A 115,343-nucleotide genomic window follows, 5' to 3' on the forward strand; every position below is an offset into this window, starting at 1 on the left:
CGAGCTTTGGGAATCCTGCTGGCGCACAGCTTTTATTGAACAATACTGGAGCATCGCCGCTGACAGCGACCACCCCGGTGCTAAAGTTCTAAATCAAGACTTTTTCCAACAACTCACCAGCAATTGGCAACGCAACTGTGCCCTACGCAGCGATTACGCTCGCCGGCAAGCCCTAGTGGAAATTGACGTCCTCGTCGCCCAAGCCCTTGGACTCACCCTTGATGAGCTGCTCACCATCTACCGCGTCCAGTTCCCTGTAATGCGCCAATACGAAGCGGATACTTGGTATGACCAAAATGGCCGTATTGTCTTTACGCCAAGTAAAGGTCTAGTCGATGTGGGTCTACCACGCACCGCCCGGAAAGCAGACCTCGATAATGGCATAAGTTATGGCGTGACTGAATATGAAAATACCGATACCGAAATGGACGAAGGTGCAAATAAAGCTAAACGCCAAGAAGCAGGTGTTATTTTAGGCTGGAATGACATCCAAGATCTAAAAGCTGGCGATACCGTTAGCAAGACCTATATGGATGACACTCAACCTGGCGGCCCAGCAGAGCGCACCATTGTGTACGAAGCGCCCTTCTTTAAGCCTGATCGTGAAGAAGACTATGCGATTGCATGGACGTTTTTTGAAGGAGAAGAGAATAATGTCAGAGAATGGAATTAATATTTTAGTCTTAGGTAAGTCAGGAGTAGGTAAGAGTAGCTTTTGTAACTACATATTTGATGAAGGGGTTTTTCTTACAGGCAAAGGCAAGCCAGTAACGGGATGGAATGAACATCTTAAACACTACTCAGTTGATTACGAACACTATAATTTAAATGTTTACGATAGTGTGGGGATTGAAACAGATAATTATAAAGAGTGGAAAAGTAAACTCTATCAGTTTCTAAATAACAGAAGTCATTACTCGAATAAAAATCCTATGGAATGGGTACATGGTGCTTTTTATTTGATTAATGCTGCTTCAGCGCGTATAGAGAATATCGAGGCAGAGCTTATAAAAGATATTTCTTCTAAGCATAGTGTACCCCTTGTAGTTGTACTTACTAACGTAGATGCAGCAAGTCCAATCGAAATTAAAAGTATTAAGGATGAGCTGAATAAATTATGCACTAAAGATTCTATTAATATTGAAATAACTGAAGTTTGTTCTGTTTCAATTAAAACAAGAGCTGGTGTTAAAAATAGATATGGAAAAGAAGAGACCCTTAATTTATTTTTAACAAGTTTAGATGAAAAGTTACGAGTCTCTTTGATAAATTATTTTGCTGACGTCTATATTTCTTTTCTTGAGAATCTGAGAGATAGTATGAAAAGTAAAATTAATGAGTCAGATTTAGGTATTTTTAATCTTATTAAATCTGCCATTGAGGATACTGATCTCGAAGATATTATAAACTTTGATACGGATTCTTTAGAGCAGTTAATGAATGAAAGGTCTGAATCGGTAGAGCAGTTGGATGGCTTTCTAGATAGATTGGGTTTTTCTTATGATAGTTCTACGAGAACTAGTTGGGATGAATTGGAGTCTGAAATAGAGGAAAGCTTAGAGGAAGGTAGCAATGTGATGGATGCTTTTATTGAATCTGTTGAAAGTGCATTTGAAAGTGGTGGTTTTCTAGATAAGTTAAAAGCATCTTATGAAGTTTTGAAGCTGATAGCAGATTTAAAAGGTTCTGTTAACAGCTTTATTGATGATGTCGTTAACCCAGCTATCTCTAAACTTTATAAATATAAGGTTTGATTTTTATTTTAAGATAACGTTTTTATATTAAGGGTATATATATGGTTGCTTCAAATGTTGAAAAAGAGTTTGATACGCAGTTAAATGATTTCACCAAAGCTAATGTAATGATCGTGGGTGGCACAGGTGTTGGCAAAAGTAGCCTTGTCAACTGTATTTTTGGTAAAGAGGTTGCTAAGGTTGGAAGTGGTAAACCGCAAACTAAAGGCATCAATATTTTTGATAATAAAGGGTCTCCAGTAGTTATCTTTGACACAGAAGGATATGAAATATTTGATGGAGAGATTAACAATAGTAACTTTAAGACAGTTGTTTTAGCCGAAGTGAATAGACGTAGTAAACTTGATTTAAAAGATCAGATACATCTGTTTTGGTATTGCTTATCGGTAGGCAATCATAGAATTACAGAGTACGATCTTGAAAATATTAAAGCTCTGAAAAGATTGGGAGTGGATTTAGCTATTGTACTTACTAAATGTGATACGGAAGAAATAGATGATAATGATGAAGGTGTAACCTCAAAAGTATTCAAAGAGATTTTAAGTAAGGAAGGAGTTGATTTAAACAATATTTTTGAGACTATTGCCGATGGTGATGAAAATTTAGAAATAGATAAGCTGATAGAGTGGAGTGTAGACAGGTTAACTGATGATGATTTGAGAGCTGCTTTTGTTGGTGCTCAGAAGAAAAGTCTTACTCTTAAAAATAGAGAAGCGAATAAAATTATTAATTTAGCTTCTATAGCTGCAGCAGGTGCCGCAGGACTTAATCCACTTCCTTTAGCTGATTCGTTTGTCTTAGTACCTATTCAAACTGGCCTAGCCATTAAACTGGCAAGTATTTATGGATTCACTTCGCTAGGTGAAAAAGTGATGGATTTACTTAAAGCACAAGTGGTGTCTTTAATCGGTAAACAGATTGCTACAAGTTTGACAAAGTTTATTCCTGTAATCGGCCAACTCATTAATGCTGGTGTAGCAGGAAGCTTGACTTTAGCAATAGGACATGGTCTTAGAACTATATATACCATAGCTTATACTGAATATTTAGAGACAGGTAAAGAGCCTGATTGGGCTTACTTATTTAACGGTATAAATTTGGATGCCTTGTTTTCTGAAGCTATGAAGAACAAAGAAGAATAATCAGTTTAGTTTACTTCTATTAAAATAATTAAATTAAATGAGTCAGTAGTTTTTGCCTAGTGCAGCTACTGAGTACATTTTAATAAAAGGACCATGCATGCTTCCTTCGTTAATCGCCCGTGAAATAAAATCTGAGCTAGAGAACTTTTTATCCAGTAGTTTTCCAATGACCACTGCGGGTTTTCAGGGGCAGGAGGAGCAGGGATTGATGGAGCGATTTTTACGAGATCCCCATCGCCCAAACAACCTATTAAAAGGCCCTTGGCTTGAGGTGAAGCTGCCGTTTCGAACAGCCAGACACTCAGCTGAGTCGCCATTGACCCAAGTCAAGCTTGGTTTTGCACCTTATATGCATCAGCAGCGTGCTTTTGAACGCTTGGCTACTCTGCAGCCGCAGTCGACACTAGTAGCAACCGGTACTGGCTCTGGTAAGACAGAGTGCTTTTTATATCCCATTTTAGATTATTGTTTGCAAGAACGCCGCAAGGGCATCAAGGCTATTATTATCTATCCTATGAATGCCTTGGCTACCGACCAGGCGCGTCGTTTTGCCAAAGAAGTATCGAGTCTGACTCCAAAGCTTACAGTTGGCCTGTTTACTGGTGATGGTGGCTCTGACTCTAGAGTTATGAGCCCTGATCAAGTCATTACCAATCAAGATGCCTTGCGTGATAATCCGCCAGACATCTTATTGACCAACTATAAAATGTTGGACTTCTTATTAATGCGTCCCAAGGACCAAAGGCTGTGGAAGCATAACCTCAAGACTCAGGATTTACTGCGCTACCTCGTAGTGGATGAGCTGCACACTTTTGATGGGGCACAAGGGACAGACCTTGCCTGTCTGATTAGACGGCTGCGTGACAAGCTGCATCTACAAGATAACTTGGCCTGTGTAGGTACTTCAGCGACTATTGGTGGGGAAAGTGCACGTAAGCAGCTAGCTGAATATGCCAGTGAGGTTTTTGCTACTAGCTTTGGCTTAGACAGTATCATCCTTGAAGACAGGATTACGGTTGAAGAGTATGTTGAGCAGTTTCGCGAAAACTCTTTACTTAATGCAGAGCAAAAACCAGAGCTTATTGTCGATTGGCCAAAAGCACTTGAAAAAGAGCTGCTCCCGGGCGCACTGACACAAGGGGTTTATTTACGTCGCCAAGCCAATTTATGGTTCAGTGTCGATCTTGCTTTGGATGTTGATGACCATGATTCCCATGAGTACAAAGCGGCCTGCGTTGCTTTGGGTGAGTATTTGCATCAGCACACGGCCTTTTTGAGCCTATTACGAGCATCAAACCAGATAGCAGACTTACGTCAACTGGCTGAGCAGTGGCAACAAGACTTTAATCTAAGCAGCACTGATTATACGCTGGCTTTATTAGACAGCTTAACGGCATTGGTTTCTACAGCACGTATCTGGGCAGATGATTCACAGCAAAAAGTCCGTCCATTTTTACAAGTAAGGGTACAGCTATGGTTGCGTGAGTTAAGGCGTATGTTGGCCAGTGTTAGCCCTGAGCCAAGACTGGTACACTCAGATGACTTGATTGACTCTACATCACCACTGCATTTACCTATCTTACATTGCCGTGAATGTCATTCTGCCGCTTGGGGTGCCATGTTACCTCAGGGAGAGCATGCGATTAACCCAGAATTACAACGATTTTATGCGGGCTGGTTCTCCCAATCACCAGACTCAGTCTTACTTTATCCCATTGCTGATAATGAAGAAACTCTAGATCAGCAGCAAGCTCGCGAAGTGTTCAAATTATGTACCGAATGCTGCGAATTGAATACGGTGCAACATAATCAATGCCAAAACTGTGAACAGCCCTTGCTCAAAGTATGGATCCCTAATCTGGTCAAACAAGTTGATCGCGATGGTCAAACCAAAAATATCCGCACGGATGACTGCCCGCGTTGTGCCGCTAGTGGCAGCTTGATGATATTGGGTTCACGAGCAGCAAGTTTGGCCAGTGTAGCTATTAGTCAAATCTATGGCTCTCACTGCAATGATGACCATAAATTAATTGCCTTCTCTGATTCAGTACAGGATGCAGCGCATCGTGCTGGTTTCTTTGGTGCACGCACTTATATGCAGACGGTTCGTCAGGCACTGGCTCATGTGGCTCGCAATGAAGGTGACAACATGGCGTTGTCACGATTTATTGATGAGGTGCCAAAATACTGGCAACGAGAGTTCAATAATGATGCAGGCTTTATTGGTACCTTTATAGCCCCCAATATGCAGTGGCTGTCTGGTTATCAGAATTTAATAGAGTCTAAAGGTACAGTCGTTAGTAAACCTTTACTTGAATTGGTTGCTCAGAGGCTTCGCTGGGAGGCTTTAACTGAATTTGGGTTGCGCTCAAGAATAGGACGTACATTAGAGCGCTCCTCGGTGGCTGTAATTCAGCCTGATCCAGATGCGTTAGAAGATTGTATAAATCAGATATTGCGCTACTGGCAGGAGGAGTTAGAGCAGTTTCGTTATTTAACGGTAGAGCAAGTTCGAACTTTCTTATTGGGTTTTCTAAATCGATTGCGTCAACAAGGCGCCTTTTATGATCCAATCTTAGACAGTTATGTAAGAGAGGGTGGCACAACCTATCTGTTGTCTCGTATTCCTTGGTTACCAGGCTTTGGTTTTTCATCAAAACCGCCTGCAGCACTAACCTTTACATCCATTAATAACAGCACACCCGTTAATAACAACTTTCAAAACCTAGTAGGTAGAGGTTCTCAGTGGTATCAAGATTGGTTCAATAAGACGATAGCTTTCGACAATATATTAGCCTCTGCTGAGTATGAACAAGCGGCACGTATTTTAATTAATACGCTTAATCATCATGACTGGTTGATAGAGAAAGACACAATCAAAGGGGAGGGTGCTTGGTTATTAAATACCGAATATTGGCAAGTAGTAACCTCGGTTGCAACGATTGCTTGTAATCGCTGTGGTAGCCGTCAAACAATCTCACTACAGCATCAAGCTAACTGGAATGGCATGCCTTGCCTACAAAGTGACTGTAAAGGCTTTTATGTACCCGTGAATAGCGGTCAGATAGGGCAGTTGGCTTATCGCACTTCACCCAAGCGTTTGGTAACCAGTGAACATACAGGACTGCTAGAAGGTAAGGATCGTTTGGCCATTGAGCAATCCTTTATTTATGGAGAAAACGCTTGGGACGTTAACCTACTATCGGCAACACCCACCTTAGAGATGGGTATTGATATTGGTGATTTATCCGCTGTATTGCTATGCTCTGTGCCCCCTGCGCAAGCCAACTACTTACAGCGCATTGGTCGTGCTGGTCGTAGTAATGGCAATGCGTTAGCACTCACTATAGCCAGTGGTAGTAATCATGATAACTACTTTTATGAAGACCCATTAGAGATGATTCAGGGGGATGTTGCTACTCCTGGTATCTTCTTAAATGCAATGGCAGTCTTGGAACGTCAACTCATTGCCTATTGTTTTGATAGATGGGTCGCAACAGGAGTCAGTGAAGATGCGATCGCTCCAACGATGGGCTCGGTATTAAACAGTTTGCAAGGCAAAGGAAAAAATACAAGCAATGGATTGGCCATCCAGAGATTTCCTAATAATCTGCTTAGTTTTATCGATGAGCATCAAGAGCAGATTTATAGTAGATTTATTCAGTTATTTAAAGAGCTGGATGAAGAGGGGCAAGCACACTTAAAGGATTTCATTGGCTTGCAATGCTCAGGCAATGGGCAGGGAAGAAAATCGCTATCTGGAGAACAAGCAGAGCATACGCCGCTAAGCTGGCGTATCGTTAATAGGCTAAAAGAGTTATTAGACAGCCGTGAGAGCCATAGAAAGCGCGCTGCAGATCTGAAGAAGAACTTTGAAGTGCTATCAAATCAGCCGGCAGATGATGCACGAGATCAGACGCTTGGGGACTTAAAACGAGAACGCGATGCATTGCTATCATTAATGGGCAGTATTAATAAACAGCCAACGCTCAGCTTCTTTACAGATGAAGGGTTGTTACCGAACTATGCGTTCCCTGAAGAGGGTGTTACCTTAAACTCAGTCATTGTGCGTAAAGTCGACCAAAAAGACAGGACTGGCTCTGATAAGTCTTCTGAGAAAAACAGTTATGAGCAAGTCTCTTTAAAATTCCAGCGCTCAGCACAAGCTGCGCTCAATGAGTTGGTCCCCGAAAATGTCTTCTATGTATCTGAACATAAGATTAGTATTGAGCAGATCGATCTGCGGTTGTCTGAGCCTAGTGAATGGCGGATGTGTCCTAGTTGCCACTACACTGAAGATATAACTTTATCGGGTGATAAGCACAGTGCATGTCCGCGTTGTGGTGATCCTTATTGGGCGGATATCCAGCAAAAGCACAATCTGCTTAAGTTACGCCAAGTTTATGCACGTGCTAACTCTCGCTATGACCGTATTAGTGATGACAGTGATCAGAGAGAGCCTAAGTTTTTTCAGCGTCAGTTATTGATTGATATAGATCCCATAAACTGTCGCAATGCCATGCGTATTGATAACCCTGAGCTACCTTTTGGTTTTGAATACGTCAGCACAGCTACTTTTAGGGAAGTAAACTTTGGCGAGCAGTTTGGAGAGTTTAATAGCTTCTCTGTCGCTGGCAAGAGCAGCTCAAGAAAAGGTTTTCAGATATGTAAGTATTGTGGCATGGTGCGTCGTAAAAAGCTTAAGAAAGGGCAGTTTGCTCATGCTTTAGATTGTAGGCTGGCACGTCCTGGTGCTATTGAGTCTGAAAATGACTGGTTTGAAAGCCTTTATTTATATCGTGAGCTTAAGTCAGAAGCCATCCGCATTTTATTACCTTTAGCTGACGTAGCTGAATCAGAACAGGCAAGATTGTCTTTCATTGCTGCTATTAATTTAGGGTTAAAAGAGTATTTCCATGGCGCGGTACAGCATCTTGAAGTCACTGAAATGCGAGAATCGAGTTTATCTGGTAGCAAACAGTACTTGGTGATTTATGATCGTATCCCTGGCGGTACAGGGTACTTAAAGCAGTTAATGGTATCTCCCACAGCTTTATTTACAATGTTGGAAAAAGCGCTGAACCATCTAAGTACTTGTAAGTGTGTGAATGATGAGAATAAAGATGGCTGTTATAGCTGTATTTTGGCTTATCGCAATAGTCATCATAGACAGGATATCTCACGACAGGCTGCGGTTAAGCTACTGACACAGATTCTGTATAACAAAGATAAGTTAGTGCCTATTGATGCTTTAAATGAGGTGCCGACCAATCATATCTTAGAGAGTGCTTTGGAAGAGAGGTTTGTTCAGGCGCTGGGCAAGCAGTTTAAAGTGATAAAAGAGCGTATCAATAATAAGCCTGGATATCTTATTGATACGGGATCAAGTATGTGGCAACTAGAGCCACAGGTTGAGTTTGGTAAAGATGATGGGGTGTTAGAAACCCGTGCAGACTTCGTGTTGCGTCCGCTCAAAGAAGCGGAACGTACTCAAGATAACGAGCTGATTATTTATACCGATGGTTATGAATATCACAGAGATATTGTGACAGATGACTTGCGGAAAAGACTCAGCTTATTACGCTCTGGTCGAAAAGTCTGGGTGCTTACTTGGGATGATTTGGATAATGAAAGTACGACCAAAACAGCCAGCCAGCCACATCTACTATTAGATTGTACAAAGGAGTCTAGCCCAGGTTGTCGATTATGGAATACGATTGCTCCGATGCACTCATGGAGAAACTTAAAAGAAATCCGTGGCTTATTAGAGCAAGGAAATTTTGAATGGCTGAAAGCATGGCTCACAAACTCGAAACAAACATGGCAAGAGCTGACCGAGTCTGCATTATGCTTGTCTTTCCTACAGCTGGTACCACGTCGACCACAGTTGGATGAGTTTGTTGCGAATCAGATAGCAAACAATACCAATTGGTATGAGGCAGTTGTCGACAGCTTACCGAGTGATCCTAGTAACTGGGGCGTTGTTGCAGATAAAGATAACCATTCTAATGCTTGGCATCTGCTCAGTTATATTGAAAAGGATCATATAGAGTCGTTAAAGACCGACCAGCCAATGATACACATTTTTATGAGTATCAATGATGCTGTATTCAATAGTCAGCGTTCTAAAGAAGTAAAAGAAACGTGGCGACGAATTTGGCAGGCTTATAACGTCTTACAGTTTGTGCCAAGATTTCATCCAGTCACAGAATCAGGTCTGCAAGTTGGCTTATTTACGGATTTACTGGAAATGGGTACGGAGCATCAAGAATCTATTGGAAGTACTACCGAAAACTATGATGTAAATAGAAATGCTTTAGATAAAGAGTGGGTTGATGTTCGTGAGCTCAGCGAATTAACGAATGATGAGATTACGTCTTTACAAAACCTTATAACAGTAGCGCCTGAAGTGGGAATTGACGTAACGAATGAAGAGGGTGCCACAATAGGTACCGCTGAGTTAGCATGGTTTGATCGTAATATTGCTGTATTTATTGAACCAGCCAATGAATTGCCAGAGTTAAAAGGTTGGTTACTTATTTCATTAGAGTCTGAAAACTGGTTAGAGCATTTAGAAACGGCGCTAGGCGCTAATTAAGGAGTAGAGTATGGCTAAGGTACAGCCCAAAGTAGCATTAGGGGACGGCTTTCTTCAGTCTTTTGCGAGCATTCCTCGTAAAAAGCAAAAAGCAGTAATGAACTTTGTCAGTAAGTTTCGTGCTGATCCTCGAGCATCAGGTATTAATTATGAAGTGATACGAAATGCTCGAGATCCCAACTTTCGGTCCGTACGTATTGATAGAGACTATCGCGGCATTGTACTTAGCCCAGAGCAGGGAAATGTTTATATCTTACTATGGGTAGATAATCATGACGATGCTTATACCTGGGCGGTGCGCCATCGTTGTCAAATTCATCCAAAAACAGGATCTCTACAATTATTTGAGGTGGAACATGAATTAGAGAATGTTGAGGAAGATGCACAATCCCCTGTTGTAGAAGCGAATGCCCTACAAAACCAGGCTGAAAAGGTGAGTGCACCTGTTGACTCAGCACCATTGTTTGATTTAGAAGACGATGTGTTATTAAGGATAGGTGTCCCGCAGGAGCGCTTAGCACTAGTACATTCTTTGACTAGCGAAGTGGAGCTAGAGAGAGTAGAGCGCCGATTGCCTATCGAAGCATTTGAGGCACTATATCTATTAGCAGCAGGGACGCCCTTAGAGGATATTGTTCAAGAATACTCGGTCTTAAAGTCCAAAGAGCCTGTAGACACGGAAGATTTTGAGAGAGCATTAGATAACCCAGCGACACAGCGTCGATTCCATGTTCCTGAAGATGAGCAAGAGCTAGGTCGTATGCTTAATGCACCTTTAGAGCGCTGGAGAGTATTCTTACACCCTTCACAGCGTCAGCTGGTAGAGCGAGACTGGAATGGTCCAGTACGAGTTCTAGGGGGTGCTGGTACAGGTAAAACGGTTGTTGCTATGCACCGTGCACGCTGGTTAGTTTCTCAGCCAGATTGGCCAAAAGATGCTCGTCTGCTGTTTACTACATTTACGAGTAATTTAGCTTTAGATATTGCAGATAATTTACGCAAGATATGCACGCCTGAGCAAGCCCAGCGCATTGAGGTAGTTAATCTTGATGCATGGGTCAGTCAGTTTGTTAAGCGTAATGGTTATCAATCTACCATTATTTACCCTGGTGGCAGAGATAGACACTATGAAAACTGCTGGAGCAAGGCAATTGCTTTAGTTCCTGGCGAGCTTGACTATCCTGATAGCTTTTATAAAGAAGAGTGGCAGCGGGTTATTTTGTCTCAGCAAGTGCGTAGTCGTCGAGAGTATTTTAATGCTAGTCGCATTGGTCGAGGTGTTGCGCTAAATAGGCGACAGCGAGCAGATATTTGGCCTGTTTTTGAGGAGATGCGAGAGCAGCTGGCGAGAGGTGGGTTTGTAACTGTAGAAGATGCAATGCACCATGCCCTAGATTTAATGCAAAGTGGTGGTGATAAACGTAGTTATCGTGCTGTCGTCGTAGATGAAGGGCAGGACTTTACATCTGAGTCATTAAAACTGTTACGCGCACTGGTTCTAGAGAATCAGAATGATATGTTCATCGTTGGGGATGCGCATCAACGTATCTATAAACGTAAAACAAGCTTTAGTCAGTGTGGTATTAATATCATAGGGCGTGGTCGTAAGTTGAAAATTAACTATCGTACTACAGAACTAATTCGTCGTTATGCGACTGCTTTATTAGAAAATGTAGATATCGATGATCTAGATGGTGGTATCGATAGTACAAATGACTACCGCTCATTGGTATTAGGCCAAGAGCCTGTTGTTCAAAATTTCACAGATATTGATAGTGAGATACAGTGGTTAGTACAGCAGATTGAACAGTTAAAAAATGAAGACGTTTCTCTTTCAGAGATATGTTTTGTTGCACGTACGAATCAATTATGCAAATCGTATGCAAATATTTTGCAAAGTCACGGAGTGCCTACTCATACACTTTCTCGCCAAAAGTCAGACGATCGATCTAAAGAAGGGGTACGTCTAGCTACCATGCATCGTATTAAAGGGTTGGAGTTTAGATGCGTCATGATGGTGGGTATTAATAAGGGAGTAGTGCCATTAAACATTGCAATAAATGCATCGGAAGATGTAGTAGAGCAGCGTCTATCAGATATTAATGAAAGGGCTTTATTTCATGTTGCAGCAACTCGTGCCGTTCGATATTTATATATTTCTAGCCATGGTACGCCGAGTGAGTATTTAGGCGGTTGAAGTCTAAGATAGGTTATCTTAGGGTTAAACCCCATTATTAATCGAGTCACCTGAATAATTTTGAGAATAAGAGATTGTCGATAAGCTATAACAAACGACGATTAGTAATAACTTTATATTCAGGATCTTATCTCATCGTGCTGTTGATGTTATTTGTTGTTGACAATGTTATACACCAAAATTCGTGGCTTTGTCGCCTAGTAAGTAAAAGTATTATTATCAGGAAATTGCTCGTTAATAAAAAATTTTCAGAATATCTACATTTGGTTAAAACCATTAAATTACCTAGCCTATTAAAAAGTAGTGATTAACGCACTATATATAAATCATAAAGACGAGAATTATATGAAATCAAAGATTAAGAGTGGTTTAAGCAATGCTCGAAATCTGACGTTACTTACATCTGTTATGTGTATCAGTCTAATCGGTACTGGTTGCGCTGATAAAGAAGTGGTGGCACAGGAAGTAGATGAGAGTACTGTCGATACAGTATTGGTAGTTGATGAAGCACCAGAGATTGTTGAGGTTATAGAAGTTGATACCAGTATCACCGATGAAGTTGATGATAAATCTAAAGTAGAGGCAGCGCCAGCCAAAGATTCAGATAAATTCAGCGATGATGCTGGAAAAAAGTTTTTGGTTACTGATATCAAAGTGATTGATGGTGATACATTTACAGCAACCAGAGAAAATGGTGCGAAAATCACAGTAAGAATGGCTGGGCTAGATGCGCCTGAAATTGGGCAAGATTTGGCAGAGGAGAGCGCTGAACAATTACGTGGCTGTCTCGCAAGCGGCAATGCGCTTATAACTGTGCAAGCAACCAATTCAATAGATGATAAAGGTAAAACTTTAGCAAAGGTTGAGTCTGCTGAGCTAAATTGCAATCAGCAGCAGATTGAAACAGGTATGGCTTGGATGTATGACAAGCATGATGAGGACTTAGCTTTGGAGGACTACCAGCTTTACGTATTCGCAAATAGAGCTGCACTAGATAATAAGGAAGGTCTTTGGGGTAATGCTGATGCAGAGAGACCGTGGGCATACCGTGAGCGTCTAGGTAAATAATATAAGAGCTAAAACCCTTTTTCTATTCATAGTTAATTTGGTGCTTACGCACTAAGATGGCTTCAAACCCCAATATGAATCACGCCGCCTGAATCTTACTAAAAATAGTAAGAATACGATAAGCCGTATCAGCAAATACCTAATTAGCTTTTTATAAATAATATAGGATAACGTGCGTATCCATAGTGACTTCAACGAGTCGTTCTTTAATGAGGAAGGTTCTGCAAAAGATGCCCTTAATAAAGAGTACCACCTATTATATGTGGCCATGACTCGCGCTAAGAAGAAGCTGTATGCCACTAATATCGCTAAAGTAATCGAAATCATACAGTAAGGGTAACGAGATGGCGTTTGTTTGCTTAAAAGACAATCAGACTATTTATAGTTTTCATTACGCCTTAAAGGACTGGATTGCTTTGAAAGAGGATAAGCACTCTTCTTTCAAAATGTCTTGTTGCAACACGCCCGCCATCCTTAAAACAAGTAAGCTTGGCACACAGTTCTGTTCTCATAAAGCCAAGCCTACCGATACGGATTGCTCAAGCGGTGGTGAAACGGCTGAGCACATACATATCAAGTACCTGGTAAGTAAAACTCTGTTCGAATGTGGTTGGGATGTGCAAGTCGAAAAACGCGGTGTATCAAGCAAGGGCGAGGAATGGATAGCGGATATCTATGCCATCAAAGGCAAGGCTAAGATCGCCATTGAGGTGCAGTGGAGCCCGCAAGCTTTTATTGAAACCAAACGTCGTCAACAGGTTTATAAAGACTCAGGTGTGAGAGGCTTATGGCTACTTAGAAGTGGCTCAATCAAAGATAGAAATGCCATTACCGGTGATTACTTGTACAAAACCAAGGATGTGCCAGTATTTTCGGTCTACAAAAACAAAAAAGAGCCTGGTAGCTCCTATAAGGTTTTCAATATCAATCAGGAAGATACCGAAGAGGGTTTGATTTATGATCGTTTTGAGCCGATTGCGCTGGATTTAGGGGATTTCATCTCTATGATGATGTCATCACAGATAAAGTTTTATGCAAAATACAGCCGTAGCACAGAATTGTTTTTAAAAATCATTAAGCAAAAATGTTGGGCTTGTAAGAGAAGCATGAATAGCGTGGCCGAGGTTGTTTATAGAAACACCAATTATGGGGTGCCTTATGAGGATCGTAGTTATAGCGGTCATATAACAGATTGTGACAGTGACACCATTCAGGTTATCAATAATAATCTTGCTCAGACCTATGGGTTTGCGCCTCTAAAAAGCATGTATAGCAAAACAATGGGCGGCAGCTTCATGTCTAACTCATGCCCGCATTGTGGTGTTTTGATGGGTAACTTCTTTACTGAGCGAGCATTCATTGAGGCCCGCTACCATAACCGCGTCATACAAACAGATAGTATCAATATTTCTAGAACACCAGTCATCGTACATGGCAAAGAAATGGAAGTCGACTTTGAGCGCGGTGAGTGGGTACTACTTAACACCTTACCTAAACAACCCCAATTTTCGCAAAGCCACCTGAGTATTCCGTAAAATATTAAAAATTCTGCTGAGTCATGTCAGGAGGCGTTTAGCAGCACTTTCATGTGTTAGGTTGCGTTGAATACACGGTTCTGTATTTTATTGAAGTTGATAATAGCATACCCAAGAAAATGCTGATATTGTCATCTGAGCAGTAGAGTTTACTTGATCTATGATTATAGACAAAAGTAAATCATTTCGTTATTTATTATATAACATACATACACCTATAGTTTTCGTAAAATAACCCGCAACATTAGGCGTCTAGCTTAATTCAAGTATTGAATAGAGAGTATGTAGGGCTAAATGGTGGATTCGACAACCAAAAAACTTATCAAGAAATTGTCAAACAATCACTGTCAGACTTTAAGCGCTTAAATCAATTCACTCGATTTTTTCTTAATTCTAAGATGAGGGCGTAAGATAGCAATAGTGTTATAAACAAATAGAAGTTGATTATGCCAAATAACAATATTAATTTACATAAGACTAAAGCTGAAGAGCAACGGTATATTATCGGTATGCTACCGACTCAGTTATTAATAAAACGTACACCGGAAGGTAAGGACTTAGTTAAAAAGCTAACTAAAAAACTCTCTAAGATACCAAAAAAACGACAAGCTCAAGTAGCGAGTGTTTTTGATGATTTAGCTACTACACAGGAAAAAGGTAGTATTACTAAAGAAGATATAAAACTTGTAGAGGGTGAGTCGCTCAGTCACCCTTATGAGTCCTTATTACGTTCTTTTGGCGCTGAGACCGCTAACGATTTACTTGAACACACCAAGGTCATAGATTTATGTTTAAGCCAACCACTCAATGCTCAGCTTATTATTAATTTCAAGAACTACCTGTCTGATACATTCAATTATGAGGATGACGCGCTCAGCGCTGAAATGCCAGCAGACGAGTTCTATCTACACTTAGTTCTGAGCTTTATCGCTCATCTTGATGCTTGTATTCACCATGCTGCCTATTCAAAAGATGTTGCACCTATTAGTTTGGGCTGGCTGTTTATGCAAAAGCTGAATCCAGATAAATGGCGTTATGATTCAGCCAAAAAAAAGTATAGTTTAATTAACAAGAATGGCAGCCCTTTTACTTGTACGTCGCGCTCTTTTATTCACTTATTACTGACTGTTTTCTACTTTCAAAAGCATAAGAAAATGCCTACCAGTTTGTATGGCATTCGGAATGAAATCGATTGGAAGGTAGAAGATGAAGAAGGCAGGCTAGATGAGTTTATTTATAAAAAAAGCGAGCGCGACAGTAAAAGAAATTGGCTCAGTCTTGAAGATGTTTTTTGGCTAGTTGGTATGGAGAATTCTGCAAAGGACGAACCCAATGAGGTATTGATAAATTGGCAGCAATCATTTGTTAAGTATATGAAGACTGAGGATATTAATGATCTTAACGGTCTACCGCCCAGTGCTGAATCTATCATCTGGTTCATCTATGCTTTTTTTCAAAATATATATGAGCAAACAGATAAGCAAAATAAAATAAATAAAAAACAAAGCTGCATTATTTATGACGATTATTATAATTTATGGAAATTTATGACCGCTTACTATGAATCTAATATAAATGAGGATGTAAAAGCTGTACGTGTCGAGTGGCCAGAATATTTAAAAAAACAAGCCACACGTACTGAACGTATGGCCTGATATTATCTAACATCGATTAATTCTAGTATTTACTTGGATGGGTTATTGTCACGACCACCACCTGAAGGATTGCCAGTTGTACTTGGCCAGCCTGCGCCTTGTCCACCGTTATTCATATATATTTGCATAGTAGTACTCCGTTAAAATATTAATATAGCAGTTGTAGTCAGCAGCTCACTGTCTACAACTGCTATATTAATACCTAGTCTTTGATGAATCTCCCCCGAAACTACATATTTTTTTAAAAAGATAAGTAATGTAAGATTGCTTGATTAATAGCTTGGAACCTCATTTGCTAATAAAGTCACTTCTCCACATAGCATGCTCACATACTGCACAAAACCAACTCTCTTTTGCCCGCATATAGGCGATATCAGCAGGTACTTCAATTGGACAGGCGCTACCACAATATTCACAACAAACATCATCTAAGCAAGCATAGCATTGGCTTATAGTTTCAAATAATGTTTGAGAGCTAATATTATATTTTTGACAAAGCATACGTACATAATCTATATAGCTGATTTTATGATTATAGGCCCAATAATCTTCACAGACCCGTTTGTCCCAAGCATTTTGTGTCATGCTCCATTCAATCCTGATGCCCACAATATACTCCTTTTTAATGGCAGAATGACTATGATTAGTGTCACATTTTTATAGTCACTATATCTATCGAACAAGTCGCCCCCATCATAGTTAGCCAGCTATTGAGCAGCAAGATGAGTCTATGACATAATAAAGCGTTAGTCAGCACAAAATAGTTTTTGACGGAAACTTATTCATTGCCAACGAGTATTATTTTAACAGAAAAGTAGTCACTGGCAAGTATTTTTTACTTACCAATAAGGATTTTATTGTGATTTCATGTAATCTACCAGTGCTTTTAGCGGAAAGAAGATTGCGAGTTGCAGATTTAGTAAGAATGACAGACATCAGCAAGTCAACGCTTCATAGAATTTATAATGATGAGACAACTCGCATAGAATTCGATACCCTGAGTAAGTTGTGCCAAGTATTAAAAGTCACCCCAGGGGATGTTTTAAAGTATGTTCCCGATGAGAATGAAGGAAACTAAGCTTGATAGGAAGGTCGACTAATATAAGACGTTAACCTCCTCACCCAACTAAAATTGAAATTTCAAAATACTCTTCAGCCTTTATTTATCAAAGGCTGAAGAGTATTTTTTTTATCTAAAAAATGGTTATGAATCAGTATTTGAGTTATCCAAAGATAAAAATATAGCAGCACTATTAAAGGCTTTACAATCTATAAGTTATAACATATCATAATTAGTATTATTCACTATAAACGATATTAAAATGAATATTATTCATCTAAAGCCTACTCAGAAGTTTATAACTTTTTAGGCCAAGAATAGCTAGTATAAATATGGCTAGCTTGGATGATTATTATCGACCACCACTACGCTTGGTAAATGATAAAAACGAAACTTATTATTTTTTTAATGAGTTTAGAAGGTTTGATGAAATTCTAATAGAAGAGATCAATTCACGTCAGCCTTGCTTAGTTGCCGCTGAAAGCCTGAGAGATATTAAGCGCTTAGCTTGGAGTGAGGTTGTCGAGCTGGCCTTCTCAAGGGGAATTAATCATCCTGAATTTCTAAAGGCTTTAAGCTCTAGTGCACCAAAAAGTATTATTTGCGAGCTCATGAATATTGAGCGTCTGACGGTAGATAATTATTGTAGGTTCGCTGGTATCAGCCAAAGTGCTTATGAGTATCAGCAGTGTAAATTAGCCAATGATGAGGTGATGCTGGGGCTGCCCAAAAACCTGAATTGGATGGATGCATCTTATGGGGCACACTAAATTATTTAATGATGTGACCGACAGGCGAGTGTTGGATAAGCTTATCCCAATAGATTCACCACATCACATACAAATGTCTCAGCTTATGATTGATGTGATAAGTTTAGTGCCAGATGATGATATTGATTCATTACAATCAACACCAGAATCTAATTCTGCAGACTTTACTGGGATAGACTGTGTAGGTGTGATGAATCAAATCACTCGGCAAGGCAAAACAGGCGTGTGGGCGGTTACCTATATGCTGATAGTCTTTTATCAGGCGTATGGTGCAATAGACGTTAAGAGTAATGCTTGGCGGTTTATGAGTGGCTACTTAAAGGTGATATTTATGATCACAGCACGCCATGACAAGCACTTTGCCAAAATAGATAAGCTTGGCGTACGGGTTCGAATGGCGCTAAGACCTTCTGATCCGCAGTGTGAGATTCTCGACCAGTTAATCAGTATTCACGATCAGTGCGATAGCTTGTCCTCATGCTTATCTTATATCAGACAATATGAAGCAAGCGTTAAACAGAAAGAGGCAACAGGTAAAACAGCGAACCAATATCTTGGTAGTAAAATAGGTCAAATCAGGCTGGCTTATGAGGTGGTAATTAATAATAAAACCTTTGTTGGCAAAACTTATACTGAGAGTACTAAACGCGTAAAGTCGGCTCAAACCGTCATCAAGACATTAGTGGATACTGACAATGAGCCACTACAAAGTATAGTGTTTGGTACGAAACAATTAAAAAAGCACAGTAACGTGGCAATCGCTGAAAATATTGCTGATGACAACGAAGTACCTTTGCTAGACAATGACTTTAAGCCCGTCACACAAATTGCTAAATCCTCTGAGCTGCAGCAATGGCGATTGAAAAATAACCATCAACATGCCCGCCGTAATCAATTTCATTTCCCAACCAATTATCGTCAGCTAAGCATTACCGGATACCAAATGTTATTTAACAACGCATTTAACAACGCATTTAACAACATTTTAGAGGTGCTAGTAGGTAATGGCAAGTGTTTAATAAAGACTAAAAACTAGGTATGATAGGTATTTAAAGGGATTGAGGTAATGCGAGGTTATGTCTAAAAACAATGATTGGTGCGCCCACCAAGAGTAAGCTATAGGCCTAATAGCCTTTGATATCAAGCTATACAACATTTTAATAAATAATTTTAACAACAAATTTAACAACAATTCTATGTCGTTAGAATAATGGCTCTAATATAAAAATAGGCAAATATCGTTACAAGAAAAATTGTTTATATGAAATTAATCTCTACCAACGACACCTGCCAAGCCTGTAACTCACCTGTAGACCTGATATAATTCTAAATATCATACTGAACATTTATTTGTTCTAGATTTTTATAACATTATTCAACCTTGCCCAACAAACAATAAGACCAACCCATGACCAAAAACTTCTCTCAAACAGCGGCTTTCATCTGGTCTGTCGCTGATCTATTGCGCGGTGACTTTAAGCAATCTCAATACGGCCGCATCATCCTGCCATTCACACTACTACGCCGCTTAGAGTGCGTATTAGAAGAGACTAAAGCAGCTGTGGTGGCTGAGAGCCAACGTATCGCTGAGAAAGGTTTACCAGAGGAAGCGCAAGAGAAGTTCATCATTCGTGCCAGCAAGCGACCTTTTTACAATATCTCGCCGATGGACTTAAGCAAGATGGGTCAAAGCGATATCAAGGATAACCTCAACACTTACGTGCAATCTTTCTCTAAAGACGCGCGCGAGATATTTGAGCACTTCAAATTTGAAGAGTTTGTCGGGCAACTGGCCGATGCCAACTTACTGTATAAAGTGGTGCAGAAGTTCGCCAATACGGATCTTAGCCCTGAGGCTATCTCTAATCATGAAATGGGCTTTGTGTTTGAAGAGCTGATTCGCCGCTTTGCTGAGAGCTCGAACGAAACCGCAGGGGAGCATTTTACCCCTCGCGATATCGTGCGCCTGACGACTTCACTGGTATTCATGGAAGATGACGACGCACTGACCAAAGACGGCATCATTCGCACCATTTATGACCCCACGGCAGGTACGGGCGGTTTCCTATCCTCTGGTATGGAATACGTGCTAGAGCTGAACCCTGATGCGGTCATGCGTACTTACGGGCAAGAGCTAAACCCTGAGTCTTATGCTATCTGTAAAGCCGATATGCTGATCAAAGGGCAAGAGGTGAATAACATTAAGCTGGGCAACACCTTGTCTAGTGATCAGCTGGTCGCTGAGAAGTTTGACTACATGCTGTCGAATCCACCGTTTGGGGTAGATTGGAAAAAGATATCAGGTGAGATCAAAGACGAGCACGAGCAAAAAGGCTTTGATGGTCGCTTTGGGGCGGGCTTGCCGCGCGTGTCTGATGGCTCGCTATTGTTCCTGATGCATCTGATTAGCAAAATGCGTCCGATCACTGATAATACTAAAGATGCGGATAGCAGCAGCAACCAAGGCAGCCGTATCGGCATTATCTTAAATGGGTCACCGCTATTCACGGGCGGCGCAGGGAGTGGCGAGAGTGAGATTCGCCGTTATATCCTTGAGGCTGATTTGCTAGAGGCCATCATCGCCTTACCAACTGATATGTTCTATAACACGGGTATCGCTACCTATGTATGGGTATTAAGCAATAAGAAAGCGCCTGAGCGTAAAGGTTATGTGCAATTGATCGACGGTAGTAACCTATACGGCAAGATGCGTAAATCTCTTGGCTCTAAGCGTAATGAGATGAGCGATGATGATATCAAGACCATTATCCGTAGCTTTGGTGACTTTGAGGTGGTTGATGCGCGTGTGCTAGATAAGCCTGGAGAGGTGAAGTCTAACCGTGGCCGTCAGTCTGCCAATCCTAAAGCTGAGCCTGCTAAGACCTTTGCCAGTAAGATATTTGCCACTCATGAGTTTGGCTATCGCCGTATCACGATTGAGCGTCCGCTACGTCTATCCGCTCAGCTGTCTGATGAAGCTATCGAAACCTTACGTTATGCCTCTAAACCGTTTGATATGGTCATGCCAGCGTTGTATGAGGCATTTGGTAGTAATTGGACAGCTGATAGCTATGGCGACTTATCAGCGGTCACCTTAGAAGCCCGTGCAATGATTAAGGCGGACTTTAGCGAGCTGAAAGAAAAGCAAATTAAAGATGTGCTTGATGCCAAGCTTTGGCAGGATCAGCTTGAGATCATGAATAAAGCCAAAGCCTTACAAGCGGATATCGGTGAAAACCAGTTCGATGATTTCAATGAGTTTGAAAAAGTGTTCAAACAAGCGTTAAAAGATGCTGATGTGAATTTGGATGCTAAAGAAAAGAAACAGCTGTTAGATGCGATCACTTGGAAAAATCCTGAAGCAGAACCCGTCATCAAAAAAGCGGTCAAGGTTACCAATCCGCTCTATGGTGCATTTAGCTACAAAGCTGCCAATGCGAACAAGCCAGCCAAAATTGTAGAGTTCCAAACCGATAGCGATTTACGCGATTATGAAAACGTGCCGCTGAGTCCTGAAGTCACCACCACTGAGCTGATTGAAAGCTACTTCGCCCGTGAAGTGCAGCCGCATGTGCCTGATGCGTGGATCAATAGCGACAAGACCGATGCGATTGATGAAGAGGTTGGTATTGTCGGCTTTGAGATACCGTTTAACCGTCACTTCTATGTGTATGAGCCACCGCGCGCGCTAGCTGAGATTGATGCGGACTTGGATGCGGTGAGCACTGAGATTATGCAGTTATTGGGTGAGGTGCATTCGTAATGGCGAAGTATCAGCAATATGCAGAATATAAGGATTCTGGGGTTGAGTGGTTGGGAGAGATTCCTAAAGATTGGGAAATGTGGAAGATAGCACATGCTTATTTGGAAATAGGTTCTGGTACTACGCCGCCTTCCAGTAACGAAGAATGGTATGTTGGTGATATTCCGTGGATAACAACGGGAGAGCTAAGAGAGAAAATAATCTTAGATACCAAAAAGAAAGTCTCTAAAAAAACTATTAAAGCATTTCCGACTTTAAGAATATATCCAGTCGGTTCAATTGCTATCGCGATGTACGGTGCAACTATTGGTAGATTAGGTATATTAGGTATTGAGGCAACAACAAATCAAGCTTGTTGTGTTATGTCTCAGTCAAAAGTAATTTTTAATAAGTTTCTCTACTATTGGATGCAGGCTTTTAAAGATGACATCGTCCGTTTATCTTCTGGTGGCGGGCAACCTAACATTAATCAAGAGACAGTAGCTTCTTTAAAGGTTTCAACGCCTAGATACAAAGAGCAAGTTCATATTACTAACTTCCTCGACCACGAAACCGCCCAAATCGATATCTTAATCGAAAAGCAGCAAACCCTTATCCAACTGTTAAAAGAAAAGCGCCAAGCTGTCATCAGTCATGCCGTCACCAAAGGCTTAAACCCTGATGCGCCGATGAAAGAGTCGGGCGTTGAATGGTTGGGAGATGTGCCTGAGCATTGGGATGTTGTAAAGCTCTCGTATCGCTATGAAGTCCTCTTAGGTAAGATGTTAGACGATAAGAAAATTACTGGCGCTTATCTTGGTGGGTATATAAGAAATACTGATGTGCAGTGGAATGGAATTAATACTGAAAACCTTCCTCAAATGGATTTTAGACCTGAAGAACGCGAGCGATATTCCGTCAAAAAAGGTGATTTAGTTGTCTGTGAAGGGGGAGATATTGGTAGAAGTGCTATTTGGGATAAAGAGGAAGACTGTTTCTACCAAAAGGCGTTACACCGTCTCAGACCACATGATTCTACTCGTGATAATGCAAAGTTCATGCTTTATGTAATGTTCGATGCTGTACATCAAGAGCGTTTTAGTGGTGGCCTAGCTAAGGCAACAATTGCTCACTTACCAGCTGAAAAATTCCGACAATATAAGTTTGTATATCCCCCTTATGCTGAACAGATTAAAATTTCTGCCTACTTAGACGAGATGAGTAGTAAGTTTGAATCAATTGAGACGTCAGCTCAAAGGCAAGTTGAGTTGCTTCAAGAACGCCGCACCGCTTTAATATCTGCTGCGGTTACGGGCAAGATTGATGTGAGGGGTTGGCGGGCGTCTGATGTTGATAAAGTTCATGCTCTTCGCACTTCAGAGGCTTTGTAGAACTTACACCAAACGCACTATATTATTTTTGCATATGCAAATAAAAAATTTAAACTACGTTAACATTGAAGTGAAAGATATGATAATTAAACGTGAAGAGTCTATAAAGTCTATAACTGAAATGTTGACAAGGTTCGTTATTGACTTGTCATTACTAAATGGAGCAGGACTTTATGACATCAATACTACTTCTGAACATTTCTTTATTAAAATACTAGATATAACTTATGGTTTATCCTTAAAAAATCTAAATATAGAAAAATCAAATTTTCCAGCTATAGATTTAGGAGATTCCAACAAGAAGGTATGCTTCCAAGTTACGTCAGAAACCAGTACCGATAAATTAAGATCAACAATATCAAAATTTAAAAAATACCAATTGGATAATGATTATGATCATTTAATATTCCTTATCATCTCACATACCAAAACTGGTAATCCATCTGATAAAGACATTAAGGTAGAGGTAAAAAACTTTAAGGTATTAGCAAAAGATATTAGCAATCTTACTGATGACGAAAATATTTATAAGATTGAAAATTATCTCAAAGGAAATGTCAGATATTCAAATATAACTGAAAATTACAGTATTCTTCCGGAAAGAAAAGAAATGTCTCCAATCGAAATTGATGTTACAAATTTGATTAAAGATATTGATTTAAGAAGAGATGATCAGTTTAAGCCTTATCTGATATACGATTTAGGTAATATTTCAGTTTTGCTTAGCAAGCTTACTTATAACCAAAGAGAAGTTCTATTTTATACTATTGCTAATAGTAGTTTTTCCAATGTGAATAGATTCGAAGATAGGAACTCTATTATTATATATTGGGAAGAGCTTAAACAAGCTATACCAAATGTTCATGAAATTATACAAGTACTAGAGAGCAAAGGATTATTGCATATCAATCGTGATTACACGCCTTATGATTCATATAATTCGGTAGTTGTCGTTGAGCCATATTTCATAGGCAAGCTAGATTTAAATATTTTCGCAATGTTGAAAGATACCTTTGGTTCTGATGAAACAAAGCTGAAGGATATTTTAATAAATTGTAATTTTTCAAACTTGTAGGCGTATGACATGTGTACATCAACTATTAAAGGACGGTACTTTCATTAGCTGAGATTTTAAGTTAAATAATTTTATTAGAGTTATATCATGACCCATACCAGCACCTATACTAATGCGCACAACATCACCTACGAATCCGTCTTTCAAGCCGATATCATCGCTTAGATGCAGGCGCAAGGCTGGTAGTTAGGTCAAGCCAGCAGTTATCAGTCAGAGACGGCACTATATGAGCAAGACGTGTTGGACTTTGTATAGAGTAACTAGCTACGACAGTAGATGAAGTTCACATCGTGTTTATCTTACAAGTTTTAAGCACGATTTGAACTGAGAGTAGAGCTTCCTATGAAAAACAACGCTATAAAATACCGCAAAATAAGAGGCATCAACCGCCGTAAGCGTGCTATTGAGCGATGGGGCGAAGCTAATAAAATTCTTGATGTCGATCTGTTAAACCAAGACAAGCGAGATTACGTTGAATTCTTGGTACAGCCATGGTCACGCTTGTCTTTGATTAATAGTATCTATCCTGAGCCAACGGGCGACTGCGAATATCTACTGATCAAAAACCTGCAAAAAATCTATCAGTCATGGCAAGACTCGTTAGAAGCGTTGCAAACCCCTTATTACTTGCAAATATGGCTACGTGAAAACTACGTCAGCCGTTCACAAATCGTGTGTGCTATCGATGAGATGAAAGATTTCTACGATGATACCTTTGAAGCGATAGATAAACAGCCCAAAAATGGTATTCAAAGCTCTATCCACTATAATTCGAACACGGCTGAATACTTAGATTGTTTTGAATGGAAACTTTATCGAAGGCTTGTCCATTATGATATGGCCGATGAAGGCGATTTAGAGATGTTGCAATACATTGATCCTATTAAGCTTTTAAGAAAAGAAATCATTGAAGGTCAAGAACAACAAATCGTTGAAATTGATAAAGTGTGGCTGATCTCATAAGCCCAACTCATAACTTAATAATAAGCGTCAAACTATGACACATACCAATACTGCTATTAATGCGCAAAATGTCACCTACGAATCTACCTTCCAAGCCGATATCGTCCGCCAAATGCAAACGCATGGCTGGCAAGTAGGTCATGCCAGCGGCTATCAGGCAGAAACAGCGCTGTATGAGCAAGACGTGCTCGACTTTGTGCAGACGACCCAGCCAAAGGAATGGGAGAAGTTTTGCCGTACTTTTCCTATCGATTCTGAGTGCCACTTTATCACCGCATTGGTGAAGCAGCTTAACAAGGCTGATGAACACTCAACCGATAGAGCCTCACGTACTTATGGCACGCTTGGCGTATTACGTCATGGCCTAAAGATTCGTAACGCACGTTTTGACTTATGTCAGTTTAAGCCTGAGCACAGTCTCAACCCTGAGACGATGGCACGCTATGAGGCCAATATCTGCCGTGTGGTTCCTGAAGTAGTCTATAGCCCTAATACCAGCGTCAAAGACAGTACTGATGGCAAAGTCGCTAAGCGTAACCGTATCGATGTGGTGCTATTCGTCAATGGCTTACCTGTCACGACGATGGAGTTAAAGTCTGAATTTAAGCAAGCGGTACAGAATGCGATTACTCAGTATAAGAAGACACGCCTGCCTAAAGACTCTGATACTAAAAAACCTGAGCCGCTGCTGATGTTTAAGCGTGGCGCATTGGTTCACTTTGCTGTTAGTCAGTATGAAGTCTATATGACCACTAGGCTGGCAGGAGACAGCACGTACTTCTTGCCGTTTAACAAAGGCACCAGTGACGGCGGCGCGGGTAATGATACCCCTAACGATATCAGCCAATATGCCACTGACTATCTATGGAATGAAGTGCTCACGCCAGAGAACTTACTGGCCATCCTCGGCCACTTTATGCACTTGCAGATCGATGAGGAAGAGGACGCTATTGGGCGCAAGTCTAAGAAAGAAACCATGATGTTCCCGCGCTACCATCAGTGGGATGTGGTGACCAAGTTGGTTAATGCGGCCATTGATGAAGGCGCTGGTCAAAAGTACCTCATTCAACATAGTGCAGGATCGGGTAAGTCTAACTCTATCGCATGGACTGCCCATCAGCTATCCACCTTATACAACAGTGACGGTGATAAGCAGTTTCATTCAGTCATTGTCATTACCGATCGTACCGTGCTTGATGATCAATTGCAGGACACCATCTATCAGTTTGAACATGCCGATGGTGTGGTCGGTAAGATCAATAGAAAAGAGAGTGACGGCTCAAAGTCGGAGCAGCTTGCGGCCGCATTGGTAAACTCGCAGCCGATTATTATCGTGACCATTCAAACCTTCCCGTTTGTACTAAAAGCCATTGAAGACTCAAGTGTACTCAAGTCACGCCGTTATGCCATCATCGCCGATGAAGCACACTCATCACAGACAGGATCTACTGCACGCCAGCTCAAAGAAGTATTGGTCTCAGGTGATATAGAGAGTGATGCTACTGAGAGTGACGCGCCGCTATCTAGCGAAGACATATTGGATGCCACACTTGCCGCCCGCCGTAGCAGTCCTAACCTCAGCTACTATGCCTTTACCGCCACGCCCAAGCCAAAAACCATCGAGCTGTTCGGACGCTTGCCTAACCCTGACTTGCCAGCCTCTAAAGATAACCTGCCAGCCGCTTACCATATCTATTCAATGCGCCAAGCGATTGAAGAAGGTTTTATCCTAGATGTGCTTAAAAACTACACCAACTATAAAGTGGTCTATCAGCTTAAGCAAAAGCTGGCCGCTGCTGATGATGAAGTCGATGCACGCCGCGCCAAGATTAAGCTCAATAGCTGGGTGCGCCTCCATGAGCACAATATAGCGCAGAAGGTTAAGATTATCATTGAGCACTTTAATGACAATATTAAAGGCTTATTAGGTGGCCAAGCCAAAGCGATGGTAGTGACAGGCTCACGTAAAGAAGCAGTACGCTATAAGCTGGCATTTGATAACTACATCGCTAAGTACGGTTATAGAAACATCAATGCCATGGTCGCATTTTCAGGTGAAGTCACCTTTAACTATAATGATCCTGATAGCGGCGCATTACTTGGCGAGAAGTTCACCGAGCACAATATGAATATCGGGCTAAAAGGCCGTGATCTGCGTAAAGCCTTCGATAGTGATGACTATCAAGTGATGCTGGTCGCTAACAAGTTCCAGACAGGTTTTGATCAGCCCAAACTGTGCGCCATGTACGTGGATAAGAAGCTAACAGGCGTGGACTGCGTACAAACCCTTTCACGGCTGAACCGCACCTATAAGGGCAAAGCAGAGAGTGGCACGTTTGTACTCGACTTCTTTAATGATCCACAAGATATCCTTGAAGCCTTCCAGCCATACTATGAGACCGCAACCTTAGCGGACGTCTCTGACCCTGATCAGGTGTTTGACCTTTATGAAAAGCTGCGTGCCAGCGGTATTTTCTTATGGCATGAGGTAGAACAATTTGTTGAGGCATTTTATAGTAAGAACAAGTCTAACGCGGCCATTAGCAATATCTGCAAGCCAGCAGTTGAGCGTTGGCAGAAGAAGTATAAGCTGGCACGTGAGCAAGCACAGCACGCCAAAGTGATGCTAGAGCGTACCAAAGCGACGGGCGATGTGGTGCTGATGACCAATGCCGAGAATGACTACAAAGGTTTTAAGGCCGATCAAGACGCGCTAGAAATCTTTAAAAAGGACTTAGGCACCTTCACCCGCCAGTATGAGTTTATGTCGCAAATTGTGGACTATGACGACAAAGAGTTAGAGAAACTGAGCCTATACGCGCGTAACTTACAGCCGCTACTACGTGAAAGCGTGGACAATGAAGATGACGTTGATCTAAGTAACATTGTTATGAGCCATTACCGCGTCTCAAAGCTGCATCAGCAAGACTTAAAGCTACAAGAGGGCAAGTCTGAGTATCAGTTAGATGGCAGCAGTGGAGCGGGCACGGGCACGCCTAAAGACAAACAAGAAGCTCTACTGTCTCAGATTATTGAGCGGTTGAATGAAGTCTTTGCTGGTGAGGACTTTACTGATAAGGACAAAGTGAACTTTATGAATACCATCTGGGATAAAGTCACTGAAAACGAGATCGTGGTCAAACAGTTCACCAATAACAGTGTTGATCAGATTATGCTGGGCGGTTATCCAAATGCTGCCGAAGACGCTATGTTTGATGCCAAGGGTACGTTTGAAGATATGACCATGCACCTACTGTCTAACCCGAATCAGTTTAAACATTTTATTCGATTGATGCTTGATACGAAGTTGGGTGATGAGGCAGCGATGTAATATCTCAGATTGTTTTTAAGAAGCGTTCTCTCGCTATAATCGTACCAAGGTGGTTCCATTTTTCCAGCTTTTTTTTGGTTCCAAAATTATTTCTGGTTCCGAGCTGAATCACTTTCCATGACTGGGCTAAGCGTGATTTTTTATGTTGGAACCAAAGAGAAAACAGGCGTGTTTTGGTTCCAAATTTCCACAATTTGGCTGTTTTGGTTCCAATATTTTTCTTTGCTGTCATCAGAGCACAAACAGTAAAAAAGGCATGCGTATTAACGGATGCCTTTTAGTATTTCAGTCGTCGAGATAGTTGTCAGCTATCAATAATTGGCTATCCTACCAAATGGTGGTATCTCGTTATCTGGCTCAGAAATAACATTAGCTGCTGTAACTGCCTTTTCAGTGTGGGACACTTGGGACAACGGGACAGCGACTCTGATTACTGGATTCGTGGCTGTCCCAGTACTTTTGAGGGCTTGGGACGAATGGGACAAATTATCAGGTTTATATTTATTTTGTCCCACTTGTCCCAATGAGGCTTTGGTACTTGGGACGGTCTTTAGCTCTTTCGCTGTATGGTCTGTCCCGTTTGTCTCCACTGTCCCAGTAGTTCTATTGACGTCATAACCTAAGATATTACCTTTAACTGCATAGAAGGGGTCACGCTCTATAAAAAGTGTTTTTGGTGATTTATATGCTTTACGATCTCCTTGATTACGCATTAAAAGATGGGCGTCATCCAAAACTTGTAAGACTTTTTTAGCATTGAAAGGTGGGCAGACTTCCTTTTCAAAGGTGTTCATTAAGAAATAATAGTCACCTGTATTGGTATTGCGATAGCCTACACGGTTAGAAGTTTTAGGCTCAAAGTCTGGGCATCGGTGATTATGGCGCGGCTCAAAACGACTTGATCCATGCTGTTCAATAAACGACTGAATATGTTTGATGATTTGGCGCTGCTCATGCTCACCATCACGGCCATAGTTATCAAGCCAGTTATCAAGGCACGTCATAACGGCTGTGGTTGCTTGTCCTGCTTGCCAGCCTGTGATGTCTGCCTGAGTTGCCATCTCGCCAGCGGCAGCCACAATAGCGAATCGTTTAGCCACTCTGTGTGCTTGTGGAGCAAGGTCGCTATACTTACTTAAAAAGTCTGTTACAAGCTGCTTAGCGGCGGCTGTGGTCGCTTTCTTATCAATAGTAATATGTTCCAGCCATGCTATGCCAGCCACACCATGATAAGCGTGTGATAGCTCGTTGATCTTATCGGCTTGCGCTGCGCCTGTGGGTGCCAATACCAAACTATCAAAAGTCTTTAAGCCTTTGCCAGCATCAGCATCTATATGTGCTACCCGAACCTCAATACCTGCATTGGTTTTCTGTCCTGCTTGCGCCATGATGTTTTGCAGCGACTCTTCACCATTGGATAAAAAAATAATGCGCCATTCTTTGGCTATGCGGTTGTGTCCTGTAGTCGTGCTTCTACCTTTGCCGTGACCATTACCTAGCATATAAACGGCTTTGCCTACTATTTTGGGGGCACATTCGCTGATCTCATCAAGTGGCAGAAAACTGTCGTTATGCTCGCTTGCTGTGCCCTCTAGGGCATTGTCAGTGCTGCGCCATGTCTTAACGTACCTGTCAGGATTACCCCACACACTAGCAGCCAACTTAAGCGATAAAGATTTACCCATGCTTGATGAGCCTAAAAGGTGGAAACCACCCCCGTCAGATTCTAATAGCGAAAGTAATTGACCAGCAAAAGCGCAAGCAATAGAAAAAACCAAGCGGCTTTGCTCTGATAGTGGTCTGCATAACTCATCACGCCATTGAACTAATGTCCCTTTTTGGGATAAAGTACTATTAATTGCATTAGCAGACTGATAGACAATCAACTCCTTGCCATCGCTACCTATCGTCCCATTAGGTAATATGTATTGCTCCTCATGCCAGCCCAACTTATCCACGCATAATGCTCGTTTGTGAATAGGGTAGTCCTGAATATAAGCATCTAAGTAGTTGCGCTGCTTGCCATTGGTAGTAATGCTTAATCCTTGACTGGCAAGCTCACGGCGATACTCACGGGCATCACCTTGCAGTAAAGCTAACGGCATTGACCACGTATGTAACACGCTGTCATCATCATGCCATTGCAGTAACCGCCCCCATGTAGCGCTGCTTGTGTCCCGTGTCTTAGCAATAATCTCTATGGGAGAACAAACAAACATTTTTTGCTTATATAAAATATTGCTAGGATCGCTGTCATCGTACTTTACGAAAAACAGCCCATCATGGTATAGCTCAAAACGCCCATCATCACAGACCATAGGCGTATTCAGTTGCGGTGCTTTATCGTCGCGCCATTCAGGATAGTGAGTGGTATCTTTTAAACTGATTAGCTGGGTGTCATTAGATGCCAGTATCGTCTCATAGCTATTATTATCATGTAGCATCGTGACCATATCAGCCACAGTAACCAATGCCCTAGCATTCACGCCTGCCAGTAAATTTATCATCCCTTTGTTATCTATGGTTATCGGTATGGTGACCTGTGATCCGCTGCTCCAATGCTGCACCATCTTTTTAAAGCATTGCTTTGTCTTTTGAGGGCTGATAATAATAGTCTTGTCACTAGCCATCAGGCACGCATAAGTATCAATACCGTTATCTAAATTATCAAACGCAAGCACCTCATTAGCTTTGTTCGTGTCACCAATAACGATAGCGCCATACCCTGTAGGATCAATCACAATAGGCGTAGCTTTGCTGTTTGGTGTGTAGAACACAGCGCCTACGGGTTGCTTTTGTCTGTCGGTGATTGCTATAGCTATCGTGCCAGCGGTCGCTTCGGTTTTGCCAATATCATCACCATGATATATAGTAGTGTCGTCTGTAGAAAATAGCAGTCGTTCAGGTTCTACCATGCTGTAAAGCTTGGTTAAGAATGGACAGTTTGCCAGTTGTTTCTCTGTAGCTGGCTTGCAACCTTGTAAGAGAGTATCAGCGCCCATGTTGTCAGCATGGGCTTTTTTATTGTCTATCGTTTGTGGTATAGGGGTCATCTTTTACCCCTTGCTGGCGACTGGTTCGGCTTGCGTGTAGCTTGATATTTCTTGTAGTAGCTCTTACGCTTGGCGTACTTACGGCTTTGCTTTGGTGGGTAGCTTCTCACTGTGCTACCTCCTTGCCGTAACGAGTCAATGCTAAGGTTTGATTGACTTTCTCTAATCTTGCATTTAATAGATTCATCCATGTATTGACAGAATCATTTCTTAAATGTGACATAGTTACAATGATATGTGGCTGCATTTTGGCATGGTGAACAAGAGATAATAGATGCCCAATATCATTCAATACAGCGACGACTCCTTCGATATCACAGGCAATATCTGATAGATCATGTGCTGATAAGACAACGACTTCTCTATCATTATCAGTGGTCATATCAATTATTTTGCGCTGGCTAGTTTGACCGATAGACAAGGCGTTATCAGGTAAGCCGCTAAGAGCTTCTAGCTGGGTTTTGTTGTCATTACTATTCATGGCTTGATACCTCCACTTCAGGCAATGAGACAATATCTCGCATGATGCCTGAGCTCAATTCGCTGGCATGTGTACTGATAGCGAGTAAGGCGGATCTCACCGCTACTATCACACCCTTTGACGCTGGGTCGTCTGCTTCAATTGTATTAAGTGCATAAGCTAAACTTTCGCAGTCGTTGGAATAGTTTTGAATGAGTTCATCGATGTAATCTAACTTATGACTGTCAACTGCTACTAGGCGTGGTTCTAAAATATCAATGGGTTTTGACGTCATCATGACTAAGCTCCCATTAGAGTATTGGAATGACTGTCTGAGTCTGGCTGTTCGTTGTGAGAGTTTACCCAGTGATTAATATCAGACAAACGCCATAAGCTCGCACGTCCAATTTTTATGGGCGCTGGGAATTGATTTTGACTGATGAGATGGTAGATATGTTTAGCAGAGAAACCGACGATACCGCGTGTCGCGTTTTTAGCAGTCACAGTTCGCTGTTGTCCTGATTGAGTCGTATAGGTCTTGGCGATGCGTTCCGATTGGTTAGCAAGGTCTGCCATTCTTAGGTATTGGTCGATAAGTATCATTATAATTCACCTTATAGCGGGGTTGGTTATTGCCAGTAATGGCTCGCTATGAGGTGAATGTTACTGTGTGGAATATGGTAGCGGGCAATGGTGCCTAGTTAAGGCAGTGGCATCTGGTCAAGGTGCTATCTTGTTTAATCTTGACTTAATTTATCAGTATGAATAATATTAATACTTCTCAATGCTTTAATGAGCGCTGGTGCTCGAGCCTTTGGTTCTAAAGGTGTTAGAAGAGTTCTGATCCTATCTTTCAAGTTACCGTCTCTTAGTTTCAAGCTGTTAGTTATCTTGTTGAATTTCCCAGTATTGAATTGTGTAATATGTTCGATATCGTGAACCTGATAGTATTCTTTCCATATCCCCATCGCTAAATGTAGTTCGGGAGGATATTGGTTTTTATTCATTGCTTGCCAGTCATACAAGTGTTTATCAGTTGGTATGGCTGTTTGCTCATTTAACTGGTCATTAAGCTTATTTATATCTTGCTCTTGTTGTTTGATTTTAGCGTTGGAGGCTGCCAGCTCTTTGATAAGTTCGTCATTGGTTTTAGGTTCACTATGCGCTGCCATTGGGTTGACAGATGTTCCTATAGCCATTGATGGCATTGACTTATCCAACTCATTAGGTAAGCTTAAAATGTCATTATGTAAATTAAGGAGCTTTATATATTCAGCATTGAGAATATCCTTCTTATAAAAGTAGGAAATTATAAATTCATCATCTGTTTTTAATTCATTAATCCTGTATAACCTATAGTCATCAGTATAGTCTTGTTTAATTATTAAATCTGATAAATGGAACTCGTTGTAATAACCACTAATATCATTTTTACAATATATTCTTATATCGTATTGCCTAATGCCACAATATCTACCTAGATAACCGACGACTTCGTTTAGCGTATTACCAGTATGATTAGCTATTAAATCAATAAAATCACTAACGCTAATATAATTATCATCCTCAGCCTCTATGATTTTTTTTAGATCCACAATTGCACCCACACACCCTCAAAATAAAATACGAGCAAGGCACTGACAGCTTAAGGGTGCGGTGACTGTCGTTCGGATATTAATCCTAGCCTTGCATTTGTGATGACAGCGCATAACGCTATCAATTTTTATATGTCAGGGTGATGCTGACGATGTGATATTAGCTCATTTGGTTGGCAAGCTGAGCCAATAATTCAGGCGATATACCTTGAGCTTGCAAGCTTTTTATTAACGTTTCTTTATCATGTAACTCTATATGCGTGGCTTGTACCCTGCGACTGCTTATCTCGATCGATACCTCACTAGGCGTTAAAAGGTCAAAGCTAACCGCTTTTCCAGCTCGCAAGTCGTCTAAGTGGTCTGCCCAACGGTTCATCATAATTTGACGTTCTGCTAAGTGGGCTGAGAGGTCGTATCGTTTTTTGACACTGGATTGTTCAAGGTGGGCTAACTGGACTTCAATAATGTTTTCTGGAAACTGCAGCTCATACAATCCTGTGCTCGCAAGCTGTCTAAATCCGTGCCCCGTCATTTTAGGGTAGGGATCACCTGTGTAGCCCATGCGCTTTAGTGCTTGATTAAACCATACTTCGCTATATGGATTACTGCGCTCAAAGTTGTAGAAAACATAGCCTGTCCGCTCAGTTAAGGGACGCATACACTCGATGATAGCCATAGCTTGTGGTGATAGGGGAATAATGTGATCCTGACGCATCTTCATCTTGTGCGCTGGCACTCGCCAAACGCTTTTATGATAATCAATCTCTGACCATTCAAAAAACCTCAACTCTTTTGTTCTAACAAAGCATAGCGTCATTAATTGCATGCCAGCGACGGTCTGTTCATGAGCATTTGGATTATCTACACTGTATTGATCAATATTACGTAGTAGCTCAGGGAATTGGTGTTGCTCCACTGCTTTCATGCGCTCAGCCTTATGAGGTCTTAGCGCTCTACTGCGTCCATGAGCAATATTAATAAGATCATAACCTAGCGTGTTGATAGCATACTCAAAAACTGAACTGATAAACGCCACGCACTTGTGTGTTGTGTCAGTCGTCCACTTACCTTGCTTTTCAAAATACGTTTGAATCGCTAATCCAGTTTTAATAACATCCTGAGCAGTAATAGCATTTATAGGATAGTCACCTATATGTTGTGAGACATGCTTATCTAAATAGGTATGCAGCTTTTGAATATTCTTGGGCGTGGTCTCTGACTTTTCATTGATATAACTGTTAGCAATAATCTTAAATAAATCTTTCTGCTCAAAGTTGTTTTTATGATGGTTTTTTTGGTCGGTAGGATCAATACCGTCGTCAAGTGATGATTTAGCTTTATCACGTGCTAATCGTGCTTGCTTTAACGATACTTCTGGTTTGAAGGAGGAGTCTATATCTAGCTTGGCTGGTTTGTAGATACCTATCTGATAGGTTTTTTGCTTAGGTTTGAGATCTTTATTAGATTGATAGCGATAAGCCATTTGCCAAAATAGGGAGCCATTTGGATGTTGTATTAGATATAGGTTATTGCCATCGCCGTGGCGTGTAATCTTCTTAGGTGGTGATTGTTTGGCAATAGATTTTACGGCAGCATCCGTCAACTGGTAGTCTTTTCTCTTTGTCATGACTTGGCCTTAAAGGCGTGGAGAGGTTTTAACAACAAAACCTAAGAGAATTTAACAACAAATAACGCTCTTGTTGAATATTTAACAACATATTTAACAACAGTGTAGTGGTGCTGCTAGGTAATGACAAGTGATGCAGGAAGACGTAATGTAAGTAAAATCGGGGGCTGTAGCGGATTGGGGTAATGCGAAGTTATGTCTAAATACAATAATTGGTGCGCCCACCAAGACTCGAACTCGGATCGATCGCTTAGGAGGCAACTGCTCTATCCTGTTGAGCTATAGGCGCATTATGGAGTGACATTGTAGAAAAAAGCAGTCATAAAAGCAATCAACAAAAGATAAATAAAGACAATTTATCCTTACTCACCATTGCTAAGCGCGTCAGTGACATCTACAGCATGATCACCTGATGCATTTTTCGCCTGCGAGGTTGGTTTAAATAAGTCATTTACACTGTTCTTATAACCACTAATGTTCTCATAATCATATTTTTTTAGTATATCTTGACCTGTGCTCGATAGTAAAAAATTACGGAAGTTAATAGCAGTTGTATCGTCTGTCAGGATGACACCTTCAAGCGCTTGTTCATCTTTTAGCGCATAGTTAAAGGGGTTTAGAGTGTGTATCTTTTTGTCATTATTATGCGTACGGGTATCATTATTATGCGCACTGTTATCACTATTTTTATCAGATGCATCATTTATACCAGAACCCTCAGTACTTTTCTGACTTTGATCATTTCTATCTTGTGCCTGTTGCAATTCTGATTGTAGGAGTGATACCCGTTCTGTAGATAGGCTATCGTCATTGGTAATAATCATATCTGTATCAAAGACAAAGTCAGAGAGTTTGTCTTTGGTAGAACCACTACTTGGTACTGTAAGAAGGTCGTTAGAGGGTACATAACTCGCTAACACTTGCACGTGCGGATAACGAGATTCAAAGCTTACAATGATATCGTCCAAAGGTATCTGTAACTTCTCTTCTGCTCGAATGTATAAAACACTGTCAGCAATCTCTCTTGATTCATCACCTTTCGTACTAGGGTCTGCTTCACTTTCACTTGCCATGATTGGCAATGGGTCTGTGTTTTTTCGATTACTGGTCCACAACCAAATGAAGACCGCGATAAAGATTGTGAGCAGTAGCAAGATTAGCCCAGCCAGCAGTAGTTTGTAGTCTTTCATATATTACTGCTCTTTTATTATTAGTTGATTCATAGCAAAGTTTATATACAGGGTGGTATCTAGCTTTTAAAGCTTTTGTTCTAGTACTTCATCGGTTAATTCAGCCAACATGTCTGCAAAGATATCCGTGTCTGCAGAAGGGGTAGATACTTGTTCTTCATTAACTTCACCACTTTCATCAGTATGACCACTGGTTTGGCGATTTATTAGAGAATCAGGTTGGTCGTTTAATACCTTGGCAGGCGTAGTAGTTTGATGCGCTGCTAACGGCGATTCACCAGTTAACAATCTGTCTTTTAACCATCTAAACCCATGTGCCTCCCACCATGCTTCGAAACGCGGCAACGTGCTACCACGTACCGCTACAGGGAGATCTAGCGTTCTCAGTTTCTGCGCAAGGATAGGGTCGCTGATAGCTTGATGGATGCTCAAATAAAGTGAGCTGCTATCATCCGTATATGGTCGTCTGTTTTGCCATGATCTGTCATCGATTTTCATACGTGGCAGTTGCCACAACTCACCGCGATAATACACGACGTATAAGCGTTGTTTTGGATGGACAAAAATGGCATCAATGGGACGCAATGGCATAATATTAAGTAATCCCGTCAATAGAAAGTATTATTTAGATACAGGTTGTAAAAGCCAATTTAAAAACCACAATGAGATTATTTCATTGTAAATATGAATGATAGTATAAAACGACACTAAATGTCGCAAGCTTATTATAATATCGGCATCTGCACTAGTAAACGATAACCATCAATGGCACACTGATAGCAAATTTGGCATGTTAACGTTATCAATGGATATGTAGAGTTTGCTACTATAGTTGTTTTTGTTTACGGCCCTCATGCTAGCAGAAATGCATCATAGTAACGACCATCAAACATGGATTGATGAGTATCGATTTTTGTTTTGTCTAGATATTTTATGGTGTTTTTGACATTGGATACAGACATCTCATCTTATCTTTATTATGCGTAGTACTATTATCACTATTTTTATCAGCTGCATCATTTATAAGTGAAGCCTTTTTTATTAATCCTAATATCTCACCTTTATTGCAATCAGATTATTGTCTATGTTCACTATTATTCAGTCGCACCGTACCGAAAACCTCGTTGATCAATTGCTTGTACAATACCAGTCCAAGGATCAGCCGGTTTTTGAACCCTTCATTGTCATTGTACCGTCAATGGTATTGGGTGATTGGTTGGATAAAACTATTGCTAGCCGTGCTGGTATTAGTACCTTGGTGCGTACTAAATTTTGGGGTCAATATCAATGGACGCTGATGCAAGATGTATTGACCCGCCATAATGCATACTTACTGGCGCAAAACCCTGAAGCGACAACTCTAAACGTGCCGGAAGTGGCGGTGTTATCACCGACAGTAATGCAGTGGCGATTGTTTGGTTATTTAACTTATTATCAGGAGTCGATTGTTGCAGATGAAAAGCATCCAGTTCATCCGTTGTTAGCGTCTTTGATTGATGACCCACAGGCAATTGCTCAACAAGACAGCTTACAACAGGATAAGGCGCAACAAGATGCTCGTATTTGGCAACTGGCAAGCGATTTGGCTAGGGTGTTTAACCGCTATTTAACTCACCGTGAGGATTGGTTGGCATTATGGTCGCAAAATAAGCAGTTGAACGTAAGTGAGTTGATAGCGGATAAAGACGCCTTATCCCTGCGCTTTGATAAGTATGCGCGCGGTACGCCTGAGTGGTTGGTCGAGCATTATGTTGAGTTGGAAATTGCCCAACGTTTTTTATGGTCGCATTTGTTTGCTGATGTTCATCTACACCGTGTGGCACTGGAGCGTGCGTTCTGGTCAGCTTTAAAAGGTAACAAGGCAAATGAGCGCGATCAGTTGCCCAAAGTACTGCGTATATTTACCATTCAGCAACTGCCACAGACCGAGCTTGATTTTCTACAGCGCTTGTCACAATACATGAATATCACGTTATTGCACTATAATCCATCAAAGCTGTTTTGGGCAGATATCGTTGATAAATCATGGTTACAGCGCCAGCAGATTATCAACCCTGAGAGTGTGTTCTTGCGTGATTATGGTCATAGTTTGCTATCGCGTCTCGGTAAGCAGTCGCGCGATGCGTTTGCGATGCTTGCTAACTTATCAGGTAATGAGCAATACGACGATGCGCTAGTCGAATGGCAAGATAACTTTGATAATGGTGTAGATGATGCGCTCGTTCATGGCATGTATGAAAGTGTCGTCCCTGCTGAAGACGCTGTCAGTACTCAAGATGCGCAAGGTAACCTGAGCTTATTAAAACGTTTGCAAAATGATGTGTTGATGCTTGATGAGCAATCTACCCAGCAGGCGACAGCTGCTACAGTCTCACAAGCGGTAAGTAAGCAGATAGAGTCAAGCTTTGATGAAGCTAAGCCAGCAACGGCTTGGTATGAAGATGAAGCGTTAGAGAATAAGCGTTTTGAGAAAGACCGTTTTTGGGCAATCTCTTCTCAGGATAATAGCCTAAGCATTCATTCGTGTCATAGTTTGCAGCGTCAGCTTGAAGTATTACGTATTATGATTGGTCGTTGGCTAAATGAACCTATCAAACTAGGTGAAAAGAAACGCCATATCTCCGACATTGTTGTGCTGCTACCTGATGTTGAACGTCATCATGCATTGATTGGGTCTATCTTCGTCAATGGTAAGGGTCAAGACGGCTTGACTTTGCCTGCTAAGGTGACTGGTGTTGTTGACGCCGATATTCGCCAGTTATGGGAAGCGATTATCGGTTTTTACAAACTATTGGGTAGCCATAGTGCCCGTTTTGAAGCAGCTGAAGTCTTAGACTGGTTGATGTTGCCGCCTTTGTTTGAAAGCTTTGGACTGACTCATGAGCAAATGAGCCGTGGCTGTGATTTATTGGTAGAGGCGGGCTTTATTCGCGGTTTTGACGAGCTTCATCTTAAGCAAACTTTAGACAGTAATGATTACGACTATCGCTTTAGCTTTGCACAGGCATTAGACAGATTAACTTTAGGTCTGGTCATGCCAGAGGCTGAGTTGAGTGATTGCTTATATGATCTAAATGACGATGAATGGCCAAGCACTGCGTTACCAGAAATGACCTTGCCGTTACCACAAGTGAACCTAAATGATGCGTTGATTGTTGAAGCGCTTTGCCGCATTTATACTGGTTTGGTTGCACGACGTGATGACCATACACAAAAAATGAAAGCGGAAGATTGGCTTGATCAGATTGAGACACAAGTTATCCATCGCTACTTTGGGGATGTAGACCAAACGCGTACCATGCGCGCCATCTACAACGCGATGAATGGTTTTAAATCAAGTCTGCGAGCCAATCGTCACTATAGGCAGTACGCTAGTGGTGATGTCGACAACAGAGAAGTGGAGCAAAGGCTGGCAGGTGTGGAGCAGTTGCCACTCAAGCTAAGCTTTATGCTAGACAGTATTGAAAACGAGCTTGAAAGTCAGCAGGTCAGTGCGGAGCCGACGGGGGTGATTACCTTTGGTCGATTCGGGGCACTTAGAAACGTGCCATTTGAGCTGGTGGTGATGCTCAATATGGATCTCTCTGAGTTTCCTGGGCGTGATCGTGATAACCGCTATGATTTGATGAAAGCGACCAATGCCCGCCGCGGTGACAGAGTCAGCGAAGATGATGACAACGGTGCATTTTTAGATGCGCTACTGTGCGCGCGCAGTGCATGCTGGATGTTCTACAACGGCCAAAGCTTGACGGATACTCATGAGCATTTGCCAGCTAACCCAGTGAGTGAGCTATTGCAGTTTTTGCAAGGCGAGGTGCAATGGCAGGTGAACTCGCTTGAGACATTACCTGAGAATATTGATCCCACCACCGAGAGTCTCAAGCGCTATTTGCCAAAATTGATTAAGCAGTGGTTGGTGACTGAGCATCCTGCACTACCTTTCCATGAGAGTCTGTTTGAGACAGAAATCGAAGGCATTGATGTTTTTGAGCAAGCGTCTCCTGACATTGATGACAATGCTAATGCCAACGTTAATGCCAATATTAATATCAATGCTCAGGATACCAGCCCTGTCGATATGATTGATGAGCTGGATACTTTATTAAATACAGCCATGCGCAAAACCAAACTGGCTCAGAAAAAGCAATTTCCGCCTGCGCCGCTTTGGCAAGCGGTGTTTGACACATTAAAAGGTCGAGTATCTAGTGAGCATAAAGAGTTGGTGGGCTTACCTACGAAGGCGCAGCATGAGTCAATCGCTCAGGTGTTGGGTCAAGGCTTAGGCCAGCTAGGTCAAGTAGACAATCATACCTTGTCTGCATTGGTTGAACTGTTGGCGCTAGATACGGTTGTCGATACTAGCAATGGCAATAACATGACAGAGGTGCTATCTGATAGCATATTTAACATCGGAGAGATAGATATTGAAGGGGCATTGGCTTACCAAGTGCGTCATCCTGCCAAAGCATTCTTACGGTCTCAAAAGGTGCATGTGGTACAAGGTGAAGAAGCATTGTCGCAGCAAGAGCCGCTATTCTTAGACAGTTTAACTACCTATCAAATCAAAGATCATTTGATTAAACAGTTGGTTGCTGATGAGAATAAGAAAAATGATAGTAATGCAGCGGATGAAACTACCACTCCAATTCTGATGTATCAAAAAATTATGCCCGCTGGTGTCGCTCGCCAAACCACGCTACCCAATCAACAGAAGAAACTGCAACAGCAATGTCTAGAGTTCAAAGAGCAGTTAATTGCTAATGGCTTTGATGAGAGCAGTATTCTCAACGAGAGTAAGGCAGATAGCAGCAGTGTATTACAGCTACTGTCGCCAACTGCCGAGCATCCCGTTCAGATAGAGCTAAAAAATATACTGAGTAGCACTGACAACGAGTCAAGCAATCAGACGAATATAGAGGATATAGAAACACTGCTTAAGCTGCTGCCAAAAATCATCAAGATCAAAGGCTCAGTACCTGTAGTAGCCCCCATATCAATTATTCAGGCGGGTATGCCTTATGCTCAGCAATCACCCAAGCAATGGTTAAACATACTGCCCAATTCTGCCAGTCCTAGGCATTTACTCAAGTTTTGGTTGTCACATTTGTATTGGCAAGTGGCTAGACGTACCACTGCCGAGCAAGTAGCATTAAATGATGGCGTGAGTATTTGGCGTTTTAACAAGTCCAACTCGCAGGTTAAAAAATATGACAAAGTAATCGCATTTAAACTAAGCCCAATTGTCTATGAAGACGCTGTGATTGAGCTGATAAAATGGGCTATTTTTGGCCAATTAACGGGTCAAGTGCCTATTACGTTATTACCAGAATATGCACTTAATTACCTTGATAAGCATCTAACCGCTGAAGAAGGTGATGGCAACCAATACTGGCCAAAACGGGCCGACTTCTCCGACTGGTTAAGACCCAATTACAACTCGGATACGGTATACGATACTTGCTCGCAGCATGCCATTTGGCAATACGTACTACGTGACCAAGATGCATTCAAATCGCTATCGGCAGCTCTGACTACATTAGCCCAGCCATTATATGCGCCGATGTTTAATGCGTTAACTAACTTAGATGGTTAGCCCATTATTTAGAACAGCCTCTAATTAGTTTTTGCTATCTTGTTTTGATAAATAATAATTAAAAGTATGCGCCCATATGACAGACCTTAGCGATCCAACCAATACCATTGACTTGTCTACACAACCGAATTTATTTGATGAATATTCAGATGAGCTGCCTTGTTTGTCTGCTATACCTGAACGTAAAGCCGATGTCATACCAGCAGTCGATGTTGACCTAACGGGCAAGCACCTAATTGAAGCCTCAGCGGGCACGGGCAAAACTTGGACGCTGACCGGTATTGTACTGCGCCTACTGATCGAAGCGCGACGTGCACCAGAGAAAATCATCGCCACGACTTTTACTCGAGCTGCCGCTGCCGAAATGCGTCAACGTATTCATGATCGTTTGGTAGATTTCTATCAGTTATTACAATGGGTCAATAGCCTAAGTGCTGATACTAGCAATAAAGAGCGTTTGTACCCCAATATGTTGCAAGTTATGCCTGAGGGTAATAAAGACGCACAAGTAGGCAGTAGTTCAGATGTAGATGCAAACGCTGAGACAGGCATTGATGATTTAAATCAAGACCTTGCTGCTGATAAGCAAGCGGCGGCAGAGAAACGTAAACAAGCAAAAAAAGACCGTGAAGATTGGCTGGTTAATCAGGCCAAATATGTGCGCTTAGATGGCATCATGCAAGATCCTATTAACCTGCATCTCGTCGGCTATTTGCTCGATCACGTGTACAGTTACCCAATGGCGGAAGCTATCAGACGTACCGCACTGGTACTCACCACATTGGATAAGCTATTTGTAGGCACGCTCGATAGCTTGGCGCAAAAATGGTTGACGGAGTACAGCAGCGAGACTGGTCACCAGCAGGGTATGGGGATTATTGAAGACAGCAGTATTGAGCAGGTGACTGACAGTATTATCCATGATGAGCTGCGTCAGTTTCAGAGCCGCTTATACTATGAGCAGCCCAAACTCTATGCGCTAATGGATCAGCAAGGCAAGCTGACTGCGGTTGGCGATCATAAGAAATATGTTACTCGCTCGCTTAATTTCATTTCTGCGCCGATTGATGAGATAAGGATTGAGAAAGGCTTTAATTTTGATGCATACGAAAAGCTAATCAATGATTTTTCTCAGTTAGATTTAGCTGATATCCAGCCTTACTTAAATCCTGATTATAGAAAGTCTCAAGGCTTCAATGGACGTTCTAACTTATTTAAACAGTTTGATGCCATAATCGAGGTGCATCAAAAGATATCGGAATATCAGCTGGCATTTAATAGCTATTTGAATGAGAGCGAGAATAAGATTCTGACATCATTGCAGGATTCTAGATATCCAGATGAAGATGGCAAAATTAAGAACTTCAATAAGAATAAAGAAAAAGAGCATCGGACACTTTTTGAGCTAGAGACCATTAGTAAGTTAATGGCTATCTTAGAGATGCTTGACAGTTTAAATCAGCATATTTTGTTAGTATTGGCCGATCTTAACCGTCATATTGTGCTGGCTGTGCGTAATAGGCTGCCAGTTATTTTAGAAGAGCGTGGTGAGACGACCTTTAGTCTACAAATGGTACGCTTAAACCAAGCGCTAACTGGTCGCCAAGGAGATAAGCTGGCGCGTTATATTCGTCATCACTATCCTGTGGCATTGATTGACGAGTCGCAAGATATCAATGGCGAGCAAGCCATTATGATTGAAAGCATCTACTTGCCAAAGAATAAACGTAAACAGTCGGACAGTGACAAGCAAGCAACCACTAAGAAAGCCAATCATGAGTTTCTGCTATTGGTTGGTGATCCCAAACAGGCTATTTATGGGTTTCGTGGCGGTGATGTGGCCAACTATAACTACATGAAAGCCCAGTTTGATAAAAGTACGCTTTGGACGCTTGATATCAATCGCCGTTCAAATGCGGGTGTGATTAACGCATTGAACTGTTGGTTTGGTATGGCGAATGCAACAACTGCTGATAATAAGCTGTCGCAGCTGGGTATTGGGATTCATTACCAACATATCAAAGCAGCAAAACCGGAATATGAGCTATCTTGGTTTAATGAGTCAGATAGTTTGGATGATGTACTGGTGACAGAAGTGCTTTCTGCTCAGCCAGTGAGCTTATTGCACCTGCCTTATGACAAGGACAAAGAGTTTGATTATGATGAACATGAAATAACAGCTCGCCATATAGCCACTTTGCTCAGTAGTGGTCAGACGCTAAAAGGTAAACCGATACAGCCCAGTGATATTGGGGTGCTGGCACGTGCCAAAAAAGATCTGAAAAGGGTCGAAGATGAGCTAGTAAAACTTAATGTGCCGACCTTGACTACCAGTGATGTCAGTATCTTTGAGACTATTATGGCAGAAGATGTGGCGGCGCTACTAAGTGCCATGTTATACCCGTATCGTCATGACATGATTAATCGGGTATTGACCAGCCACCTATATGGACTGAGTATCAAAAACATCAAAGCCATGATGACGGATCATGAGTCAGGCATTACCGAGGGTAGCAGTACGCTAAGTGCCCATTCAAACAATTCTAATTCGAAAGACCCATCAGTTAATGAAGCTACTGATAATAAGAGCTATCAAGACTTTATTACCTATTTAAAAGAAGGTGCACAGCGTTGGCAGCACTTTGGCATATTATCAGCGCTACATTATTTATTAGATAAAAGCCCTGTACAGCCGCAAGGCGTTTGGCAAGCCCTAGCTGCTCATCCAGAAGGTGACCGTCATATCATGGACTTGCGTCATGTGATGGACATCTTGGCGCAGTATGGCCTAGGCATGGGTGAGCATGAGCTACTGGCGTGGTTCAGGCAGCATATAGATGCAGCGCCCAACAGTGATTGGGCTAAGCAATATCCGCTACCGACAGAGTCTGGCGTACAGCTAATGACCATTCATAAGTCAAAAGGGCTTGAGTTCCCTATTGTCTATGTATTGGGAATGGGTGATGCCAGTAGGAAGTCTGGGAATAAAGAAGACTATGGGCTGTATCTATATAACGCGCAACAAGCGCCCTCAGCGTTAGTGCGGCAGTCGATAGAAGTACAGCAGTCGACAGATAATCAATCGGGTAATCAGCGCCGCTTCTCACCATTGCAAGGATCTGCTACTGTCGAGGGTTACTATACCGATATCGAGACACAAGAAGGTTTTGATGAGATAAGACGGCTTGGCTATGTGGCATTTACTCGAGCCAGTGAGCAGCTTTATGTTGTGCTGCGAGATCCGAGTAACAAGACAGGGTTTGAGCTAAAGTCAGTGTTTTATTGGTTTGAATCGGCAGAAGCAAAGTTTGAGCTACCAGATAGGCTCAAAGGTATCGTAGGCATGCTTAGAGGTCATAAGGTTAATGAGTTCTATGATAATAATTACGCAAGCAATGATGCTAACTCAGCAGGTATAAATGATAATGTTCAGATGACTGCTACCAAGTCAAATGCTCATAAGCCTACGACAGAGGCTATTGAATACGCGCCATTTTCTGAGGTTATGAAAACTAATTATTTTTATGGCTGGGCCAAGACCAGCTTTACCGCCTTAGCGCGTCAGCTAGATGAATCTACACAAGCAATGGCGATAGTGGATGAGCGTATTGATGATGCGATAGACATCGATATGACAGAGTCTTCTGTTTCAGACCTCTCTTTACTTAATAACGACGAGTCTAGCAAACAAGACAGTGAACTAAGCCTCAAGTCAGAAGATGATATCCGCTTTACCTTTGTAAAAGGTGCCAATGCCGGTACGTTTTTGCATGAGATATTTGAACAAATAGATTTCACCAATAAAGCCCAGTGGCCTCAGGTTATTGATAGAGCGATTAGTAGCTATCAGTTGCCGCTGATATATAGCAGTGCGGAACAGCAGAGCCGCAGATCACAAGGCAAAAAACAAAGAAATAGTGATGGGTTTGATCTTGAGTCAATAGATACAACCAAGCATGAGGCATTAATTAATTGGATTGAAGAAGTGTTGCATGCGCCACTATTGGCTTCCAATCAACCCTTGATTGCTCTTGATAAAGGTAAGCGGTTTGCCGAGTTAGAGTTCAACATGGGGCTGTCAGAGAGTTTTAAAGCACAGGATATTAGTCAACTTTTTCAACAGTATTTACCTGATGATATGGATAAGCACGTCACTCTAGTCCCACAAAACAAAGCACATCTGTATCGTTATTTGCGTGGTGAGATTGACTTAGTGTATGAACATGCTGGCAAGTATTATGTGGTCGATTATAAGAGTAACTTTCTAGGAAATAGCCTAAGCGATTACAATGAAGATACGCTCAAGAAAGCAATGTCCAAAGCGGGATACTGGCTACAAGCAGCAATCTATCAGGTAGCATTGCATCGGTTCCTTGCTATGAGAATCAGTGATTATACGGGTAACGAAGATAAGTACTTAGGCGCTGTAGAGTACGTGTTTTTACGCGGTGTGTATGACCCGAATGCTCAGACAGCTACTATGCCTACATCACAAGATAGGGCTCAGTCTAACCACGGTAGCTTGAGCAGTAATAGTTGCTATGGATTGGTCACTTGGGATATTCCCATTGCCTTTATTAAAGGTCTAGATGCATTGTTTGGCCTGCCAGATTAATAAAGCTTATATAGCAACTAGGTAGATAAAAATTGTTATAGCAGTTAATCAGATTAAAAAGAGATAAATATACGATGAGTAATAATAACAATAAAAGTAAGTCAGCCATCAGCTTACAAGAGAGCTGGGCCAGTAACATCAGCGATTATATTTTGCTGCGCCGTCAGCAAACACATGTAGCATATGACGCGAAAGATGCAAATATGAATGATGAGAGCAAAAGAATCAATAAGTCGGAAAACAATGACTTATTTACTGCTCTATTCGTTATTTTAGCGGCTCATTTGGAAGAGGGCCATACTGTATTAACTGTCGATACAGCCGATCATGAAGCTCCCATGCAAGGTCAGATTAATGGGGAAGTAGTCACGTTATATGCATGGCAGCAGCAATTATTGGGGATACTGGCAACACCAATTTTTGCGCTGATTGATACTCAGATAAAAACGCAACTAGACACGCAACTAGACGATGATACTACAACGGAGACATCGCTATTTGCATTACTAGATGTTTTGTTTGGTCAGCGAGATCACCTGTGGGCGCAGCTAGCACTGAGTAATCATGAAAAAGAGACGTTGAACAAACGTTTTGATGCGATAACTACGTTATATCATCGCTTGAAAAATAGCGACTTAAATATTTTCGTTCATTCAATCCATGAGCATGCTTTATTCGCTAATGTTAATGCGAACCCTAATTGTAATAACTATCAAAATAGCCTAAGCAAAGATAATCAACCAATTATTTATAACATCGCTAAGAATAAAGAGACCCGAGGTTCAAAAATCACATTTTGGCTACACCGCACATGGCAAGCAGAATTTAACTTAGCACAGCATATCAATCATATTTTGAATCAGCAGATAGTGCCTTTAGACATTACCATGCCTGAGAACTTAAATGACCAACAGATAGCCGCTATCAATGTGGCGAACAATAATGCATTTAGTATCATTACTGGTGGCCCAGGGACAGGGAAAACCTACACCGTTGCTCAATTGGTTATCGCGTTACAACAGGCGACAGAGAGTAGGGGAGATGAGTCTGAATATATTAGGTTTAGCACAGACAGTGCTAGTCTAGCATTAGCAGCGCCAACGGGTAAGGCGGCCCAACGTATGCAAGAGTCTCTGCAGGCGGCTTTAGACGACGCAAATGTAGAGCTGCAGTTGCAAGAGGCAAAAACCATCCATCGTCTACTAGGCATTGGTCGAACGGGTAGACCGCGCTACGATGCCAACAACCCACTGGGTGAGGATATTATCATCGTTGATGAAGCATCTATGCTCGGAGTTGAGTTGGCCAATTATCTTGTGAGCGCTGTAAAGCCAAGTGCAAGGCTAATACTATTAGGCGATGCTAATCAGTTAGCAGCCGTCGATGCAGGAGCAGTATTGGCTGATCTCTGTCGCATTCCGCTACTGCAACCCATACATGCAGAACTAATCGAAAGTCGCCGATTTAGCGCCGAGTCAGGTATCGGTAAACTGGCCACTCAAATTAATAAAGCAGAGGCAAATCTTCAAGCTATTTGGCAATTACTAAGGCAAGACGCTGCCTTAAGTTTTCAATATGTTAGCATGTTACAAGCAGAGTCCATATCAAATAACAAGATAAAAAATAGCCTAAGCAAAGAAAAAGTTATTTCAAAGATCTCCAGTAATTATCAATCATACGTAAGTAAAGTTGAAAATTTACTAAAGAGTCCAATAGAAAAATCCGTGCCAGAATCAGTTAAAAATACTACTTCTTCGTTGATGGAGGTATTTAATCAATTTAGAATCTTAACCGCTGGCCACAATGGTGAGTGGGGCGACCACTATATCAATAACTATCTCACCCAATGGCATCTTGCTGAGTTAAAGTTACCATTGGGTCAAAATACATGGTTCCATGGACGTCCTGTTATGGTGCTACAAAATAACTATGAGCTTGGATTATTTAATGGGGATATTGGTTTCTGCTTACAAACATCAGATGAAAGAAGCCAATTAGAAGTGTTCTTTGAAAATAAGACTCAAGGGATAGCTGTTAATTTGCTCAATGAAGAGGTGATAGCCACGGCATATGCAATGACCATTCATAAGTCACAAGGATCCGAATTTGATCATGTTGCTATTACTTTTGATAATAGTCATGCAAGATTGCTGAGCAAAGAGCTTATCTATACGGCAGTGACTCGTGCTAAGAAGCAGGTAACGATATACAGTACCAAGCACGCCTTAGAAAAAGCGGTTCAAACACCAACTGAACGCCATACTGGTTTGGCATTACAGTTTTAACGATTCATTCAAGTGATTGTCGGTGCAATAAGTCAGCGCAATAAAAAAGCATCCAAATTGGATGCTTTTTTAGGACTTAACTATTTTAATCAATTAAGTCTAAGTCTAAGTCTAAGACTTAAACTTTGTCTTCTTTGATTGCATAGATACCTGGTAGGTGACGCAAGTAACCATGGAAATCCATACCACAACCGTAAACATAGCGATCTGCAACATCAATACCCACAAAATCTACGTCAAAATCTGCAACTTTGCGATCATGTTGCTTGTTAAGCAATACACAAGACTCAAGTGATAGAGGCTTTTCTTTACTTAGCTCTTCAACAACTGCTTTTAGAGTAATACCTTCGTCAAAGATGTCGTCGATTAACAATACGTGCTCACCTTCGATACTAACATCAGGCTTGAATTTCCAATCAAGCTCATTAGTACCTTCGTTATCACGATAACGAGTCGCATGAATATAGTGCATGCGATGGTAGAACGTAAGATGTGTCAGTAGTTGACCAGCTGGTATCAGGCCGCCGTTCATCACGACCATAACAATTGGGTTTAGACCAGCATAGTGTAGATTAAGCTGAGCGGCCAAACGCTCATAAGCAGCAGCTACTTCGATACTGCTAATAAGGCACTCTGAGTTGCGTAAGGTTTTTTCAATTTCTTGGTTACTGATTTGGGTCATCGGGTGCGCCTTTGGTAAAAAGTGCCGCTTATTTTAGCAAATTTTAGTGAATTTGCCCAACGTCATATGACTTTTGGGACAAAATTAATCCAACTTTTAGGGTTATTCTGGCTTTTCTATAATAAATGGACGGTAATAATTGGCCAATCTATTCAATGAGTCATTTGGTAGGTCAGGTAATAGCTTATTAAGTGCCATACTCATGCCTTTATCAATTGCCGATTTGGCAACTGGAACTGACTTACGTTTGATCATGCCTAGCTTTAATGTCTCAGCATAACGACTGATGAAGTGGGTCAGTGTTTCTTCGTTCATGGTTTCGAGTGCTGTTTTAAATTTGACTCTATCCACATGTTCAGGCGTGATAGCAGCAAAACCTTCAGTGATGGTATTGGCATCTTTTTCTGACAGTTTAAAGCCGACACGTTTAACACCTTCATTATCAATAAAGGTTGCATGATCTCTTAGAAAATGAAAACTTGGTAACACGTCTTTGTTGTTTTCTTTACCCAGTAAGATATTGAGCAGAGTATCTGTCGCGCGTTCAATCGTTCCAACAATTTTGCGCATAGAGGCTTGACGTTCAGGGTTAGGAATAATCTCTACCAAACCAACCAATAAATTATCAGTAAGATCACGCGCTGTCTGATGCGTAAGAGCATCGCGATAAGGGTAGTACTCTACATTCTCATTTGAAGCAACGACTTGTTCGGCCTCACTGATTAAAGCTTTTAGTTTATCTGAGGGTACGAATCCAAAATAATGTGCCATTGCACTTCCTTTATTTGTTGTTTTTTATGTCTTACTTGCGTTACATTTATCACCAAATCGGTTATTATTCAAACAAAGTTTCAGTCTCAGGCTCATCAAACCAAATGCTGATTAGTGACATGCCCTAGTTATAAGATAAATGACTTTGTTGATTGGTAATAATTTTGCAAATTGCTAGAATTTACCTAAACGATAGATGAGCTGAGTCACTCATCGCACACTAATTTAGCATATTTTTCATATTTTAATTCAAAAAGCTTGAACTTATAAGGCTATTGACTACTTGTCTAGGGAGAGATGAGATGAATAGTGCTATTGTACTACTATTCGCCGTTGCCGCTATGCTCTGCGGCTACGTATTTTATTCAAAATTTATCGCCACCAAAATTTTAGCATTGGACAACAGCCGTCCTACACCCGCACATACGATGAAAGATGGGATCGATTATGTTCCTACCAATAAGTATGTATTGTGGGGGCATCACTTTACGTCAGTGGCAGGGGCTGCACCAATTATCGGTCCTGCCATTGCAGTTATTTGGGGCTGGGTGCCTGCCATTATTTGGGTAGTGGTAGGTACTATCTTTATGGCTGGCGTACATGATATGTCTGCTATTTGGGCAAGTATGCGTAATAGAGGTCAGTCGATTGGCTCTATTGCTGGTACTGTCATGGGCACACGTGTCCGCAGCTTAATGATGGTTGTCATTTTCTTATTACTACTAATGGTCAATGCTGTATTTGGCGTAGCTATTGCCAATATGATGATTAAGACGCCATCTGCGGTATTGCCAGTTTGGGGTGCCTTAGTGGTTGCCTTTATCATCGGGCAATGTATCTATCGCTACAATATGAATCTGGTCTGGGTGTCCATTATCGGGGTAACGGCCTTGTACGGGCTTATCTATCTCGGCCCTATGTTCCCGATTGTGCTACCTGAAACCATCATGGGTTTGCCTGATAACGCAGTATGGATCTTGATTTTATTCGCCTATGCGGCGATTGCGTCGTTGTTGCCCGTATGGATGCTGCTTCAACCTCGTGATTATATTAATGGCTTACAGTTATTTGTCGGTTTGATTTTATTATATGCCGCTATTTTTATCGGCACGCCTAATATTGTCGCGCCAGCCGTTAACACTGCATTACCAGCGGATACACCGTCACTTCTACCATTGTTGTTTGTGACAATTGCTTGTGGTGCCATATCAGGATTCCATGGTTTAGTCGCCACAGGAACTACTTCTAAGCAGATTGATAAAGAAGAAGACGTTCGTTTCGTTGGTTACTTCGGTGCATTGGGTGAGGGCATGCTAGCACTTGGGGCAATCCTTGCAGCAACCGCAGGTTTTGCAACGCTTGGTGATTGGCAAGCGGTCTATCAAAAGTTTGGTGATGGCTCTATCGGTGCGTTCATCGACGGCGGTGCGACCATCTTGAATGCCGGCGTTGGTATCGACATGGTGCTATCACAGACCATGCTTACGGTAATGGCTGCATTGTTTGCTGGTACGACGATGGATACTGGCGTACGTTTACAACGTTATATCTTCCAAGAATTTGGTGAATTTTATAATTTGCCCGTACTCAATAAGAGTGTCGTTGCAACGTTACTTGCTGTCGGAAGCTGTTTATTATTAGCGTTCGGTGCCGGTGGTATCGATGGCGCTGGCGGTATGATTATTTGGCCGCTATTTGGTACAACCAACCAGTTAATGGCTGCTTTAACCTTGATGATCGTTACCATTATCTTATTACGTAAGGGCAAGCCAGTTTGGTACACCTTAGCACCATTGTCGTTCTTGTTGGTTATGACTGTCTTTGCACTATTGATTCAGCTCAAAACCTTCTTTACTGATGGTAATTGGCTACTTATTATTATGGATATTATTATCTTAATCGCAACTATTTTAGTGACGTTTGAGAGTTTGTCTGTACTACGCAAAGAGTGGTCACTACATAAAGGTAAAAGCGGTGAGGTTTAAACGTTAAACCATATTGAGTGTCTGTTTAATAAAAAACGCTAGCAGCAATTGCTAGCGTTTTTTGTATCATATAGGCATGATAGATCATAAGAATTAAGTAAAATACGAGTACATTATGGAAAATGAAAACACATCAAATAATATAGAAAATGTTCAACCATTAGAGGACACTCAACCATGGTGGCAACGGTTTAAGAGTGGACTAAATGAGTTTTATCATGCGCCTTATCGTCAGACGATGGCACGCGCGGCACGTGATGAAGAAGATTTTTTTATGTTGCTCATGTTTGCTGAGAGCTTGGGTATTGATAATCCCGCCAGCTTTTATACATTAGAGCTACAGCCATTATTTTTAGAGAACTTTCATGAGTGGCATACACGTATGGGAATGGATAGATGTCCATTTGACCACGTTGGGTGCTGCTAACCGTAGTGGATTGACTATATAAAAAAGTAGCTAAGCATTTATTAGATAATGAGACAAAATACGAGATAACAGTATGGCATTACACCCTTTACATGGATTGGTAGAGCAGTTAGAGACACAACCGATTATATTTATCGGCGGCAAAGGTGGTGTAGGGAAGACCACCACGGCAGCAGCTCTAGCCAGCTACTATGCAAGCCAGCAGCAAAAAACCTTGATTGTCTCAACCGATCCAGCACATAGTTTGGGCGATGTATTGAATGTACGACTCAATAATGAGACAACGGTAATATCACCTTATTTAGATGCGATTGAGTTAAATCCTGACGTGATTGTCGATGAACATTTTGCTCAAGTCGAACGTACAATTAAAGCTTATGCCAACCCAGATATGATGCCAAAAATTCGTGAGCATCTGAGGCTATCTAAGTCGGCACCTGGCGCCCAAGAAGCCGCGATGCTCGAATCCATGTGTCACCATTTAGTCGAAGCGGCAGATGCTGGGTATGAACACATCATCTTTGATACCGCACCGACAGGTCATACTTTGCGATTATTGGTATTACCAGAAATGATGGGGGCGTGGACGGATGGGCTGCTTGCACAGCAGCGACGACAGGCCAAACTACGTTCGGTGGCGACGCATTTGGACAGTCACAATCAGAAACAGAGCACGCAAAAGAACGACGTGGCCAATCCATTTGCAGCCAAAAAATCCGACCGTTGGGAGCAAGCTGTATCCGTATTAGAAAAGCGCAAGCAATTGTTCCGCCAAGCAGGGTTGCTACTACATGATCGTACACAAACAGCGATTGTGTTGGTGATGACCGCTGATGTTTTACCATTGGCTGAGACCAAGCGCGCTATCGAGCAATTAGAGGATAGTAAGCTCATGCCAGCAGCAATCGTTATCAATCAGTTGATATCAACCACACAGTCGGATGAGTTTTGGCGACGCCGTGCTGAGCGTCAGCAGCATCTGCTGCAGGATATCGAACAAAGCTTTACCAAGTACCCGCTGTATCCGATCTATCTGCAACAGACAGATGTACGCGGTACTGATGCATTGAGTGCGTTGTTAAGTGCATAGATAGTTAGCTAGTAATTTATGACTCACGCTTATACGACTGCAATTTACCTGACAGTGACCATGCCATGTCTGTGCGTAATAACTGAGCTTGTTCAGACTTACCGCTGCTTAGCGACGACCATTGCGGTTTACCTCGGGCTTTTTTGAGCTCACTTGGTAATTTATGTGCTGGCCATACAGTAATTGGATTATTGTCTTCATCTGCATGGTCACCGTCGTCAGTTAGCGACGTTTCAAGACTGCTGTTTTCGCCCTTATATAATAACTGAGTAGCGTCTGTAGCAGCATGACCACGATGACGTAATGCCGTAAGTAAGTCTAATGCTCGCGTGGCTAATAGCGTCAACGTAGCAGGGTCGATATATAAGCGTTTCACCCCAGTAATCCTATCGGCAATGCTGCTGGTGTTTGATAGCAACCCGCCTGCGATACCACCTATTGCGGCACCCAATCCCAGTGTCGTACCTAGGGCTGCCGCATCAATGCCCAATCCGAGCAGCGCACCTGCTGCTGCACCAGAAGTGGTACGAATGCCGTAGCTTTTGAGAAGTTCAGGGTCAAAAGGGTCTTGTTGATAGGCTTGTAGTTCAAGCGGTGTTGCTGCGACCGCATTGTCATAAAACTTATAAAGGTTAAGTAGGTTGTGCTGCATCGCACGTTCACTTTGCCTGACCGCTTCTTGCATTTGCTGTAGTACAGGAAGTGGGTCGTCATCTTCATTGATCTCGCGTACAAAGGCGGCGACATTCAATAAAAAGTCAGCGATGATGATATTGGCCTCATCATACAGCTGCGCCCAGTCTTCCGTTCGACGTTGCATCAACTGCTCAAGCATTTCAGAGTGAGTAAGCATGGTGGCTAGGTTTTTCCATAGACGCATCTCATCTTCAAACTCAAACGCGACCGAATCGAAACGCGTTGAAATATGCAGATGGCGTCTTGCCAGCATCGTTTGCCAGTCGTCGATATTGGCATTCTGGCTGTCTGTAAAATTAAAAACAGGCATCACAGGAATCGCAGCCCAAGATAAAATCGCTAGCTCATCTTTATATTTACCCAATACAGGCTCACGAGCATCTACCACGTAAATGGCCATATCACTTGTCAGCAGCTGACGAATCACTTTGGCTTCTTGGCTATAATCATAGGGCAAGTCATAACTGTCTGCACCTTGAGCGACATCCGCCGCCAAAAACTGTTGCAGACGTTCAATACCATCACGGCGACTGGCAGTATTATCATCTAGCCAGTCCATAAGCCCTGAAGCATCTTCCAGACCAGGTGTGTCGTATAATGCCACTAGCACCTCACCAGTGCGACTGTCTGTCAGCTGTGCTTGCTCGACGTGACGCGTGGTCGCCGCTTCGTTTTTGACTTCGCCAAAATATACGTCTCGCAATAACGTGCGCAATATAGAGGTTTTGCCCGTATTGGTATGACCGACGACCGCCAATTTAAGCGGTTCACCACTGGCAATCGTTTTCTTTGTCATCTTTGACGCTGGTGCTGTCGTTGCTGATGCTTCGGTTGATACAGGTTGATTATCCTGAGTAGCTATTGACTGAGCTACTGTGTATTTTGATGTATTGTCTGAAGGAGTGCTTGAAACATCAGGGGTCGTCTCATAAGCTTTGTCCGCAAACATACCTGTAGGCTTATTGTTCTCATGATTATTTTTATTGTCATTATTCATAGTAACGTCTTATATTTATTGATGGCAAAAATACACAGTAGCCATTTATTGTAAAGCAAATCTGATTGGGTATCGATTATGAATGCGTATTGTCCATATCATAGGTCGGTTCAATATACTTTGGATAACTTGGATACAAGGCAGCCGAATGAAAGCACTACAAGTAGTAGGCTAAGCGAGCCTGACACCGTATCCAATTTATAGAGAATTGACTATATTAAACAGCACTTGGTGGACGCAGCAGTACCTTGAGCTTTTTCTTAAGCCCTTTAGCACGAAAAAAGCGCTGCCACATACGGTAAAAGACGCCAAATATCAGGCTAATGATATTATCGTGGCTGGTTTCACCAACGGCACCATATTTGACGGGGTTATTGACCGTATCTTCTTCTACATAAGTGCCGAACCAGCGATCAAAAATAATGAGAACGCCGCCGTAATTTTGGTCAATATATTCGTTATTGGTGCCATGATGGGCACGGTGATTGGATGGGGTATCAAAGACATACTCAACCCATTTTGGAAATTTTCCTACGGTTTCGGTATGAATAAAGAATTGATAAATCAAATCTAAAGCATAAAAGAAAAATACCCAAACTGGATGAACCCCTAGCATCATAAGCGGCACAAAGAACAACCACCAACCCGTCACTGAGTACAGTAGGCTTTGGCGCATGGCGGTGGACAGATTCATATGGTCATCTGAATGATGCACGACATGCGCTGACCAAAACCAATTCATACGGTGTGACGCACGATGGAACCAATAATAGCTAAACTCAACCGCGACGAATATAGGGATGGCGGTAAGCCATGTCACCTCAATAGTAAATAGGCGATATTGATATAACCATAAGCAGATAGGTATGACGATAAGCGCTTGGACAATCAATTCAAACCCTAGATAAGAGCCGCCCAAACTAAAATTGGTCATCGCACGGCGCCAACTAAAGCTTTTACTATTGCCGCGCTTGGACTGATAGAGCCATTCTGCCAAAAATAACAAGAAAAATGGACCTCCAGCCAACGGTAGTAGCCACTCCTGCCAATACGCAGGTAGAATACTCGCCAGCATTGGCTGCCACGCCTCTGGCGCAGCCGTTAAGATACTTTGGTTTAACGCCTCTCGGTAACCATCCAATAGTTGACCATACTGACCTAAGGTCATAAGGGAATTGTCTGCTGCCATCTTGGGCTCCTAGCCACTATAAAACATCCTTGTCGTCTTGATATGACGTCACAGCTATCAAAAAATGTATTCTAACAACTGTTATATCAATAAGTCTTTAAGATTGCCTGAGGTAATAGACCTATAATATTTATTTATTGTATATCATGCGAGTCATAATGATAAGTTCATACTTGAGTAACAGATTAAAAATTAAAATGTGTTAAGTAGCTATATCAACCAAGCCAATTTTTCGTGCAGAGAGCGCCGTTTGCCACTGCTGATAACGAACCGCTTGTTTGTCTAATGGCTCATCATCGGTACGTGCGTTAGTCAATCCTGTAGAAACGCTTTTATTACCTAGCAGTTGTACGATAAGCCCATCTTTGGCGTGAGCAGCGATTTGATCAAGTTTACGTAGCGTACCGCGGTCTGGCAATGCATTGCTATGAATCCCAAGCAAGACCTGTACAGGATGCGCATCTAAGTAATTTTTGAGCCGTGCCATATCATCACGGTCATCGACGATACCAAAATTCTCAACCTCGCTTGATTGTTCAAAACCATGATGACTGCCATCAAGCCCTGACTGCCACCATTTATCCTGATCTGCAGGGTATTCAAGCAGCACAACTAACTTCTTGCCCGCACTGACTGTCGCTTTTGGTGCGATAGGGGCTGGCGCCTCAGTAAAATCATCAGCATCAACCACATGCCGCTGCCAAAAATTTAGGATTTTTTGATAATAGGGTTGTTTGATATCCAAACGCATTTTTTTGCGGCGGAATATCAATGCACAAAATGCCCATGCTATCGCTCGCGGTACAATGCCGTACATCAGCAAGCTACCAACTAGTAACCCTGCCCATTGCCGTGCAACAGACAGCGGCATGGCTTCGGTGACAAGCCTGCTCTGTGCGATCGCTGTACTGTCTGGCACACCAAATCCCACCATACTAGGTAGCCAACCTAATATCTGAGTCAGGCTCACAAGCGCCTGATCAGAGAGTAAGGTTGACTCCCAGCTAAAGCTATACTGACGCACAATCAGTAAAAATATAATTGCAAGTAGCATACCGGTCAATGTCGCGAGCCACAACTGATGGCTAAACCGCCCCAAATACCAACGCATACCGCTGTGCTGTAACTGGCGCTCATACAGATCGACGGCCGCCTTGGTCACATCGTCCTTACCGCGTATGAGATAACTTGGACTGACAAAGCTCGCAAACCAACTGGGCGATTGTTGATCTCGATTGACAAGGGTCATGGCAAGCCAGCCACCAAGCATAATGGTATGAAAGCCAAGCAGACAGACCAACACATAAAAGAAATTCACAACATTAGACTGCAATAACGTAAATAACCCCAAAAACCCTGAGATACACCACACCACGCTCATAACGATCATAATACCCTTTATGCGACCATCAATCTTGCCTAGCACACGCTCAAGCGCCCCGTTACTATCTATACGTGACGCCCGTCGATGCAGCTTTTGAATAGGCGTGCCATCCTCGCCCTGTAGCTTTTCCGTGATTAATAACGGGTCAGTGGCAAAGACGTGCTGATCGGTCTCTAAGGCTCGTACCAGCTCGGTCAGTTGATCTTGGGGTGATAGCATAATGCGATAATATCCGTATGAAGGCGTCAATATAAGAAATAGGAAGCAAAAAATGCGCGTTCTAATCGTTATAGATTATTGTAGCGTATATAGAATGAGGATGACTTGTATTATTTTTATCATAGTAAACGCTTATAAAGTCAGCCAAAATGAATAAATGAAACCCAATCGTGTCAAAAAGCGTATCAAAGAGACATATTAAAAAAAGGAAGGTGCCATATGAATAACGAAATGAATAATAAAACCTATCTTATCATCGGCGGAACAGGTGGTATTGGTCAGGCCATGGTGCAGCAGCTAATACAGAAAACGACTGTGAGTCAGATGGACAGTCAATCTCATCAAAGCCATCGCACACAAGTATTTGCTACTTATCATCGAAATGGGCCAAACATTGAAGCAGAAAACCTGCACTGGCTACCAATGAATGTCAGTGATGAGGATAGTATTAAAAAAGCTGCCGATACCATCAAACAGACAGTCGGTCATGTGGATTGGGTAATCAACTGTGTAGGATTACTACATACAGAGACAGCGCAGCCAGAAAAGGCCTTGCGACAGATGGAAACAGAGTTCTTTTTGCAAAATATGCAAATCAATGCGCTAGCAAGTTTGCTGATAGCCAAACACATCAAACCGTTGCTCGCCAAGGCTGATCGCAACGCCAGTCACCCTGCTATTTTTGCGACCGTATCAGCCCGCGTCGGTAGTATCACTGACAATCAGCTAGGCGGCTGGTATAGCTATAGAATGAGCAAGGCCGCTCTTAATATGGGGATGAAAAACCTGAGTATCGAATGGGGCAGATCACTTAAAGATGTGTGCGTGGTGGTTATGCAACCAGGCACCGTAAATACCCAACTTTCTGCACCGTTTCAAGGCAATGTCGCTGAAGGACATCTATTCTCGCCAGCATATAGCGCGGAGTGCTTATTGGAAGTGCTTTCAGGTATGACTGCTACCCAGTCAGGCAGTTTTGTCGATTGGGCTGGAGAGTCAATACCTTGGTAACGTGATGATGAGTTATATTGATAGGGTAGGTGAGAACACTAAGAAACCAACCTTACAATACTAATAAGCCATAAATAGCGCCATAAACTCATTAACGGGTGTTTGTTCTAGTCTTTCTTGATCATCGCACAGCTCAATTATCTGCTGACCACGACTGTCGATAAAGCGAGTTGCCAGACTGGCGCGGAACTTGGCTTCCAGTACAGGGATGCCCTCAGCGCGGCGGCGTTTATGCCCGATAGGATACTCTACAGCCACTTTTTCTGTACTGGTGCCATCTGTAAAAAATACTTGAATGGCATTGGCAATAGAGCGCTTACTGGGGTCATGGTAGTCTTTTGAATACTGCGCGTTTTCTTCTACTACCATCTTGCTACGCAGCTCATCGATTGATAAATGCTCTTCGTGATAATCATCTTCATAGTTCTCCGCCATCAGATCGCCTGTCAATAAGGGAACAGCCACCATATATTGTAAGCAGTGATCTCGATCGGCGGGATTGGCAAGCGCGCCTTCTTTTGAGATGATGCGAATCGCTGAATCATGGGTGGTTAGGACAATTTTTTCAATATCATCAATTCGACCTTTCACATGTGGGTGCAAAATGACAGCCGCTTCACAAGCGGTCTGAGCATGAAACTCAGCCGGAAAGCTTATTTTAAATAAGATGTTTTCCATCACGTAACTACCAAAATCACGCTGGAATTTAAAGCGACGTTCGCCTTCAGGCTTGATCGCTAGATCCTTATTGGTATGGCTAAATAGCACATCATAGAATCCCCACTGCGGTGCGGTTAGTGCGCCAGGGATACCCATTTCACCACGTGCTGTGATATCTACCAGACGTACCGCACGGCTGGTTGCATCGCCTGCTGCCCATGATTTTCGGCTGCCAGCATTGGGTGCATGCCGATAGGTGCGCAGTGCCTGACCATCGACGATGGCTTGTGAGATGGCTGCCATGATGCGCTCACGGGGCAGCTGATAAAGTTTTGCAACGACGGCTGTTGATGCTAACTTGACCAAAAATACATGATCGAGCCCCACACGGTTGAATGAGTTTTCTAGTGCCAGTACGCCTTGAATTTCATGCGCCATTATCATGGCTTCAAGCACTGCTCTCATGGTCAGTGGTGCTTGTCCTTGGCTGATATTTTTCTGACTAATATAGTCGGCGACCGCCAGGATACCACCCAGATTATCAGAAGGATGGCCCCATTCGGCAGCAAGCCACGTATCGTTATAGTCAAGCCAGCGCACCATACAGCCAATATCAAAAGCGGCCTTGATGGGGTCTAGTCTATAGGAGGTGCCAGGGACGCGAGCGCCATGCGGTGTTATTTGATCGAAGCAATCAGGCCCCAAGTGCTTGGTACACTCGGGGAAGCGCAGCGCCAATAAACCGCAGCCAAGCGTGTCCATTAGACAGTGGCGTGCGGTATTCCACGCATCAGTAGGGTTTAGGGACTGCTCGTCTATTGAATAATTAAGAACGTAATCGGCGATTTTTTGAATTTCATTGTCATATTCTGGACGGACATTACTCTCTACCGTCGCATCGTTTGTATTTGAATGGTTATCTAAGTGATTATTCGACATGGTTGGTTCCTCATCCTGAGTGTGCTACTTCCTTGACTGAGACTGAGCTGATTATCTCAGCCATCCTTTTAAAGGAATCATTATTTAAAAGTAGCATACTCAATATGGAACAACCAATTTGAATTATGTTAAGAATTAAGACGTTAGCAGCGGTCTAAATCATTAAGTACAACAGACCTAAAACAAACAAAGCAGCCATGATAAACAGCAGGAAACTTAAAACTTTGGTCATGGTTGACGCAGTATCCGTGCTCTCTTTTTTGATTTTGTTTTTCTTAGCAACGTATAGCACCATTTTTACATGCTCGATATTGTCCTCGAGGTAGTGCTCGCCTTCAGGCACAAAACCTAGCGACTCATAAAAACTAAGTAAGTAAACCTGTGCCGAGATGATAATCGGACGCTTTTTACCGTACTTTTTTCGGCACTGCGCAATAGCTTGATTCATCATCTGCCGTGCTAGGCCATCACCTCTATGCTCTGATAGTACAAGCACTCTACCGATAGCAGGCATCGCGGTGTGGTTGGTCTTAATCGCAGGATCAGCTACTGATAGATTGGATTTTAGCTTATTAAACTCAGGTGGAATGATACGGCAATAGCCCACCAATGCTGCGTTTTGATGAGCGATTAGGTGCAAGCAATCAAAATCCACTTCATCCATATCTTGATAGGCACAGTTTTGTTCGACGACAAACACTTGCGAGCGCGCCTTTAAAATATGATAAAGATCAACTGAGGTCAGCTCGTCAAAGGTTTTTAAAGAAAATTCACAAGTCATAGTGGGCTAGCTTCTGGCAATAGGCAGTAAAAGATTGGCATTATAACGATTTAGGCAGGCATTAACCATTCCTAACCGTTTAGGGTCTGGCTGATTTTGTCTAAGTTTAGGCTATCAGACATAGCGCTGAAAATTTCAAAGTATTTGCCGCGTTGAGCATAAAGTACCTCGTGTGTACCTGTCTCAACCACTTCGCCATTTTCTATCACCACGAGATCGTCGGCATCGATAATTTGGGCGATATTGTGCGAGACCATAATGACGGTACGGTCTTTTTTGATCAGATCTAGGCTTTTTTTGACCTGCTGACTGGCGATAGCATCTAGACTGGCTGTCGGCTCATCCAAAAACACAATAGGCGGGTCTTTTAAAAACATCCTTGCCAGCGCGATACGCTGCTGTTGACCACCTGATAAGGATTTGGCAGTACTCTCATAGCCATCAGCTAACCCTATGATCTGCTCGTGGATAGAGGCTTTTTTCGCAGCCACGATGATGTCATCTTCGCTAGCATTCATATCGCCATAACGGATGTTTTCACTGATAGTACCCGAAAAAATATGATTGCTCTGTAGTACTAGGCCGATGCGCTGACGCAATTCGTGGGTATCACAGTCAGCCAAATCATGCCCATCTAGGCAAATCGTGCCAGCGTCTGGGGCATAGAACTTGACCAATAGATTGATGATGGTACTTTTGCCTGCGCCAGAAAGGCCGACCAACGCGGTAATACGATTGGGCTTGATGGTAAAGCTGACGTTTTTTAGCGCTTGGGTACCATTAGGATAGGTAAAATCAACGTTTTTAAGATCGATATGACCCTTTAGGTTTTCGCTACTGATACCATCGATGTTTTCGACTTGCTTGTCATCTTCTAAAATATCAAAAAAACCTTCGGCATAGGTCAATGCATTATTGATCTGGTCGTAGATGCGGTGTAATTGACGGATAGGGGCGGCGACGTTTTGAAACAGCATGACATGAAACAAAATCATGCCAATAGTCATCTCGCCTTTTAGCACAAAATAAGCGGTGAGAAGGATGATAACCACCACACCAATCTGCTCGATAAAGGTTTTGATGGCATCATAAATAAAGCCAATACTACGAATGCGCAGCTGGTTGTCAGTCATTTCTTTTTGAATGGCTAAGTGCTTCTCAGCCTCGATGGACTCACGGACAAAGGATTTCACCACGCTAATCGAATTAATCAAAGAGATCACCAAACCGCTTTTGGCTTCTCGAAACCCCCTCATCTGCCGACGAAAACCTTGCAGACGGCGTGCTTGTTTTTGGCTGATAAAGAAGTAAATGGGTATGATAATAAGACCGACCATACCAACCCAAAAATTGGTCGAAAACATGATGATAAGTGCCACAATTGCATTGGCAAATAGCGGTAGCATGTCGATAAAGAAGTTTTGCACTAGGCTGGTAAGACTGCTAACCCCGTAATCAATACGGGTTTGCAATTTACCACTGTCGTTTTCACTACTGGTATAAAACGCCATGCGATAGGTAAGGATGCGCTCAATGATTTTTTGGGACAAGTCACGAGATAAGTTGATACGAATTTTTTCACCAAAAAACCGCTGACCAAAAGAGATGAATATCGACAGGATCTCTTTGGTCAGCAATACAGCACTAATAATACCTAACATACGCAGACCTGCTTGCCATGGCTCGGCAAGCGTGGCAATTTCGGTCAAGGTATCGACGGTATAACGCAGTACAAACGCATTGACCTGAGCGGTAAAAGAACCTAGGGCGGTCAGCACTAAGGTAGCGATAATAAGCAGGCGATAAGGTTTAGCAAATACCGCCAGTTTTTTTAGAATATCCCAAAGCAGCGCTCGTCGTTCTTTTTTCTCGACGGGAGGCTTTTTGTCTAGCTGTACACGGCGGGGTTGGGGAGATGTTGGCATAAAACTCTATCGCAAATTGAAATAAGCCATGACTACGCTTAAAACGCATCCGCTGGCACAAAAACTTCACCAACCATGATACGCCTTGCTGAGCGACTCATCGATACTTTTTTGGCTTGCCAGCGTCCATCGACCTGTTCAGTCTTACCACCGACGAGTAATGTCCCTGATGGATGGCCAAAACGCACCTCTGTCAGCTCGCCAGCACCTGCTGCTTGATTGACGAGTGTGCCTTGTGTGGTTGCCGCGGCGGCAATAGCGACTGCTGCTGTGCCCATCATGGCATGATGCAATTGACCCATACTCATGGCACGTACGACTAAGTCAATCTCGTCCATATCGACCGATTTACCACTAGAGGCGGTATAGCTCTGTGCTGCGCCAACCCAAGCGACTTTAGGAATGTGTTGGCTGGTCTGTGCCTCGCTCACATCTTTAAATAATCCCATCGCTACACCGCCTGTGGCACGGATTTTCTCAAGTTTGGCAAGTAGCTCACCATCGCTATTGATGTCGCCTTGTAATTCAGTACCAGTAAAGTTTAAATCTTCTGCTTTCATAAAGATGGTTGGGATGCCTGCGCTAATAAAGGTCGCTTTGATGCTATCGGCATTTAAACCGCAGCCAGTTACATCGAAGTCATCGACCAAGTTGCCAGTAGGGAACATATCGCTGGTGGCATCTACAGGATCGATAAACTCAATTTTGACTTCAGCAGCAGGGAAGGTTACACCATCTAATTCAAAATCGCCCGTTTCTTGAACTTGTACTTTGTTTTTTTCATCTAAATAGACAGGCACATGCGCAATAATCGTTTTACCGATATTTTCTTGCCAAATGCGTACTTCAAAAATCCCGCTATCTGCATTGTCGTCGATACTATTAGCAATCTTGTCAGCATCGACTAGACCCATATTAATCGCACAGGCGCCAACGGCCGCAGTTAAGTTGCCACAGTTACCCGCCCAATCAATCATAGGCTTGGCGATATTAACTTGTCCGAACAGATAATTCACATCGTGGTCTGATTTTTCAGAAGCCGATAAAATTACCGTTTTTGACGTACTAGAGCTACCATTGCCCAAACCATCAATCTGCTTGCCGTAAGGATCTGGGCTGCCGATGACCCGTAATAGGAAGTTATCACGTGACTTGCCAGCGACTTGGCAACGCTCAGGTAAATCAGATAATTTAAAGAAAGTGCCTTTTGAGGTACCACCGCGCATATAGGTAGCAGGAACGGATATTTGCGGGGCAAAAAAGGGTTTTGATTGAGAGTTAGTTTGGGCCACTTTATTAAGTCCTTTTTATATTGTTATAAGATTGGGTGTAGTGTAATCGACAAACAAACCCAAACGACTAAGAGCGCTCGTTAATAATGATAGCGGCAAGAAATAATCGTGAGGTAATTATCATCGACGGCATATACCAAACGATTAGCGTCATCAATGCGTCGGGACCAAAATCCTGATAGGTTTTCTTTTAGAGGTTCAGGTTTGCCAATGCCTTCAAATGGACTACGCCTACATTCGGTAATGAGTTTGTTAATGCGTTTGATTGTTTTTTTGTCTTGTGTTTGCCAGTACAGATAGTCCTTCCACGCAGCATCTGTCCATGCTAGTTGCTCATTCATTATCAGACCTTTTATGTTTATTAAAGCCTTTGAGCTCAAGCATTTTCAATGTTGCTATCCGTATGATCATTATCATCACTGTCATCTACCATATCAATTAATTCACGCGTAACAGTCTTGCCAGCTTGGTATTGGGCAATAGAGTCCGCTAAGTGAGCCGCATTAGCAGGAGATTTGAGTAGATAGACGGTTTCCATCAGGCTATTGTAATAATCAAGCGACATCACAACCGCATCATCAGCGTCACGGCGGGTTACGATAGTAGCGTTGGCATCATCGTTTACCGTATCTAAGACGGATTTTAGGTGCTTTCTGGCTTCTGAAAAACTAACGACTCTCATGGCTCACTCCTCTCATGATGTACTTTGTAACTTGTACAATATATAGTACATATTACGCCATTAATTAAGCAAACTCAATATTTAGCTACTACCTAATATTTAGATACAAATGAGGAAGCCAATGTATAGAACGTGAAAGCAAATAAAAGCTGATGTCATATAAACAAGTTATACAACATCGGCGACTTTTATATCTTGCTATTTATCATGCTAAAACCTACAGGATAATGCTAGACAATATCTAGCGTACCTTCGATAAACTCTTTAGCAAAACGTTGTAGCATACCACCAGCATTGTACATTTTTACTTCATCAGCCGTATCTAAGCGGCAGATAATAGGTGTCTCAGTGGTACTACCATCGGCACGATGAATCACTAGAGTCATCAGCCCGCCAGCAGACACTTCGCCCGTAACATCAAACGTTTCTGTACCATCGATATTTAGCGTATGGCGAGTCGTACCTTCTTCGAACTGTAGCGGTAGCGCGCCCATGCCCACTAAATTTTGACGATGAATACGCTCAAAGTCCTCAGCAACGACAGCTTCTACGCCAGCGAGACGGACGCCTTTGGCAGCCCAGTCACGGCTTGAGCCTTGACCATAACCATCACCTGCGATGATGATAAGCGGCTGCTCACGGTTCATGTAGGTCTCAATCGCTTCCCACATGCGCATGACTTGACCTTCTGGTTCGACGCGCGCCAGTGAGCCTTGGACAACTTCGCCATCTTCATCGCGTACCATTTCGTTCAATAGTTTAGGGTTGGCAAAGGTGGCACGTTGCGCGGTTAAATGGTCGCCGCGATGGGTTGCGTATGAGTTATAGTCCTCAGCAGGCAAGCCCATGGTATCGAGATACTCGCCAGCTGCTGATGAGCCAAGAATGGCATTTGATGGTGACATATGGTCGGTTGTAATGTTATCACCAAGGACTGCAAGCGGACGTAAGCCTGTCAGTTTATTTTTCTTAGCCATTTTGCCTTCCCAGTACGGCGGACGGCGGATATAAGTGGTCATTTCACGCCAGTCATATAATGGGCTTAGTGCCTTACCTGTGTCTTTTTTGGCTTCATCAAACATTGGGATATATACGGCATTAAATTGTTCAGGCTTAACAGCAGCAGCGACGATGGCATCAACCTCTTCATCATCAAACCAGATATCTTTTAGATAGACGTCATTGCCGTTTTGGTCTTTACCCAATGAGTCTTTTTCGATATCAAAGCGGATGTTACCAGCAATGGCATAAGCAATAACCAGTGGCGGCGATGCCAAAAATGCTTGCTTAGCATACGGATGGATACGACCATCAAAGTTACGGTTACCAGATAGCACAGCCGTGGTAAATAAATCGTTATCAATGATTTCTTTTTCGATATCAGGATCGAGCGCACCGCTCATGCCGTTACACGTCGTACAGGCAAAACCAACCACGTCAAAACCGATTTCTTGTAACTCAGGCATCAGTCCTGCTTCTTCTAAGTACATTTTGACGGTTTTTGAGCCGGGCGCTAGTGAAGATTTTACCCAAGGTTTACGTAGCAAGCCTTTGGCATTAGCGTTACGGGCGACAAGGCCTGCGGCAACCATGTTGCGTGGATTTGAGGTGTTGGTACAACTGGTGATAGCAGCGATAATAACCGCGCCATCTGGCATCAAACCATCCTTTGGTTCAGGTAGTTTTTCATCAGCGCCATGAGCGATACCTTTGGCAACCAAGTCAGTGGTCGATACACGCGCATGAGGACGCGAAGGGCCTGCCATATTACGTACTACTGATGATAGATCAAACTCAAGCACGCGGGCATACTCGGCTTTTTCCATGCCGTCAGCCCATAGGCCCGTTTGCTTGGCGTATTGCTCAACCAATTTAATCTGCTCTTCAGAGCGACCAGTCAAACGTAGATAGTCAGTGGTTTGCTCATCGATATAGAACATCGCGGCAGTGGCACCATATTCAGGTGTCATATTGGAGATAGAAGCGCGGTCACCGACACTTAGCTGGCGTGCACCGTCGCCAAAGAATTCAATATAGGTAGAGACCACACCTGCGTCGCGTAAGAACTCGGTCATCGCCAGTACGAGATCCGTACCAGTGATGCCTTTTTGCAATTTTCCAGTGAGCTTGACACCAACGTAATCAGGCAGGCGCATATATGATGGGTTACCCAGCATGACGCTTTCGGCTTCTAAACCGCCAACACCGATTGAGATAACGCCTAGTGCATCGACCATCGGCGTGTGGCTATCAGTACCAACCAATGTATCGGCAAACGCAACTTCTTCACCCGCTTTATTGTGCACGACCTGTACGACAGGTGACATTTTTTCTAGGTTAATCTGATGCATAATGCCATTACCAGGCGGTACGACGTTCACATTGTCAAAGGCATACTGGCACCAGTTAATAAAGTGAAAGCGATCATCGTTGCGGCGCTCTTCAATCGCACGGTTTTTCTCAAATGCGTTATCTTCGAAGCCTGCGTGCTCAACGGCCAATGAATGGTCAACGATAAGCTGAGTTGGCACGATAGGGTTTACTTTAGACGGATCACCGCCTTGTTCAGCGATAGCATCACGCAAACCTGCCAAATCAACAAAGGCAGTCTGACCTAAGATATCATGACAAACCACGCGGGCAGGGTACCAAGGAAAGTCTAGATCTTGCTTGCCTTCGATATGCTGTTTTAGCGCATCGGTTAACTCTTCTGGTGGGCAACGGCGTACTAGATTTTCGCACAATACTTTTGAGCAAAACGGTAGCTTGTCATACGCGCCAGCTTCAATACTCTCGACAGCCTCGCGGGTGTCAAAATAATAAAGGTCAGTACCGGGAAGTGGCTTTTTAAATTCATCGTTCATTGGTTGTACTAGGGCGTTGTCCATAAGTCACCTTTGGCTGTTGGCTAATTATAATAAGTAGTTAAGCGTGGATATTAGGTAAAAATTCATTCCTTTAGCAAAATCATCGTTCGTTATCATAGGCTTTGCTAAAGAAGCGATATTGAAAATTAAAAGGGCGTGGTCTATAAAAAAGATAGCGTATGACGATTAAACCTGCAAAGATCATAGCAAGGCTCAATCATCATACCTGTATCAGCTAACACTGCCGCTAGCTGATAAGATTATTTAGCACAAATCATCTTAATAATTGCTAAATAACAGCCGTTTAACGCGCGCTCATATCTGGTACTGGGCGCAGATCTTCACCTGTATATTCTGCACTTGGACGAATGATACGGTTATTGGCACGTTGCTCAAACACGTGAGCTGCCCAACCAGTCAGACGTGAGCAGACAAAGATAGGTGTGAATAGCTTGGTTGGAATACCCATAAAGTGATAAGCAGAAGCATGGAAGAAATCAGCATTACAGAACAGCTTCTTCTCACGCCACATGACTTCTTCACAGCGTACTGATACTGGGTACAAAACTTCGTCACCAACGTCCGCAGCTAGCTTCTCAGCCCAACCTTTAATCACCACGTTACGCGGATCTGACTCGCTATAGATCGCATGACCAAAGCCCATAATTTTGTCTTTACGAGCCAACATGCCCATCATTTCTTCTTCGGCTTCATCAGGTGAGCTAAAGCCTTCAATCATATCCATCGCCGCTTCATTCGCTCCACCATGCAATGGACCACGTAGTGAACCGATTGCACCAGTGATACAAGAATGAATATCAGATAAGGTAGATGCACACACACGAGCGGTAAAGGTCGACGCGTTAAACTCATGCTCTGCATAAAGGATAAGCGAGACGTTCATTACTTTCTCGTGTAGCTCGTTTGGTTTTTCGCCTTTGAGCAAATGTAAGAAATGACCGCCAATGGTGGCATCATCTGTATCGGTCTCGATACGTACATTGTCATGGGTGAAGCGATACCAATAGTTGATAATCGACGGGAAGGCCGCTAGCATACGATCAGTTTGATCGTTTTGCTGAGCAAAATCAGTTTCGGTTTCAAGGTTGCCAAGCATAGAGCAGCCAGTACGTAGCACATCCATTGGATGTGCGTCGGCTGGAATACGTTCAAGCACGTCTTTTAACGCTTGTGGTAGGCCGCGTAAGCTTTTTAGTTTGGCTTGATAGGCGTCAAGCTCGCTTTGAGTAGGCAAGTTGCCGTATAACAGCAAATAAGCCACTTCTTCAAAAATACACTTATCTGCCAGCTCTGATACATCATAACCGCGATAGGTCAGACCAGAGCCTGATTTGCCAACGGTAGATAGAGAGGTTTTACCAGCGACTTGTCCACGTAGACCTGCGCCTGAAAGTTCTTTCTGTGCTGCCATGTTTACATTCCTTTTGTTGGTAGCTTTTTTGAGTGAAAGCGGTGTTTTTGACAATAAATTTATTGGTTAATGACTACAGCGCCAGTTTAGCGTTATGCAGGCTGTTCAGGCTGTGGACCGTCTAAATCGACGTTACAACGCTCAAACTCAGCTTCGATAGGGCCATTTAAGACTTCCATCGCGCTGCCTTCGCCTTCTGCATTGTTGATCTTCATATACTTGGCACCCAGTGGTGACTCCATAAATGTCTGAATCTCATTCATTTCTTCAGGGGTAGGGTCAGCCATTGGCGTTGCTACTTCTTCGCCATTCATGACGCGCAATTGCTCATTGCCAAAAGCAAGTAATTTTTTACCCACATCCGACGTATAAAAGTCATCTAACTCTTTTAACTCCGCATCGGTAAACTGACTTTTATAGAAACGATCGACTTCCGCTTTACCCAAATCTTTGTCGCGTGATTCAAGGCAGCTGACTTGCTCTGCACTGAGCGCGCCGCTATTAATGATTGGTGCAAACAATAGGCTGTTGACGGTATCTAACGTAATCGTCGTCATGATCAAGTCATTTTGAGCATCAGTCTCTGATGGCGCAGTTTCGCTTTCGCTAACAACAGTTTCGCTCGTATCACTGGTAGTATCGTCGACGTTTTCTGGTGTTTTATCACAGCCCGTCATGAACAACAGCGCCGCAAGCGTGCTACTAAGTAGTGAGGATTTGACAACCGTATGAGCAGTAAAAAATGGCATAAATAACCTAAAGGTAAATGAAGACGAGTTTTGAAACGATAAAGCACACAGAGGCGGTTTATCGTTTCGGCGTTGCTACTTGGCAATTATTAGTTATTAACTACTTATTATCAGCAAATAGCTTGTCTAGTGTCTGCTCAAACTCATGATAATTCAAGAAATCATATAGCTCCATGCGAGTTTGCATGGTATCGACGACTTTGTCTTGCGTGCCATCATCTAACAAGTGCTGATAAACGTTCAATGCCGCTTTGTTCATCGCACGGAATGCTGATAGTGGATATAGCACCATCTCGACACCCACACTATACAACTGGTCAGTAGTATATAGATCTGTCTGACCAAACTCTGTCATGTTTGCTAGTACTGGAATATCCAACACATCAGTGAACTTACGATACATCTCGATATCGGTCAGCGCTTCTGCAAAGATCATATCTGCGCCCGCTTCTTGGAAGGCAACGGCACGTTCAACAGCAGCGTCCAAACCTTCTACTGATAGAGCGTCTGTACGAGCCATCACTACAAAGTTAGGGTCAGTCTTTGCGTCCAACGCCGCTTTTAGACGATCAACCATCTCTGAGATACTAACGATTTCTTTGTTAGGGCGATGGCCACAACGTTTTTGCGCCACTTGGTCTTCTATATGTACTGCCGCGACGCCTGCTTTTTCCATCTTTCTGATGGTTTGAGCGATGTTAAATGCGCCACCAAAGCCCGTATCGATATCGACCAATAATGGGGTGTCGACTGCATCAGTGATACGGCGTGCATCTTCTAGTACGTTATCAAGGCTGGTCATACCGAGATCAGGTAAACCAAATGAGGCATTGGCCACGCCAGCACCAGAGAGATACAACGCTTGGTGACCAACTTGGGTCGCCATCATCGCTGTATAGGCATTGATAGCACCTGCAATCTGTAATGGTTGGTTGTTATCATTTTTTTGAGTGAGGGCATTGCGAAAGCGCGCGCCTGCTGAAGATGAAGTCATATGATTGTCCTTACATGGAGGGAAAATATTCTAATTGTTGTAGCTGATTATACTCAATTATTCATGCCTGAAAAGTTTGAGTTCTCAATAAATATTTAATTTAAATAATAATTGAATGTAGTTTTTTTAATAGTATTCATTATTCAAATAGCATTATGCAGTTATTGGTAATTTCTCACAATAAGTATTCATATTGCTTAAAATCACAGCTTTTAGAATCTTCTATTTTTTACATTTAGTTACAATTACTAAAGCTGCCTTGCTTTATTGATATAGTTACACCCATTAAAAAGCCCCAACAGCTAGGCTATTAGGGCTTATGTTTCGCTTAAATAAGATTGTTAAGCGATGAGTTTTAAATTAAGCAAAGGGTTAAGCAAATAAACCTGCCATATTGGCCAAGAACAATAACGCGAAGCCTGCCAAGAATATTAGACCCGCGATAGACAGGGCGTTCATACCTGCTGACAGTTTCTTATGCTTTTTAACCAATGAGTAGTTTAACCAACCAAAAATAGGCGCAGAGACGAACGCCGATATCATGGCAAACTTAAGCATAGCGCCTAGTTGTCCTGTGAAGAAAGTGATAATTACTAGACCACCACCGATGGCATAGGTCGTCCAAAAAGCGATTTGCTTTTTATTGATTTCGCTTTCACCTTTTAGCAGGCGCCAGCATTCAGCATTAGCACGTCCATAGCCATCAGCACAGGTGATGGTCGTGCCAAACATACACATAAAGGCGACGAAAGCGACCAGCAATCTCGACCATTCACCAATGGTTGCGGTATACATATTGATTAACTGGTTGATATAAGCACCGCCGACCAATTCAATCTCTTGTCCTGATCCGTACTGGACAAACACACCTAACGATAAGAAGAACAACGCTAATATCGCTGATACTGCATAGCCAACATTGAAATCTAACAAGCCTTGGCTATGCGTGGTGTGATCTGCTTTGACTTTGGCAGAGGTCCACATAGAGGTAATCGCTGCAAACTCTAGCGGTGCTGGCATCCAGCCCATAAGTGCTACGATGAAGCCCAACGTGGCTAGGTTCCAAGGAGAGACCACCACAAAATCTACTGCCATAACGGTTGGCTTGCCAGCAGCAATGATAACTGCAGCAACGGTTGCCGTGGTAAGCGCAATCATAATCCACTTAGTCACACCATCGAGCAACTTATAATGCCCTGCAATCAAAAAGAACCAAGAGACCGCGACGATAATGAGAGATAACGCCATTGTCGACAGACCAAGTGAGGCTGGCAACATAAAGCCCAAAATTACGGCCGCAATAAGTGAGACCGCACCCGTACTAATAACCGCTGACAAGATAGAAAGAATGAAATATACCCAAAGATATACCTTTGAGCGTTTGGCATAGCCTGCAATCAAACTCTCGCCAGTATCGTAGACGTAGTCAGTTGCAAAGCGAAAAAACGGATACTTAAACACGTTGGCCAATACAATCATAATGGCCAATTGCCAGCCATAGATAGCACCGGCCTGTGTTGATGAAATCAAATGCGAACCACCAATGGCAGCAGTTGCCATCAAAATGCCTGGACCAAAGATGCGCCAGCTAAAGCCCTCTTGTTGCGAGGCAACGCTATCGTCAGGGGCACTTGGGTTGTTGAGTTGTTGTATGGACATGAATACCTCGAAATGGTTAAAACAGCAAATTATCACTTACCTGTGTCAGCTTGCCAATGATCATGAAAGAACGTCCTATAAATCGTCTAAATATAAAACGATTTACATCGTATCGACTTTATCACACCAACACTGTCTAGGAGAATGATTATTCTAGTTATTATTACTATTTGTTTGCATTGCTATTCTTGTTAGTTAGCATACTTATAAAATAATATCAATATTTAAAATGAATTATTTTTGGCGGTTCTTTATAACACAATATTCATCGGATATCTGCCCATTTAGGCCTGTGACACAAAATTTTGCTGCCGATAAGTAATGCCGCGCTGTTCGTAGACGTGATAAATGGCCGTAAGCAAGTCAGGTATTTTGGGATGTACAAAGTCTTTGAGGGTGTGTAAATAAATAGGGGAGGTAACATTTTCATGAACCAAACGTTGGTAGCTGATCTGTTCCGTACGTACGGTTTGCAAACTGGCAGGCACCAATGTAATGCCTTCTCCTGCCGCGACCAGTCCCAATGCTACCTGCAAATCGCTGACTGTCGTGGTCATGAAAGGTGAGATGCCATACTGGGCAAAAAGATGTAGTAAAGGCTCAGTAATAGGCTCGCTAGATGCTGCTTCGTGAGTAGCAGCACGGTTGACTCTATTTGTAGATAACTTGTCGTTTGCTTGGGTCCTTGTCTCTGTCGTCACCGTGGACGATACTGGCAAATGTGTTTGATGATATAAAATTAAGCGATTGTTTGCTAGGTCTATCAAGCGCTGCTTACGTACATTGGCAAGCGGATGTGATTTTGGCAATGCCACCACATAGCGTTCATGACGTAGCAGAATCTGCTGAATCCATGGATCTTGATGGGCAAATCGGCCAAAACCAATATCAATCTCACCAGACTTGAGGGCATCGATTTGTTGATATGAGCTAATGTCTTTTAAATTAACGTCGATATCAGGGCTGAACTGTTTAAGCGTGGCAATGATTTCAGGCAACAGACCATATAGCACTGAGGGCACAAAACCTATATTTAAAACGCTGCTTGGTGCTGATAGACGCTGAGTCATACTAGTCACGGTATCAATCTCGGTCAGTATCGTGCTTATTTTATCGTAGAAAAAACTGCCTGCTTCTGTCAGATGTAGTGGTCTGTGGTAACGATCAATAAGCACCACGCCCATGTCAGTCTCTAGCTGTTTTAGCAATCGACTCAGGCTTGGCTGTGACAGTCCTGTCTTGGTGGCGGCAGCGCTAAAGCTGCGCAAATCGGCAACCGCGATAAACGCATTAAGCTGTTTTAAATCCATACTATTGAGCCTGTCATAGTCTATGCTATCTCTACATAGATCAGTTCTTAAGGTTGATTTATCATATTATTTAGAATAGTTCTTATCAATATTAGCGTTATCCCATAAATTGTGCTTGAAGATAATAGGTTGAGCAACTATATTGTTGGCTAATAACACTGTTACACTATAGTAAGAAAATTCATTCTAGCAATCATTTAACACCAGTAGAAAAACTGGTTTGGTATTATTCTATGAGCGACGAAAAAAAAGACGCTGGCACCGATTTTGATGAAAAATTGGCTAGAATTATTGACCAAAAATCGCGTAAGCGTAATAACAATGACATCTACGAACGCTTTATTAATCGAGTCCATGGTTCTGAAGAGAACGATCAGGCTGAGTTTGAAACACTAGAAAGTGCAAAGAACCTTGCCGCTTTCGAACCCTTGAGTACAGAAGAGTTGCAACTGTTTGAAGATCAAAGCAGTGAACAAGAATTATTGCTAGAAACGGAAAATGCTACAGCAGCAAACATTCCCTCTAAAGCTTCAAATACAAGTACAGTATTTGAAAATATATCTGAAAATAATGTGCTGAATATCGCCAATGATAGCGACAGTATTAGTATTGATGTCAATGATGTCAATGATGTCAGTTCAGATACAGAAGCCTCAGAATATATAGATCGCAACAATATAGATAGTAGCAATCAAACAGAGTCATCCTCTACGATTGACCATAGTGAATCTAACATAAATGATATATCAGATGATGATTCTTTAAACATCTCTTTAAAAATTGAGAATGTGTCTGAATCAGCTATCGAAGAGCCAGTCATAGACAATAAAGTGATCAAAAGCAAGAAACCTCTCATGATGGCTATGTCGATTGGTTTAATCGTATTGATTGCTATTGCATTAATGCTTGTATTTTCAGGAGTCTTATCTACTTCTACGGTTGATAGTATAGTCAACAGCACTGATGGTAATGTAGAGATAGACAGTACACCAGCTGTTAGTGCTGATCCAGCACTGTCTACTGATAGTCAAACAACTACGGATAGCGTTGACCCTGTAAGTACGCAACCAGCCACTACTCAGCAAGATGCTTTGGACAACAATAGACAGGACCTGCCAGCTGCTAATGAGCGAGAGTCAACTTCTGAAGCTCCTACACCAGAAAATGATGCCACTGTTACAGCTACTGAGGAAGCTGCTATAACTTATGAGGACTTTAGACAAGAGTCGCAGACCACCTTATACCGCGAAACCAACGATTAAAGGGGCTATGTTTTATACCATTTCAGACAGTTAAATAACCGTCTATCAATTTATTCGAGACGTTCGTACTAGAAATTGTTGCAACACAATATAAAATTCGTATCATTATGTAAAAGGCGCGGTTATGTGCCATTGATGATATGAATTATACGGTACGTAACGATGAATGAATCAGAAAACGTGAATAATGATATCGAGCCAAAAAGCATCAGACCACGTAGTCTTGTTTTTGCTATTATCAGTGTCATCTGTATTGTTCTAATATCCGCCTTCTATATGTCTAACCGTATTTCTTCCACGCTATCTCAAGCGTCGACGACTAATAACGGTTTAACAGTCAGCAACATTACTAAAGAGGCTAATGCTAATCAGACTGTACAACAGCATTCGAATAGCCAAAACCAGCCTAGCGAACCTATAGTTATTGACGGTCATGAAGATGACACCGCCCTTAGCTATCATGACTTCAAGCAAGAAGCGCAAAACGTGCTATTTCGTGAGGAAGAAAAGATCATACAAGCTAAGTACAGTGCACATGGTATAACACCTGCTGTCAGCGCTGAAGACTTTAGAATAGAAGCACATCAAACCTTATATCGTGAATCCAGTTATTAGGGCTGCTATTAGCACTATAAGATTATATTGATAGCTATAAGTCAGTAAGTGACTAACATTAAGCTCCATTTCTCCTCTATAAACATAAGAGAAGAGAAATGGGGCTTTTTTGTGGGCTTAGTGCTCCATGCTTTAGCTAGCTTGTGAATCGTTTTAAGCCAGTTACTTTTTGAGGGTTCGTAAACGACTCTTTTGAGCTATTTTCAAAGGGTTTTGAATAATATTAAGGCTTCGCGAACGAAGCCTTAATATTTGCGACAATTGGTATAAGCTTTTTGTTTATCCGAAAGCTACTTATCGAAAAGCTACCTTAACCAGTATTTCGTAACCCTGCAGCTAGCGCATTGATACTACGGATTAATGGATCTTCTACATTCAGGTTGCCATGTGCCGAATCGTTCGGGGTGTCCTGTTGTCTGGCACGCTTTAACAGCTCAATCTGGATATAGTTAATAGGATCTAGATAAGCGTCTCGCCACTGCAAGGATGAAGCAAGATTCTGCTGATTGGACAATAAAGAATCTTGCTCAAGCAGAGAGTTGAGACCCGAATTGGTCAGCGTGTGTTCATCAGTGACCGCTGTCATGATTTTTTCGCGTAAAGGCTCATCATCACACAGTTGGCTATAAGCCTCTGCAATATTCATATTGGCTTTGGTAAAAGCCATCTCGATATTACTGATAAACACGCTAAAGAAAGGCCAGTGCTTGTTCATCTCTTTCATCAATGCTTCGTCTTTTTTGACGCTATCTAATGCACTACCGACGCCATACCAAGCAGGTAGGGTAAAGCGTGCCAGTGACCAGCCAAATACCCAAGGAATCGCTCGCAATGTGGTTTTACTTGGTAGGCCTTTTTTGCGATGGGCAGGACGTGAGCCAATGTTTAATAACGAGATCTCTTGTACTGGGGTGACCTTAGAGTAGAATTTATAAAACCCTTCGGTATAATCGGTAAGCTCTCGATAACGTTGTTCACCCGCGTCTGCTAGGCGTGTAAACAGTGCTTCATACTCTGGCAACTCAGTTGGTTGTACCACAAACCTTGTAGAGCAGGCTTTGAGTGTACCCGTGATCGCCATGGTCAGCTCAAACACGGCAGTATCTGTATTGGCATACTTGGCATAGAGCACTTCGCCTTGCTCAGTCACTTTAATCTGCCCATGCAGCGTGCCTGCTGGCTGTGCCGCAATGGCTTTGTGCGTTGATCCACCACCACGGCTCACAGAACCGCCACGACCATGGAACAAGCGTGTTTTTATACCATATTGCTCAGCAATGTTATTAATGGTTTGCTGTGCACTATAAAGCTGCCAAGCAGAGGTGATAATGCCGCCGTCTTTTGATGAGTCTGAATAACCTAGCATAATCTCTTGCGTGTTGTCCGTGTTCTGTAGCAGTCCACGATACAGTGGATTGTCTAACACGGCAGGCAAGATTTTATCGATATTTTTGAGATCTTCGATGGTTTCAAACAATGGTGCAACTGGCAAATCAGCAGACAACTGGCCTTTGTCATCAATTCTGCATAAGCCTGCAAACCGCATGAGCAGCAATACTTCTAGTAGCTGGCTAGCATTATTGGTCATCGAGATAACATAGCTACCAAAAGTAGCCTGACCCACCAGTTTGCGTAGAGTGGCGACCGAATTCATCAGTGACAATTGCTCACGCGTTTTGTCTGTCAGGTTATCAGTATAGATAAGCGGCGTGCCTGGTTTTTCTAGCAAGCGCGTCAACCACTCTTGACGTTCGGTTTCGCTTAGCGTCTGATAATCAGGCAGGTTGGAGGCACTAGCAAAGATATCAGCAATCACTTCGCCATGGTATGACGACTCTTGACGGATATCGAGCGCCGCCAAATGAAAGCCGCAAGTTTTGACCAAACGAATGACATCTAGCAGTAACCCATCGCTGTGTGCCGTATCGTGTGTATTGACACTTTGACGGATAATGCGCAGGTCTTCTAGTAATTCTTCTGGATTGGCATAGGCATCTTTTTCAGCTTCGATATCCGTGCCTTTGCTTTGGATGCGGCGATTGGTTGCTTTGACTTTAGTCAGAATGATAGAGAGTAGGCGACGATATGGCTCATTGCCATAGTCATCGAGGTTATAGTCAAACACACGCTGATCGAGCTCATCATAACTTTTGATTTTGGCATATACGTCAGGTGAGACGGTGACAATGGTGTCACTATGAATCAGCTGTCGGCGCAGTTTTTTGAGTAGCACTTGATAGTGACGCAGCACGGTATCAGCATGCATCAATACAGCAAGTTCTGTGGTCTCAAAAGTCACAAAAGGATTGCCATCTCTATCGCCACCAATCCATGAACCAAAGCTCATAAACGCAGGCAGTGGATAGTCTGTAAGCTCTGGATAGATATCGACAATGGCTTTTTTGATATTACGATACACTTTAGGAATGGCATTGAACAAACTGGCATTAAAGTAATGTAAGCCATTGTTAATCTCATCATATACCAGTGGCTTACGGGTACGTACTTCATCAGACGACCATAACAAATCAATCGTTTGCGCCGTTTGTTCTTTGGCTTGCTCGTAGGCGAAGCTGTTTTCAGACACGTTGTTTAGGGCGTCGCTATGCGTGAATAGACTTTGTAAGATATTCATCGTTGTACGGCGACGCGCTTCGGTAGGATGCGCCGTAAATACAGGCGTAAATTTTAGCTGATCAATCAGCTCTTGCATTTGAGCAGGCTCGATATTACGTTCACGACACTCAAGTAAGGTACGACGAAATGATCCTTCCCAGCTTTGCTCAGACTGCATACGCAGCTCATGACGCTGCTCACGCAAATAATTCTCTTCGCTTAGATTGGCTAAGAAAAAATAGATAGAAAAGCCGCGTATGACGTTTTTTAAGGTTTGATTATCCAAAGAAGCAATAAAATCGATAAGCTGCTGTTTATGTGCCTCATTCGGCTCACGGCGCTGTTGAATAAAGCCTTTGCGCAGCGTCTCAATCGTATCTAGCGTCTGCTCACCAGATTGGCGAGAAATAGCATCACCTAATAATGAACCCAACAAGCTGGTGCGTTTACGTAGTACGTTGTTATCTAGTGTCATCTTCAACCTTCCTATCAAATGAATGGATACAATACTATGGTTATCTTATACGTAATATCCTTATGGTTTTTTGCAATTTAACATAAATAGGTGAGGCCTGCTTGATGTTGATAGCAACTTTTTTACTAGTAGATACTGACAGACCTCTAATGCACTATTATTAGAGCGATTTTTTATGACCATGCTCATTGCTATATTCTATCCAAAAGTCCGCATTATCCACTCCAGCCTTTCTAGGGTCAAAGACAGGGTTTATACCTAATTTCATCTGCTCGTCGTAGTCTTTTAGAACTTTTAGAGCAACTTTACTTAGCAGTAAAATGGCAATGAAATTCAAGTAGCACATACTGCCAAACCCTATATCACCTAACGCCCACATCATACCGATTGACTGAACACTACCAGTGAAACAAACGATTAAAAAGACCAGTTTGAGTACATGTTTGAGAATAGGGTAGCGCAGTTTATTGTCCAAATAGACCAACGTAGTTTCGGCAATATAGTAATAAGCAACCAAGCAGGTGAAGGCGAATAAAAAGATAGCGATCGCAACAAAACCACTTCCATACTGGTTAAAGACAGTAGATACAGCCGCTTGGGTAAATGCCGTACCAGCTTCAACACCAGGCATATTATCAACTAGGGTTATACCTTTAGGGGTCACCACGTTATACATGCCAGTTGATAGAATCATTAGCGCTGTTGCAGTACAGACAAGCACCGTATCGATGTAGATAGAGAAGCTTTGCACTAAGCCTTGTTTGGCAGGATGTGATACTTCGGCTGCCGCTGAGCTAAAGGTCGCCTCGCCAGCACCCGCAACGTTTGAGAAAACAGCACGGCGTACGCCCCAAGAGATAGCAGTTCCAACCATACCACCAAACACTGCATCCATGCCAAAAGCGCTCTTAAAGATAAGAGCAAACATTGCAGGGATATTTTGAGCGTTAAATGCCAATACAATTACCATCATGAGGATATAACCAATTGCCATGACAGGTACGACTTTTCCTGCAAAATTAGCAATACGCTTCACACCGCCAAATATAATGATACCTAAGAGTACGACAAGGATAATTCCTGTTACAACAGGCGGTATATTAAATGCTGTATTAAAAGAGTCCGCAATGGTATTGGCCTGAACACCAGGCACTAACACGCCGTAAGATAGACAGGTCACGATAGCGACGATGATAGCAAAAGGTTTTAGCTTCAATCCTCTTTCAATATAGAACGGGGAGCCGCCACGATATTGATCACCGACCTTATGTTTGTATACCTGCGCTAAGGTAGACTCAATAAAAGCGCTAGCACCGCCTAGCACGCCCATGACAATCATCCAAAATACCGCTCCAGGGCCGCCTGCTGCAATGGCTGTTGCCACCCCAGCAATATTACCTACACCAATACGTCCTGATAGTGCCATACAGAAAGCTTGGAAGGAGCTAATCCCTGCTGATGAACTTTGTTTGTCGAACAACAGCCTGATCATTTCTTTGAAATAACGGATTTGTACAGCACGAGTCATAATCGTAAAATATATGCCGACACCTAACGCAAGATAGACTAAGGCGTCACTCCAAATATACCCGACGATAGTATTGATGATATTTTCCATAACTTTACTTCCTTGTAATGTTTTTGGTTATGCTGACTTGGGCGTGGATAGCGGACAATGTCAGTTTTTAGTTCACCAACCAGATAGTTTTGGTTTGGGTATACTGGGACAACGCCTCTAAGCCATTGTCACGACCGCCGAAGCCAGATTGTTTATAACCACCAAAAGGTGTCGTAATATCGCCCTCAGAAAAACCATTAATCGAGACGGTACCAGCTTTAATAGCGGATGCCACGCGGAATGCGCGATGGATATTTTGTGTATAGAAGGATGCAGCAAGCCCATAATTACTCTGATTGGCGAGCTGAATAGCTTCCTCTTCGGTTTCAAAACTTGTGACAGCTAAAAGCGGACCAAAGACCTCCTCTTTAAACAGCGTCATGTCTGGGCTGACATTATCAAAGACGGTAGGCTCGATATACCAGCCACTACCGAGTTCATCGTGGATACGTCCACCTGCGATCAAACGAGCACCCTCCGTTTTTGCAGTATTGAGATGTGATATTACTTTCTCAAAATGCGCTTTTTCGATCATTGGGCCAATAGCGACCTCGGGATCATAAGGATGACCAACCTTCCAAGACTGAAGACCTTCTTTTAATAGCGTTAACAACACTTCTTTTTGGCTAGAATGGACAAGTAGGCGTGAACCACAGCTACAGTTTTCGCTCATATTCCAAAAGGCAGCGGATAAAATATGCTCGATGGTTTGTTCATTGATAAGGGCATCTGCAAAGACGACTTGAGGGCTTTTGCCACCACACTCTAAGACCACTTCCTTGAGATTGCTTTGTGCAGAGTACTGTAGAAACAGTCGACCGACCTCAGTTGATCCTGTAAAAGAAACCATATCAACATCCATATGCTGACCGAGTGCCGCACCTACTTCTTCACCAAGCCCACAGACTAACTGTAACGCCGCTTTTGGCACGCCAGCCTCGTACGCCAATTGTGTTAATCGATATGCTGAGAGCGAGGTCAATTCAGCAGGTTTAACAATGACTGAGTTGCCAGTTATTAATGCGGGTGCAACTTTCCATGCATACATTTGCGCTGGGAAATTCCATGGTAGTACTGCACCCACTACACCAATAGGCTCTTGTACCACAAGGCCTAGTGCATCTGCGCCAGTAGGAGCAACCTTGCCAAAAACTTTATCAGCTGTTTCGGCGTACCATTCAAAAGTTTCAATCGTAGCGGGCAGGTCAGTGTTGAGGCATTCAGTAATAGGCTTGCCTGCATCGACGCAATCTAAGGCAGCTAACTCATCCATATGATCATGCATTAACTGACACCAACGCTGCATAATAGCTTTGCGCTCTGCAGGAGACATCCGTCTCCACTCACCATGTTCAAAAGCGTCTCGGGCTGCCGTTACCGCCGTATTAACATCTTGCTGACTCCCATTAGCAATGCTACCTATACAGGTATTATCAATAGGGCTGTAGTTAGGGAGTGTTGTCTCGGATACTGGTACTGTAGTATCTATTAAATGGCCTGCCCAAAGCTGTTGGTTGCTGGCGAGTTCAAAGACTTGCGCTGTGGTCATACTCATTAGATTGTCCTTTTCTATATAATGGTAGGAACGATAAGAATGGTGCGATGTATCAAGACAGAAGTGCTAAAAATGACTGAGTCTCTTCTTTTGACATATCAGTCAAAGGTAGTCGTACTGACCCAACATTGATGCTCCCGTTAATGCAGCCTGCTTTGGCTTTTTGGTTATAGTTTCCAGACTCCATAGAGTGGATAGCAGGATACATGGCTGTCATCAGCTCTTTAGCACGGTTCCAATCGCCTTTTTGTGTGGCTGCAAACAATGCGACTTGTTCTGCTGGAAATACGTTAGCCGCACCAGCGATCCAGCTCTTAGCACCCCAAAAGAAGAAATCTACTGGTTGGTCGTCACAACCACAAACCACTTCAAAGTTTTCAAAATCAGCCTGTAGCATACGTAATGCATGGCTAAAATCGCCGCTGCTTTCTTTGACACCTACAATATTGGGATGTTTGGATAAATGCGCGACGGTTTCAAACTCAATGCTTACACCGACGCGTGCTGGAAAATTGTACATAATGATAGGTAGGTCAGTGGCATCAGCGACGGTTTCAAAATGCGCAATAATACCGTCTTGGTCTGGTAGGCTATACGGATTGGCTGATAACATTAAGCCGTCGTAGCCCAAGTTTTTGGCTTGGTGAGCAAGTTCGATAGAATGATTGGTCGATAAACTGTTGATACCTGCAATCAGAGTGACTTTGCCTTTGGCAGCGTCAGCGATAGTGGTCAAAACCAGTTCACGCTCTGCAGGCGAGAACGTGTAATATTCACCCGTTGTACCGCAAGCTACGATTCCAGTAACGCCTTTTTCTATGAATATATTGACCAGTTCGGTTAACTTTTGAGTATCGATATCGCCATTAACATCGAAAGGAGTAACGATAGGGACTAAAACGCCATGAATGTTCATATAAATATCCTTATTTGGAAGTAAAAGCCGTTAGTAAGCCATGAGCTGTTAGCGACGTTGTTGGTTCTATGAGTTGTCATAGAGATGAAATGTTCGATTATTATTTAAAAGACTTACGTTTGAAGCGATTTAGACGATAGGCAGTAGGATCTACCATGGCAGTATCGCCAAAATACAAAGCTGCGATCATCTGTGCGCTTACGACAGCTTGGGTCAGACCTAGATGCTGATGACCAAAGTTTAAAAAGACTGAATTACGTCTATCTATGATGGGTAGCGAGTCTGCTGTAGAGGGCCTGAACCCCATCCATTGCGTATTGCTGTCACTATCTAGTGGGGTGTTTAGCATTGCTTGAGCTTGTTTCAACAGCATATTCGCACGGTTCATGTTTGCTGGCGCCTCAAGTCCTGCATACTCAACAGTGCCAGCCAAGCGCAGTCCTTTTTCCATTGGTGTCATAATAAAGCGGCGATCCATGCTAGAAATAGGGATGTTGAGACGCTGACTTTCGTTAGGAAGCATCAGGTGATAGCCACGCTCTGTATCCATTGGTACTGAGATGCCTGTTAGCTGTTTTGCTAAGGCTTTAGAATGCGCCCCTGCTGCGAGCATAACTTTGCTGGCATGAAGCTGCTTTTGTGTTGTCGTCAGACGAATACCATCAGTTATTACTTCCGCGCTAAGGACACGGCAATTTTCATAAATTTGACCACCAAGCGATCTAAAAATAGTGCTTAATTTATGGGTAATGGCTTCTATATTGGTGATATGACCTGTCTCTGGAAAAAACAAAGCACCCAGTTGATTGTCTTTTAATGCAGGCTCAAGATCTGTCAGTGCTGACTGTGAGAGTAGGTTGTTAGAAACCCCTAAACTGTTTAAGCGTTGACCGTGTTCAGTCAGAATTTTTAGACTGTTGGGCGTCTCTGCGGTTAAGACAGACCCTTGTATTTGTATCCAAGAATGTAACTGCCATTCTTTGGCAAAATTTTGCCAAGCTTGAAGACTCTGTGCATTTAATGCCAAAAGCGCTTGGTGACTGCGTGCAAATGGTTCGGTACGCATGTTAAGTAATAACTTAAATGCCCATGGTGCTAAGCGTGGAAGGTAGCGCCAATCTATCCGCAGAGGCCCTTCAGGGTTGAGTAGCATGGCAGGAACATGTCGTAAGATACTGGCATCAGCAATAGGGAAAACCTGTTCAGTGGCAATGTGACCTGCGTTGCCATAAGTTGCACCGCGAGCAATTTTATCGGCTTCCAAGATTGCAACTTTTACCCCACGAGACTGTAGGGTAACCGCAGCACATAGTCCGATAATGCCACCACCAATGATATGTATATCAAACACTTGTGTGTCCATGAGAGTCTCGCTTTTCTGACCTTGCTGAGCAGTGATTGGTTACTTCCTAGAAGCCATATAAACTGGTATTTATAAAGAAATACCCCATTTGAACGGATCGCTGTCTTGAACGATGAGAGAGATCTCTGCACATACGTAGGCGTACCCTCGGATCGTGGGGGTAATAGTATTGATATGGTGGTTATGAAGAGGGCTATGCTTACTAAGCACATCAATAGGCTGATAGCTGGCACTAAAGACACTGCCAATGATGCTTTGCTGATACCAAGTCTCACCAGGTGCGAGTACATTGTCTGCGGCTAAGCAAGCCAATTTGGCACTGGTTCCAGTGCCACAAGGAGAGCGATCGTAGGCAGATCCAGGGCATAATACGAAGTTTTTGCTGTTAGTGCCGGCGAGATCGCTCTTGCCAAACAGTTCTATATGATCAATTTCGCCATTGTTAGCACCCATAATTCCAGACCTATGAAGTGCCTCCTTAATCTGTATGCTAAATTGAGTAAGCGCCTCAACATTATTGGCTTCAATAGCTTGCTTATGATCGTTGACTAAGAAAAACCAATTACCACCCCAAGCGATATCTCCATAGATAGGACCGATATCAGGTACTTGAACTTCTACTTGTTTTTGGTAGCGATAAGAAGGGACATTCTGGACGCTACAACTACCATCATCATGTAAGGTTGCTTTAACTAGGCCTACGCTTGTTTCTAGATAGTGATCACCAGCGGTTATCTTTTGTTGATAAGCTAGAGATGCAATAACGCCGATAGTGCCATGGCCACACATACCTAAATAGCCATGATTATTAAAGAAGATCACGCCAGCCGTGGCACGAGGATCAGAAGGCGGGCACAAAAGCGCTCCGACAAGCACATCATTACCACGAGGTTCTAAAATAATGCTTTGACGCAAATGATCGAAATTCTGTCTGAAGTCTTGAAGTTTTTCTTGAATAGTTTGTCCACTAAGCTCAGGAAATCCTGCATATACCATACGAGTAGGTTCACCGCCAGTATGCGAATCAATAATCTTAAGAGTAAAAAGCGTATCAAACATGACTGCCTACCTGATTCATCCGTGAGTTAATATACTGTTAGCGTTATTCATAAATGAACAAGGCGTAAATATAGAATGACGTTTTTCAGAAAAGCAGTCTTGATGTTTTTATATGAATAAATGCGCATTTCTGCACAGGTTATAAAGGTATTTAGGAGTATAAATATTGTGTAGCACCCTAAAATACCTGAAAAGCTCAACGACAAGCTTGAGATGCTATATGGGAATATACCGATGCGGCCGTTAGTATTAGAAACACCTACAAAACAACTGTCAAAACACCTACAGGCTTATCAACCAGCCAATTTAGATGAGTTTGTTGGCAATATATCATTATTGATGCCTTTGTTTGATACTATGAAAAATGTGGTGTTTTTTGTTAAAGATGACCAAGCATGCTATCGATTAGTCAGTAAAACGCTCATTAAACGTAGCGGGCTCAAAAACAAAAAAGCACTAATAGGACTGACTACAGAGCAAGTGTTTTTGAAGTCTCAAGGCAAGGATTATCTCAATCAGGATCTGAGAGTGTTAAGGGAAGGCAGGGAGATTATTGATAAACTAGAACTTCATAGTTATGCATCAGGACAGCTGGGATGGTGTATCACGCAAAAAATCCCCGTCTATGATGTAGAAAATCATATCGTAGCGATGGTAGGTATATCAGTAGATATTGATGAAGATAACGAGCGGATATTACGTAAGCACGCTCGATTGGCAAGCGTAGATCAATACGTACGAGACAATCTTGATCAAAAAATTAATATTGGTCAATTGGCGAAATTGGCAAATCTTAGTCAATCGCAATTGGAGCGTACCTTCAAAGCAGTGCTCAATATGTCACCCATTCAGTTTGTACAAAAAATGCGCTTAGAGCATGCCATTCGACTACTAGCGAATCATAAGCTAACAGTAACTCAGGTCTCTTTAAACTGTGGATATGGTGATCATAGTGCCTTTAGTCGACAGTTTAAGCAGTTTACTGGCATGTCTCCTATGAACTTCCGTAAAATACATTTTAAAGAAGCATAAATAAGTACAAAAAAATATGGTTTTTGACTCTAAAATAGTTCTCTAACGACTCCGACTAACGACTCCGAAGGTTATCTATATAATCTGCCCAATCTTGCATCATCTGTACCCTAGTATCGATTTCATCAAGTCTGTTGTAAGCCCCACCATGTGTGTCTTTGATTCGATGGCCTAGCTGTAACTCTGTGACGATGTCAGAATAGCGTAGCTCAGGCTGTTCCATGAGCAAAGTTTTAGCGGATGCTCGAAATCCATGCGCACACTGCACATCTTTGTATCCAAGCCGGTGGAATATCTGTACCAACGTCGCTTTACTGATATAAGCATTGCTTGAACCGCGCATCGACGCAAATACATGCTCTTTATGCCCTGTAATTGACTGAATGTTTCTTAAACGTGCAACTACTTGTGTGGCTAAAGGGACAACTAAGTGCGAGACCATGTCATCACGACCTTCGCCTTTAGTCGGGGAGAATGCCCATGTATTATTATCCCAATCGATATCATCCCAACGCATCGAGCGCAGATCGATACTACGTACAAACACGTAAGGTAATAAGTTCACTGCCTCTAATGTGATCTTACTTGCACCTCTAAAATCAGACATATCTTTTAGAAGCGTCGCAAATTGATCTGGTTTGGTGATGGCTGGCAAGTGATTACCTGAGTTAGCAGGTGCAAGCTCACCACGGGTATCAATTGCCACATTTCTATCGCACAACCCTCGAGCAACAGCGAATGAAAACACTTTTTCAGTATACAGACGAGTGCTTGCACCAACGAAAGTCGCTTGATTATCATTATTCTGAATCGACTCACACACACTCAGTATCATCTCGCTGGTGATATCGTCCATTCTTAAATCACCAATTTCTTGGCACATATATCCTAGACATAAATCCCAGAACTTGAGGGTTGACTCACTGTATGACGGTTTTTTAGATTTACTTTGATTGCGCCCCGATGTTTTGTGTTCTCGCCATGCTTGAGCAATGTCAGAAAATGGTGCATTTTTTAGGTGAGTATATTTATTGGTTTGTTCTTTTTGCTGAATAGCTTTAGGGTCAAAGCCTTTTGCGACCATATCAAGAATGGTGTCTGCTTTATACTTAACCTCATGGAGACTGACATCCTCAATCTTACCCAACATCATCCTAGGACGTTTGCCCTCGATATGCGGATGGGAATAACGTAAGTAGTATTCCTTTTTGCCATTTGGATAAATACGAAGACTTAAGCCAGCCACGCCCGAGACGCTGACAGAATAATCTTTGTCGCGGCATTCGAGCTTATTGATATCGTTTGCAGTATCGATAGCCATAATGTATATCCGTCATATGATAATTAAGGTTAATGATAGGTTTATGATTGATGACTTATAAAAAGTCTATTCTGTAGAAAAACATAGGAGTATTGGACACTGTCATGGACACTGGTATTCGTTAATATTATTAGTAAATCCTTATAGAATAATGGTTTTAACACTAAATTATTCCCAAGTGAACCTTGGGGATAATTATAGCATAGTGACCAAATAACGAGTAGGCCATGCGCTGAAAGGGTTACACGGCATTTCTACCAACTATTTCGATACATAATTAAATGCGATTATGGTGTCCATGAGTGATTCGGCAAGGGTTTGAGTATATTTTCTACAAAAAACGTGCTCCTGTACTCGCACAGAATATAAAAATCAGGGTCATAGTACTGTTCTGTGCAAATTTAGAATACTTTATTTTAGGGTTCAAATTTGCATCACCATACTAAAAGACTAAGTTCTATCAGCGCTAGATAATTAGGTGTAGAGATACTAAAAATAGCAGTGAGTATTTTACTGAGACTACCGATGATGATTAGGTAGTTCATTAGCAGTTATAGCGATAATTTTTATATATCGCGAAACCAGCTGCCGCAAAATTTGCGACAGCTCAAATGGCAGGAGAGCGTCAATAGAGATAACTACCCAGTAGAAAAAATGCTTTTTAGTGAAGAGACGAATAAATGGTTAATAAACATTCATAAGGTCGGCAGCTCTTTTGAAAATATGTGTAATATCTTCTCAGAGAATACTTTTTAATGCATCCAATCATTCTGTCTTGCAAGCGCAGGTCTATCTATTCAACTGAAATCACATTGACCAACGTCCACAATACTTCCATTGGAGTAGTGGGTAAAAAATTCTAAATTAGTCATCTAGGGTCGCCTCAATATTTTTATAAACAAAAAAACAGTTCTCGTTATTTTTAAATTTTAAGGATCCAGGATGAATCAAACTTTACAAGCAGCACTAGCTTCTTTAGCTTTTCGATAAACTGTATCTGCATCTAATCCAAGCGCTTCCGTATCTTTTAAATACTTTTGCGTACCCGCTTCTAATGCACCTTTCCATTCAGGATCATTCAATGGATCAGGGATGTCTATCATCACATCACCTCTCGCTTTGGCTTCAGCCATATACTTGGCTGCCTCTGCATCAATTGCCTTACCAGCAACTTTGGCCATTTCCATACCAGAATTGTCATCGATGACTTTTTTTAGATCGTCAGTAAGACTGTCATACTTATCTTTGTTCATTGTCACCACAAGAGCAGAGCTATAAAAAGGCATGTTTGTATGGGTATGGGAAAGCTCAATCAGTTTAAACGAACCCATAGCGTCCCATGGCAAGCTTAAGCCATCTAAAACGCCGCGCTGTAGAGAAGTATAAAGATCTGTAGCAGGTAAACCAACAGGTGTTCCCCCTGCCGCTTCTATAATATCTCCAGCGATAGCGGAAGGGCGACGAACACGTAAACCTCTTAAATCACTTGGTTTATTGATAGGTGTATCAACTGTATGAAGCCCTCCAGGACTCGAGCCCATCATAAATAACAGGTGTGTATCTTCATATTCACTAGAAATTGCCCCGTCATCATACAACGTTTGTAACATACAGTTCGTTTGTGTCGCTGAGTTAGAGAGACCAGGGAGTTCTGCGATTTGCGTCAATGGAAAACGGCCATTTGTATAACCTTGAAGTGTCGCCCCAATATCTACTGTACCTTTAGAAGTTGCATCATAGGTAGCATCGGTTTTACTAAGGGTTGACGAAGGATAAATTTCAATTTTTAGTCTGCCATTTGATTCTTCTTCAATCTTTTTTGCCCATGGCACAAAAATATCTTGATGGGCTGCGCCTGTAGTTGGCCATAAATGCGAAAGACGCAATGTAGTGATATCTTGAGAGTCCACATTAACACCATTATTGTTAGTGTCGTTTGATTGAGAGCAACCAGCAACACTAAATAAAGTGGCCAATGCCATACTACATAGAAAAGTTTTTTTCATCATAAAATCCTTTTTTGATGGTTAAAATAATTTCATTACAACAAAGCGAATATAAAAACGTCTTTTTTTGGTTGACCACCATGCTATTAGGTACTTGGTTTTTTGTCTCTCATATTAAATTTAATCTCCTTTTAGTTGTTTAATAATTCGACGCGCTCGATTAGCGCCAGCATCAACGTGTATATCAATCATTTTTTTCTCACCAAAGCGTTTCATATTGGCATACTGTGCTTCGATAACGGTCTTGTCTTCATCGAAAGTTAAAATGGTTTGTTCAATCACCAATTTCATATTTTCTTCAGGGTTACTGGTAGGGTTGCTAGCCTGTGTCCAAAGATAAAAGCTGGTTTCATCTGTTTCAGGGGTAACGCCATGAAAACCTTTTAAGTGAAAACCACCACGATTTGGATTATCGATTGATTCGGTATTCACATTGACAGCGCCAGTCCAGATTTCGAGGTGCGAAGGGTAAAAAACGATCTCTTGCCAGCGATCAACTTGCCCTTTAAAAGGATAGGCTGCAGTATAAGTTTGTGGTGGGGTAGAATTAAGCATATGACGTGTGACTTGAACACAGTTACCTTTTTGTTCTACCTGCATTTTTGCATTCATGTGAATTTGTGCATTACCACCAATGGTATGAACGTGAACATAACCTAAATGGCTTAGATCCAATAAATTATCATGTATTAGCTGATAAGGTGCTTCATAGTGATAAATATCACCATCATATAGATAGTTGTCATCATTATGAACAGAGTAAGTAGGTGGCTCGCAATTCGGTTGCGGATGCTCTTCTGAACCAAACCAGATCCAAATAATTGCATCTTGTTCTTTTACTGGGTAAGCGTCCACTTTAGCCTTAGATGGAATTTTATCCTGTCCCGGAATCTCAATGCATTTTCCTGATTTATCAAATAACAGCCCGTGATAACCGCACCGCAAACCAGTTTCTTCGGGAATACCTAGTGACAGGGGTAGAGCTCTATGACAACACCGATCTTCTAATGCACCAACTCGACCGTCTGTTGTTCGATAAAGTACAACTGCTTCGTTGAGTAAAGTACGTGCTAAAGGCTTGTCTTGCAACTCTTTACTTAGCGCAGCGACATACCACATATCGAGAGGAAAAGATGAACGGTTCGGAGCAGATAATTTCATCAGTTCTTTGGGATTGACTTGTTGAGTGGTCATAATTGATATGGTTAACCTCTTGTTTAGTTTTAGAGTATGGTAATAAAAGTGCTCTGTCACAAATCAATGCTAAGCGAGTCAGTCAAAGCTCGTGAACAGCATGGTGTGAACTGGTTATTGAGTGATTTTTCGCACTCAGTAAGAAATTGATCTCGATGATCTGGTACGCCCTTAACTACTTTGGTCAGGCACGTGCCGCAAACACCTTGCTCACATGATGCATCGATTTCAATATCAGCGTCTTCTAATACCTCTAAGACAGTTTTGTCTGCTGGAATTTCTAGACTAATGCCAGAGCGGACAAGGTTAAGCGTAAAGCTTTTGTCACTGTCGTCTAACACAATAGATTCTGCGTTAAACACTTCTTTATGTAGGTTGTCATTCTTCCAACCGAGTGAACGCGCTGTAGTAAAAATATAATCCATGAAGCCATTCGGCCCACAAGTATAAAGATGTGCTGTTTTATTCAGAGGATTTTCTTGGTCAAGAGCATGTCTTATAGCGCTATCTTTCTTATCGTTTTCATCATCAAAATGAAAAAATATCTTGCTAGCAAACGGCAAGCTATTTAGCTCTTCATAAAAAGCGGTACTGGTTTTTGAACGCGCAAAATAGTGTAGTTCAAACTCTTTCCCTAGCTCATTAAGAACTTGCGCCATAGACAACAAGGGAGTAATACCAATACCACCAGCAAAAAGAAGCGTTCTTTGACTGTCTTTATTTAATGGAAACAAGTTACGAGGAGGGGAGATTTGAATACTATCTCCGATTTCAAAGGTTTTATGCACCGTAAGTGAGCCACCACGAGAATTGGCATCCTTTAAGACTGCTATCTTGTATGTCTGATGCCTTTTTGGAGAATTACAGAGTGAGTATTGACGTAGTAAATTTTCATTTACCTTCACATCAATATGTGAGCCTGCTTCAAAAGCTGGCAAGGCGGAACCATCAGCTTTACCCAGTTCAAAACTGACAATATCAGCGGTCTCGTATTTTTTAGTAAGAATAGTGACTTCTAACATTTGGTGACCTTCCATGTCTTTTGGATATTTGTAGGCAGTTCACAAATACAATAACTACTATGTTTATGAACTTGTTGACATAACAACTATATTTGCAAAGTGGTTGCTATGTCAACTAAATTCTTAGTTTTTTAAATTATGAAAACAAATTTGTTGTAGGTGAGTCGTGTTGCTAGAAAATACCTAGAAAAGTAAGTAAGATGAGACGTTTACCATACGTAGCTATCGTACGTAGCTTTAGAGGTCTGATTACTGAGAACAAATTGACATGACAAAAAACCTTACTGTAATAGAAAGAAATCAGCTGGATCTAGAGCGATATGTTCCAGCGCTTATCACCCTTTTGGCTAATAAATTATCTAGTGGCGCATCAGCATGTTATCGAAAAAACTTCGATGTTGGCGTAGTGGAATGGCGTTTATTGGCATTATTAAAAGTAGAGCAGAACATCACTGCCAATCGCATGTGTCAAATGATTGGCTTAGATAAAGCTGGCGTTAGCCGATCACTAAAAATACTGAATAAAAGTGGCTTTGTTAGCTTCACAAAAGACAAGAATGATGGACGTTCTTCATTAATATGTTTGACAGAAAAAGGTATTGTGCTACATGATAGTATTTTGCAGGTTGCACTTGAACGTGAAGCTTTGTTATTAAGTGATTTCCAAACAGAAGAGCTGGATATTTTGATTCGTTTATTGCACAAACTTAATGCTAACGTAGGAAAAGTAAATGCATTTGATCCGCATGTAGAGGATGATTAATATAGATTTTTAGCGAGATTAAGGTGCGTTGAGGCAGGTCGTATATATTCACCATAGTAATGATCGCAATAACAGCCATTGATCAAAATAACTGACTATTTACTATATAAGGATCGCAGCCTGTATTATGAAGTTATTACTGCATAGACCTTATTTAACATAATATACATTATGCGAAAACAAACCAACGGTTTTAGTAGTTAAGCGCAAAACCATTTATACCATGTCATTCTTATGCCTTATATTAGATTTAATATTGGTTATAGAGTTTTACTAACGACAAGTTTCAAATAAATGATTCTGCAACGTTTTGCCATCCTGATCTAAAACCACATCTGCGACTTGGCAAGTTTTATCTTTGTCATCACATGACAACTCATAATAAATATCGCTACCTTGCGCCAAGCTAACCTGAACCAATCCTTGATCAGTTATTGAAAACTTTTTGTCTTGCGTATAGTCAGGATCTTGCGAGTTCCAAAGTACATCGTAATCTATATTGCAGGACGTCTGAGTTTTATCAAAATATTCTTGCTCAAGCTGCATCGCTGCTTGCAAGTCAGCATCTGCGTATTGCTGCAGCACGACAGGATGACTCATACCTTGATCATCAATATCTTGTTGGTACATTTTTGTGATGGTCGCAATCTTTATATCAGCCATGGCATTTTGTTTCTGATCTACTTTTGATACATCGGCTATGGCGTTACCGACAGTCATCAGTCCTATGGTCAATAGTAATGTCAGCGATTTATATGTTGGCATCTTATTCTCAGCGAACTTCTGTCCTATAAGTGTTACGACTATTACATCATACCTATATTCGGACTCTGCTGTATTATCGTATCATTCAGGTTTACTTACCAAAATATCGATTACATAGCGCTTCTATGGTATTTTTTACCAGTTCCCATGACAATTTATAGTGATGTTTCTTTCGCTAATAACTGTGCTAAGGATGATTTTATGATGACATTACCTGCTTTTTTTAAGGAAAAATCTGCGACATTAGCCTCTAGCAGCCTTCTGTTATTTACGCTAGCTGCGACGGGTTGTCAGTCTGCTTCTGAGTCTAGTGAAGCTATTGTATCTCAGCCAACCAGTAGCTCATCAACACCTAGTAATGCTGATATCAGCCAGCAAACCCTTAGACAGCAAGCGTTACGTATAAAGCGCGCACTGGCAAATAAGGATTTTTCTCGAATCACTAATGATATCCATCCAACACGTGGCGTTCGTTTTTCGATGTACGCTTATGTACGGCCTGAGTCAGACAAAGTCTTTAGCCGAGGGCAATTTGCACAGTATTTACAGCAGTCCAACATCCAATTTACTTGGGGCGAAAAAGACGGTACTGGCGATCTTCAGGTCATGCCGTTACCTACTTATTTAGATACTTGGGTGGATGGTAAAAAGTTCAACAATGCTAGCATCAATGTCAATGAATTCAAAAATAATGGCAATTCTATCAATAACTTAAAAAAGACATACCAAACATCAGATGTTGTGGAGTTTTATCATAAAGGCACGGATGAGTATGATGGTATGGACTGGCGTGTTTTGCGCTTGGTATTTGATGAGTATCAAGGTAAACGGTATCTGGTAGCTATCATTAATGATCAATGGACGGTTTAAGGTGTAGAGAAAGATTGCCCGACAACTTTTATAAGACTTGTTTAAATGAGCAGCCTACTCTATCTGGTGATAAATACTATATATATTCGATAAAATATATATAGCAGCTTGTACTACATGGTTTTTAATATAGTTTTTAATGACAAGCTTTGTCAGTTTTAAGCTCGGAACTTTGTGCGGTTTTTTTGATTAATTTTAGCGCTTGTTGTAGCTTGCTTGAGTTTTTATAGAAGCGCTGTTGATTGAGCGTATAGCCTTGTACTAAGTATTCACGTAGTCGCTGCGTTGCCCAACGCCTAAATTGCACGCCTTGAGGAGATTTGATTCGTTAGCCTACTGATATAACCACATCTAAGTCATAAAAAATCACCGGACGGTTTGAATTTGCAATATGCATTTTTTGTATATTGCTTTTTTCAGCGATTTCTTCATCTTTTATGGCATTGGCGATATGACGAGAAATTACTGATTGATCACGACCAAACAACTCAGTCATTTGTGCTTATGACAGCCAGACAATCTCTTGCTCAAAACGTACATCCACTTGCGCCTTTCCATCAGCACTTTCATAGATTTCTACTTTTGCCACATTATCACTTATAGTGTTAGTCACCTCAGCTTCCCCAATTCCAATATACTTATGCTGTCTTGAATACAGCTTACTATCACTATCTCTATAAATATCATTTATAGCGGCGTCTGACGAAAGAATTTCACCATAATCTGATAAATATCCGGATAAGCATCAACTAGATTTTGCGGCGTTTCAAAAAACACTTCACTCAGAACAGCAAAAAACTCAGCAGGATTGGTTGCGCCATAACGATCAAGCCCTGACTTGCGATGTGTTTGAAAATCTTCAAAATCGCGGCTCATAATTTGTGTCCAGTTTGCAGGATCCATATCAGGTTGCATCGGCGGAAAGCCATTGGCACGGCCATTCATCATATCGAGTTTATGTACGAACTCATGAATGACAACGTTGTGTCCGTCACGTTCGCCTGAGTGCTTGGCATCTTTCCATGAAAGAATAATAGGCCCTCGCAGCCATGCTTCTCCGCTACGGTGCTGAGTGCCTTCGTGGACGATACCAAACTCATCTACCGTGGTACTGTTGCTTTTGTACGAGCCAGGATAAATGATGATGGATGACCAACCAGCATACCAGTCAAGACCTAAGTTCAAGATCGGCAAACAGGCTTGTAGTGCAATAGATTGTCTGACAGCATCGGTAATCTCAAAACCTTGTGCACCAGTGATAGATTTATCAGCCAAAAATAACGTTGCTAGCTCAAATAAATGTGTCATCTCGTCAACACTTAATCTATCGAGTATCACAATACGCTCAGCCGCCTGCATCCAATCAGCATGGGTAAATTCGCTATTATCTAGTATGCGCTGCTCAAGCCAGTCTTTTATGATGCCAAACATATACGCTACCCCTATTCTTTTAGTATTTTGCACATATTGGTATTACTGAATCTGGTTACTGTAGCGGCAATCAGTAATACGCACTTATAATTAATATATTGACATGCATAAGCAAAAAACGCTGCTCATAAATGAATTATTGAGCAGCGCAGTCTGACATTCACACATCAAGATTTAAAATTGATATTGCAAGCCTAGTTGTACTGAGCTGTCTTTATCGTCACGTGCAAAGGTGGTATCGCCATTCAGATATGCGTAAACATTGTTGTGAACCTTGTTACTCACACTCAGCTCAAAACGTCCATAGTCGTCGTCTTTATCTGCTTGAGTGATACTAACCTCTCTTGTTTGACCGTCAGCTAAAGACGTTGTCGATAAACTATCGGTTAAACCATCGTCGATAACATGCACGTAAGCGATTTTGCTTTGAAGTTTGGCAGGCGTGTCCATCAAATCAAAGCCATATTGTAACTGGTAACCAAGCTCTGAATCCCATGCCTCGCTAGAGGTGCTATCAACCTTTAACGCAGTGCGAGAGTTTGCATTACCACTGGTATAACCATCTATATCTGTATCACTGTAATTCAGACCCAAAAATGCGCCATGCGCGACGTTTTTCTTGATAATAAAATTATAGCCAAGCTCATTGTATGCGCTAAACACATCGGCATCGGCATCACCGCGTTCGCTATTGTTGATAATGTTTATGCCGTCATTGCCATCCAGTTTTACAGTTCTATTAACGTCCAAGTCATGTTTAGATAAGCTCAGAGATGTGGTGTTCCACCAAGCCGTGTCTTTTCCGCCCAATAAAGAATAGGCCTGAATACCATAGCTCGTATCTTTTTTAATGCCGTTTTCTACGGTGTTATTGTTTTGATTGGCCGCTTGCACACCTGCGCCAACACGCCAGCTTGGCTGTACCGTATATTCGCCATATAGACCAATATTGGCGCGAGTGCCCTCTTGCACCTCATCAGCATCCACGTAGCTTTGGGAGCCATCTACCCAAACCTGAGTACGCGACTCGGTATCAAAAGGCTGCGCATCATCGAGAGTATGTAATGCTAAAGCATTGGCGCGCTCAAGCACCGCTGAGTGTGAGTCGTTAGCATTATTTTTTAACGCAGTGCCCATTGTATTTTGAAGATTGAGCGCACTTTTGGTTGATGCGATGATATCAGCATTGGTTTGCTCCACAATCAACTTGCTGATGATACGTGAGTAGTCACGCATTCTTTGGGCTATACGTTCTGCACCAAAGGCCGCAGTAAGCACTTCTTCGTTATCTAATGCAGGGTTATGCCACGTATAGCCACCTGGAATATCTGGGTTTTCAGTTTGTGTGTAACCATCATAATCAGGCCCAAGGCCCCAGTTAGTCGCTTCAAACCCGACGACCTGCATGACGCTGTCAAAAGACTCCTGATCGCTACAGCAGCCAACACCATAAGGCTCGTATGGCTCTGTCTCACCTGGTGCAATAATGGCTGGATTGACTTCTAGTGTAATACCAAGCTCTTTTGCAATGTGCAGTGCGTTTTCACGCAAACTTACGTTGGCAGCCACTTCGTTGCCATCATTGTCATAAGCATTTCGCCCTGCATTGGCATACATTTTGTCGCCTGTAATCAGACTATCTAGGTTAATCATACCCAACGCTGTTGATTTTTCTGCGTCCGTGAGCTGATCAACAAACGCCCTTGACCCATTGAGACCGCCCTCCTCTGCACCAAATGCCACAAATTGGATGTCATGCTCTGTCTCAATACCTGTCAGGTTTTTGGTCAACTCAGTTAAGACGCCAGACCCAGAAGCATTATCGTCCAGTGCCTCTAGATTTTCATAGTTTGGATAGGCAACGGCAGAATCATAATGTGCGCCGACAAATAGCGTTCTGTTAGTATCAGCACTGCCTTTTTGAGTCACGACAACGTTATTACTCGTTAACGTTTGACCTCTGAACAAACCACGAGGCGCTACGAAATCAAACGTTTGACGATTGACTTGGTTGTTACTACCATCGATGGTCATGCGCTGCTGCATATAATCAGCGGCTTGGACTTCTTTATCGGAACCTGTATAACGACCAGCATAGTCACGGGCAAGCGTCAGCGCCGTTTCCATACCATAATCACCGTACTTGGCCTCTGCAAATACTTGCGAGCCTGTAAGCAGTGTCAATGCCGCAACCATTGAAATCTTAAGCGGTGACAAGTTAGTATCCAAACTGCTTCTCCTTTGTTAAAGAGCTGTAAACGATACTGAAAAATAACCTAAAATAATGCAGTTTACAAGATAAAAGACATATGTTTGCTTATTTGGTTTTTAAGTACAGCGATGGATTATTTAAACGCTATGTACATGTCTATAATCAATACTTACAAATCGCTGTTCGATATTCATTGTCACCTCGATACTGCTGATTTATTGAGACGTTTAGAAGGCTTTATTGATGCTTAGCTTTGGTTAGGTCAATGGCATCCAACTGTACTCCAACCACACGAAGTGCCATCGTCTTCCAGTCCAACTCCAGTTCATCGGCGAACACTACATGGTGACTGATACTGACGTACCCATGTACGATTGCCCAGATATCTAATGCTATTTGCCGACGTTCCGTCACGCTAGCATCTTCTGATAAATAAGAACCCGCCACCCGAACCAACTTTGAAAATGCGCTATCTCTTGCTGCAATGGCCTCGATTGAGGGCTGATAGCCTGCATCAGACTCCCCAAAAATTAGCCGATAATGCGCTTCATATTTCTCGCCTACATTGAGATACCCTAGGCACGCCTCTAGCACTTGCTCTTTGCTTGCCTTGCCTTCTGGAATGACATCCATGGCTTCACGGACTAGGTTAAATCCTTCTATGTACAGCGTATCTAGTATGCCTTGCTTACCTTGGAAATGACTGTATATACCGATAGTGGACAGTCCTGCCCGCTTGGATATGGCGCGTACACTCAAGGCATCCCCGCCGCCTTCTAAGAAAAGCTCAGACGCGGCGTTTAGTATTTTGGTTCTGGCATCCATTAGATTCTCACTATGTCTTGACAATTATAACAGTGTTATTCTAGTATATAACACTGTTATGCACAAACAATTATGAATTGATTGTGTTGATAGAAACTCAACTTAAGAGTAAGGACGCTATGAGTATTCAACAGCTAGAAACGGATTATTTAATCATTGGTAGTGGCGCGGTGGGCATGGCTTTTGCCGATGTGCTGCTCACAGAAACTGATGCTAATATTATTATCGTCGATAAACATCATAAGCCAGGTGGTCATTGGAACGATGCTTATTCGTTTGTCACACTGCATCAGCCGTCGTCTTTTTATGGCGTTAGCTCACGTGAGCTTTGCGGTGGTATGATTGATAAGATTGGTTTAAATAAAGGCTTGTCTGAGCTGGCGACAGGCGCAGAAGTCATGGCGTACTTTGATAAAGTCATGAAGCATACGTTTTTACCAAGTGGCCGCGTGCAGTACTTTCCGATGTGTGAGTACCAAGGCGACGGCAAGTTTTCATCGTTACTGTCTGATATTAGCTATGAGGTTAAGGTCAATAAAAAAATCATTGATGGTACTTATTTTAAAACCTCAGTACCAGCTACCCATACCCCAAACTTTGAGATTGCTGAAGGTGTTAAGTTTGGCCCGCTAAATGACTTGCCGAGTCTAACCAAATCCCGTGATGGTTACGTCATTATAGGCGGTGGAAAAACAGGTATTGATGCGGTTTTATGGCTACTAGAAAACCAAATTGATCCAGACCATATCACGTGGATTATGCCAAGAGATGCTTGGCTGATCGATCGTAAAAACACCCAACCCTCTCGTGATTTTTTCACCCATACTATAGGGGCGCAGGCTACTCAAGCAGAAGCGATTGCTGAAGCTGAAAACATCGAAGACCTGTTTAATCGATTAGAAAAAGGCGGCGTATTAATGCGTATTGATCCAAATGTACGCCCGCAAATGTTCCATGGCGCTACCATTAGCAGTGAAGAGCTTAAGCAGTTACGCCGTGTTAAAAACATTGTGCGTAAAGGGCGCGTGACTCGCTTAGATACTGACAAGATTTATTTTGATGAGGACAGTATTTCTACCACCCCCAACACAATGCATATCGACTGCTCTGCACGGGCAGTACCAGTGACAGAGACGTACGATGTGTTCAAAGGTGATACTGTGGTGGTGCAAACCGTACGTACCTATCAGCCTGTGTTCAGTGCCGCATTTATCGCCCACATCGAGGCCAATTACGATGACGAAACTGTCAAAAACGAGTTATGCCAAGTGGTGCCAATCCCAAATCATGATACGGACTTTTTGGTTGGGCTTGTTAAACAAATGCAGAATCAAATGCGTTGGTCAAAAGAGCCTGCGCTACGTGAATGGATGATTAACAATCGATTAGATGGCTTCACCAAATTGGTACGAGCCAGCGAAGGTACACCACCTGAAGAGTTAGCTATCCTTAAACGTCTAAAAGAAGCAGGACCAAAAGCCGCTGCAAACATGCCCAAGCTCATGGGTGAAATCATGCAAATTACGGCAGCGCGTCAAGCCAAAACTGCTAATGCTTAATCCGATAACTATAAAATAAAAAAGGAAATAACCATGCAAGAATTTCAGACCAATAAAGCAAACCTAACCCAAGCTCGCCTGCAAGAGACGCCTGTACATACCCTAGGCGATGGTGAAGTACGTGTCAAAGTTGATCGCTTTGCTTTTACTGCGAATAATATTACTTATGCAGTCATGGGTGACCAATTACGCTATTGGCAGTTTTTTCCGCCAAATGGTGACGAGCCTGAGAAATGGGGTATTATTCCAGTCTGGGGTTTTGGCGATGTTGTAGAGTCCAATAGTGATGCACTACCTGTCGGTGAGCGCTTATTTGGTTACTTCCCGCCCGCCAATGAATTAATCGTAACACCCAAGCGAGTCACGCAGAGCAGCCTGCTGGATGGTAGTGCCCATCGTGCCGAGCTGCCGCCTGGCTACAATATGTATCAGCGCGTCAATTATGAACCTGGTTATGACCGTGCCAATGACAATCAGCGCATGCTACTGTTCGTATTGCACTTAACCTCATTCTGCTTACATGATCTATTGAAGAGTAATGACTGGTTTGGCGCAGAGCAAGTGGTGATTATCAGTGCCTCTAGCAAGACCAGTACTGGCTTAGCATACGGCTTAGTTGATGATAAAGACGCACCGCACGTTATCGGTCTCACCTCAAACCGTAATATAGATTTTGTTCAGTCAATTGACGCTTATGACAGTGTGCTTAGCTATGACACACTAGAGCAGATTGATGCAACTAAGCCGACGGTTATTGTCGATATGTCGGCCAACACTGATGTTCTGAGTCGTCTACATAGACACTTAGGCGATAACATGCGCTACACCAGCAATGTCGGTCTTACGCACTGGGACGAGCCACGTCATACCGAAGGTATCATTCAAGAACGTAGCCAACAGTTTTTTGCGCCCAGTCATGTACAGCAACGTATGAAAGAATGGGGCCCTGAAGAGTTCAATAAACGCTCTATGCGTTACATCATGAATAGCACCGCCAAAACTAGTGCGTGGCTAAAGATTCAAGAGCTTGATGGAGTTAATGGCTTACTAGAGGTTTATAAAGATATCTGCGAAGGTAAGATAGCCGCTGATGAAGGTTTGGTAGTCGTCATGGGTGACGATGAATAAGAGTACTGCATTATAAATATCTTCCCATGAAATCATTACTTATTAGCCATTAATAAAATAAAAAAGCAGAGAGCCTAGTCAATAAGCTCTCTGCTTTTTTTGTGCGTTATATACTGACTACAGACATACGCCCTACTCATAATTTTTAAACTTAAAAACTTTTAAACTTAAAAACTGTGGTTTACATTGCGGTTTAGCGTACCCACCCTTCGTCTTTTAGATAATCATGCAACCCTTCAGCGAACTGTCTATAACCTGCCGCATTGGCATGAATTTTATCAGACTTTAGAGCCTCATCTGACAGTACAGTTGACCAGCCATCAGAATACAGAGGTATGCCTTTAGCTTCCGCAATATCTTCATACAGTGGATTATCACTGGCCTTACCAAACAAAGCACTGGTACTGAGATGCGGCTCAGCGATTAGGACAACGTCAATATTGTTGGATTGTAAGGTGTCTATAGTCGCGATGATATTGGCACGAGTGGTATCAGGCGCAATGCGCTGCAATACATCATTACCACCCACACCCAGTAAGACCAAATCTGGGTTTTGCTCAGTGATCTCATTCACTCGAGTAAGCACATCTGCAGATGTATCACCATTGACCCCCGCATTAACGACGTTCCATTTGCTTAGCTCTGCTAGCACCGTAGGATATGCTGTTTTAGGATTTGCGCCGTAACCATAGGTTAATGAGTCGCCAAGTGCGACCACTGTGCTACCAGCGGGCAAGGTATCTTGTTGTGGTTCGCTACCACAGCCAGTCACACTGATAGTCGCTGACAACCCTATACCTGCCAGCATTAAAAACCTACCACGTAGCTTCATGTCTTCTCTCCTCCTGTTTTTATTGAGTTAAACTTATTGAAATTAGGTTCAAGTTTTTAAAAATCTATTATTTAACTCTTGTTGTATATTGCTCAGTAACCGTTGTATAGTTCATACAGGAGATAGACTACCTGTTGGGCGCAGTACAAGTGCTACTCTACTTAGCATAAACAGTGTATTCATCATAAAGTATAACTTTACCAAGGATACGTGAGGTATTTATGAATAGAAAACCATCTCAATCCCAGAGTCAGAGCCAAAATCCACCTCAAGAAGAGCAGTCAATAGGTCAAATCAAAGACCAAAGTCAGAATAAAAATACAAATGAGGATGCCGCTACCCCTAAAACGAGCGTGAAAAATAAAAACAACGCTCCAGAGCAATCGCAGAGCCAATCACAAAATCAGTCACAGGATACGCCCTCCAATAATTCATCAGACACACCGCTATCACGTGCACCAAGCTTTGATGAACTCCAAACAGGTAAAGGTCAGTATCGCCCAGTGGCACAAGCTGTTGGCCATTGGCTTGATAACATCAACATGGATGCCCTCAATTATCTAAACGAACAAGCAGAAAATATCTTTTACCGTAAAGGCGTCACCTTTACCGTCTATAGCGATGCCAAAAACATCGAGCGTATGATTCCGTTTGATATCATTCCACGCATTATTGCAGCGAGCGAATGGCAACAAATAGAAGCAGGCTGTAAACAACGTATCACCGCTCTCAATGCATTCTTACATGATATCTATCATGACCAAGCCATCATGAAGGCAGATATTGTACCTGCCAGCTACGTCTATGCCAGTGGCTGCTATGAGCCGTGGATGATGGGCATTGAGCTCGACAAGCCTATTTATTCTCATATCAGCGGTATTGATTTGATTCGAGACGAGACAGGTAAGTTTTGTGTGTTAGAGGATAACCTGCGTACCCCATCAGGCGTCTCATATATGCTTGAGAGTCGCAATATATCAGAGACACTATTAGCTGATATATTTACTGAAACGCCTATTATGGGTATTAGTGATTATCCCAACCGTCTCAAAGCCTGTCTTGCCAGCTCAACATCCAAATATGATCCACAAGTCGTCATTTTAACGCCAGGTCGCTTTAACAGTGCCTATTATGAGCATGCTTTCTTAGCGCATGAGATGAATGTGCCACTCGTCCATGGTTATGATTTGGTCGTTGAGGACAGCAAAGTCTATATGCAAGGCATTCGCGGCAAGGTACAAGTCGATGTGATCTATCGCCGCATTGATGACCCCTATATTGATCCTTTAGCCTTTAAATCTGACTCCATATTGGGTGTATCAGGGCTAATGAGTGCTTATCGTGCTGGCAACGTCGTTATCGTAAATGCACCTGGTACGGGCGTGGCCGATGATAAGAGTTTATATCCTTTTGTACCAGATATGATTAAATTCTACTTAAATGAAGAGCCTATCCTACCTAATATTGAGACATACCAGTGCCGTAAGCCTGACGATCTGAAATATGTGCTCGACAATCTAGACAAGCTAGTGGTAAAAGAAACGCAGGGCTCAGGTGGCTACGGGATGCTTATTGGTCCAACATCAACCAAAAAAGAAATCGAAGAATATCGCCTGCGTCTGCTTGAAAACCCAGCCGGCTTTATTGCTCAACCGACTATCTCATTATCTACTAATCCTACTGCCGTAAGCGATGGTATCGCACCGCGTCATATTGACTTGCGTCCTTTTATCCTCAGTCATGGTGATGGCACAGTAGATATTGTACCCGGTGGTCTGACACGAGTGGCCATGGTTGAAGGGTCTTTGGTCGTCAATTCATCACAAGGCGGCGGTATCAAAGACACTTGGATTATTGATGACAGCGATTTAGACAGCCAGCAAACCGACAAGTGCTCGTCTTTATCATCGGTAGGGGTCAATTCTTCAGGGCACGCGAACTACTATGATCGCGTCCAACCCTTAGAAACAGGTTACGAGAGTTTAGATGATGCGCCCATGATACTGCTACTCTCTACCGCCAGTCACTTAATATGGCTAGGCCGATATAGTGAGCGTCTGTATTACTACGACGATGTTATGAAACAACTTATCAAAGGCGATCTCAAAAAATCACAGATCAGACATTTAATTAGCCATTTAGGGTTTGCCGTTGATGGTGAAGTGTCACTGACAACCATGAAAGCACAAATGATGGCTGATTTGGAACAAAACATCATACCCAATATCGTGCAATCGATTGAGGACAATGTCCAAGAGGCCAAAGGTGTCATTGGCAAAGATACTGCTGAGTTATATAACTTGATCAAGCGTTTATCGAGTGCTGGCACGTATCGAGCAGCGACTTTGCAGCTACACGCGTGTAACGCTGCGATGAAACAAGAAAATCCGACAGTGACTTGTTTTTGGCAATTAGGGCGTCACTTTGAGCAGCTTGAGCGCGCCGTCTTGTTGGGAGAGGATTCAACAGAGATCAGTTTTGAATTCAGACACTGGATTAATGAGTTGCCGGAGAATACGCGCTGGCGTGAACTTATCCGTTTGACCAACCAGATGATCAGGTCAAAGAAATTTAGTGATTTTGCGCTGATTAGCAAAGAGTTCAATCTCATATTGCGTCAAGGTGTATAGAAGGTGTCTAGCCAAAAACCAATAACAATGGCTCATGAGACATATGGAATAAACAGAAAATAGAAAGATGCTACAAGGAAAATGCCATGAAACTTCAAATCAGTCACCAAACCAACTATTATTACGATGAGCTGGCGCAGCGCAGTGTACAGTATATACGCATGACCCCCATGCAAATGCCGCACCAAACCATTCATAAATGGGATGTCATGCTCCCTAAAGTGGCGACCAATCAAAAGGACGGCTTTGGTAATGCATGGCTCACGCTCAGTCGTAACGAAGCACATAACAACTTACAAATGCAGGCGTCGGGTATTGTTGAGATCAATACCGAAACCGAACGACTAGAAGATATGGATCATGTCCCCTACCTGCTATTTACCGTACAAACCCCATTGACCAAATGCTCACAAGAGATGCGAGAATTTGCAGCGCCATATCTAAAAACCCCTACTCATGACAGCTTAAAAGCAATGGCGAATGCCCTTATTATGAAAATGCCTTTTGTTAAAGACGTCACGCATGTGGGTACGACCGCTGCTGAAGCGTTTGCGACAAGTGCCGGTGTGTGCCAAGACCATACGCATGTATTTTTAGGTATCTTGCGCGATCAACAGATTCCAGCGCGTTATGTATCCGGTTATCTGTATGACGATACCGAAAATCACATGGCCAGTCACGCATGGGCTGAGGTTTGGCTGGATGGTTACTGGTATACTTTTGATATCTCAAATCAAGCATTTACCCCAAGCTCACATGTGTATGTGGCTATTGGGCGAGACTATCTAGATACGGCGCCTGTCCGCGGCGTGCGTATGGGCGGCGGTTACGAAAATCTTTACAGTTTGGTATTAGTCAAAAAGCTATCATAGCGTTTGCTATTTTCTATTACTTTTTTCATCAAGGGTATCTTATGACCTATTGTGCTGCCATTCGTCTAAAAGACGGTATGGTCTTTGCCAGTGACACACGCACTAATGCCGGTGTTGATCACATATCAACATTCAGAAAGTTGTATCAATACGGCGTTGAGGGCGAGCGCTTTATGGTGTTACAGACAGCTGGTAGCTTAGCGACATCGCAAGCAGTGTTCAATAAACTACAAAGCGACATTGACCAGCGTGCTGAGAGCAACCTCAATACGGTAGCGACGTTGTTTGATGCTGCGCAAATGGTTGGTGAATGTATGCGTGAAAAGATGAACCATGCAAAAGCAGTCGCTAACTCTAGTCGCGATGGCGCCTTTACCAGCTCGTTTATGCTTGGCGGTCAAATCAAAGGACAGCCACCTGAGCTATACCTGATTTATCCTGAAGGCAATTGCATCAAAGCCACAGAAGATACGCCCTTTTTTCAATTAGGTGAAAGCAAATATGGCAAACCTATTTTGGATCGTTCTGTCAGCTATAACACGGATGTAAGACACGCAGCCCGCGCATTAATGCTATCATTTGATTCCACGATTCACTCAAATCTATCAGTCGGTATGCCGATAGATTTTGTACTTTATGACAATGACAGCCTAGCTCTGCCCAATGGCCGACGTATTGATGAGCGTGATGAGTACTTTAATACGATTCGTCATCAGTGGTCAGATGCGTTACGTCGGACTTTGGTTGAATTGCCTAAATGTCCTGATGGTTATTGGGGATAAATAGTTCCGTATAAAATCATATTTTCTGCACTAAAAAGCCCTTTGTCTATCACAAAGGGCTTTTTTATTATCAACTAATAATCAGGCAATAAAAAACCGGATTAGCGCTGAATAAACAGCCCTAATCCGGTTTTGCTTTAACGACCTTGAATGTCATCATAGCGATGTCACACTCAATTGTTGTGTAATCTACCTCATGACCTGGTACATGGAAGACTCACTGGACTGCACCTAGATAACGGCCCTAGTGCATTAGCTCAATCACGATTGCGTGATTGCGCCAGCGAGCTAATGACACTAGGGCCGTTATCTAGGTATTAGCAGGACTGAAACAGTCTTCCTTGGGTAAAATGTAATGGCTTGACTCGTGGACGACGCAACGTCGCCCCTCACCGTAAACGGTGAAACGCTAAATCTCACAACTCGTTAAGTTTGCCTCATCACAGTTATTATTGTCAATATATAATTGCAAATAAAATCATGCGCGACGCTATATGTCGCAGTCCATATATTTCCTTACAAAAGTCCTTGATATTTTCTGTGAAACGCGCTTTCATAATGCTACAAAATTACGCGCACCGACAAAATAAAAATTAAGGCAAATTTCTATGAGTCTGTCCTTCGCACAAATTCAGCAAGCTTGGCAAGCCCAAGATCCTAGCTTGGTTGATAAGTTATGTTTATTAGCAACACAAGTTGATGATATTCCTGAGTCGCCCATCCCTGAGCATGAGCTTACTTTTGATCGGTTTTTAGATAAGATATTTAGTCATCAATTTCGGGAGCAACACCCCGAAGTACAGTTTGCAGAGCGCGTGGCAATGACTGCCAAACTGGAAGCAGACGAAGGCGTTTACCCTCTCCCAGATCGCTACAAAATTCACATAATACTGACCGCACTGTGGGAAGATGGCAGCGCGTATTCTAGAACTATTTTAAAACAAGCCATTACAGCTTTGCCAGTCAGCTACGGTGTGTGGAAGGGTTTAAAGCGTATTTATAAGCAAGCTGAATTTTCTCAAGATTATGAGATTTTTGGACAAATAGCTGCCAAGATTGATTTACAGCGTTTCAATCAAACCGCCAACTCTGCGGTCAGCCTAGCCACCAAAACCTATATGAGCCTTAGAGCATGGCGTTATCTGCGGCAGTTGGGTCAGCAGATGCCAATTGGCTATATTGATGCTGCTGTCTCTATACTCGCCAGCTATGACGAAACCATGACGGCAGGAGGCCTTGAACAAACGAACAGCTGGGTACTTAATCATATCTGCTTCCATAACAGCCTTGATTATGGCGTCAATCGATTCAGCAGTCGCTCACCTCGCAAGCTATTTGATGCTAAAGGTCGCGCGTTCTCTGAGGCGTGGCAACGAGACCCAGAACCACTTATCCAGCTATTGGCTATCGCCAAAAACGAGGCTATCAGACAGTTCGCAACCGATAGCCTAAAACACGACTTTAAGACCCAATTACGTGATGTGAGTGGTGAGACGCTACAATATTTATCTGCCGGACAAGCGCACAGCAAAGCGCGTGATGAGATGATAGTTTGGCTATTGGAAAACTCACCGCATTTTGAAAAGTCTAAATTTCAAACATTGGGCTTGCATCAAGTGGTACTGCAGCTACTCCATTCACACTATCCTGCCGCCTATCAATATGCGATTGGCTATGCCAAAAGCTACGCTCAAGACTTATCGCTCACTGAACTGATGCTACTGGCAATGTCAGATTATGAGCCTGTTAGAGCATTTGCTATCAACAATATCTTAAGTCGTGATCCTGTTGCTTATATCGGTGTCAACGGTTGGGGTCAGCTATTAGACACAGAGCATCACTATCAAACCGCGAGCAAACAACTTAGCAAACACTTTACAAGGCGCGATTTGACCCCTGAGTGGTTTTTTGAACGACTGACTAGCGGTAGAACACACAGCGTAAAGTTTGCGATAAAAAAACTGCCTGAGCTTTATAGTGCCAAAGAGCTAGGGACTGAATACTTTATTAGCGTTGCCCAGCAGCTTGACATACCAGAGCAACAGGACTTCTCTGCTCATAATGGTAGTTACTACAATGCTAGTGATTGCAATGACAGCTACTGCATGGACTTTACGTTGGACCAGCTCAGACGTTTGGATTTGAGCCAAGTAAATGCGGCAGTATGGCAAACACTGCTATTACATCCACTATCACAATCGACTATTACCGATTGGTTTGATGAAGATATACTGTCAGCCGCGACGCTTGATATGAGCTATTGGCATGCACTTGCCTATGAGCCTGACTGGCAAGTGAGTGAATATATTGAACAGTTAAAATCTGCTGATACTCCTACTAAAAACTGGCAAAAGCATTTGGCCTTTGATGAATATTTAGCAGAAACCGTGCGAAATTGGCTGTCTGATGTGCGTCGGTTTGCGCCGATAGATTTAGGTTTCGACTGGCTTATGAATCTTGCGCATAGCGATCAGGCACTCTATCGCGAATTTGCTATTGAGCGCATTAACAAAGGGTTCTTGCCTGCCGACTTTATCGCATATCTCGACAGCAATGAAGGCGACTCTACTGACAATGCTTCCAGTAACAGCACTGACAATCAAGACTCGAGTAGCGACGCTGCTACTGAAGTAGATTTAACCGGCCAACGCTATTTATTCACGGGCAAGATGCAAAGCATGACTCGTGGCGAGGCCGAAAAAGTTGTGAAAGCAGCTAATGGTGCCATCAGTGGTGCTGTTAATGGCAAGTTGGATTATCTAGTCATCGGTGATGATGGTTCACCGTTATATGGCAATGGCCGTAAAGGTAGCAAGCAAGTTAAAGCCGAAAGCTTAATCGCCGATGGTGCGCCGCTAAAGATTATTTCCGAAACTGCATTTTTACAGATGCTGAGTGGTCAATCGAGAGAGGTGTCTGAAGACGATACTTTTGCAGGTGCCAATGCACTGTGGCATATGGCAACAGATGACGCCACTGCACCCATCAGTGAGCTTGCGATCAGCTACCTCAGTCATCATCATGAACAGATCTGTATGGCACTGACAGACAGACCTGTCGATCCTGATGCGATTGTTCCTTCTTCGTTTTTTGATGCGGAGCGTGTCATTCCTTTGTTGCAACACTGTAACAGCCAGCTGCGAGCATTTGGCTTATTACTGAGTGAGTATGAGATGGCGACATGGCAACCGACGCCAGCCCTATGGCTGATGATGGCAGAATCTCCCTATACTGAGGTCACGAAACTGCTAAAGCGTGCGCTATTGGATAAGCCATCCGTTGCCAATCGACATTATCACGTTCAGTCAGCACAATTGAATGCTGGCATGTTGAATGCGTTGATTGAAAGCAAAGCGCGAGTCGCTCGCCAAATCGGTATCACCTTACTGCAGCGTCATGCCAATTTCCAAGATGTGCAGTCTTTATATCGATTGACCCAAAGCACAGACCGAGAAGTACGTTATGCCGCCGTGACCATGCTATGGAAACACTATAAGGCGCGTCACGCATCCCCAAACTGGCAACCAACCAGCACCGATAAAGATGTTGTCAAAAATACAGACAGCAGTAATCAACCAGTCATAACAGAGCAGTCAGATAGACGTTTGGCAAGCTTGCCTGCAGAAATCGATCAGCTACTAATGCTGCTACGCCGTGGTCTTTTTGAGCTACCACCTGGCCGTCTAGGTGGTTCGCAAGAGCCGGCTGCTAGTGACAGCAGTAAGCATAAACAACAACGCTGCTCAGATAAACGATCAGCATCATCACAGTCATATGAGGCAACTGAGTCAGATAGCAATATCACGCTAAAACCCATATCTGCGAGTCGTGCCAAATTGGCATTGATTGAGACCTTTCGTGATGTGGCATTAGCTGACAGCACCTTTGCAGCGCTCATTATGCCCACACTGTTCACCTTTACGCACTCTGCAGGCAAGATGGAGCGTCATGCGTGTTTGGTTGCCGTTACAAGGCTATTGCATCGCTATCCTGAGCTATCTAAAAATCTGCAGCCAGTGGCATCGGCTTAACGGCTTTGGCAAACAGATATAGATAAATAGCTACTAGCAAGCTTTTATATTCAAAAAAAGATACTCAAAAAAATATGACGTCACCTCAACTGAGATAACACCATGAAAACAATAACACTCCCCTATTGGGGTCAAATTATGGGCTTAGTCAGTAAGGCCAACAGTACCCAAGCGGCAACTCAAAAGACAACCAAGCAAGATGGGCGCAGTCTTTTTATTACTCGCCAGCAGCAAGCATCTGCTACGGTCTTATACGTCCTTGATCAACAAGGTGAACAATTTAGCTTATCGACAACTGCGCTGCCTTGTGCGATGCAAGCCATCACCAAAATAGATGACAGCACTATTATTATGATTGGTGATGATGGTCATCTTTATCAAACGGATTGGCAAGCCAAGAAAGTTAAGAAGACCAGTGCCAAATCCTTGCTCGATGTACCTAAAAATAACAACAATGCTATAGGCCATGCTGTAGCAATGGCACCACTACAAGATGCGTTGGCTATTCTATACCCAAAACATATCGTAGTATGGCCTTATCAGGAAAGCCAAGCCAGCAGTACTGTCATCATTGAACCTTATTCGTCTTCTATAGCAGCATCAAGTAAGGAGCCTGCATTAACCGCGCTAACAACGTCAAGTGATGGCTCGTGGCTCGTGGTGGCAGATAAAGCGGGAGATGTTAGTAGCTATCAATGGGCATCAGATGGTGCTCAGCTTAATCTAAGTAGCCGCAAACAGCTCCATCAAGGTAAAGTAAACGCGCTTTGTTTTGAGCCGGTCGGTCAATACTTCTTCTCAGCAGGTGCAGATAAGTGCTTGTACCGTACTCATGTCCAAGGCGACCTGCACCCTATTGATAGAGCCAAGTCTAGCCAACACAGTGAAATGATCACGGCGCTTTGTGTCTCAGACACACGGTTATTTACCGCAGCAGATGACAAGAGTGTTAAATCGTGGGCATTTGATAAAGGTCAACCAAACAGCTGTAAAGAGGATCTAACCAAGGCTCGACAGATCGTCTTATCTTCTTACGCTGAGCAACCAATGCTCATCGTAGTCAGTGCCGATCAGAGCCTACGTTTCATACCTATTGACCATACTAGAAGTGCGTCACAGAGTAGCACCTCACAAAATAGTACGGCACAAAACAGTAAGCTGCTGCCAGTTACTTATATCATTAAAGACGGCTATCAGAAAATCGGCCAGTTACTGACAGATACCTCAAACAATAACGATGTGTCGTTTAAAGAAGGCCTAGCGCTGCTACAGGCGCAAGCAGATAACCAAACGTTAGAACTGGTTAAAAAATTACTTGCTGATAGCGACACGCTCACGGCTAACCAAGCATTGCAATTGGTACAGTGGGTTGCGACTACTAATCTTGATAAAACTGCCCAGGTTTTAGAGCAGCAACTAAGCTCGGCGCACAGTGCAAAAGTACGTCTTGCTGCTTTTCATGCCTTGGCCGACCGCGCAAGTACGGCGAAGCGCCCGCTGCATTATCTAGAAGAAGCCTTTAAAAACCGTTACTACGAAGAAGTGGTGGCTTCTGCGTTACAAGGTTACCTAAAGGTTGCGATGAGGGATGCCACCAGCCAGCGCAGAATTTTACCTATTTTAAGAGAAGCGTTGTCACACAGTTTTGCGAATATTCGCAAGCAAGCATTGGCGTCCCTTGAGACTTTATTGCCAGAGAACAGTCCGCAAGCAGATTTGATGGCATTAGACTGCAATCAATCAGACATTGTCCAATCAGGGTTAATTCGCCTGTATCAGCGCGGTATGCTAAACCATCTTGAAGTCTCGCGTCAGTTGATGCTGCTACAGAATCATCGTAATACAGAGATTAGGCAAACGGCATTTTATGTCTCATTACTGTCTCAACCCAAGTTGATAGAGGTGTTGAAAAAGCAAGGTGACACACAAACATTGCGTACCCTGACTGATTTTGATGACTTTCGCTTACTGCGTGGCACGCTATTAGATAACGCTAGCAGCACAGCGACCAATGATAAGAGTGTTAAACCATCAGAATCCAATGAGACGATCCGTTTAACCTTATCTACGCAAGATTTTATCTCGCAAGCAGATAGTGCCCAAGCATCTAAGAGTAAGGCTAAAACGGCCAAATCCAAGAAGCCTGCTGCTGAATCTATAAATCTAAGCAATGACACGTTAGAACCCTTATTACAAAGCTTAAGCAATAGTCACGAAGATATCAGTTTCCGAGCGGCTTATGCGCTGGCTTGCCTACAAGACAAACGTGCGTTTGGCACCCTAATTAGTCTGATGAGCCATGATGACAGTGCCATCATCCGTGCTGGTGTCGCCACCGCGCTTGGTCATTTAAATATAGAAGACGCCAAAGCAGTCCTACCGACATTACTAGATGATAAGGACGCTGGCGTGCGACAAGTGGCTATGCAAGCCTATGGCAAATTGGCAGACAATGCATTGTCTTGGGCAGCGACGGGTTTTGCTTCTAAACATCAAGACATTCACGAGCAGTCTTTAGCACTGTTTTTAAAGCATGTTGCAGCAGATAGCTCAAATAGTGGTGATAACAGTGATAAAAGCGCTCATATGTCGTCAGAGATGACAGACATATTGCTACAGGCATTGAACAACCCTTTTACCAGTATTCGATTAGAAGTGGTTAAAGTTCTATTAAACCGCCAATTTAAGCAGTCATCTGACACTATTTCTAAAAACGTTTCTGATAGCGCTATCGTTGACATCATTGAGCTATTGCAGCAGAGCCTCTTTGAAGATGTGCATCAAGTGGCGATAGAAGAATGGCAACGACTGCTGCTAGCGATGAACTCGAAGCATAAAACAAATAAAGCCAATAACACTGAAGAAACGAATCACCAAAAGACCAATCAAGCTGTCCTGACCCTGTTCTTTGCGGATACGTTTGCCGCTATCCGTAAGCAAGCCTTTGACATCGCATTGAAACAGAGCAAAAACTTAGGGTTTGCTGACGTCATGTTAAATGCACTTGCCAGCCCTTATGCGGACACTAAGCAACTGGCCCTTACGACAGTGCAAGCCAGAGCCAATACGACTCAGCTGACACAACTGATGCCAGCTCTAGTGGCCATGTTCGCTGATGACAGTATTGAGCTACGTAAACAAGCTTTGACGGTCGCTTTGGCGCTGACAGACTTACAGTCTACTATTTTAGCGGATCACAGTAGCCTAGATGATAGTAGCGCCGATGATCAACCGAATCATCACGAAGCATTAATTACCGCGGCCCTCAACAGTCCTTATCCTGATATTCAGCTAACAGTCGCTCAACTGCTGGCCAGCCAATCTCGTTTATATGCTGACGAAGAACAGGCAAAGCGAAGTGATGAGCAAGCGTACCAAGTCTTTAAGCATTACTTAGATCTACCAATACCCTCTCAGGACAAAAAAAGTGAAACATATACTCAGTGGTACAGTCATGTAGGCCAAGCATTATTTGGTTTATCAAAGCTAGCTTATCCCTCAACATACAACGCGCTTAACTGGTACGATAAATATTTAAACCACCCTGACGCCGATTTTAAATCACTTGCTCCAACACTCACGCTCATGGTGACTGTAAACGATATTGATCTGCTGCTCAAATGGCAAAAAGATGAGAGCCCCATTATTTGCCATTGTGCCAATTTTGGTTTGGCTATCCTAGGTGATACGCGTGGGCAGGCTTTGTTGACTCATGATATTTATGGCAATATCGACAATAGCAATCTGGTAGCATCAAAAATGCCTGTTTATTGGCTTCAAGCGCAGCACGGTTTAGGTATTACACATGCACGACAATTACAGCCTTTGTTTGAGTCAGAGTCCTATGCAGTAGCAGCCAGACTGTTATTGATATTTAATGATTTACAGAATGGCTTGCAAGGTGGCAGGCAAGCTCCTGAAAAGACCGCTACCAGCACTGTCAGGCCCAATCGACTGATAGAAACATTAAGCTTTGCTGATAATGACACGGCAGTAGTCTACGCCAATATACTCGCTCGTTACCCGAATGACGTACAACGCCCTAGTAGTCAGCAAGCACTATCGTCAACGTGGCAGTACCTAAGTGATTATTTGTCACGTCAATTAGGCAGTATTTTATCTTCTCACTCTGAAGTCATTACGATGATG

Annotated in this window: 79 protein-coding genes and 1 tRNA gene (2 of these 80 cut by a window edge); 36 read left to right on the forward strand and 44 right to left on the reverse strand. The window is 42.6% G+C overall.

Annotation, left to right across the window (positions count from 1 at the left end; all coding sequences use genetic code 11):
* The 9 genes from ACQKC9_RS00170 to ACQKC9_RS00210 all read left to right on the forward strand — a co-directional run.
* Nucleotides 1-673 carry the final stretch of a hypothetical protein gene (locus ACQKC9_RS00170; RefSeq protein ID WP_427620048.1) on the forward strand. The gene continues 4,355 nt to the left of window position 1, outside the view, so only the last 673 of its 5,028 coding nucleotides appear in the window; its start codon lies beyond the left edge, outside the window; the stop codon is at nt 671-673.
* Nucleotides 654-1,754: a GTPase gene (locus ACQKC9_RS00175; RefSeq protein WP_427620049.1), complete on the forward strand. Its 1,101-nt coding sequence runs from the start codon at nt 654-656 to the stop codon at nt 1,752-1,754. The genes ACQKC9_RS00170 and ACQKC9_RS00175 overlap by 20 nt, the downstream gene beginning before the upstream one ends.
* A 41-nt stretch (nt 1,755-1,795) precedes the next feature.
* Nucleotides 1,796-2,896, forward strand: a complete 1,101-nt coding sequence (locus ACQKC9_RS00180; protein WP_427620050.1) for a GTPase — start codon at nt 1,796-1,798, stop codon at nt 2,894-2,896.
* 97 nt (nt 2,897-2,993) lie between these two features.
* Nucleotides 2,994-9,494, forward strand: coding sequence for a DEAD/DEAH box helicase (locus ACQKC9_RS00185; protein WP_427620051.1), 6,501 nt, complete (start codon nt 2,994-2,996; stop codon nt 9,492-9,494).
* A gap of 10 nt (nt 9,495-9,504) precedes the next feature.
* Nucleotides 9,505-11,691 carry a 3'-5' exonuclease gene (locus tag ACQKC9_RS00190; protein WP_427620052.1) on the forward strand — a complete coding sequence of 729 codons (2,187 nt, stop codon included), beginning with the start codon at nt 9,505-9,507 and terminating at the stop codon, nt 11,689-11,691.
* A 345-nt stretch (nt 11,692-12,036) separates the two neighbouring features.
* The gene (locus tag ACQKC9_RS00195; protein ID WP_427620053.1) at nt 12,037-12,759 is read left to right on the forward strand and encodes a thermonuclease family protein; all 723 of its coding nucleotides are present in this window, start codon (nt 12,037-12,039) and stop codon (nt 12,757-12,759) included.
* 172 nt (nt 12,760-12,931) lie between these two features.
* Nucleotides 12,932-13,093 carry a 3'-5' exonuclease gene (locus tag ACQKC9_RS00200; protein ID WP_427620054.1) on the forward strand — a complete coding sequence of 54 codons (162 nt, stop codon included), beginning with the start codon at nt 12,932-12,934 and terminating at the stop codon, nt 13,091-13,093.
* A 10-nt stretch (nt 13,094-13,103) separates the two neighbouring features.
* On the forward strand, nt 13,104-14,294 hold the full coding sequence (locus tag ACQKC9_RS00205) for a hypothetical protein (RefSeq protein ID WP_427620055.1): 1,191 nt from the start codon (nt 13,104-13,106) through the stop codon (nt 14,292-14,294).
* A gap of 446 nt (nt 14,295-14,740) precedes the next feature.
* Entirely contained in the window at nt 14,741-15,949 is a 1,209-nt protein-coding gene (locus ACQKC9_RS00210) for a hypothetical protein (protein ID WP_427620056.1), read from the forward strand.
* Nucleotides 15,950-16,237: 288 nt separating this feature from the next.
* Here ACQKC9_RS00210 and ACQKC9_RS00215 read toward each other — a convergent pair whose 3' ends face one another.
* On the reverse strand, nt 16,238-16,558 hold the full coding sequence (locus ACQKC9_RS00215; protein ID WP_198332415.1) for a hypothetical protein: 321 nt from the start codon (nt 16,556-16,558) through the stop codon (nt 16,238-16,240).
* Between the two features lie 271 nt (nt 16,559-16,829).
* On the opposite strand from ACQKC9_RS00215, the gene ACQKC9_RS00220 reads away from it, so the two are divergent.
* From ACQKC9_RS00220 to ACQKC9_RS00255, 8 genes are all read left to right on the forward strand, one after another.
* The gene (locus tag ACQKC9_RS00220) at nt 16,830-17,027 is read left to right on the forward strand and encodes a helix-turn-helix domain-containing protein (protein ID WP_427620448.1); all 198 of its coding nucleotides are present in this window, start codon (nt 16,830-16,832) and stop codon (nt 17,025-17,027) included.
* Between the two features lie 314 nt (nt 17,028-17,341).
* Entirely contained in the window at nt 17,342-17,779 is a 438-nt protein-coding gene (locus tag ACQKC9_RS00225) for a hypothetical protein (RefSeq protein ID WP_427620057.1), read from the forward strand.
* A complete protein-coding gene (locus tag ACQKC9_RS00230; protein WP_427620058.1) occupies nt 17,766-18,815 on the forward strand; it encodes a hypothetical protein in 1,050 nt (349 codons plus the stop codon). Before ACQKC9_RS00225 ends, ACQKC9_RS00230 begins: the two co-directional genes overlap by 14 nt.
* A 372-nt stretch (nt 18,816-19,187) precedes the next feature.
* Nucleotides 19,188-21,542, forward strand: a complete 2,355-nt coding sequence (locus ACQKC9_RS00235) for a type I restriction-modification system subunit M (RefSeq protein WP_427620059.1) — start codon at nt 19,188-19,190, stop codon at nt 21,540-21,542.
* Nucleotides 21,542-22,912: a restriction endonuclease subunit S gene (locus tag ACQKC9_RS00240; RefSeq protein ID WP_427620060.1), complete on the forward strand. Its 1,371-nt coding sequence runs from the start codon at nt 21,542-21,544 to the stop codon at nt 22,910-22,912. The genes ACQKC9_RS00235 and ACQKC9_RS00240 overlap by 1 nt, the downstream gene beginning before the upstream one ends.
* A 79-nt stretch (nt 22,913-22,991) precedes the next feature.
* Nucleotides 22,992-23,987: an SMEK domain-containing protein gene (locus tag ACQKC9_RS00245; RefSeq protein WP_427620061.1), complete on the forward strand. Its 996-nt coding sequence runs from the start codon at nt 22,992-22,994 to the stop codon at nt 23,985-23,987.
* Nucleotides 23,988-24,329: 342 nt separating this feature from the next.
* Nucleotides 24,330-24,950, forward strand: coding sequence for a hypothetical protein (locus tag ACQKC9_RS00250; protein ID WP_427620062.1), 621 nt, complete (start codon nt 24,330-24,332; stop codon nt 24,948-24,950).
* Between the two features lie 34 nt (nt 24,951-24,984).
* Nucleotides 24,985-28,281, forward strand: a complete 3,297-nt coding sequence (locus ACQKC9_RS00255) for a type I restriction endonuclease subunit R (RefSeq protein WP_427620063.1) — start codon at nt 24,985-24,987, stop codon at nt 28,279-28,281.
* Nucleotides 28,282-28,592: 311 nt separating this feature from the next.
* On the opposite strand, the gene ACQKC9_RS00260 is transcribed toward ACQKC9_RS00255, so the two are convergent.
* From ACQKC9_RS00260 to ACQKC9_RS00300, 9 genes are all read right to left on the reverse strand, one after another.
* Nucleotides 28,593-31,334, reverse strand: coding sequence for a DUF927 domain-containing protein (locus ACQKC9_RS00260; protein ID WP_427620064.1), 2,742 nt, complete (start codon nt 31,332-31,334; stop codon nt 28,593-28,595).
* 106 nt (nt 31,335-31,440) lie between these two features.
* Nucleotides 31,441-31,815, reverse strand: a complete 375-nt coding sequence (locus ACQKC9_RS00265; RefSeq protein ID WP_427620065.1) for a hypothetical protein — start codon at nt 31,813-31,815, stop codon at nt 31,441-31,443.
* Nucleotides 31,808-32,092, reverse strand: a complete 285-nt coding sequence (locus ACQKC9_RS00270; protein WP_427620066.1) for a hypothetical protein — start codon at nt 32,090-32,092, stop codon at nt 31,808-31,810. Before ACQKC9_RS00270 ends, ACQKC9_RS00265 begins: the two co-directional genes overlap by 8 nt.
* Before the next feature lie 2 nt (nt 32,093-32,094).
* Nucleotides 32,095-32,397, reverse strand: a complete 303-nt coding sequence (locus ACQKC9_RS00275; protein ID WP_427620067.1) for a helix-turn-helix transcriptional regulator — start codon at nt 32,395-32,397, stop codon at nt 32,095-32,097.
* Between the two features lie 134 nt (nt 32,398-32,531).
* Entirely contained in the window at nt 32,532-33,401 is an 870-nt protein-coding gene (locus ACQKC9_RS00280; protein ID WP_427620068.1) for a hypothetical protein, read from the reverse strand.
* 148 nt (nt 33,402-33,549) lie between these two features.
* Nucleotides 33,550-35,016, reverse strand: a complete 1,467-nt coding sequence (locus ACQKC9_RS00285) for a tyrosine-type recombinase/integrase (protein WP_427620069.1) — start codon at nt 35,014-35,016, stop codon at nt 33,550-33,552.
* A 213-nt stretch (nt 35,017-35,229) separates the two neighbouring features.
* Nucleotides 35,230-35,305 (reverse strand) — tRNA-Arg (locus ACQKC9_RS00290).
* A gap of 73 nt (nt 35,306-35,378) precedes the next feature.
* Nucleotides 35,379-36,206, reverse strand: a complete 828-nt coding sequence (locus ACQKC9_RS00295) for a hypothetical protein (RefSeq protein WP_427620070.1) — start codon at nt 36,204-36,206, stop codon at nt 35,379-35,381.
* Between the two features lie 66 nt (nt 36,207-36,272).
* Entirely contained in the window at nt 36,273-36,797 is a 525-nt protein-coding gene (locus ACQKC9_RS00300) for a hypothetical protein (RefSeq protein WP_427620071.1), read from the reverse strand.
* 493 nt (nt 36,798-37,290) lie between these two features.
* Here ACQKC9_RS00300 and ACQKC9_RS00305 point away from each other — a divergent pair, with 493 nt between their 5' ends.
* From ACQKC9_RS00305 to recD, 3 genes are all read left to right on the forward strand, one after another.
* The gene (locus ACQKC9_RS00305) at nt 37,291-41,799 is read left to right on the forward strand and encodes an exodeoxyribonuclease V subunit gamma (protein WP_427620072.1); all 4,509 of its coding nucleotides are present in this window, start codon (nt 37,291-37,293) and stop codon (nt 41,797-41,799) included.
* Nucleotides 41,800-41,875: 76 nt separating this feature from the next.
* Complete coding sequence (locus ACQKC9_RS00310; RefSeq protein WP_427620073.1) at nt 41,876-46,414, forward strand: UvrD-helicase domain-containing protein; 4,539 nt, start codon at nt 41,876-41,878, stop codon at nt 46,412-46,414.
* A 74-nt stretch (nt 46,415-46,488) separates the two neighbouring features.
* Complete coding sequence (gene recD, locus ACQKC9_RS00315; RefSeq protein ID WP_427620074.1) at nt 46,489-48,699, forward strand: exodeoxyribonuclease V subunit alpha; 2,211 nt, start codon at nt 46,489-46,491, stop codon at nt 48,697-48,699.
* A gap of 118 nt (nt 48,700-48,817) precedes the next feature.
* Here recD and ACQKC9_RS00320 read toward each other — a convergent pair whose 3' ends face one another.
* Nucleotides 48,818-49,381 carry a hypoxanthine-guanine phosphoribosyltransferase gene (locus tag ACQKC9_RS00320; protein WP_057760160.1) on the reverse strand — a complete coding sequence of 188 codons (564 nt, stop codon included), beginning with the start codon at nt 49,379-49,381 and terminating at the stop codon, nt 48,818-48,820.
* A 102-nt stretch (nt 49,382-49,483) separates the two neighbouring features.
* Nucleotides 49,484-50,152 carry a hypothetical protein gene (locus ACQKC9_RS00325; protein ID WP_427620075.1) on the reverse strand — a complete coding sequence of 223 codons (669 nt, stop codon included), beginning with the start codon at nt 50,150-50,152 and terminating at the stop codon, nt 49,484-49,486.
* Between the two features lie 302 nt (nt 50,153-50,454).
* Between ACQKC9_RS00325 and ACQKC9_RS00330 the strand changes: the two genes are divergently transcribed.
* The 3 genes from ACQKC9_RS00330 to ACQKC9_RS00340 all read left to right on the forward strand — a co-directional run bounded on the left by ACQKC9_RS00330 (nt 50,455) and on the right by ACQKC9_RS00340 (nt 53,654).
* Nucleotides 50,455-52,137, forward strand: coding sequence for a carbon starvation CstA family protein (locus tag ACQKC9_RS00330; RefSeq protein ID WP_102093089.1), 1,683 nt, complete (start codon nt 50,455-50,457; stop codon nt 52,135-52,137).
* 115 nt (nt 52,138-52,252) lie between these two features.
* On the forward strand, nt 52,253-52,564 hold the full coding sequence (locus ACQKC9_RS00335; RefSeq protein WP_057760166.1) for a cory-CC-star protein: 312 nt from the start codon (nt 52,253-52,255) through the stop codon (nt 52,562-52,564).
* A 73-nt stretch (nt 52,565-52,637) separates the two neighbouring features.
* Entirely contained in the window at nt 52,638-53,654 is a 1,017-nt protein-coding gene (locus ACQKC9_RS00340) for an ArsA family ATPase (protein WP_427620076.1), read from the forward strand.
* A gap of 16 nt (nt 53,655-53,670) precedes the next feature.
* On the opposite strand, the gene ACQKC9_RS00345 is transcribed toward ACQKC9_RS00340, so the two are convergent.
* From ACQKC9_RS00345 to ACQKC9_RS00355, 3 genes are all read right to left on the reverse strand, one after another.
* Nucleotides 53,671-55,146 (reverse strand): DUF3482 domain-containing protein, encoded by a 1,476-nt coding sequence (locus ACQKC9_RS00345; RefSeq protein WP_427620449.1) that lies wholly within the window; start codon nt 55,144-55,146, stop codon nt 53,671-53,673.
* A gap of 418 nt (nt 55,147-55,564) precedes the next feature.
* On the reverse strand, nt 55,565-56,536 hold the full coding sequence (locus tag ACQKC9_RS00350) for a sterol desaturase family protein (RefSeq protein WP_427620077.1): 972 nt from the start codon (nt 56,534-56,536) through the stop codon (nt 55,565-55,567).
* Between the two features lie 202 nt (nt 56,537-56,738).
* Nucleotides 56,739-58,139: a DUF2868 domain-containing protein gene (locus ACQKC9_RS00355; RefSeq protein ID WP_427620078.1), complete on the reverse strand. Its 1,401-nt coding sequence runs from the start codon at nt 58,137-58,139 to the stop codon at nt 56,739-56,741.
* A 219-nt stretch (nt 58,140-58,358) separates the two neighbouring features.
* On the opposite strand from ACQKC9_RS00355, the gene ACQKC9_RS00360 reads away from it, so the two are divergent.
* A complete protein-coding gene (locus tag ACQKC9_RS00360) occupies nt 58,359-59,150 on the forward strand; it encodes an SDR family oxidoreductase (protein WP_427620079.1) in 792 nt (263 codons plus the stop codon).
* Between the two features lie 60 nt (nt 59,151-59,210).
* Here the strand turns inward: ACQKC9_RS00360 and ACQKC9_RS00365 are convergent, their stop codons facing one another.
* From ACQKC9_RS00365 to ACQKC9_RS00420, 12 genes are all read right to left on the reverse strand, one after another.
* Nucleotides 59,211-60,749, reverse strand: a complete 1,539-nt coding sequence (locus ACQKC9_RS00365) for a bifunctional 2-methylcitrate dehydratase/aconitate hydratase (RefSeq protein WP_427620080.1) — start codon at nt 60,747-60,749, stop codon at nt 59,211-59,213.
* A gap of 154 nt (nt 60,750-60,903) precedes the next feature.
* A complete protein-coding gene (locus ACQKC9_RS00370) occupies nt 60,904-61,530 on the reverse strand; it encodes a GNAT family N-acetyltransferase (RefSeq protein ID WP_427620081.1) in 627 nt (208 codons plus the stop codon).
* A gap of 71 nt (nt 61,531-61,601) precedes the next feature.
* Complete coding sequence (locus tag ACQKC9_RS00375; RefSeq protein WP_427620082.1) at nt 61,602-63,455, reverse strand: ABC transporter ATP-binding protein; 1,854 nt, start codon at nt 63,453-63,455, stop codon at nt 61,602-61,604.
* Nucleotides 63,456-63,493: 38 nt separating this feature from the next.
* On the reverse strand, nt 63,494-64,747 hold the full coding sequence (prpF, locus tag ACQKC9_RS00380; protein ID WP_427620083.1) for a 2-methylaconitate cis-trans isomerase PrpF: 1,254 nt from the start codon (nt 64,745-64,747) through the stop codon (nt 63,494-63,496).
* Nucleotides 64,748-64,827: 80 nt separating this feature from the next.
* A complete protein-coding gene (locus tag ACQKC9_RS00385) occupies nt 64,828-65,088 on the reverse strand; it encodes a Txe/YoeB family addiction module toxin (RefSeq protein WP_194364443.1) in 261 nt (86 codons plus the stop codon).
* Between the two features lie 35 nt (nt 65,089-65,123).
* Nucleotides 65,124-65,429: a type II toxin-antitoxin system Phd/YefM family antitoxin gene (locus ACQKC9_RS00390; protein ID WP_427620084.1), complete on the reverse strand. Its 306-nt coding sequence runs from the start codon at nt 65,427-65,429 to the stop codon at nt 65,124-65,126.
* A 230-nt stretch (nt 65,430-65,659) separates the two neighbouring features.
* The gene (gene acnD / locus ACQKC9_RS00395) at nt 65,660-68,293 is read right to left on the reverse strand and encodes a Fe/S-dependent 2-methylisocitrate dehydratase AcnD (protein WP_427620450.1); all 2,634 of its coding nucleotides are present in this window, start codon (nt 68,291-68,293) and stop codon (nt 65,660-65,662) included.
* 307 nt (nt 68,294-68,600) lie between these two features.
* Nucleotides 68,601-69,728 carry a bifunctional 2-methylcitrate synthase/citrate synthase gene (gene prpC, locus ACQKC9_RS00400; protein ID WP_298809825.1) on the reverse strand — a complete coding sequence of 376 codons (1,128 nt, stop codon included), beginning with the start codon at nt 69,726-69,728 and terminating at the stop codon, nt 68,601-68,603.
* 92 nt (nt 69,729-69,820) lie between these two features.
* Nucleotides 69,821-70,477, reverse strand: coding sequence for a DUF2059 domain-containing protein (locus ACQKC9_RS00405; protein WP_427620085.1), 657 nt, complete (start codon nt 70,475-70,477; stop codon nt 69,821-69,823).
* A 100-nt stretch (nt 70,478-70,577) separates the two neighbouring features.
* Nucleotides 70,578-71,471 carry a methylisocitrate lyase gene (prpB, locus tag ACQKC9_RS00410; RefSeq protein WP_427620086.1) on the reverse strand — a complete coding sequence of 298 codons (894 nt, stop codon included), beginning with the start codon at nt 71,469-71,471 and terminating at the stop codon, nt 70,578-70,580.
* A gap of 372 nt (nt 71,472-71,843) precedes the next feature.
* Nucleotides 71,844-73,130 (reverse strand): NRAMP family divalent metal transporter, encoded by a 1,287-nt coding sequence (locus tag ACQKC9_RS00415; RefSeq protein ID WP_427620087.1) that lies wholly within the window; start codon nt 73,128-73,130, stop codon nt 71,844-71,846.
* Nucleotides 73,131-73,414: 284 nt separating this feature from the next.
* The gene (locus tag ACQKC9_RS00420) at nt 73,415-74,440 is read right to left on the reverse strand and encodes a LysR family transcriptional regulator (RefSeq protein ID WP_427620088.1); all 1,026 of its coding nucleotides are present in this window, start codon (nt 74,438-74,440) and stop codon (nt 73,415-73,417) included.
* Between the two features lie 233 nt (nt 74,441-74,673).
* Between ACQKC9_RS00420 and ACQKC9_RS00425 the strand changes: the two genes are divergently transcribed.
* Together ACQKC9_RS00425 and ACQKC9_RS00430 are read left to right on the forward strand one after the other, a co-directional pair.
* Nucleotides 74,674-75,702, forward strand: a complete 1,029-nt coding sequence (locus tag ACQKC9_RS00425) for a hypothetical protein (protein WP_427620089.1) — start codon at nt 74,674-74,676, stop codon at nt 75,700-75,702.
* Nucleotides 75,703-75,864: 162 nt separating this feature from the next.
* On the forward strand, nt 75,865-76,317 hold the full coding sequence (locus ACQKC9_RS00430) for a hypothetical protein (protein ID WP_427620090.1): 453 nt from the start codon (nt 75,865-75,867) through the stop codon (nt 76,315-76,317).
* A 310-nt stretch (nt 76,318-76,627) separates the two neighbouring features.
* On the opposite strand, the gene ppc is transcribed toward ACQKC9_RS00430, so the two are convergent.
* The 6 genes from ppc to ACQKC9_RS00460 form a co-directional block, all read right to left on the reverse strand.
* Nucleotides 76,628-79,408: a phosphoenolpyruvate carboxylase gene (ppc, locus tag ACQKC9_RS00435; RefSeq protein ID WP_427620091.1), complete on the reverse strand. Its 2,781-nt coding sequence runs from the start codon at nt 79,406-79,408 to the stop codon at nt 76,628-76,630.
* Between the two features lie 160 nt (nt 79,409-79,568).
* Nucleotides 79,569-81,026, reverse strand: a complete 1,458-nt coding sequence (locus ACQKC9_RS00440) for an alanine/glycine:cation symporter family protein (protein ID WP_427620092.1) — start codon at nt 81,024-81,026, stop codon at nt 79,569-79,571.
* A gap of 67 nt (nt 81,027-81,093) precedes the next feature.
* Nucleotides 81,094-82,581 carry an aldehyde dehydrogenase gene (locus ACQKC9_RS00445; RefSeq protein WP_427620093.1) on the reverse strand — a complete coding sequence of 496 codons (1,488 nt, stop codon included), beginning with the start codon at nt 82,579-82,581 and terminating at the stop codon, nt 81,094-81,096.
* Between the two features lie 52 nt (nt 82,582-82,633).
* Entirely contained in the window at nt 82,634-83,497 is an 864-nt protein-coding gene (dapA, locus tag ACQKC9_RS00450; protein WP_427620094.1) for a 4-hydroxy-tetrahydrodipicolinate synthase, read from the reverse strand.
* A 100-nt stretch (nt 83,498-83,597) separates the two neighbouring features.
* Nucleotides 83,598-84,860, reverse strand: coding sequence for an NAD(P)/FAD-dependent oxidoreductase (locus tag ACQKC9_RS00455; protein ID WP_427620095.1), 1,263 nt, complete (start codon nt 84,858-84,860; stop codon nt 83,598-83,600).
* Nucleotides 84,861-84,929: 69 nt separating this feature from the next.
* The gene (locus tag ACQKC9_RS00460) at nt 84,930-85,919 is read right to left on the reverse strand and encodes a proline racemase family protein (RefSeq protein WP_427620096.1); all 990 of its coding nucleotides are present in this window, start codon (nt 85,917-85,919) and stop codon (nt 84,930-84,932) included.
* 234 nt (nt 85,920-86,153) lie between these two features.
* Between ACQKC9_RS00460 and ACQKC9_RS00465 the strand changes: the two genes are divergently transcribed.
* Nucleotides 86,154-86,951, forward strand: a complete 798-nt coding sequence (locus tag ACQKC9_RS00465; RefSeq protein WP_427620097.1) for a helix-turn-helix domain-containing protein — start codon at nt 86,154-86,156, stop codon at nt 86,949-86,951.
* A 55-nt stretch (nt 86,952-87,006) separates the two neighbouring features.
* On the opposite strand, the gene ACQKC9_RS00470 is transcribed toward ACQKC9_RS00465, so the two are convergent.
* The 4 genes from ACQKC9_RS00470 to ACQKC9_RS00485 form a co-directional block, all read right to left on the reverse strand.
* A complete protein-coding gene (locus ACQKC9_RS00470; RefSeq protein ID WP_427620098.1) occupies nt 87,007-88,272 on the reverse strand; it encodes a tyrosine-type recombinase/integrase in 1,266 nt (421 codons plus the stop codon).
* A gap of 947 nt (nt 88,273-89,219) precedes the next feature.
* The gene (locus tag ACQKC9_RS00475; protein WP_427620451.1) at nt 89,220-90,278 is read right to left on the reverse strand and encodes a TRAP transporter substrate-binding protein; all 1,059 of its coding nucleotides are present in this window, start codon (nt 90,276-90,278) and stop codon (nt 89,220-89,222) included.
* A 120-nt stretch (nt 90,279-90,398) separates the two neighbouring features.
* Nucleotides 90,399-91,472: a Rieske 2Fe-2S domain-containing protein gene (locus ACQKC9_RS00480; RefSeq protein ID WP_427620099.1), complete on the reverse strand. Its 1,074-nt coding sequence runs from the start codon at nt 91,470-91,472 to the stop codon at nt 90,399-90,401.
* Nucleotides 91,473-91,528: 56 nt separating this feature from the next.
* Nucleotides 91,529-92,494, reverse strand: coding sequence for a PDR/VanB family oxidoreductase (locus tag ACQKC9_RS00485; RefSeq protein WP_427620100.1), 966 nt, complete (start codon nt 92,492-92,494; stop codon nt 91,529-91,531).
* A 268-nt stretch (nt 92,495-92,762) separates the two neighbouring features.
* Between ACQKC9_RS00485 and ACQKC9_RS00490 the strand changes: the two genes are divergently transcribed.
* Nucleotides 92,763-93,257, forward strand: a complete 495-nt coding sequence (locus ACQKC9_RS00490; RefSeq protein ID WP_427620101.1) for a MarR family winged helix-turn-helix transcriptional regulator — start codon at nt 92,763-92,765, stop codon at nt 93,255-93,257.
* 273 nt (nt 93,258-93,530) lie between these two features.
* On the opposite strand, the gene ACQKC9_RS00495 is transcribed toward ACQKC9_RS00490, so the two are convergent.
* Entirely contained in the window at nt 93,531-94,022 is a 492-nt protein-coding gene (locus ACQKC9_RS00495) for a hypothetical protein (RefSeq protein WP_427620102.1), read from the reverse strand.
* A gap of 201 nt (nt 94,023-94,223) precedes the next feature.
* On the opposite strand from ACQKC9_RS00495, the gene ACQKC9_RS00500 reads away from it, so the two are divergent.
* Nucleotides 94,224-94,892 (forward strand): hypothetical protein, encoded by a 669-nt coding sequence (locus ACQKC9_RS00500; RefSeq protein WP_427620103.1) that lies wholly within the window; start codon nt 94,224-94,226, stop codon nt 94,890-94,892.
* 136 nt (nt 94,893-95,028) lie between these two features.
* Here the strand turns inward: ACQKC9_RS00500 and rhuM are convergent, their stop codons facing one another.
* From rhuM to ACQKC9_RS00525, 5 genes are all read right to left on the reverse strand, one after another.
* Nucleotides 95,029-95,217: a RhuM family protein gene (rhuM, locus tag ACQKC9_RS00505; protein WP_427620452.1), complete on the reverse strand. Its 189-nt coding sequence runs from the start codon at nt 95,215-95,217 to the stop codon at nt 95,029-95,031.
* A 3-nt stretch (nt 95,218-95,220) separates the two neighbouring features.
* Nucleotides 95,221-95,388, reverse strand: a complete 168-nt coding sequence (locus ACQKC9_RS00510; protein WP_290176312.1) for a hypothetical protein — start codon at nt 95,386-95,388, stop codon at nt 95,221-95,223.
* Between the two features lie 191 nt (nt 95,389-95,579).
* Complete coding sequence (locus ACQKC9_RS00515) at nt 95,580-96,323, reverse strand: zinc-dependent peptidase (protein WP_427620104.1); 744 nt, start codon at nt 96,321-96,323, stop codon at nt 95,580-95,582.
* A gap of 174 nt (nt 96,324-96,497) precedes the next feature.
* The gene (locus ACQKC9_RS00520) at nt 96,498-98,552 is read right to left on the reverse strand and encodes an autotransporter domain-containing protein (protein WP_427620105.1); all 2,055 of its coding nucleotides are present in this window, start codon (nt 98,550-98,552) and stop codon (nt 96,498-96,500) included.
* Between the two features lie 220 nt (nt 98,553-98,772).
* Nucleotides 98,773-99,360 carry a TetR/AcrR family transcriptional regulator gene (locus ACQKC9_RS00525; protein WP_427620106.1) on the reverse strand — a complete coding sequence of 196 codons (588 nt, stop codon included), beginning with the start codon at nt 99,358-99,360 and terminating at the stop codon, nt 98,773-98,775.
* A 119-nt stretch (nt 99,361-99,479) separates the two neighbouring features.
* Here ACQKC9_RS00525 and ACQKC9_RS00530 point away from each other — a divergent pair, with 119 nt between their 5' ends.
* Nucleotides 99,480-100,919, forward strand: a complete 1,440-nt coding sequence (locus tag ACQKC9_RS00530) for an NAD(P)-binding protein (protein WP_427620107.1) — start codon at nt 99,480-99,482, stop codon at nt 100,917-100,919.
* Nucleotides 100,920-100,952: 33 nt separating this feature from the next.
* Nucleotides 100,953-102,047: a DUF2855 family protein gene (locus ACQKC9_RS00535; protein WP_427620108.1), complete on the forward strand. Its 1,095-nt coding sequence runs from the start codon at nt 100,953-100,955 to the stop codon at nt 102,045-102,047.
* Between the two features lie 193 nt (nt 102,048-102,240).
* On the opposite strand, the gene ACQKC9_RS00540 is transcribed toward ACQKC9_RS00535, so the two are convergent.
* On the reverse strand, nt 102,241-102,879 hold the full coding sequence (locus ACQKC9_RS00540; protein ID WP_427620109.1) for a GDSL-type esterase/lipase family protein: 639 nt from the start codon (nt 102,877-102,879) through the stop codon (nt 102,241-102,243).
* Between the two features lie 221 nt (nt 102,880-103,100).
* Between ACQKC9_RS00540 and ACQKC9_RS00545 the strand changes: the two genes are divergently transcribed.
* The 5 genes from ACQKC9_RS00545 to ACQKC9_RS00565 form a co-directional block, all read left to right on the forward strand.
* Nucleotides 103,101-105,509: a circularly permuted type 2 ATP-grasp protein gene (locus tag ACQKC9_RS00545; protein ID WP_427620110.1), complete on the forward strand. Its 2,409-nt coding sequence runs from the start codon at nt 103,101-103,103 to the stop codon at nt 105,507-105,509.
* 86 nt (nt 105,510-105,595) lie between these two features.
* Nucleotides 105,596-106,381, forward strand: coding sequence for a transglutaminase family protein (locus tag ACQKC9_RS00550; RefSeq protein ID WP_201568944.1), 786 nt, complete (start codon nt 105,596-105,598; stop codon nt 106,379-106,381).
* 41 nt (nt 106,382-106,422) lie between these two features.
* Nucleotides 106,423-107,163, forward strand: coding sequence for a peptidase (locus tag ACQKC9_RS00555; protein WP_057760236.1), 741 nt, complete (start codon nt 106,423-106,425; stop codon nt 107,161-107,163).
* Between the two features lie 608 nt (nt 107,164-107,771).
* Nucleotides 107,772-111,194, forward strand: coding sequence for a hypothetical protein (locus ACQKC9_RS00560; protein WP_427620111.1), 3,423 nt, complete (start codon nt 107,772-107,774; stop codon nt 111,192-111,194).
* 102 nt (nt 111,195-111,296) lie between these two features.
* Nucleotides 111,297-115,343, forward strand: partial view of a HEAT repeat domain-containing protein gene (locus tag ACQKC9_RS00565; protein ID WP_427620112.1) — the 5' portion only. It continues 3,666 nt past the right edge of the window; the window shows 4,047 of its 7,713 coding nt (coding positions 1-4,047); its start codon is at nt 111,297-111,299; its stop codon lies off the right edge, out of view.

The sequence above is a fragment of the Psychrobacter sp. NPDC078409 genome, assembly GCF_050268505.1.
Taxonomy (GTDB): Bacteria; Pseudomonadota; Gammaproteobacteria; order Pseudomonadales; family Moraxellaceae; genus Psychrobacter.

Excerpts from the sequence above, each read along its gene's own strand:
- ACQKC9_RS00330 (WP_102093089.1), top strand. The coding sequence starts at position 50,455 with ATGAATAGTGCTATTGTACTACTATTCGCCGTTGCCGCTATGCTCTGC.
- ACQKC9_RS00510 (WP_290176312.1), bottom strand. The coding sequence starts at position 95,388 with ATGACTGAGTTGTTTGGTCGTGATCAATCAGTAATTTCTCGTCATATC.
- ACQKC9_RS00210 (WP_427620056.1), top strand. The coding sequence starts at position 14,741 with ATGCCAAATAACAATATTAATTTACATAAGACTAAAGCTGAAGAGCAA.
- ACQKC9_RS00370 (WP_427620081.1), bottom strand. The coding sequence starts at position 61,530 with ATGACTTGTGAATTTTCTTTAAAAACCTTTGACGAGCTGACCTCAGTT.
- ACQKC9_RS00300 (WP_427620071.1), bottom strand. The coding sequence starts at position 36,797 with ATGCCATTGCGTCCCATTGATGCCATTTTTGTCCATCCAAAACAACGC.
- ACQKC9_RS00325 (WP_427620075.1), bottom strand. The coding sequence starts at position 50,152 with ATGGCACATTATTTTGGATTCGTACCCTCAGATAAACTAAAAGCTTTA.
- ACQKC9_RS00365 (WP_427620080.1), bottom strand. The coding sequence starts at position 60,749 with ATGTCGAATAATCACTTAGATAACCATTCAAATACAAACGATGCGACG.
- ACQKC9_RS00555 (WP_057760236.1), top strand. The coding sequence starts at position 106,423 with ATGACCTATTGTGCTGCCATTCGTCTAAAAGACGGTATGGTCTTTGCC.
- ACQKC9_RS00195 (WP_427620053.1), top strand. The coding sequence starts at position 12,037 with ATGAAATCAAAGATTAAGAGTGGTTTAAGCAATGCTCGAAATCTGACG.
- ACQKC9_RS00240 (WP_427620060.1), top strand. The coding sequence starts at position 21,542 with ATGGCGAAGTATCAGCAATATGCAGAATATAAGGATTCTGGGGTTGAG.
- ACQKC9_RS00465 (WP_427620097.1), top strand. The coding sequence starts at position 86,154 with ATGCGGCCGTTAGTATTAGAAACACCTACAAAACAACTGTCAAAACAC.
- ACQKC9_RS00245 (WP_427620061.1), top strand. The coding sequence starts at position 22,992 with ATGATAATTAAACGTGAAGAGTCTATAAAGTCTATAACTGAAATGTTG.
- ACQKC9_RS00550 (WP_201568944.1), top strand. The coding sequence starts at position 105,596 with ATGAAACTTCAAATCAGTCACCAAACCAACTATTATTACGATGAGCTG.
- ACQKC9_RS00355 (WP_427620078.1), bottom strand. The coding sequence starts at position 58,139 with ATGCTATCACCCCAAGATCAACTGACCGAGCTGGTACGAGCCTTAGAG.
- prpC (WP_298809825.1), bottom strand. The coding sequence starts at position 69,728 with ATGGCAGCACAGAAAGAACTTTCAGGCGCAGGTCTACGTGGACAAGTC.
- ACQKC9_RS00445 (WP_427620093.1), bottom strand. The coding sequence starts at position 82,581 with ATGAGTATGACCACAGCGCAAGTCTTTGAACTCGCCAGCAACCAACAG.
- ACQKC9_RS00225 (WP_427620057.1), top strand. The coding sequence starts at position 17,342 with ATGGCTAGCTTGGATGATTATTATCGACCACCACTACGCTTGGTAAAT.
- ACQKC9_RS00560 (WP_427620111.1), top strand. The coding sequence starts at position 107,772 with ATGAGTCTGTCCTTCGCACAAATTCAGCAAGCTTGGCAAGCCCAAGAT.
- ACQKC9_RS00420 (WP_427620088.1), bottom strand. The coding sequence starts at position 74,440 with ATGGATTTAAAACAGCTTAATGCGTTTATCGCGGTTGCCGATTTGCGC.
- ACQKC9_RS00360 (WP_427620079.1), top strand. The coding sequence starts at position 58,359 with ATGAATAACGAAATGAATAATAAAACCTATCTTATCATCGGCGGAACA.
- ACQKC9_RS00340 (WP_427620076.1), top strand. The coding sequence starts at position 52,638 with ATGGCATTACACCCTTTACATGGATTGGTAGAGCAGTTAGAGACACAA.
- ACQKC9_RS00540 (WP_427620109.1), bottom strand. The coding sequence starts at position 102,879 with ATGAAGCTACGTGGTAGGTTTTTAATGCTGGCAGGTATAGGGTTGTCA.
- ACQKC9_RS00180 (WP_427620050.1), top strand. The coding sequence starts at position 1,796 with ATGGTTGCTTCAAATGTTGAAAAAGAGTTTGATACGCAGTTAAATGAT.
- ppc (WP_427620091.1), bottom strand. The coding sequence starts at position 79,408 with ATGACACTAGATAACAACGTACTACGTAAACGCACCAGCTTGTTGGGT.
- acnD (WP_427620450.1), bottom strand. The coding sequence starts at position 68,293 with ATGAACGATGAATTTAAAAAGCCACTTCCCGGTACTGACCTTTATTAT.
- ACQKC9_RS00385 (WP_194364443.1), bottom strand. The coding sequence starts at position 65,088 with ATGAATGAGCAACTAGCATGGACAGATGCTGCGTGGAAGGACTATCTG.
- ACQKC9_RS00440 (WP_427620092.1), bottom strand. The coding sequence starts at position 81,026 with ATGGAAAATATCATCAATACTATCGTCGGGTATATTTGGAGTGACGCC.
- ACQKC9_RS00335 (WP_057760166.1), top strand. The coding sequence starts at position 52,253 with ATGGAAAATGAAAACACATCAAATAATATAGAAAATGTTCAACCATTA.
- ACQKC9_RS00235 (WP_427620059.1), top strand. The coding sequence starts at position 19,188 with ATGACCAAAAACTTCTCTCAAACAGCGGCTTTCATCTGGTCTGTCGCT.
- recD (WP_427620074.1), top strand. The coding sequence starts at position 46,489 with ATGAGTAATAATAACAATAAAAGTAAGTCAGCCATCAGCTTACAAGAG.
- ACQKC9_RS00270 (WP_427620066.1), bottom strand. The coding sequence starts at position 32,092 with ATGATGACGTCAAAACCCATTGATATTTTAGAACCACGCCTAGTAGCA.
- ACQKC9_RS00185 (WP_427620051.1), top strand. The coding sequence starts at position 2,994 with ATGCTTCCTTCGTTAATCGCCCGTGAAATAAAATCTGAGCTAGAGAAC.
- ACQKC9_RS00455 (WP_427620095.1), bottom strand. The coding sequence starts at position 84,860 with ATGGACACACAAGTGTTTGATATACATATCATTGGTGGTGGCATTATC.
- ACQKC9_RS00295 (WP_427620070.1), bottom strand. The coding sequence starts at position 36,206 with ATGAAAGACTACAAACTACTGCTGGCTGGGCTAATCTTGCTACTGCTC.
- ACQKC9_RS00515 (WP_427620104.1), bottom strand. The coding sequence starts at position 96,323 with ATGTTTGGCATCATAAAAGACTGGCTTGAGCAGCGCATACTAGATAAT.
- ACQKC9_RS00175 (WP_427620049.1), top strand. The coding sequence starts at position 654 with ATGTCAGAGAATGGAATTAATATTTTAGTCTTAGGTAAGTCAGGAGTA.
- ACQKC9_RS00230 (WP_427620058.1), top strand. The coding sequence starts at position 17,766 with ATGGGGCACACTAAATTATTTAATGATGTGACCGACAGGCGAGTGTTG.
- ACQKC9_RS00425 (WP_427620089.1), top strand. The coding sequence starts at position 74,674 with ATGAGCGACGAAAAAAAAGACGCTGGCACCGATTTTGATGAAAAATTG.
- ACQKC9_RS00345 (WP_427620449.1), bottom strand. The coding sequence starts at position 55,146 with ATGACAAAGAAAACGATTGCCAGTGGTGAACCGCTTAAATTGGCGGTC.
- dapA (WP_427620094.1), bottom strand. The coding sequence starts at position 83,497 with ATGAACATTCATGGCGTTTTAGTCCCTATCGTTACTCCTTTCGATGTT.
- ACQKC9_RS00485 (WP_427620100.1), bottom strand. The coding sequence starts at position 92,494 with ATGTTAGAAGTCACTATTCTTACTAAAAAATACGAGACCGCTGATATT.
- ACQKC9_RS00310 (WP_427620073.1), top strand. The coding sequence starts at position 41,876 with ATGACAGACCTTAGCGATCCAACCAATACCATTGACTTGTCTACACAA.
- ACQKC9_RS00190 (WP_427620052.1), top strand. The coding sequence starts at position 9,505 with ATGGCTAAGGTACAGCCCAAAGTAGCATTAGGGGACGGCTTTCTTCAG.
- ACQKC9_RS00375 (WP_427620082.1), bottom strand. The coding sequence starts at position 63,455 with ATGCCAACATCTCCCCAACCCCGCCGTGTACAGCTAGACAAAAAGCCT.
- ACQKC9_RS00390 (WP_427620084.1), bottom strand. The coding sequence starts at position 65,429 with ATGAGAGTCGTTAGTTTTTCAGAAGCCAGAAAGCACCTAAAATCCGTC.
- ACQKC9_RS00405 (WP_427620085.1), bottom strand. The coding sequence starts at position 70,477 with ATGCCATTTTTTACTGCTCATACGGTTGTCAAATCCTCACTACTTAGT.
- ACQKC9_RS00495 (WP_427620102.1), bottom strand. The coding sequence starts at position 94,022 with ATGCCAACATATAAATCGCTGACATTACTATTGACCATAGGACTGATG.
- ACQKC9_RS00525 (WP_427620106.1), bottom strand. The coding sequence starts at position 99,360 with ATGGATGCCAGAACCAAAATACTAAACGCCGCGTCTGAGCTTTTCTTA.
- ACQKC9_RS00500 (WP_427620103.1), top strand. The coding sequence starts at position 94,224 with ATGATGACATTACCTGCTTTTTTTAAGGAAAAATCTGCGACATTAGCC.
- ACQKC9_RS00285 (WP_427620069.1), bottom strand. The coding sequence starts at position 35,016 with ATGACAAAGAGAAAAGACTACCAGTTGACGGATGCTGCCGTAAAATCT.
- ACQKC9_RS00250 (WP_427620062.1), top strand. The coding sequence starts at position 24,330 with ATGAAAAACAACGCTATAAAATACCGCAAAATAAGAGGCATCAACCGC.
- ACQKC9_RS00530 (WP_427620107.1), top strand. The coding sequence starts at position 99,480 with ATGAGTATTCAACAGCTAGAAACGGATTATTTAATCATTGGTAGTGGC.
- ACQKC9_RS00475 (WP_427620451.1), bottom strand. The coding sequence starts at position 90,278 with ATGAAAAAAACTTTTCTATGTAGTATGGCATTGGCCACTTTATTTAGT.
- ACQKC9_RS00460 (WP_427620096.1), bottom strand. The coding sequence starts at position 85,919 with ATGTTTGATACGCTTTTTACTCTTAAGATTATTGATTCGCATACTGGC.
- ACQKC9_RS00260 (WP_427620064.1), bottom strand. The coding sequence starts at position 31,334 with ATGACCCCTATACCACAAACGATAGACAATAAAAAAGCCCATGCTGAC.
- ACQKC9_RS00415 (WP_427620087.1), bottom strand. The coding sequence starts at position 73,130 with ATGTCCATACAACAACTCAACAACCCAAGTGCCCCTGACGATAGCGTT.
- prpB (WP_427620086.1), bottom strand. The coding sequence starts at position 71,471 with ATGACTTCATCTTCAGCAGGCGCGCGCTTTCGCAATGCCCTCACTCAA.
- ACQKC9_RS00255 (WP_427620063.1), top strand. The coding sequence starts at position 24,985 with ATGACACATACCAATACTGCTATTAATGCGCAAAATGTCACCTACGAA.
- ACQKC9_RS00490 (WP_427620101.1), top strand. The coding sequence starts at position 92,763 with ATGACAAAAAACCTTACTGTAATAGAAAGAAATCAGCTGGATCTAGAG.
- ACQKC9_RS00535 (WP_427620108.1), top strand. The coding sequence starts at position 100,953 with ATGCAAGAATTTCAGACCAATAAAGCAAACCTAACCCAAGCTCGCCTG.
- ACQKC9_RS00430 (WP_427620090.1), top strand. The coding sequence starts at position 75,865 with ATGAATGAATCAGAAAACGTGAATAATGATATCGAGCCAAAAAGCATC.
- ACQKC9_RS00545 (WP_427620110.1), top strand. The coding sequence starts at position 103,101 with ATGAATAGAAAACCATCTCAATCCCAGAGTCAGAGCCAAAATCCACCT.
- ACQKC9_RS00275 (WP_427620067.1), bottom strand. The coding sequence starts at position 32,397 with ATGATACTTATCGACCAATACCTAAGAATGGCAGACCTTGCTAACCAA.
- ACQKC9_RS00470 (WP_427620098.1), bottom strand. The coding sequence starts at position 88,272 with ATGGCTATCGATACTGCAAACGATATCAATAAGCTCGAATGCCGCGAC.
- ACQKC9_RS00305 (WP_427620072.1), top strand. The coding sequence starts at position 37,291 with ATGTTCACTATTATTCAGTCGCACCGTACCGAAAACCTCGTTGATCAA.
- ACQKC9_RS00350 (WP_427620077.1), bottom strand. The coding sequence starts at position 56,536 with ATGGCAGCAGACAATTCCCTTATGACCTTAGGTCAGTATGGTCAACTA.
- ACQKC9_RS00205 (WP_427620055.1), top strand. The coding sequence starts at position 13,104 with ATGGCGTTTGTTTGCTTAAAAGACAATCAGACTATTTATAGTTTTCAT.
- ACQKC9_RS00480 (WP_427620099.1), bottom strand. The coding sequence starts at position 91,472 with ATGACCACTCAACAAGTCAATCCCAAAGAACTGATGAAATTATCTGCT.
- ACQKC9_RS00320 (WP_057760160.1), bottom strand. The coding sequence starts at position 49,381 with ATGACCCAAATCAGTAACCAAGAAATTGAAAAAACCTTACGCAACTCA.
- ACQKC9_RS00265 (WP_427620065.1), bottom strand. The coding sequence starts at position 31,815 with ATGAATAGTAATGACAACAAAACCCAGCTAGAAGCTCTTAGCGGCTTA.